The organism is Nocardiopsis mangrovi (assembly GCF_042653925.1).
Classification (GTDB): domain Bacteria; phylum Actinomycetota; class Actinomycetes; order Streptosporangiales; family Streptosporangiaceae; genus Nocardiopsis_B; species Nocardiopsis_B mangrovi.
Window position 1 is genome coordinate 287,523 of record NZ_JBHSFQ010000003.1, and the last position, 115,343, is coordinate 402,865.

Annotated in this window: 85 protein-coding genes, 3 tRNA genes, 1 pseudogene and 2 riboswitches (1 of these 91 only partly in view); of the genes and pseudogenes, 36 read left to right on the top strand and 53 right to left on the bottom strand. The window is 71.8% G+C overall.

Annotation, left to right across the window (positions count from 1 at the left end; genetic code table 11):
- Positions 1 to 86: 86 nt before the first annotated feature.
- From ACFO4E_RS05170 to ACFO4E_RS05180, 3 genes are all read right to left on the bottom strand, one after another.
- A complete protein-coding gene (locus ACFO4E_RS05170) occupies positions 87 to 1,502 on the bottom strand; it encodes an LVIVD repeat-containing protein (protein ID WP_378571852.1) in 1,416 nt (471 codons plus the stop codon).
- Positions 1,503 to 1,687: 185 nt separating this feature from the next.
- A complete protein-coding gene (locus ACFO4E_RS05175; RefSeq protein ID WP_378571853.1) occupies positions 1,688 to 3,100 on the bottom strand; it encodes an LVIVD repeat-containing protein in 1,413 nt (470 codons plus the stop codon).
- A gap of 140 nt (positions 3,101 to 3,240) precedes the next feature.
- Positions 3,241 to 4,653: an LVIVD repeat-containing protein gene (locus ACFO4E_RS05180; RefSeq protein WP_378571854.1), complete on the bottom strand. Its 1,413-nt coding sequence runs from the start codon at positions 4,651 to 4,653 to the stop codon at positions 3,241 to 3,243.
- A gap of 257 nt (positions 4,654 to 4,910) precedes the next feature.
- Between ACFO4E_RS05180 and ACFO4E_RS05185 the strand changes: the two genes are divergently transcribed.
- The gene (locus ACFO4E_RS05185) at positions 4,911 to 5,609 is read left to right on the top strand and encodes a DUF305 domain-containing protein (RefSeq protein ID WP_378571855.1); all 699 of its coding nucleotides are present in this window, start codon (positions 4,911 to 4,913) and stop codon (positions 5,607 to 5,609) included.
- 90 nt (positions 5,610 to 5,699) lie between these two features.
- Here the strand turns inward: ACFO4E_RS05185 and clpX are convergent, their stop codons facing one another.
- From clpX to ACFO4E_RS05210, 5 genes are all read right to left on the bottom strand, one after another.
- Positions 5,700 to 6,971, bottom strand: coding sequence for an ATP-dependent Clp protease ATP-binding subunit ClpX (clpX, locus tag ACFO4E_RS05190; RefSeq protein ID WP_378571856.1), 1,272 nt, complete (start codon positions 6,969 to 6,971; stop codon positions 5,700 to 5,702).
- A gap of 247 nt (positions 6,972 to 7,218) precedes the next feature.
- Positions 7,219 to 7,905 carry an ATP-dependent Clp protease proteolytic subunit gene (locus ACFO4E_RS05195; RefSeq protein WP_378571857.1) on the bottom strand — a complete coding sequence of 229 codons (687 nt, stop codon included), beginning with the start codon at positions 7,903 to 7,905 and terminating at the stop codon, positions 7,219 to 7,221.
- Between the two features lie 68 nt (positions 7,906 to 7,973).
- Positions 7,974 to 8,561 (bottom strand): ATP-dependent Clp protease proteolytic subunit, encoded by a 588-nt coding sequence (locus ACFO4E_RS05200; protein WP_378538213.1) that lies wholly within the window; start codon positions 8,559 to 8,561, stop codon positions 7,974 to 7,976.
- A 306-nt stretch (positions 8,562 to 8,867) separates the two neighbouring features.
- Complete coding sequence (gene tig / locus ACFO4E_RS05205; RefSeq protein ID WP_378571858.1) at positions 8,868 to 10,304, bottom strand: trigger factor; 1,437 nt, start codon at positions 10,302 to 10,304, stop codon at positions 8,868 to 8,870.
- A gap of 244 nt (positions 10,305 to 10,548) precedes the next feature.
- A tRNA-Pro gene (locus ACFO4E_RS05210) sits at positions 10,549 to 10,623 on the bottom strand.
- 110 nt (positions 10,624 to 10,733) lie between these two features.
- Here ACFO4E_RS05210 and ACFO4E_RS05215 point away from each other — a divergent pair.
- The 5 genes from ACFO4E_RS05215 to ACFO4E_RS05235 all read left to right on the top strand — a co-directional run bounded on the left by ACFO4E_RS05215 (position 10,734) and on the right by ACFO4E_RS05235 (position 15,971).
- Positions 10,734 to 10,807: transfer RNA gene (locus ACFO4E_RS05215), tRNA-Gly, on the top strand.
- Positions 10,808 to 10,988: 181 nt separating this feature from the next.
- Entirely contained in the window at positions 10,989 to 11,486 is a 498-nt protein-coding gene (locus tag ACFO4E_RS05220; protein ID WP_378571859.1) for an adenylyltransferase/cytidyltransferase family protein, read from the top strand.
- Positions 11,487 to 11,661: 175 nt separating this feature from the next.
- On the top strand, positions 11,662 to 13,533 hold the full coding sequence (locus ACFO4E_RS05225) for an ABC transporter ATP-binding protein (protein ID WP_378571969.1): 1,872 nt from the start codon (positions 11,662 to 11,664) through the stop codon (positions 13,531 to 13,533).
- A 130-nt stretch (positions 13,534 to 13,663) separates the two neighbouring features.
- The gene (locus ACFO4E_RS05230) at positions 13,664 to 14,293 is read left to right on the top strand and encodes a TetR/AcrR family transcriptional regulator (RefSeq protein WP_378571860.1); all 630 of its coding nucleotides are present in this window, start codon (positions 13,664 to 13,666) and stop codon (positions 14,291 to 14,293) included.
- 76 nt (positions 14,294 to 14,369) lie between these two features.
- Complete coding sequence (locus tag ACFO4E_RS05235; RefSeq protein ID WP_378571861.1) at positions 14,370 to 15,971, top strand: MDR family MFS transporter; 1,602 nt, start codon at positions 14,370 to 14,372, stop codon at positions 15,969 to 15,971.
- Between the two features lie 165 nt (positions 15,972 to 16,136).
- On the opposite strand, the gene ACFO4E_RS05240 is transcribed toward ACFO4E_RS05235, so the two are convergent.
- Positions 16,137 to 16,742 (bottom strand): (2Fe-2S) ferredoxin domain-containing protein, encoded by a 606-nt coding sequence (locus ACFO4E_RS05240; protein WP_378571862.1) that lies wholly within the window; start codon positions 16,740 to 16,742, stop codon positions 16,137 to 16,139.
- Between the two features lie 105 nt (positions 16,743 to 16,847).
- Between ACFO4E_RS05240 and ACFO4E_RS05245 the strand changes: the two genes are divergently transcribed.
- Positions 16,848 to 17,654: an ABC transporter ATP-binding protein gene (locus ACFO4E_RS05245; protein WP_378571863.1), complete on the top strand. Its 807-nt coding sequence runs from the start codon at positions 16,848 to 16,850 to the stop codon at positions 17,652 to 17,654.
- Here ACFO4E_RS05245 and ACFO4E_RS05250 read toward each other — a convergent pair.
- From ACFO4E_RS05250 to ACFO4E_RS05265, 4 genes are all read right to left on the bottom strand, one after another.
- Positions 17,644 to 18,441, bottom strand: coding sequence for a M23 family metallopeptidase (locus ACFO4E_RS05250; protein ID WP_378571864.1), 798 nt, complete (start codon positions 18,439 to 18,441; stop codon positions 17,644 to 17,646). The two genes, ACFO4E_RS05245 and ACFO4E_RS05250, sit on opposite strands and share 11 nt — an antisense overlap.
- A 65-nt stretch (positions 18,442 to 18,506) precedes the next feature.
- Positions 18,507 to 18,737, bottom strand: coding sequence for an antitoxin (locus tag ACFO4E_RS05255; RefSeq protein WP_378571865.1), 231 nt, complete (start codon positions 18,735 to 18,737; stop codon positions 18,507 to 18,509).
- Between the two features lie 88 nt (positions 18,738 to 18,825).
- A complete protein-coding gene (gene mgtE / locus ACFO4E_RS05260) occupies positions 18,826 to 20,169 on the bottom strand; it encodes a magnesium transporter (RefSeq protein ID WP_378571866.1) in 1,344 nt (447 codons plus the stop codon).
- A gap of 49 nt (positions 20,170 to 20,218) precedes the next feature.
- Complete coding sequence (locus tag ACFO4E_RS05265) at positions 20,219 to 21,322, bottom strand: PP2C family protein-serine/threonine phosphatase (protein WP_378571867.1); 1,104 nt, start codon at positions 21,320 to 21,322, stop codon at positions 20,219 to 20,221.
- A 253-nt stretch (positions 21,323 to 21,575) separates the two neighbouring features.
- Between ACFO4E_RS05265 and ACFO4E_RS05270 the strand changes: the two genes are divergently transcribed.
- On the top strand, positions 21,576 to 22,853 hold the full coding sequence (locus ACFO4E_RS05270; protein ID WP_378571868.1) for an RNA-guided endonuclease InsQ/TnpB family protein: 1,278 nt from the start codon (positions 21,576 to 21,578) through the stop codon (positions 22,851 to 22,853).
- Positions 22,854 to 23,026: 173 nt separating this feature from the next.
- Here ACFO4E_RS05270 and ACFO4E_RS05275 read toward each other — a convergent pair whose 3' ends face one another.
- The 4 genes from ACFO4E_RS05275 to ACFO4E_RS05290 form a co-directional block, all read right to left on the bottom strand.
- Positions 23,027 to 23,494, bottom strand: coding sequence for a ribose-5-phosphate isomerase (locus ACFO4E_RS05275; protein ID WP_378571869.1), 468 nt, complete (start codon positions 23,492 to 23,494; stop codon positions 23,027 to 23,029).
- Between the two features lie 72 nt (positions 23,495 to 23,566).
- Positions 23,567 to 23,713, bottom strand: a complete 147-nt coding sequence (locus ACFO4E_RS05280; protein ID WP_378571870.1) for a hypothetical protein — start codon at positions 23,711 to 23,713, stop codon at positions 23,567 to 23,569.
- A 152-nt stretch (positions 23,714 to 23,865) separates the two neighbouring features.
- On the bottom strand, positions 23,866 to 24,030 hold the full coding sequence (locus ACFO4E_RS05285) for a hypothetical protein (protein ID WP_378571871.1): 165 nt from the start codon (positions 24,028 to 24,030) through the stop codon (positions 23,866 to 23,868).
- Between the two features lie 52 nt (positions 24,031 to 24,082).
- Positions 24,083 to 24,706 carry a mycothiol-dependent nitroreductase Rv2466c family protein gene (locus tag ACFO4E_RS05290; RefSeq protein ID WP_378571872.1) on the bottom strand — a complete coding sequence of 208 codons (624 nt, stop codon included), beginning with the start codon at positions 24,704 to 24,706 and terminating at the stop codon, positions 24,083 to 24,085.
- Positions 24,707 to 24,872: 166 nt separating this feature from the next.
- Between ACFO4E_RS05290 and pepN the strand changes: the two genes are divergently transcribed.
- Positions 24,873 to 27,425, top strand: coding sequence for an aminopeptidase N (gene pepN, locus ACFO4E_RS05295; protein WP_378571873.1), 2,553 nt, complete (start codon positions 24,873 to 24,875; stop codon positions 27,423 to 27,425).
- An 82-nt stretch (positions 27,426 to 27,507) separates the two neighbouring features.
- Here pepN and malQ read toward each other — a convergent pair whose 3' ends face one another.
- Entirely contained in the window at positions 27,508 to 29,577 is a 2,070-nt protein-coding gene (gene malQ / locus ACFO4E_RS05300; RefSeq protein WP_378571874.1) for a 4-alpha-glucanotransferase, read from the bottom strand.
- A 93-nt stretch (positions 29,578 to 29,670) separates the two neighbouring features.
- On the opposite strand from malQ, the gene ACFO4E_RS05305 reads away from it, so the two are divergent.
- Positions 29,671 to 30,957 (top strand): MFS transporter, encoded by a 1,287-nt coding sequence (locus tag ACFO4E_RS05305; RefSeq protein ID WP_378571875.1) that lies wholly within the window; start codon positions 29,671 to 29,673, stop codon positions 30,955 to 30,957.
- Here the strand turns inward: ACFO4E_RS05305 and ACFO4E_RS05310 are convergent.
- Positions 30,860 to 32,278, bottom strand: a complete 1,419-nt coding sequence (locus tag ACFO4E_RS05310) for an amidase (RefSeq protein WP_378571876.1) — start codon at positions 32,276 to 32,278, stop codon at positions 30,860 to 30,862. The genes ACFO4E_RS05305 and ACFO4E_RS05310 overlap by 98 nt on opposite strands.
- A gap of 164 nt (positions 32,279 to 32,442) precedes the next feature.
- Here ACFO4E_RS05310 and ACFO4E_RS05315 point away from each other — a divergent pair, with 164 nt between their 5' ends.
- Positions 32,443 to 33,246 (top strand): nuclease-related domain-containing protein, encoded by an 804-nt coding sequence (locus tag ACFO4E_RS05315; RefSeq protein WP_378571877.1) that lies wholly within the window; start codon positions 32,443 to 32,445, stop codon positions 33,244 to 33,246.
- A gap of 146 nt (positions 33,247 to 33,392) precedes the next feature.
- Positions 33,393 to 35,264 (top strand): dihydroxy-acid dehydratase, encoded by a 1,872-nt coding sequence (gene ilvD / locus ACFO4E_RS05320; RefSeq protein ID WP_378571878.1) that lies wholly within the window; start codon positions 33,393 to 33,395, stop codon positions 35,262 to 35,264.
- Positions 35,265 to 35,447: 183 nt separating this feature from the next.
- Here ilvD and ACFO4E_RS05325 read toward each other — a convergent pair whose 3' ends face one another.
- Positions 35,448 to 35,579 carry an FmdB family zinc ribbon protein gene (locus ACFO4E_RS05325; RefSeq protein ID WP_378571879.1) on the bottom strand — a complete coding sequence of 44 codons (132 nt, stop codon included), beginning with the start codon at positions 35,577 to 35,579 and terminating at the stop codon, positions 35,448 to 35,450.
- A 64-nt stretch (positions 35,580 to 35,643) separates the two neighbouring features.
- Positions 35,644 to 36,144, bottom strand: a complete 501-nt coding sequence (locus tag ACFO4E_RS05330; RefSeq protein ID WP_378571880.1) for an HNH endonuclease — start codon at positions 36,142 to 36,144, stop codon at positions 35,644 to 35,646.
- A gap of 313 nt (positions 36,145 to 36,457) precedes the next feature.
- On the opposite strand from ACFO4E_RS05330, the gene ACFO4E_RS05335 reads away from it, so the two are divergent.
- From ACFO4E_RS05335 to ACFO4E_RS05345, 3 genes are all read left to right on the top strand, one after another.
- Entirely contained in the window at positions 36,458 to 38,569 is a 2,112-nt protein-coding gene (locus ACFO4E_RS05335) for a prolyl oligopeptidase family serine peptidase (RefSeq protein ID WP_378571881.1), read from the top strand.
- Between the two features lie 53 nt (positions 38,570 to 38,622).
- The gene (locus ACFO4E_RS05340) at positions 38,623 to 39,090 is read left to right on the top strand and encodes an acyl-CoA thioesterase (protein WP_378571882.1); all 468 of its coding nucleotides are present in this window, start codon (positions 38,623 to 38,625) and stop codon (positions 39,088 to 39,090) included.
- Positions 39,091 to 39,285: 195 nt separating this feature from the next.
- A complete protein-coding gene (locus tag ACFO4E_RS05345; RefSeq protein ID WP_378571883.1) occupies positions 39,286 to 40,335 on the top strand; it encodes an RDD family protein in 1,050 nt (349 codons plus the stop codon).
- 18 nt (positions 40,336 to 40,353) lie between these two features.
- Here ACFO4E_RS05345 and ACFO4E_RS05350 read toward each other — a convergent pair whose 3' ends face one another.
- The 10 genes from ACFO4E_RS05350 to ACFO4E_RS05400 all read right to left on the bottom strand — a co-directional run bounded on the left by ACFO4E_RS05350 (position 40,354) and on the right by ACFO4E_RS05400 (position 57,547).
- Positions 40,354 to 40,869 carry a globin gene (locus ACFO4E_RS05350; protein WP_378571884.1) on the bottom strand — a complete coding sequence of 172 codons (516 nt, stop codon included), beginning with the start codon at positions 40,867 to 40,869 and terminating at the stop codon, positions 40,354 to 40,356.
- 103 nt (positions 40,870 to 40,972) lie between these two features.
- On the bottom strand, positions 40,973 to 43,801 hold the full coding sequence (gene ettA / locus ACFO4E_RS30150; RefSeq protein ID WP_465263123.1) for an energy-dependent translational throttle protein EttA: 2,829 nt from the start codon (positions 43,799 to 43,801) through the stop codon (positions 40,973 to 40,975).
- A gap of 295 nt (positions 43,802 to 44,096) precedes the next feature.
- Complete coding sequence (locus ACFO4E_RS05365; RefSeq protein WP_378571885.1) at positions 44,097 to 45,434, bottom strand: sensor domain-containing diguanylate cyclase; 1,338 nt, start codon at positions 45,432 to 45,434, stop codon at positions 44,097 to 44,099.
- A gap of 478 nt (positions 45,435 to 45,912) precedes the next feature.
- Positions 45,913 to 48,828: a GTPase gene (locus tag ACFO4E_RS05370; protein ID WP_378571886.1), complete on the bottom strand. Its 2,916-nt coding sequence runs from the start codon at positions 48,826 to 48,828 to the stop codon at positions 45,913 to 45,915.
- Positions 48,825 to 50,603, bottom strand: a complete 1,779-nt coding sequence (locus tag ACFO4E_RS05375; RefSeq protein WP_378571887.1) for a dynamin family protein — start codon at positions 50,601 to 50,603, stop codon at positions 48,825 to 48,827. Before ACFO4E_RS05375 ends, ACFO4E_RS05370 begins: the two co-directional genes overlap by 4 nt.
- A gap of 32 nt (positions 50,604 to 50,635) precedes the next feature.
- A complete protein-coding gene (gene cobA / locus ACFO4E_RS05380; protein ID WP_378571888.1) occupies positions 50,636 to 51,943 on the bottom strand; it encodes a uroporphyrinogen-III C-methyltransferase in 1,308 nt (435 codons plus the stop codon).
- 140 nt (positions 51,944 to 52,083) lie between these two features.
- Positions 52,084 to 54,357 carry a nicotinate-nucleotide--dimethylbenzimidazole phosphoribosyltransferase gene (gene cobT, locus ACFO4E_RS05385; protein WP_378571889.1) on the bottom strand — a complete coding sequence of 758 codons (2,274 nt, stop codon included), beginning with the start codon at positions 54,355 to 54,357 and terminating at the stop codon, positions 52,084 to 52,086.
- Between the two features lie 126 nt (positions 54,358 to 54,483).
- Positions 54,484 to 55,575 carry an Rv2231c family pyridoxal phosphate-dependent protein CobC gene (gene cobC, locus ACFO4E_RS05390; RefSeq protein WP_378571890.1) on the bottom strand — a complete coding sequence of 364 codons (1,092 nt, stop codon included), beginning with the start codon at positions 55,573 to 55,575 and terminating at the stop codon, positions 54,484 to 54,486.
- 134 nt (positions 55,576 to 55,709) lie between these two features.
- A complete protein-coding gene (locus ACFO4E_RS05395) occupies positions 55,710 to 56,894 on the bottom strand; it encodes a GDSL-type esterase/lipase family protein (protein ID WP_378571891.1) in 1,185 nt (394 codons plus the stop codon).
- Between the two features lie 83 nt (positions 56,895 to 56,977).
- Positions 56,978 to 57,547, bottom strand: coding sequence for a TetR/AcrR family transcriptional regulator (locus ACFO4E_RS05400; protein WP_378571892.1), 570 nt, complete (start codon positions 57,545 to 57,547; stop codon positions 56,978 to 56,980).
- A gap of 70 nt (positions 57,548 to 57,617) precedes the next feature.
- Between ACFO4E_RS05400 and ACFO4E_RS05405 the strand changes: the two genes are divergently transcribed.
- The gene (locus ACFO4E_RS05405; RefSeq protein ID WP_378571893.1) at positions 57,618 to 58,109 is read left to right on the top strand and encodes an FBP domain-containing protein; all 492 of its coding nucleotides are present in this window, start codon (positions 57,618 to 57,620) and stop codon (positions 58,107 to 58,109) included.
- Positions 58,110 to 58,664: 555 nt separating this feature from the next.
- On the opposite strand, the gene ACFO4E_RS05410 is transcribed toward ACFO4E_RS05405, so the two are convergent.
- Positions 58,665 to 59,075, bottom strand: a complete 411-nt coding sequence (locus ACFO4E_RS05410) for a cobalamin biosynthesis protein (RefSeq protein WP_378571971.1) — start codon at positions 59,073 to 59,075, stop codon at positions 58,665 to 58,667.
- 408 nt (positions 59,076 to 59,483) lie between these two features.
- Here ACFO4E_RS05410 and ACFO4E_RS05415 point away from each other — a divergent pair, with 408 nt between their 5' ends.
- Positions 59,484 to 60,872 carry a cobyrinate a,c-diamide synthase gene (locus ACFO4E_RS05415; RefSeq protein WP_378571894.1) on the top strand — a complete coding sequence of 463 codons (1,389 nt, stop codon included), beginning with the start codon at positions 59,484 to 59,486 and terminating at the stop codon, positions 60,870 to 60,872.
- Positions 60,869 to 61,447, top strand: a complete 579-nt coding sequence (locus tag ACFO4E_RS05420) for a GNAT family N-acetyltransferase (protein ID WP_378571895.1) — start codon at positions 60,869 to 60,871, stop codon at positions 61,445 to 61,447. Before ACFO4E_RS05415 ends, ACFO4E_RS05420 begins: the two co-directional genes overlap by 4 nt.
- Before the next feature lie 57 nt (positions 61,448 to 61,504).
- On the opposite strand, the gene cobO is transcribed toward ACFO4E_RS05420, so the two are convergent.
- Together cobO and ACFO4E_RS05430 are read right to left on the bottom strand one after the other, a co-directional pair.
- Entirely contained in the window at positions 61,505 to 62,107 is a 603-nt protein-coding gene (cobO, locus tag ACFO4E_RS05425; protein WP_378571896.1) for a cob(I)yrinic acid a,c-diamide adenosyltransferase, read from the bottom strand.
- A 53-nt stretch (positions 62,108 to 62,160) separates the two neighbouring features.
- Entirely contained in the window at positions 62,161 to 64,275 is a 2,115-nt protein-coding gene (locus ACFO4E_RS05430) for a putative cobaltochelatase (RefSeq protein ID WP_378571897.1), read from the bottom strand.
- A gap of 56 nt (positions 64,276 to 64,331) precedes the next feature.
- Positions 64,332 to 64,460, bottom strand: a riboswitch (cobalamin riboswitch).
- 212 nt (positions 64,461 to 64,672) lie between these two features.
- Here ACFO4E_RS05430 and ACFO4E_RS05435 point away from each other — a divergent pair.
- From ACFO4E_RS05435 to ACFO4E_RS05455, 5 genes are all read left to right on the top strand, one after another.
- The gene (locus ACFO4E_RS05435) at positions 64,673 to 64,897 is read left to right on the top strand and encodes a hypothetical protein (RefSeq protein WP_378571898.1); all 225 of its coding nucleotides are present in this window, start codon (positions 64,673 to 64,675) and stop codon (positions 64,895 to 64,897) included.
- 198 nt (positions 64,898 to 65,095) lie between these two features.
- A complete protein-coding gene (locus ACFO4E_RS05440; protein ID WP_378571899.1) occupies positions 65,096 to 65,428 on the top strand; it encodes a hypothetical protein in 333 nt (110 codons plus the stop codon).
- 84 nt (positions 65,429 to 65,512) lie between these two features.
- Positions 65,513 to 65,773 carry a hypothetical protein gene (locus ACFO4E_RS05445; RefSeq protein ID WP_378571900.1) on the top strand — a complete coding sequence of 87 codons (261 nt, stop codon included), beginning with the start codon at positions 65,513 to 65,515 and terminating at the stop codon, positions 65,771 to 65,773.
- Positions 65,774 to 65,876: 103 nt separating this feature from the next.
- Positions 65,877 to 66,896 carry an LLM class F420-dependent oxidoreductase gene (locus ACFO4E_RS05450; RefSeq protein ID WP_378571901.1) on the top strand — a complete coding sequence of 340 codons (1,020 nt, stop codon included), beginning with the start codon at positions 65,877 to 65,879 and terminating at the stop codon, positions 66,894 to 66,896.
- A 68-nt stretch (positions 66,897 to 66,964) separates the two neighbouring features.
- On the top strand, positions 66,965 to 68,377 hold the full coding sequence (locus ACFO4E_RS05455; protein ID WP_378571902.1) for an amidase: 1,413 nt from the start codon (positions 66,965 to 66,967) through the stop codon (positions 68,375 to 68,377).
- On the opposite strand, the gene ACFO4E_RS05460 is transcribed toward ACFO4E_RS05455, so the two are convergent.
- Positions 68,374 to 69,405 (bottom strand): MsnO8 family LLM class oxidoreductase, encoded by a 1,032-nt coding sequence (locus ACFO4E_RS05460; RefSeq protein ID WP_378571903.1) that lies wholly within the window; start codon positions 69,403 to 69,405, stop codon positions 68,374 to 68,376. The two genes, ACFO4E_RS05455 and ACFO4E_RS05460, sit on opposite strands and share 4 nt — an antisense overlap.
- A 256-nt stretch (positions 69,406 to 69,661) precedes the next feature.
- Here ACFO4E_RS05460 and ACFO4E_RS05465 point away from each other — a divergent pair, with 256 nt between their 5' ends.
- Positions 69,662 to 71,092 (top strand): APC family permease, encoded by a 1,431-nt coding sequence (locus tag ACFO4E_RS05465; protein WP_378571904.1) that lies wholly within the window; start codon positions 69,662 to 69,664, stop codon positions 71,090 to 71,092.
- Between the two features lie 3 nt (positions 71,093 to 71,095).
- Here the strand turns inward: ACFO4E_RS05465 and ACFO4E_RS05470 are convergent, their stop codons facing one another.
- On the bottom strand, positions 71,096 to 71,368 hold the full coding sequence (locus ACFO4E_RS05470; RefSeq protein WP_378571905.1) for a DUF6504 family protein: 273 nt from the start codon (positions 71,366 to 71,368) through the stop codon (positions 71,096 to 71,098).
- Between the two features lie 266 nt (positions 71,369 to 71,634).
- Here ACFO4E_RS05470 and ACFO4E_RS05475 point away from each other — a divergent pair, with 266 nt between their 5' ends.
- Both ACFO4E_RS05475 and ACFO4E_RS05480 read left to right on the top strand, forming a co-directional pair.
- Entirely contained in the window at positions 71,635 to 73,824 is a 2,190-nt protein-coding gene (locus tag ACFO4E_RS05475) for a serine/threonine-protein kinase (protein ID WP_378571906.1), read from the top strand.
- Between the two features lie 61 nt (positions 73,825 to 73,885).
- Positions 73,886 to 74,872 carry a quinone oxidoreductase family protein gene (locus ACFO4E_RS05480; protein WP_378571907.1) on the top strand — a complete coding sequence of 329 codons (987 nt, stop codon included), beginning with the start codon at positions 73,886 to 73,888 and terminating at the stop codon, positions 74,870 to 74,872.
- Positions 74,873 to 74,918: 46 nt separating this feature from the next.
- On the opposite strand, the gene ACFO4E_RS05485 is transcribed toward ACFO4E_RS05480, so the two are convergent.
- From ACFO4E_RS05485 to cobN, 4 genes are all read right to left on the bottom strand, one after another.
- On the bottom strand, positions 74,919 to 76,013 hold the full coding sequence (locus ACFO4E_RS05485; RefSeq protein WP_378571908.1) for an SPFH domain-containing protein: 1,095 nt from the start codon (positions 76,011 to 76,013) through the stop codon (positions 74,919 to 74,921).
- A 57-nt stretch (positions 76,014 to 76,070) separates the two neighbouring features.
- The gene (locus ACFO4E_RS05490) at positions 76,071 to 76,511 is read right to left on the bottom strand and encodes an NfeD family protein (RefSeq protein WP_378571909.1); all 441 of its coding nucleotides are present in this window, start codon (positions 76,509 to 76,511) and stop codon (positions 76,071 to 76,073) included.
- Between the two features lie 169 nt (positions 76,512 to 76,680).
- Positions 76,681 to 79,608 carry a penicillin acylase family protein gene (locus ACFO4E_RS05495; protein ID WP_378571972.1) on the bottom strand — a complete coding sequence of 976 codons (2,928 nt, stop codon included), beginning with the start codon at positions 79,606 to 79,608 and terminating at the stop codon, positions 76,681 to 76,683.
- 244 nt (positions 79,609 to 79,852) lie between these two features.
- Positions 79,853 to 83,602, bottom strand: coding sequence for a cobaltochelatase subunit CobN (cobN, locus tag ACFO4E_RS05500; RefSeq protein ID WP_378571910.1), 3,750 nt, complete (start codon positions 83,600 to 83,602; stop codon positions 79,853 to 79,855).
- Between the two features lie 47 nt (positions 83,603 to 83,649).
- Positions 83,650 to 83,826, bottom strand: a riboswitch (cobalamin riboswitch).
- Positions 83,827 to 83,893: 67 nt separating this feature from the next.
- Here cobN and ACFO4E_RS05505 point away from each other — a divergent pair.
- A complete protein-coding gene (locus tag ACFO4E_RS05505) occupies positions 83,894 to 84,406 on the top strand; it encodes a hypothetical protein (protein ID WP_378571911.1) in 513 nt (170 codons plus the stop codon).
- A gap of 222 nt (positions 84,407 to 84,628) precedes the next feature.
- Here ACFO4E_RS05505 and ACFO4E_RS05510 read toward each other — a convergent pair whose 3' ends face one another.
- The 3 genes from ACFO4E_RS05510 to ACFO4E_RS05520 all read right to left on the bottom strand — a co-directional run bounded on the left by ACFO4E_RS05510 (position 84,629) and on the right by ACFO4E_RS05520 (position 88,828).
- Positions 84,629 to 84,997: a hypothetical protein gene (locus tag ACFO4E_RS05510; protein WP_378571912.1), complete on the bottom strand. Its 369-nt coding sequence runs from the start codon at positions 84,995 to 84,997 to the stop codon at positions 84,629 to 84,631.
- A gap of 799 nt (positions 84,998 to 85,796) precedes the next feature.
- Positions 85,797 to 87,353: a cobyric acid synthase gene (locus tag ACFO4E_RS05515; RefSeq protein ID WP_378571913.1), complete on the bottom strand. Its 1,557-nt coding sequence runs from the start codon at positions 87,351 to 87,353 to the stop codon at positions 85,797 to 85,799.
- Positions 87,354 to 87,832: 479 nt separating this feature from the next.
- Positions 87,833 to 88,828 carry a cobalamin biosynthesis protein gene (locus ACFO4E_RS05520; RefSeq protein ID WP_378571914.1) on the bottom strand — a complete coding sequence of 332 codons (996 nt, stop codon included), beginning with the start codon at positions 88,826 to 88,828 and terminating at the stop codon, positions 87,833 to 87,835.
- A gap of 610 nt (positions 88,829 to 89,438) precedes the next feature.
- On the opposite strand from ACFO4E_RS05520, the gene ACFO4E_RS05525 reads away from it, so the two are divergent.
- Positions 89,439 to 89,514, top strand: a tRNA-Arg gene (locus tag ACFO4E_RS05525).
- A gap of 358 nt (positions 89,515 to 89,872) precedes the next feature.
- Here ACFO4E_RS05525 and ACFO4E_RS05530 read toward each other — a convergent pair.
- Positions 89,873 to 90,165: pseudogene (locus ACFO4E_RS05530) on the bottom strand (tyrosine-type recombinase/integrase); the annotation flags it as partial.
- Between the two features lie 79 nt (positions 90,166 to 90,244).
- Positions 90,245 to 90,964 carry an NUDIX hydrolase gene (locus ACFO4E_RS05535; protein ID WP_378571915.1) on the bottom strand — a complete coding sequence of 240 codons (720 nt, stop codon included), beginning with the start codon at positions 90,962 to 90,964 and terminating at the stop codon, positions 90,245 to 90,247.
- An 85-nt stretch (positions 90,965 to 91,049) separates the two neighbouring features.
- On the opposite strand from ACFO4E_RS05535, the gene ACFO4E_RS05540 reads away from it, so the two are divergent.
- The 3 genes from ACFO4E_RS05540 (at position 91,050) to ACFO4E_RS05550 (ending at position 94,516) form a co-directional block, all read left to right on the top strand.
- Positions 91,050 to 92,795: a hypothetical protein gene (locus ACFO4E_RS05540; protein WP_378571916.1), complete on the top strand. Its 1,746-nt coding sequence runs from the start codon at positions 91,050 to 91,052 to the stop codon at positions 92,793 to 92,795.
- A gap of 54 nt (positions 92,796 to 92,849) precedes the next feature.
- Positions 92,850 to 93,788, top strand: a complete 939-nt coding sequence (locus ACFO4E_RS05545; RefSeq protein WP_378571917.1) for a 5'-methylthioadenosine/S-adenosylhomocysteine nucleosidase family protein — start codon at positions 92,850 to 92,852, stop codon at positions 93,786 to 93,788.
- A gap of 62 nt (positions 93,789 to 93,850) precedes the next feature.
- Complete coding sequence (locus ACFO4E_RS05550) at positions 93,851 to 94,516, top strand: hypothetical protein (RefSeq protein WP_378571918.1); 666 nt, start codon at positions 93,851 to 93,853, stop codon at positions 94,514 to 94,516.
- 1,586 nt (positions 94,517 to 96,102) lie between these two features.
- Here ACFO4E_RS05550 and ACFO4E_RS05555 read toward each other — a convergent pair.
- Entirely contained in the window at positions 96,103 to 96,294 is a 192-nt protein-coding gene (locus tag ACFO4E_RS05555; protein WP_378571919.1) for a DUF397 domain-containing protein, read from the bottom strand.
- Between the two features lie 32 nt (positions 96,295 to 96,326).
- Positions 96,327 to 97,118, bottom strand: coding sequence for a helix-turn-helix domain-containing protein (locus ACFO4E_RS05560; protein ID WP_378571920.1), 792 nt, complete (start codon positions 97,116 to 97,118; stop codon positions 96,327 to 96,329).
- Between the two features lie 303 nt (positions 97,119 to 97,421).
- On the opposite strand from ACFO4E_RS05560, the gene ACFO4E_RS05565 reads away from it, so the two are divergent.
- The 4 genes from ACFO4E_RS05565 to ACFO4E_RS05580 all read left to right on the top strand — a co-directional run bounded on the left by ACFO4E_RS05565 (position 97,422) and on the right by ACFO4E_RS05580 (position 102,016).
- Entirely contained in the window at positions 97,422 to 97,886 is a 465-nt protein-coding gene (locus ACFO4E_RS05565; RefSeq protein WP_378571921.1) for an ATP-binding protein, read from the top strand.
- 489 nt (positions 97,887 to 98,375) lie between these two features.
- The gene (locus tag ACFO4E_RS05570; protein ID WP_378571922.1) at positions 98,376 to 99,008 is read left to right on the top strand and encodes a TetR family transcriptional regulator; all 633 of its coding nucleotides are present in this window, start codon (positions 98,376 to 98,378) and stop codon (positions 99,006 to 99,008) included.
- A gap of 59 nt (positions 99,009 to 99,067) precedes the next feature.
- The gene (locus tag ACFO4E_RS05575; protein ID WP_378571973.1) at positions 99,068 to 100,663 is read left to right on the top strand and encodes an MDR family MFS transporter; all 1,596 of its coding nucleotides are present in this window, start codon (positions 99,068 to 99,070) and stop codon (positions 100,661 to 100,663) included.
- 141 nt (positions 100,664 to 100,804) lie between these two features.
- Positions 100,805 to 102,016 (top strand): macrolide family glycosyltransferase, encoded by a 1,212-nt coding sequence (locus tag ACFO4E_RS05580; RefSeq protein ID WP_378571923.1) that lies wholly within the window; start codon positions 100,805 to 100,807, stop codon positions 102,014 to 102,016.
- Positions 102,017 to 102,133: 117 nt separating this feature from the next.
- Here the strand turns inward: ACFO4E_RS05580 and ACFO4E_RS05585 are convergent, their stop codons facing one another.
- From ACFO4E_RS05585 to ACFO4E_RS05610, 6 genes are all read right to left on the bottom strand, one after another.
- A complete protein-coding gene (locus ACFO4E_RS05585) occupies positions 102,134 to 103,591 on the bottom strand; it encodes an NAD-dependent epimerase/dehydratase family protein (RefSeq protein WP_378571924.1) in 1,458 nt (485 codons plus the stop codon).
- Positions 103,588 to 104,487 (bottom strand): alpha/beta hydrolase, encoded by a 900-nt coding sequence (locus ACFO4E_RS05590; protein WP_378571925.1) that lies wholly within the window; start codon positions 104,485 to 104,487, stop codon positions 103,588 to 103,590. The genes ACFO4E_RS05585 and ACFO4E_RS05590 overlap by 4 nt, the downstream gene beginning before the upstream one ends.
- Positions 104,484 to 109,577: a family 78 glycoside hydrolase catalytic domain gene (locus ACFO4E_RS05595; protein WP_378571926.1), complete on the bottom strand. Its 5,094-nt coding sequence runs from the start codon at positions 109,575 to 109,577 to the stop codon at positions 104,484 to 104,486. Before ACFO4E_RS05595 ends, ACFO4E_RS05590 begins: the two co-directional genes overlap by 4 nt.
- Before the next feature lie 100 nt (positions 109,578 to 109,677).
- The gene (locus ACFO4E_RS05600; protein WP_378571927.1) at positions 109,678 to 111,009 is read right to left on the bottom strand and encodes an MFS transporter; all 1,332 of its coding nucleotides are present in this window, start codon (positions 111,007 to 111,009) and stop codon (positions 109,678 to 109,680) included.
- Between the two features lie 310 nt (positions 111,010 to 111,319).
- Positions 111,320 to 112,729, bottom strand: coding sequence for a LacI family DNA-binding transcriptional regulator (locus ACFO4E_RS05605; protein ID WP_378571928.1), 1,410 nt, complete (start codon positions 112,727 to 112,729; stop codon positions 111,320 to 111,322).
- A 284-nt stretch (positions 112,730 to 113,013) separates the two neighbouring features.
- On the bottom strand, positions 113,014 to 114,213 hold the full coding sequence (locus ACFO4E_RS05610; RefSeq protein WP_378571929.1) for a hypothetical protein: 1,200 nt from the start codon (positions 114,211 to 114,213) through the stop codon (positions 113,014 to 113,016).
- A 962-nt stretch (positions 114,214 to 115,175) separates the two neighbouring features.
- On the opposite strand from ACFO4E_RS05610, the gene ACFO4E_RS05615 reads away from it, so the two are divergent.
- On the top strand, positions 115,176 to 115,343 hold the 5' end (the start) of the coding sequence (locus tag ACFO4E_RS05615; RefSeq protein WP_378571930.1) for a substrate-binding domain-containing protein. Its footprint extends 831 nt past the window's final position; only the first 168 of its 999 coding nucleotides appear in the window; the start codon lies at positions 115,176 to 115,178; its stop codon lies beyond the right edge, outside the window.

A 115,343-nucleotide genomic window follows, 5' to 3' on the forward strand; every position in this document is an offset into this window, starting at 1 on the left:
GCGGCGTGCCGCCCCCGGCTCCGGACCCCGGCGGGCCGGACGGCCCGCGGAGGCGCTCCCCCGCGGGCCGTCCGGAAACGGGCCGGTCAGCCCCTGCCGGGGCTGTAGACGGGCTGGCTCTGCGGGTTGAACTCGTCGTAGGTGACGCGCTCGGCCCCCTTCAGCCGGTCGTCGTCGATCTTGAGCACGTCGAGGCCGCGGACGATGTCGGAGGAGTACACGTGGCCGTTGTAGTAGTACGTGGACCAGGTGTCGCCCCCGAACGCCTCCGGGTCGACCCGCGGGTCGGGGTCGAAGTAGCCGATCTCGACCGGGTTCGCGGGGTCGTTGAAGTCGATGACCGAGACCCCGCCCTCGTACCAGGACTGCACGAAGAAGTCCTTGCCCGGCACCGGGATCAGCGAGCCGTTGTGCGCCACGCAGGTCTGGTCGCCCTGGTGCCGGTCGATCTTGAAGTAGCTCTCGAACGACAGCTCGGGGCTGTTGCCGCCCTTGAGGCTGTAGACGGCGTTGGCGCCGCGCTCGGGGCCGATCTCCTCGGTGCAGGTCGGCGCGCCGCCGCCGCCGAGCTCGTCGGTGAACAGGACGCCCTTGGCGTCGTTGGTGAAGGTCGCCGAGTGCCAGAACGCGAAATTCTCATCGCGCACCTGGTCGATGATCGTGGGGTTCAGCGGATCGGCGATGTCCAGGATCAGGCCGTCGCCCATGCACGCGCCCGCCGCGATGTCCTTGCTCGGGAAGACCGTGATGTCGTGGCAGCCCTCGGTGGGACGCAGCAGGTTGTCCTGGTCGTGGTTGCCGCCGTCCGGGAACAGCACGGGCTCCGCGGCGATCGCGGCGGAGGCGGGGTCGTCCTTGGGGACCTCGATGATGGAGATCTTGTCGTGCGGCGGCCGGCAGTTCGGGTAGCGCTCGGAGGGCGCGTAGGAGGAGACGTAGATGTAGTCGGTCTCCCCGTCCTCACCCGGCAGGAGCGTGTTGGTGTGCGAGCCGCAGTCGGTGCGCACCGCGGCCACGTACTGGGGGTTGGCCTTGTCGGAGATGTCGAAGATCCGGATGCCCTCGAACGCGTCGGCGTCGGTCGGGCTGCTCTCGGGCGCCCCGCACTCGTCCGACTCCCGCGGGTAGTCCACCGAGAAGTAGAGCAGGTCGCCGCTCACCGACACGTCGCCCTGGCCGCCCTCGCACAGCACCGTGGCGGTGATCTCGGGCTCGGCGGGGGTGGAGATGTCGTAGATGACGAAGCCGTCGTAGTTGCCGCCGATGGCGTAGTCACCGGTGAACGCCAGGTCGGAGTTGGTGCCGTCGACCGGCGAGGGCTTGGGGATGTTCGCCAGGTGCGTGATGTTGTCGCTGCTGGTGCCCTCACCCGGCGGGTTGGCGTCGGCGAGCGCCGCCGGCGCCTGGACCAGGCTCAGCACGAGGCCGGCGATCGCGGCACCGGCGAGTCCGGCGCGGTGCGGGGTTCGCCGTCTCTGCGACGGCGCGGGGGATGTCGGCACTGGCACTCCTCATTCCGACGCGGACCAAAACACCCACAAACTACACATTTGCCAAGTCGGTTGTACAGAGCGACCTATCGCAATAACCCGGAATTTACAATTTCCCGCCCTTCTACCTGCACATATCACTCAGAGAAAGCGGAAACGGCCCCCCGCTGCGCGGGGGGCCGCCCTTCAGCCGCTGGTCAGCCGCCCCGCGAGTACCGGGGCTGGCTCTGCGGGTTGAACTCGTCGTAGGTGACGCGCTCGGCCGGGCGCAGCCTCCGGTCGTTCAGCTTCAGGACGTCGAAGCCCTGCTGGATGTCGGAGGAGTACACGTAGCCGTTGTAGTAGTACGCCGACCACGAGCCGCTGAGGACGTTCTCGGTCTCCGAGAACGGCGGACGGTCGAAGTAGCCGATCTCCCGCGGCCTCCTCGGGTTGTTGAAGTCGATGATCGACACGCCGCCCTGGTACCAGGACTGCACGAAGTAGTCCTGGCCCGGAACGGGGATCAGCGAGCCGTTGTGCGCCACGCAGTTCTCGGTGTCGCCCTGGTGCCGGTCGATCTTGAAGTAGCTCTGGAACCGGAGCTCCGGGTCCTTCTTGCCCTTGATCGTGAAGATCGCGTCGGCGCCCCTCTCGGGCCCGGTCTCCTCGTTGCAGACCGCGCCGGCGCCGCCACCCAGCTCGTCGGTGAAGATGACGCCCTTGGCGTCGTTGGTGAACGTCGCCGAGTGCCAGAACGCGAAATTGTCGTCGCGCGCGGTCTCGGTGACCACCGGGTCCAGCGGGTCGCTGATGTCCATCAGGATCCCGTCGCCCATGCACGCGCCCGCCGCGAGGTCCTTCTCGGGGAAGACGGTGATGTCGTGGCAGCCCGACGTCTCGCGCGACGGGGTGCCGGACGGGTTGCCGCCGTCGGGGAACAGCACCGGCTCGGCCGCGAGGGCCGCCGAGGCGGGGTCGTCCTTGGGGATCTCGACGATGGAGATCTTGTCGTGCGGCGGCTTGCAGTTGGGGAACAGGTCCGACGGGCTGTAGGACGACACGTAGACGTAGTCGCTGTCCTCGCCGGGGACCAGGGTGTTGGTGTGCGAGCCGCAGTCGGTGTCCACCGCGGCCACGTACTGCGGGTCGGACTTGTCGGAGATGTCGAAGACGCGGATGCCCTCGAAGGCGTCGGCGTTCTGCGGGGTGCTCGCGGGGGCCCCGCACTCGTCGGACTCCCGCGGGTAGTCCACCGAGAAGTACAGCAGGTCGCCGCTCACCGACACGTCGCCCTGGCCGCCCTCGCACAGCACCGTGGAGGCGACCTCGGGCTCCTCGGGCGAGGAGATGTCGTAGATGACGAAGCCGTTGTAGTTCCCGTCGATGGCGTAGTCGCCCGAGAACGCCAGGTCGGAGTTGTACGCGGCCTCGTTGTCGAAGGGCGCCGGCTTGGGCAGGTTGGCGACGAGTTCGACGTTGTCGCTGGTGATCACGTCGTCGGCCGCGGTCTGGGCACCGGCCGCCGGTGCCAGGGACGCGACCATGACGGCCGCGCCGGCCGCGGCCAGGCTCATGCGCCCGAACCGGCGGCGCCCGCGCCGCCGTTCCGGGCTAGGGGATGTCGGCATGTGGTCTCCTCTTTTCCGATACACACCGAAAACAGGTAAAAGCACCGGGGCGTCCGGCTGAGCGTAGCGCGGATGGCGCCCGGAAACCGCGGGTCACGGCGCCGTCGGCGGCACCGTGGCCCGCGGCCGCGCGGACGGGGTCAGCGGCCCCGGTACTGCGGCTGGTTCTGGGGGTTGAACTCGTCGAAGGTGACGCGCTCCGCACCGCGCAGGCGGCGGTCGTCCAGCCTCAGCACGTCGAACCCGCGGGTCCGCTCCGAGGAGTAGACGTAGCCGTTGTAGTAGTACGCCGACCAGGTGCCGCCGCGGACCAGTTCCGTCTCCGAGACGGGGCCCCGGTCGAAGTAGCCGATCTCGCGCGGTTCCCTCGGGTTGTTGAAGTCGATGATCGACACGCCGCCCTGGTACCAGGACTGCACGAAGTAGTCCTTCCCGGGCACCGGGATCAGCGAGCCGTTGTGGGCCACGCAGTTCTCAGTGTCGGACTGGTGCCGGTCGATCTTGAAGTAGCTGGCGAACGTCAGCTCGGGGTTCTTCCTGCCCTTGAGCGTGTAGATCGCGTCCGCGCCCAGCTCGGGGCCGGTCTCCTCGTTGCAGGTCGCCGCGCCGCCGCCGCCGAGCTCGTCGGTGAAGATGACGGCCTTGGCGTCGTTGGTGAAGGTCGCCGAGTGCCAGAACGCGAAATTGTCGTCGCGCACGGTCTCGGTGACCACCGGGTTCAGCGGGTCGCTGATGTCCATCAGCACGCCCTCGCCCATGCAGGCTCCGGCGGCGATGTCCTTGGCCGGGAAGACGGTGATGTCGTGGCAGCCCTCGGTGGGACGCAGCAGGTTGTCCTGGTCGTGGTTGCCGCCCTCCGGGAACAGGACCGGCTGGCTGACCACGGCGGCCGACGTCGGGTCGTCCTTGGGGACCTCGATGATGGAGATCTTGTCGTGCGGCGGCCGGCAGTTGGGGAACCGCTCGGAGGGGGCGTAGGAGGAGACGTAGATGTAGTCGCTGTCCTCGCCCTGGAGCAGGGTGTTGGTGTGCGAGCCGCAGTCGGTGGGCACGGCCGCGATGTACTCGGGGCTGGTCTTGTCGGAGATGTCGAAGATCCGGATGCCCTCGAAGGCATCGGGGTCCTCGGCGGTGCTCTCGCCCGAGCCGCACTCCTCGTTGACCTGCGGGTACTCCACGGAGTAGTAGAGCAGGTCGCCGCTGACCGACACGTCGCCCTGGCCGCCCTCGCACAGCACGGCGCTGCTGATCTCCGGGGCCTCGGGGTCGGAGACGTCGTGGATCACGAAGCCGTTGTAGTTGCCGACGATCACGTGATCGCCGGTGAAGGCCAGGTCGGAGTTGCTGACGTCGAAGCCCTCGGGCTTGGGCAGGTTCGCGACCAGGTCGATGTTGTCGCTCTTGTCGATCTCGTCGGGCGGCGTCTGCGCGTTCGCCGCGGCCGGCGACAGCAGGGACGCGCCCAGAGCGGCGGTCGACAGCAGGGCCACGGCCGCGTTCCGCAGTCGGCGCCTTGTCCGGCGTCTCGTGGACGCCGCGGGGGATGTCGGCATGTGGGGGTTCCTCCTCGGTACACACCGTCTGAACAGAAGGAACATACATTTCCCCACGAAGGGATGACCAGCCGCGAATAACACAAAACGCACAATAAGCGACATAAGGCCAGATCAACGGCCGAATCAAACAAGGGAAACACGCTGCGTGATGATCACAAGATCAGCGTCATACTGGACAAACCACCATCCGACTGAGTAGACAACGGAGAGCGGCTCACGAGGCCGCTTCGACGACCCTGCTGGAAGGAGCCCCTGTGCGGCGCTGGGTTCTGGCGGCGGGAGCCGCCGTCCTGTTCACCGGAGCAACGGCCTGCTCCTCGACGGAGTCCGCCGACGGCCCGCCCGTCCTGGCCCCCGGCGCCCCGGGCGAATCCGCCTCGCCGGCCTCCCAGGACCAGATCGACGCCGCGTCGGAGACCATCCAACACAACGAAGCCGACGTCGAGTACATGCTGATGATGATCGAGCACCACGGCCAGGCCGTCCGCATGACCGACCTCGCCGAGGACCGCATGGACAACGACGACCTCGGTCTCATCGCCGAGCGCATCGGCGCCGCCCAAGGCCCCGAGATCGAGGCCATGGAGGGCTGGCTCGACACCAACGTCTACGGCCCCGCTGAAGAGAACCCCAACCACCAGGGGTTCTGTGCCAACGGCCCGAGCGAGGAGGGCCACCACGGCGGCGACAGCGAGTGCCCGGTGAACCTCGACCACTCCGAGATGCCCGGCATGGCCACCGAGGACGAGCTCACCGACCTGGAGGACGCCGACGGCGCCGACTTCGACGAGCTGTTCGTCGAACTCATGACCGCCCACCACGAGGGCGCCATCAGCATGGCCGAGGACGAGGTCGCCTCGGGCAAGCACCCCGATGCGCTGAAGATGGCCGCGGACGTGATGGTCGAGCAGCAGGCCGACATCAACCGCATGGCCGAGGTCATGGGCGAGTAGACCGGACGGAACACGCCGGACACGCGAAAGGGCCCCCGCGCGCGGGGGCCCTTTCGCGTGTGGGCGGACGCGCCGCCCTGGGCGCACGCCCTAGGCGCTCTTCTCCTCGCGCTCGGGGCTCAGCTTGGCCCGCGGCACGATGGTGGGGTTGACGTGCTCCAGCACGGCCTCGCGGGTGATGATGACCTGGCCGACGTCCTCGCGGCTGGGCACCTCGTACATCACCGAGAGCAGGACCTCCTCGATGATGGCGCGCAGCCCGCGCGCGCCGGTCCCCCGGATGATGCCCTGCTCGGCGATGGCGTCGAGGGCGTCCTCGGTGAACTCCAGCTCGACGTTGTCGAGCTCGAAGAGGCGCTGGTACTGCTTGACCAGGGCGTTGCGCGGCTCGGTGAGGATCCGGATCAGCGCCGCGCGGTCGAGGTTGTGCACGCTGGTGATGACCGGGAGCCGGCCGACGAACTCCGGGATCATCCCGAACTTCAGCAGGTCCTCGGGCATGACCTCGGAGAAGCCGTCGGCGGAGTCCTCGTCGGCCGGCCGCAGCACGGCGTTGAAGCCCATGCCCTGCTTGCCCACCCGGGACTCGATGATCTTCTCCAGCCCGGCGAAGGCCCCACCGCAGATGAACAGCACGTTGGTGGTGTCGATCTGGATGAACTCCTGGTGGGGGTGCTTGCGCCCGCCCTGCGGGGGGACGCTGGCGGTGGTGCCCTCCAGGATCTTCAGCAGCGCCTGCTGGACGCCCTCGCCGGAGACGTCGCGGGTGATCGACGGGTTCTCGCTCTTGCGGGCGACCTTGTCGACCTCGTCGATGTAGATGATCCCGGTCTCGGCCTTCTTGACGTCGTAGTCGGCCGCCTGGATCAGCTTGAGCAGGATGTTCTCGACGTCCTCGCCCACGTAGCCCGCCTCGGTGAGCGCGGTGGCGTCGGCGATGGCGAACGGGACGTTGAGGATCTTGGCGAGCGTCTGCGCGAGGAGTGTCTTGCCCGAACCCGTGGGGCCCAAGAGGAGGATGTTGGACTTGGCGATCTCCACGTCCTCTTCGCGCGGCCGGTCCGTCTCGGACTGCACGCGCTTGTAGTGGTTGTAGACCGCCACCGACAGCGCCTTCTTGGCCTGCTCCTGCCCGATCACGTAGGAGTCCAGGAACTCGTAGATCTCGCGGGGCTTGGGCAGGCTGTCCCACTTCAGCTCAGTGGCGTCCGCCAGCTCCTCTTCGATGATCTCGTTGCACAGATCGATGCACTCGTCGCAGATGTAGACGCCGGGACCGGCAATGAGCTTTTTCACCTGCTTCTGGCTCTTGCCGCAGAACGAGCACTTCAGCAGGTCTCCACCGTCGCCGATGCGTGCCACCCAGCTACTCCTTAAAACGTAGGCCACCCCGTCATCGTCCACCCGGCGCGCCGTGCGACGGATGACGTGCCCTCTACCAGAGCAAGCTACCGCTTTTGCAGGATATGCGCTCCCGATGTGCCCGAGGGCGGGGCGATCTGTGCGTCCTTCATCCGAGCCTAAGCGAAGAACCGGACCGGCTTCACCACTCCGGGGCCCCCGGCGTGTGATCCCCCGGCCCGGCCCGAACGGCGGCGGACCCGCGCGCCTACTTCGTGGACGCGGGCTGGGAGGACTGGAGCGACGTCTTGCGGTACGGCAGGATGTCGTCGACCAGCCCATACTTCACGGCCTCCTCGGCGGTGAAGACCTTCTCGCGCTCGATGTCGCGGCTGATCGTGTCCTTGTCCTGGCCGGTGTGGCGGGCCAGGACGTTCTCCATCTGGTCACGGATCCGCATGATCTCGCGAGCCTGTAGCTCCAGGTCGGTGACCTGGCCGTAGGTGGCCTCGGTGGCCGGCTGCTGGACGATCAGGCGGGCGTTGGGGAGCATCAGCCGCTTGCCCTTGGTCCCGGCCGCGAGCAGCACCGCGGCGGCGGTCGCCGCCTGCCCGATGCAGGTCGTCTGGATGTCGGGGCGGACGAACTGCATGGTGTCGTAGATCGCCATCAGCGACGTGAACGAACCGCCGGGGGAATTGATGTACATCTGGATGTCGCGGTCGGCGTCGATCTGTTCCAGCGTGATCAACTGCGCCATGATGTCGTTCGCGGAGGTGTCGTCGATCTGCACCCCGACGAAGATGATGCGCTCTTCGAAAAGCTTGTTGTACGGATTCATCTCCTTGATGCCGTACTGGGTCCGCTCAACGAAGGAGGGCATCACGTACCGCGCCTGCGCCGGCTGCTGGGCCATTCCGTACGCGCTGGCGGGTGAATTGCCGATAATGCTCATGTCAGGAACTTTCGCCTTTCAAGCTGACTCGTCGGAGGTACAGGCCATGGAACGCGCCGGCGGGCGCCTCAGCCGGCGTTGATCTGCTGGAGGCTGCCGACGACCTCGTCGACGAAGCCGTACTCCTTGGCCTGCTCCGCGGCGAACCAGCGGTCGCGGTCGGCGTCCTTCTCGATCTGCTCGCGGGTCTGCCCGGTGTGGTGCGCGATGATGTCGAGGAGCGCGCCCTTGACGTAGACCAGGTCGTCGGCCCGGATGCGGATGTCGGTGGCGGTACCGCCGACACCGGCCGAGGGCTGGTGCATCATCACGCGGGCGTGCGGGAGCGCATAGCGCTTGCCGGGGGTGCCGGCGCAGAGCAGGACCTGTCCCATCGAGGCGGCGAGCCCCATGCCGACGGTCGCGATGTCGTTCGGGATGTACTGCATGATGTCGTAGATCGCCATTCCGGCGGTCACGGAGCCGCCGGGCGAGTTGACGTAGAGCGAGATGTCGCGCTTGCGGTCCTCGGCCGAGAGGAGCAGGAGGTCGCCCACCACCCGGGTGGCCATGGCGTCGTTGACCTCATCGGCGATGAAGATGATGCGCTGGCGCAGCAAGCGCTGCGCGGTCTGCTCGATGACGGTCGGCTGCGGGGTCTCCCCCGCCGCGCGGATCTCGTCGAGAACGCCTGTGAAAGGCTGTTCGGTCACCCTGGCACCTGCTTTCGCCTTGAGCGGTCACTCGGAGGTTCGTCCCGTCAAATCACACTAGCGCGGGGGAACGGCCGCTGGGGCGCGCTCACAGGGGTGTTCGCTGTTGGCGCAGGCTCCCGGCGGGGTGGCGCGCCCCCGGTGCGGCGGACCGCGCCGAGACCGCGAAAGGCGCCGGTGGGATGGTCCCCCACCGGCGCCTTATCACGTGGCGCGGCGTGCCGCCCGGACCGGCGCGGTGCGCGGCCCGGTCCGCTGTCGCCGGCCGGCCTACTTGTCCTTGTCCTCGGCGGCGGTCCCGCCGTCGGCCGCGGCCTCAGGCTCGGCCTCGGCGGGCGTGTCCTCGGCGTCGGCGGCCGGGGCCTCGTCGGCGACCTCGGCCTCGGCGGCCGCGGCCTCAGGGGCCTCCTGCTCGACGACGTTGCCGGACTCGTCGGTGATCCGCGCCTTCTGCAGCACGAGGTCCATGGCCTTGGCCCGCACGACCTCGGTGTAGGCCACCCGGATCTGGTTGGACTCCACCAGGTGCTGGGCGAGCTGGTCCGGGGAGACGCCCATGCGCTGGGCCTGCTCCACGACGTACTGGCTCAGCTCGCTGTTGTCGGCGGAGAGCTCCTCCTGCAGCGCGAGCTGGTCGAGGATGAACCCGGCCTTCACCGCCGAACGGGCGCTGGAGGACAGCTCCTCCTCGAACTCCTCCTCGGTCTGCTCCTGCGACTCCAGGTAGGACTCCTTGGTCAGCCCGCTCTGGGTGAGCTGCTGCTCCAGGCTCTCGCGGCGGCGGTTGACCTCTTCGTCGATGACGGAGTCGGGCAGCGGGATGTCGATGGAGTCGACCAGCTTCTCCAGCGCGCGGTCGCGGCCCTGGGAGAGCTGCTGGAGGCGGCGCACCTGCTCCAGGCGGGAGCGGACGTCGGCGCGCAGCTCCTCGATGGTGTCGAACTCGCTCGCCATCTGCGCGAACTCGTCGTCGAGCTCCGGAAGCTCCTTGACCTTGACGCTGTGGACGGCCACGGTCACGTCGGCCTCGCGGCCCTCGTACTCGCCGCCGACCAGCTTGGTGGCGAAGGTCGCGGACTCGCCCTCGGACATCCCCTCGAGGGTGTCGTCGAGCCCTTCGAGGACGGTGTTGGTGCCGACCTCGTAGGAGAGGCCGTTGGCCTGCACGTCGTCGAGCTTCTCGCCGTCGATGGCGGCGGAGAGGTCGATCGAGACGTGGTCGCCGCTCTGGACGGGGCGCTCAGCGCCGACGAGCGTGGAGAAGCGCTCGCGCAGGTTGCCGACCTGGTCCTCGATCTGCTCCTCGGTGGCCTCGGCGTCGTCGACCGTGACCTCGATGCCCTCGTACCCGGTGACCTCGAACTTCGGCCGGATGTCGACCTCGGCGGTGAACGCGAGCTGGTCGTTGTCCTCCAGCTTGGTCACCTCCACGTCGGGCTGGCCGAGCGCGAAGATGTCCTCCTTCTGGATGGCCTCGTTGTAGAGCTCCGGAACGGCGTGGTTCACCGCTTCGCTGATCACCGCTCCGCGGCCGACGTAACGGTCGATCAGCCGAGCCGGCGCCTTGCCCGGGCGGAAGCCCTTGATCCGGACCTGCTTGGCGAGCGACTTGTAAGTCACGTCGAAGGCGTGGTCGAGTTCCTCGAAAGGAACCTCGATGGTCAGCTTGACCCGGGTCGGGCTGAGCTCCTCGACATCGGTCTTCACGGGGCGGTACTCCTAGATTTCCGGCTGGTGTCCGGGACGGCCCGGCACGCACGGGACACTGCCCGGCCCGCGGTGCGCGTATCCACGCGTGAGCCCGCCGGCCGACACAGGTCACCGGGCCGTGGGGCCTGATGAAGGACTGACTGAATTCGCGATTTTCCTGCTGATCACGCCAAGTCTAGGGCAGATATGCGGGCCCTCAGGGCCCGCGCACGAGCCGCACCGGGCGCCACAAGCGATTTCGTCGGGGAGGCGGGATTCGAACCCGCGGCCTCATGCTCCCAAAGCATGCGCGCTAACCAAGCTGCGCTACTCCCCGTGGACCGTGCGCCGACGCCCGGAGAGTGGACGACCCGCGCTCCGGAGACGGTAGTCTTATCCCCGTCGGCCCCACGAGTCTAGAGGAAACTCCGGGGCCCTGACGCCATCGCGGGCGTAGTTCAATGGTAGAACTCCAGCCTTCCAAGCTGGTCGTGCGGGTTCGATTCCCGTCGCCCGCTCCACCTCTTTCGAAGGGCCAGGTCGGCCGGGTCTCCCCGCCCCTGGTCCTCTCCTCTGCCGCGCCCAGCGGGGCGCGGCGGGCGACGCGTGGCCGGTGCGGATATGTTGGCGATGAGGGCGCGGTCGCCGCGGGCGCGCCCGGGAGCGATACCGAGCCCTTGAGCCGTTCGTGAAGGTTGCGTGATGACGAATCCCGATCCGCTGCGCGTGCCCGCTCTGGTCTCCCAGTGGTTCTCCCGGCCCCACACGGCGAGCGCGCCCGTCGTCGTCACCGGGGCCTTCGACGTGCTGCACGTGGGCCACGCGCGTTTTCTGACCGCGATCCGCGACCGCGGCCTGCCGCTGCTCGTCGGGGTGGAGGACGACACCCGGGTGCGCTCCTGGAAGGGCCCGGAGCGGCCGGTCAACCCCGACATCGAGCGCGCCGAGATGCTGGCGTCGCTGCGCTGTGTCGACGGGGTCTTCATCATCTCCGGGCCGCCTGAGACGGCCGACTGGGAGCCCTACACCGAGCTGCTGCGCCCGATGGGCCCCGCCGCTCTGGCGTTCACCGCCGGTGACCCCTACACCGACGGCAAGCGGCGCGGCGCCGCCGCCCTCGGGGCCGAGGCGTGGGAGCTGCCGCTGACCGAGGGCCGGTCCACCAGCGCCGCGCTCGGCCGGCTCGCGCGCTCCCTCTGACCCGGGGCGCGCCCCGGGCCGCGGCGCCCGGACCCGCGGCCCCTGGTCCCGTATTCCCGCCCCGACCGCCTTTGCGCTCTCAGTGGACGGCCGGAAGGCGGAGGCGCCCGCCGGTGTTGACGCTTCCGACGCTGTGCAGCGATCCGCGCGATGAAGGAAACGGGGTTCGGCGATGATGATGGGTGGACCGCCCATATACCGGGCGCTCGTCAATGACGGAGCGACCAAGGGCACCCGCCTGCCGAAGGGGACGGTGCGCCGGATCGCCGGCTACGCCCGCCCGCACTGGCGGGCGATCGCGCTGTTCCTCCTGGCGACCTCGGTGAGTTCCTCGATCGTGGTGGCCAATCCCCTGCTGCTCAAGACGATCATCGACCACGGGGTGACACGCCAGGACGTCTCCCTGGTGACGTGGCTGGCGGTGGCCGTCGCGGCGCTGGCCGCGCTGGAGGCGGCGCTCGGGCTGACCTCGCGCTGGCTGTCGGCACGCATCGGCGAGGGCGTCATCTACCTGCTGCGCACCCAGGTGTTCGCGCACGTGCAGCGGATGCCGATCGCCTTCTTCACCCGCACCCAGACCGGATCGCTGATCAGCCGGCTCAACACCGATGTGGTGGGGGCCCAGCGGGCGATCACGTCGGTGCTGCAGTCCGTGGTGTCCAACCTGATCTCCGCCGTGGCCGTGGTGGCCACGATGGCCGTGCTCTCATGGCAGATCACCGCCATCGCCCTGCTGCTGGTGCCGCTGTTCCTGCTGCCCGCCAAGTTCATCGGCCGCCGGCTCGCCGACATCTCGCGCGCCGGCATGAACACCAACGCCGATATGAGCTCGCTCATGACCGAGCGGTTCAACGTGGGCGGCGCGATGCTGGTGAAGCTGTACGGCCGGCCCGCCGAGGAGTCCGGCGCGTTCGCCGAGCGCGCCGCCCGGGTGCGCGACATCGGGATCTCCCAATCGGTGTTCGGCGGCCTGCTGTTCACCATGATCGGGCTGATCACGTCGCTGGCCACCGCCGTGGTGTACGGGGTGGGCGGCCACCTGGTGATCGGGGGCGCCTTCGAGCTGGGCACGCTGGTCGCGCTGACCACCCTGCTCACCCGGCTGTACGCGCCGATCACGGCGCTGTCCAACGTCCACGTGGAGGTCATGACGGCGCTGGTCAGCTTCGACCGCGTCTTCGAGGTCCTCGACCTCAAGCCCATGATCGACGAGCGCCCCGGCGCCAGGGACCTGCCGGAGGGGCCGCTGTCGGTGCGCTTCGACGGGGTGTCGTTCCGCTACCCGTCCGCCGAGGAGGCGTCGCTGCCCTCGCTGGAGCTGACGCCGCAGGCCGAGAAGGCCGATGACGCGCAGGTGCTGAGCGGGGTCTCCTTCACCGCCGAGCCCGGGAGCATGGTCGCGCTCGTCGGCCCCTCGGGCGCGGGCAAGACGACCCTGACCCACCTGGTGTCGCGCCTCTACGACCCGGTCGAGGGGGTGGTGCGGATCGGCGGCGTCGACCTGCGCGACGCGACCGCGGCCTCGGTGCGCGACACCGTCGGCGTGGTGACCCAGGACACCCAGCTGTTCCACGACACCGTGGGCGCCAACCTGCGCTACGCGCGGCCGGACGCCACCGACGAGGAACTGGCCGAGGCCATGCGCGCCGCCCGGCTGGGCCCCCTGCTGGACGCGCTGCCGGACGGCCTGGACACCATGGTCGGCGACCGCGGCTACCGGCTCTCGGGCGGGGAGAAGCAGCGGCTGGCGATCGCCCGGCTGCTGCTGAAAGCGCCGTCGGTGGTCGTGCTGGACGAGGCGACCGCGCACCTGGACTCCGAGTCCGAGGCGGCGGTGCAGCAGGCGCTGGCCACCGCCCTGCGGGGACGGACGTCCCTGGTCATCGCGCACCGGCTCGCGACGGTGCGCGAGGCCGACCTGATCCTGGTGCTGGAGGACGGCCGCGTCCTGGAGCGCGGCACGCACGAGCAGCTGCTCGCGCACGGCGGCCTGTACACCGCCCTGCACCGCACCCAGTTCGCGCCGCAGGAGAAGGCCCGCGCGTGACGGAACGCGACGGAGAGCGACGGATACCGACGAACACCGCGATGGAGATGCAGATCACGCATTAATTCGTTTGACGCATTTTTTCATCATCTGCAATATTAGCGGGAGGGCGCGAAGGGAGGTGGGGTCGGTGGGGCTGCGCGAACGCAAGAAGCTCGCCACGCGGCAGGCGCTGCAGAGCGCGGCCGTGCACCTGGTGCTGGAGCGGGGGCTCGACAGCGTCACGGTCGACGACATCGCCGCCGCGGCCAACGTCTCCACCCGCACCTTCTTCAACTACTTCGCCTCCAAGGACGACGCGCTCATCGGCGACGGCCCGCTGCTCTACTCCGACGACGCCCGCCAAATGTTCGCGGACGGGGGCCCGACCGGCGACCTGCTGGAGGACCTGAAGGTCCTCCTCCTGTCGCCGGTCACCGACAACGACGACCCGGAGCCCTTGTTCGACCGGGTCCACATGCTCAAGCGGATCGTGCAGAAGGAGCCGCAGCTCGGGCCGCGCGTCATGGCGTCCTTCGCCGCCGCCGAGACCGCCCTGGCCGGCGCCGTCGCCGCCCGCCTAGGCGACGATCCCGAGAACGACATCCGGCCGCAGATCGTCGCGGCCATCGGCACAACGGCGATGCGGTACTCCATGCGCCGCGTCAAGTGCCGCGGCGGCGCGGACACCGCCGCCGACGCCGCCGACCTGCGCCACGAGTTCGACCAGGTCTTCGACGTCCTCAAAGCGACGTTCACCGCCACATCCCGCGAGCTGTGACGACCGGCCGCACGCGGCCGGTCCGCCGCCGGGATGTGGCATGCCACGAATTACCAGGGGAAGCGAGTACCACCCGATGAGTTCGACCAGCGCCCAGGCGCAATTACCCGGTTCGGCCCCACTGAGCAGGCGGCAGGTGGGCTGGGTCTTCCTCGGCGTCATGCTGACGATGCTGCTGGGCGCCCTCGACCAGACCATCGTGTCCACCGCCCTGCCCACCATCGTGGGCGAGCTGGAGGGCCTGGAGCACCTGTCGTGGGTGGTCACGGCCTACATGCTGGCGGCGACCGTGGGAATGCCGATCTACGGCAAGGCCGGGGACCTGTTCGGCCGCAAGGTCGTGTTCCAGTTCGCCATCGTCACCTTCCTGATCGGGTCGGTCCTGTGCGGCATCGCCCAGGACATGACCCAGCTGATCATCTTCCGCGCGATCCAGGGCATCGGCGGCGGCGGGCTGATGATCAGCGCCCAGGCGGTCATCGCCGATGTCGTGCCGGCACGGGAGCGCGGCAAGTACATGGGCCTGATCGGCGGCGTGTTCGGCGTCGCGTCGGTGGCCGGCCCGCTGCTCGGCGGCGTGTTCACCGACCAGCTCGACTGGCGCTGGATCTTCTACATCAACCTGCCGCTGGGCGCGGTCGCCCTGGCCGTCATCTCGGCGGTGCTGACCCTGCCCGAGCGCTCCGGCCCCAAGCCGCGGCTCGACTACCTCGGCACGCTGCTGCTGGCGGCGGCCAGCGTCTGCATCGTGCTGTTCACCAGCTGGGGGGGCACCCAGTACGACTGGGACAGCCCGGTCATCATCGGCCTGGGGGTCGGCGCGGTGGCGGCAGCGGCGCTGTTCGTGCCGGCGGAGCGGCGCGCGGCCGAGCCCATCATCCCGCTGCGGCTGTTCCGTGACCGGGAGTTCGTGCTCACCGCTCTGGTCGGGATCTCCGTGGGCATCGCGATGTTCTCGACCATCTCCTACCTGCCGACGTTCCTGCAGATGGTCAACGGCGCGACCGCGACCGAGTCCGGCCTGCTGATGCTGCCGATCGTGGCGGGCATGCTCACCGCCACCATCACCACCGGGCGGCTGATCACCGCGACCGGCCGCTACCGGATCTACCCGATCATCGGCACGGCCGTCATCATGGTGGGACTGGTGCTGCTGTCGCGGATCGACGCCGACACGCCCTACCTGTACAACGCGGCCGGGATGCTCGTCCTGGGGCTGGGCGTGGGCATGGTCATGCAGAACCTCGTGCTGATCGTGCAGAACAGCGCCGCGCCGCGCGACCTGGGCACGGCGACGTCGGCGAACAACTACTTCCGGCAGATCGGCGCCTCCTTCGGGATCGCGGTGTTCGGCTCGGTCTTCATCAGCCGGCTCAACGACCAGGTCGCCGACGCCCCCGCGCAGGCGGGCGGCGGGCTCGCGTTCGAGGGCGGCGAGGCGGGCATCAGCTCGCTCACGCCCGAGATGCTCCAGGCGCTGCCGGCGCCGGTGCGGGAGTTCATCGTGCACGCGTTCGCCGACGCGCTGCCGCCGATCTTCCTCTACGCCGTTCCCATCGTGGCCGTCGGCTTCGTGCTGACCTTCTTCATCCGGGAGAAGCCGCTGGCCACCGAGATCCGTTCCGCCGACGACCCCGGGGACGAGCGCGAGCCCGTCGCCGCGGGGGTCGCCGAGTAGAACGGGGACCTACCGGCCCCACGATCGGACGCGGGGCGAGCCGCCGGGCACGCGGCTCGCCCCGCGTCCTTGTCATGTGCCCGCTGCCGGGCCCGGGACGGGGCGGCCGAGCGGCGCATCGGGCCGCGCACCGACGGCCGGGACGGCCTTTCCGGCCGCCGGTGCCTAGCGTCCCTTGTCCTTCTTCTCTTTCTTCTCTTTCCGCTTCCTGCTTTTCTTGTCCTTCTTTTTCTTCTTGTCCTTCTTCTTGCGCCCGCCGCGCTCCTCGCCCGCGCGCTCCGCGGCGTCCGCGCCTGAGGGGGGCGGCCCGTCCTGCCCGCGCGCGGCGCGCTTCGCCTCCCCGTCCCGCTTCCTGTCCCGCTCGGCCTGCTTCTTCGCCTTCTTGCGGTCGCTCTTCTTCGGCTTCTTGGCGTCCTTGGACGTGACGTGCCCGGCCAGCTCCCCCGGCAGCGGGGCCACGCCGGGGCCGCCGTCGGCGATCCAGTCGTCGAGGCGGTCGATGAGCCGGTCCTCGGTGAAGTCGCCCAGCCAGACCGGGCGGCCGCCGGCCTCGCGCCCCGCCGACGAGGGCCGCACCACCACGACGTTGGCCTTGAAGCAGATCCCCAGACAGTCGCTCACGCGCACGGGGACGTCGCGCCCCTCGCCGTCGGTCAGGCCGCGGAGCCGTTCGAGCTGCCCTCGGTGGTCGACGCCGGGGCGCTTCTTCCTGGTCCCGCAGCAGCACCCGCGGCACACCACGAGGCCGCACGGCCGGTCGGTCGGGGTCACCTGCGCCGGCTCCTTCCCTGCGTCGCCCGGATGTCCGACTCCACCGTATCCGCGCAGTTCAGGACCCGGGTCACCGGACACCGACGCGAACTGTAGGGTGATCCGATGACCGAGGCAGCACAGACCCCCATCATCGCCGTCGACCGGGTGGACCTCGTCCGCTCCGGCAAGGTCCTCCTCGACCAGGTGAGCATGGCCGTACGCCCCGGGGAGCACTGGGCGCTGATCGGGCCCAACGGCGCGGGCAAGAGCACGCTGCTCAGCCTCATCGGCGCGGTCCAGCACCCCACCCGGGGCGACGTCAGCGTCCTCGGCGCCCGGCTCGGCCGCACCGACATCCGCGAGCTGCGCGCGCACATCGGCCACGTCAACCCCCGCCACGACATCCGCACGGCGCTCACCGGCCGCGATGCCGTGCTGACCGGCGCGACCGGAAGCATCGAGGTCCCGCCCCGGTGGTCGCCGACGCCCGAGCAGGAGCGGCGGGCCGACCGGCTGATCGCCACGCTCGGGGTCGACGGGCTGCGCGACGGCGTGTGGCCGACCCTCTCCCAGGGCGAGCGCGGCCGGTTCCTCATCGCCCGCGCGCTGATGCCGGTGCCCCGCCTGCTGCTGCTCGACGAGCCCGCCACGGGGCTCGACGTCGCGGCCCGCGAGCAGCTGCTGTCGAGCATCGACCGCCTCCGGTCCGAGCACCCCGGCCTGGCCACGGTTCTGGTGACCCACCACCTGGAGGAGCTGCCGGCCACGACCACGCACGCCATGCTGCTGCGCGGCGGGCAGGTGGTCGCGGCGGGCGAGGCCGACGACGTCCTCACCACCAAGCTCGTCACCGCCTGCTTCGGCCACCCCATCGCCATCGAGCGCCGCGACGGCCGGTGGAGCGCGCGGGCGGCGTCCGTCACGCCGTGAACGCCCGCCACGTCTCGGGCAGGCCGCCGGTCAGCCGGCCGGCGGCGGCGCCCTCCGCCCAGCGAAAGGGCAGCCCGGCGGCGACGAGGGGCCACGGGTGGTCCATGAGCTGGACGCGTACCTGCGGCTCGGTGCAGCTCCCGGACGCGCCGCACCGCGCGATGGGCCGGCCGGCCTCGACCCGCTGCCCCGCGGCCACCTCGACCGAGCCCCGCCGCAGGTGCCCCAGCAGGACGTAGGAGCCGTCCCCGGCGTCGATGACCACGTGGTTGCCGATCAGCCCGGCCGGGCCGCGCAGTTCGCGCAGCGCGGTCTCGGCCACCGTGCCCAGCACCCACGGCCAGGAGTTGCGGCTGCGGTGGTCGCGCCGGCGATCACAGGCACGCACGACCACCCCGCTCACCGGCGCGAGCACCGGCAGGCCGAACCCGGGGAAGTCGCCCGGCGGGCGGCTCAGCGGCCGCCACGCGATGTCGGGGCGGGAGCCGTCGGCGGGCTCGGCCACGAGCAGGAGCGCGTAGGTCTGTCCGTAGGCGTGCGCGCCCAGGCTGGGCACGTTGTCGACCGGGCTGGCCAGGGCCATCCACCGGCCCCGCACCGGGGGGCGGATGGTGCGGGGCTCGCAGCGCGGCCGGCCGATCCGCAGGTAGACGAGGAGGGCGGCGGCGAACACCGGGACGCTGACCCACCACGGGACGCCGGCGAATCCGCCGAAGGCGAGCAGGGCGGTCCCGGCCCACATGGCGGGCATGCGGATCCGGGCCAGGAGGACGGCGGAGGGCTGCATCGCATCATCATGGCGCAGCCGCGCGGCGGCCCCGGAATCCGCTCCGGGGCCGTCACGGTGAACGGTTATGGACGGTCGTCCTCGCCGGACCGGCGATTGCGCTCCCGGTCCTGCTTGGCCTGCTTGCGGAGGTAGTCGGTCGCGGCGCTGCCGGCCTTGTCGATCTTGTCGTCGTACTTTCCGCCGGTCTTCTCCTTTGCGACCTGCTTCGCCTTGTCGACGCCCTCCGCGACCTTCTCGCTGTTCTCGCTCGCCGCCTTCTTGAGCTTGTCGAAGGCGTCTCCGAGTCCGGACATCCGACCCCCCTGGTCCGCGGTCATCCGACGTATGTCGGCCGTCACCGACGGCGATACCCGATCAGAGGTCACTTAACCTGCGGGGATATCAGATGCCGAGCACCGTCCGGGCGATGGTGAAGTAGATGAGCAGGCCCGTGGCGTCGACCAGCGTGGACACCAGCGGGGCCGACACGACGGCCGGGTCGACCCCGGCACGGCGCGCGAGCAGCGGCATGGAACTGCCGATCACGGCGGCCCACGTGCAGATGGCGACCACCGACGCCGCGACCACGACCGCGATGTCGCGCCCCACCAGCGCCGTGCCGATGACCAGGGCGATGCAGGCGAGCATCAGCCCGAGCAGCAGCCCCACGCGCGCTTCCTTCCACGCCACCCGCGGCAGGTCGCGCACGCGGACCTCGCCCACGGCGAGCGCGCGCACGATCGCGGTCGCCGACTGCGAGCCCACATTGCCCCCGGTCCCGGTGAGCATGGGCACGAACAGCGCGAGCGCCGTGACCTGCTCCAGGGTGACCTCGAAGGCCTGCATCACGTTGACGGTCAGGGTCGCGGCGACGATCAGCAGGAGCAGCCAGACCGAGCGCGCGCGGGCCAGGCGCACCACCGTGGCCGCGACGTAGTGGCCGGCGACCGGGCTCGCGCCGGACTGGCGGGCGATGTCCTCGGAGTCGGCCGCCTCGATGAGCTCCAGGGCGTCGTCGAAGGTGAGCAGCCCGAGGAACCGCTCCTCGGAGTCGACCACCGGCAGCGCGACGAGATTGGCCTCCTGGATGAGCCGGGCGGCGTCCTCGGCGGGCTCCGTCGCCCGTACCCGGGGCACGAGGATGTCGACGATGTCCTTGATCTCCGTGGTGTCGTCGCTGACCACCAGGTCGCTGAGGCGCACCGTGCCGGCCAGGCGGCGGCCGTCGTCGACCACGGGCAGGGTGTAGACGGTCTCGGCGGCGGCCCCCTCGGCGCGCACGACCTCCAGGGCGCGGCCGACCGTGAGGTCGCGGTGGAGCACGACGGTCTCGGGTGTCATGACCCGGCCGACCGACCCCTCGGGGTAGCCGAGCAGCGCGGCGGTCATCCGGCGCTCGGCGGGGCTCAGGCCCGCCAGGGCCCGCGCGGCGATCTTCGCGGGCGCCTCTCCGATGAGCCGGGCCCGGTCATCGGGGTCCATCTCCTCCAGCAGCTCGGAGAACGCCGCGCCGCGCAGCCCCAGCAGGATCTCGTGCTGGTGGACGGGGTCGAGCTCCTCGAAGACCTCCAGCTCGCGGTCCTTGTCGAGGAGGCGGAACGGGATGATGGCCAGGGCGCTGTCCATCCGGGACAGTTCGTCGGCGATCTCATAGGGCGGATGCTCCGCGAGCCAGAGCCGGACCCCGGTCAGGTCGTTGCGCTCGACGAGCCGCGTCAGCTCGTCGCCGGGCTCGTCCTCCGACATGCGCCGCCACCCCCTGGCTCGCCTGGCACCCCCAGGACCCTACCGGGGGTCAGGAGCGCCAGATCACCACGAGTGCCGTGTCGTCGTTCTTGCCCTTGCTGAGGGTGTCGACCACTTCCTCGGCGCCGGCGCCGAACCCCTCGCCCACGAGCCGCCCGGCGACGTCCAGCAGCCGGTCGATCCCGGAGTCGAGGTCCTCCCCCGGGGTCTCGATGAGGCCGTCGGTGTAGAGCATGATGGCGTCGCCGGGGCGCAGCCGCCCCTTGACCGGGACATAGCTCATCTCGGGGATGACGCCGAGGACGACGCCCTTGGCGTCGGTGGTCGACCAGGAGCCGGCCGCCCGGTCGTACTGCACGGCGGGCGGATGCCCGGCGGAGGCGATGACGTAGTCGCCGCTCTCCAGGTCCAGGCTCAGGTGCACCGCGGTGACGAACCCCTCGCCGACCGAGGTGCGCACGAGGTAGTCGTTGCAGTGGGCCAGGAACTCGGCCCGCGGGACGGCGCCGATGAGCCCGCCGAAGGCGCCCGACAGCAGCAGGGCGCGGGTCCCGGCGTCGACCCCCTTGCCGGAGACGTCGACCACGGCGAGTTCCAGGCGGTCGCCGTGGCGGATGGACACCACGAAGTCGCCGCCGAAGGACGAGCCGCCGGCCTGCCTCAGGAAGGCGGTCGCGCCCCAGCCTTCGGGCAGGTCGGGCAGGCGGCCCTGGGAGCTCAGCCGGTCGCGCAGTTCGAGCAGCATCTTCTCGCCGCTCAGCCCCTGGACGCCCAGGCGCTCGCGCACGCCGGAGAGCAGGTAGGCCAGGACGGCGGTGACCCCGATGGTGACGAGCAGCCCCGGCCCGACGTGGCCGAAATCGAGCGCGAAGGCGCTGAACAGCAGCACCGCCGCCACCACGGCCAGCAGGAAGGCGAGGCTCTTACGTTTGAGCAGCAGCCCGCCGGCGAGCACGTTGAGGATGACCGCGCTCGGCGGGAACCACCCGGTCGGGCCCCAGACGGCGCCGACGCCGATACCCACCGCAAGGAGGACAAGGGTGATCAGAACAAGCCGGTAGCGGAAGAGGACCTTGCGCCGCAGCAGGGCGACCGCGCGCTGCCACAGCGAGCGGGCCTGGCGGGTGAGCTTTGCGGAGGGTGAGGCGTTCATCGTGCCCGCACTGTAGCCGCTGTGTGCGGGAGCACACTCGGCTCCGTGGATGAGGCCAACCGATTTTCCTCCAGTGTGCATGCCGAAAATTCCGCGGGGTTGCTCATTCGAGGTTCCCCGATTCCTCTTCACGCTTCATCAGGGGGAGGAATCGCACCCCTTCGAGGCGGGACGGGGAACGCCGAATCGCTGTCAGGGAAATTCTCCGACCGTTCCCCCTGATTTGTCTTTCGGGGACGCTAGATTGTGCTTTATGGCCCCCCACGTGAAGCGAGCCTTCAGGTACCGCTTCTACCCGACCCCGGAGCAGGCGGCTGAGCTTGCCCGGACCTTCGGGTGCGTGCGCAAGGTCTACAACTTGGCACTCGCCGCCCGTTCGGAAGCGTGGACGCAGCGGCGGGAGCGCGTGGGCTACAACGCGACCTCGGCGATGCTGACCGCGTGGAAGAGGACCGACGAACTCGCCTACCTCGGTGAGGTGTCCTCGGTGCCGCTCCAGCAGTGCCTGCGGCACCTGCAACGGGCATTCACCAACTTCTTCGCCAAACGCGCCCGATACCCGCGGTTCAAGTCCAAGAGGAACTCCCGGGCCGGTGCGGAGTACACTGCCTCGGCGTTCCGCTTCCGCGACGGGTCGCTGACACTGGCGAAGATGTCCGACCCCTTGGACATCGTGTGGTCCCGGCCGCTCCCCGAAGGGGCGAAGCCATCCACGGTCACCGTGAGCCGGGATGCGGCGGGGCGCTGGTTCGTGTCCCTTTTGTGCGAACACCCGCCTGTGGATCCGCTGCCCGCTACGGGCACGGCTGTGGGTGTGGACATGGGACTGGACCAGTTGCTCACCCTGTCGACTGGCGAGAAGATCGCCAACCCCCGCCACGAGCGCAGAGACCGAGCCCGGCTGGCCTGTGCGCAGCGCAAGCTGTCCCGCAAGCGCGAGGGGTCGGCGAACCGGATGAAGGCGCGGTTCAGGGTCGCCCGTATCCACGCGCGTATCGCCGACCGCAGGCGCGACCACTTGCACAAGATCACCACTCGACTCGTTCGTGACAACCAAACGATCGTGATCGAGGACCTGGCCGTCGGCAACATGCTGAAAAACGCTGGACTGGCCCGCGCCATCTCCGACGCGGCCTGGCGGGAGTTCCGCGATCTTCTGGATTACAAAGCGGGCTGGTACGGCCGCCGCCTGGTGGTGGCCGACCGGTGGTTCCCCTCCTCCAAGCTGTGCTCCGCCTGCGGATCCGTGCGAGAGAAGATGCCACTGTGCGTCCGAACCTGGGACTGCGACTGTGGTGCCACCCACGACCGCGATGTGAACGCGGCGAAGAACCTCCTGGCCGCCGGGCTGGCGGCCTCGGCCTGTGGAGCCGGTGTAAGACCTCAACGGAACACTCCGGGCGGGCTATCGGCGATGAAGCAGGAAACCCTGCGGCGCGAGCCGCAGGAATCCCGCTCGTTACGAGGGGGAAGAAGTCAAGATCCAGTATGGGCAATGAACGCGGCTTCCGTCAGGCTCGCGAAGCCCTAACCCTCGAAATGGCCAAAATTCCCCAACTCGGTCGGACCTAAATCCGCACTTCGGTCTGCTCATAACACGCCCGATGGAAAACCACCCGCCGTCCCGCCCCGGCGGGTGATCACGAATGCTAAGGCTATGAACCCCAGTCCTTCAGAGCGGGGCAAGCCGACATCGACACAGCGTCAGGGCAGCGGCGGGAGTTCGCGCGTGCGCTCGTAGTCGCCGAGCATGTCGATGCGGCGCGTGTGCCGCAACTCGCCGCTGTACGGCGTGGCCAGGAAGACCTCGACGAACCGCGTGGCCTCGTCGAGCGGGTGCATGCGCCCGCCGACGCTGATCACGTTGGCGTCGTTGTGCTCGCGGGCGAGCCGGGCGGTGTCCTCGCTCCACGCCAGCGCGGCGCGCACGCCCGCCACCTTGTTCGCGGCGATCTGCTCGCCGTTCCCGGAGCCGCCGATGACGACCCCCAGGGCACCGGGGTCGGCCGCGACGCCCTCGGCCGCGCGCAGCACGAACGGCGGGTAGTCGTCGGCGGCGTCGTAGACGGCCGGCCCGGAGTCGACGACCTCGTGGCCGTTCTCCTTGAGCCAGGAGACGAGGTGCTCCTTCAGCTCGAAGCCGGCGTGGTCGGATCCAATGTAAACGCGCACGTGGCAAGTCTTTCATGACGACGCCCGCCCCCGGTGCCGGGCACCGAGGGCGGGCGCAGTGGTCGGCTGGGGCTACAGGCTCCCGTTGGCGGCGATCACGATGCTCAGCCCCATCGCGGCGAACAGGACGATCGAGGCGACGGCGATGATGTTCGCCACCACGATCATCCCGATGTCCTTGCTCAGCGGGCCGGCCTTGGACTGCGTCGGCTTGCTCAACTTCCACCTCGACGTGGGTCTACGGATGTTCCACGGCCGATTCTAGGCTGCCCGCGCAACCGCCCGGCACCGGCCCCCGCTCCGAGCGTGGCCTCGCCGGACCCGCCTCGGCCGCGCCCCCGCGGTGCCCGGCACGGGGCGGGTGTCCGGGGTCACCCCCAGTGCGGGGGCCGGTCCTCCAGGAGCCGGGCGGTGTTGTCGTCGTCGGCCGGGGACTCGCCCCAGCCGGCGCCGTGTTCGTCCGCCGTGGTGTCGGGGAGGATGTCGGGTCCGTCGTCGAAGAACTCGACGCGCCGGTCGTCGTCGGGCGCGCTCATGGCCGCTCCCTCACTGCTCGGGTCGGGGACGGGATCGGGTCGTCCGGGGGGCTCAGTCGAAGATGGGGTCGCGAGTGCGGGTGCGCTTCAGCTCGAAGAAGCCGTCGGTGCCCGCGACGAGGAGCACACCGTCCCACAGGCGCCCGGCGGCCTCGCCCTTGGGGGCGGGGGTGACGACAGGGCCGAAGAAGGCGGTGCCGTCGACGGAGATGATCGGGGTGCCGACCTCCTCGCCGACCAGGTCCATGCCGGCGCGGTGCGACCGGTTCAGGGGCTCGTCGTACTCATCGCTCCCGGCGAACTCGATCAGCTCCTCGGGCAGCCCGACCTCGGCCAGCGCCGCTTTCACCGTGGCGAGCTCGCGCGGCTCGTCACGGACGTGGTAGCGCTCACCGATGGCGGTGTAGAGCGCGCCGAGCACCTCGTTGCCGAAGCGCTGCTCGGCGGCGGTCAGCACGCGCACCGGGCCCAGGGCCGACCGGAGCCTGTCGCGGTAGCTCTGCGGGATGTCCTCCTTGTCCCGGTTGAGGATCGACAGGCTCATCACGTTGAAGCGGGTCCGGATCGGGCGGACCTTCTCCACCTCAAGGAGCCACCGCGACGTCAGCCACGCCCACGGGCACAACGGGTCGAACCAGAGATCGGCGGTGTCCACCCGCCCCGTCTGCTCGCTCACCTGGTCATCTCCTCACGATCAGCGGGAGCCCCACTGCGATGGCCCCCTGGTCATACGGCAGGTTCAACCTTCGCGCCCGGTTCCGCATTCCGCGAGGATGCGTGGCAGGATCGGACGCGGCAAGCATTCGAGGCCGCCAACGGCGGCGGCCGTGAAGGGAGCGGACGTGGCGGGCAACCTGACACGTGACGAGGCACGCGAGCGCGCTCGCATACTCAGCGTCACCTCCTACGACGTGGAACTCGACCTCACGCACGGCGACGAGACCTTCGTGTCCCGCACGGTCGTCCGCTTCGACAGCGCCGAACCCGGCGCCGCCACCTTCATCGACCTGGCCGCCCCCCGTGTGCACGCGGTGCAGCTCAACGGGCGCGAACTCGACCCCGCCGAGGTGTTCGACGGCGGCCGGATCACGCTGCCCGGCCTGGAGGCCGCCAACGAGCTGCGGGTGCTGGCCGACGCCGCCTACATGCGCACCGGCGAGGGCCTGCACCGCTTCGTCGACCCCGTCGACGGCTCGACCTACCTCTACACGCAGTTCGAGACCTCCGACGCGCAGCGGATGTACGCCTGCTTCGACCAGCCCGACCTGAAGGCGCGCTTCGAGCTGACCGTGTTCGCGCCGGCCTCCTACCAGGTGGTCTCCAACAGCGCCCCCGATGTCGCGGGCGAGGCCGTGGAGGACCCCGCGGGCGCCAAGGCGCGCTGGCACTTCCCGGCGACCGAGCCGGTCTCGACCTACATCACCGCGCTCATCGCCGGCCCCTACCACGTGGTGCGCGACGAGCACGACGGCATCCCGCTGGGCGTGTACTGCCGCGCCTCGCTGGCCGAGCACCTCGACGCCGACGCCGTCATCGAGGTCACCAAGCAGGGCTTCGACTTCTACCACGACCTCTTCGGCCTGCGGTACCCGTTCACCAAGTACGACCAGCTCTTCGTGCCCGAGTTCAACGCCGGGGCGATGGAGAACGCCGGCGCCGTGACCTTCCTGGAGGACTACGTCTTCCGGTCGCGGGTCACCGACGCCCGTTACGAGCGGCGCGCCGAGACCATCCTGCACGAGATGGCCCACATGTGGTTCGGCGACCTCGTCACGATGCGCTGGTGGGACGACCTCTGGCTGAACGAGTCGTTCGCGACGTTCGCCAGCGTGTACTGCCAGGCCAACGCCACCAAGTGGACCGACGCCTGGACCACCTTCGCCAACGTCGAGAAGGCGTGGGCGCTGCGCCAGGACCAGCTGCCCTCCACCCACCCCATCGCCGCCGACATCCCCGACATGCAGGCGGTCGAGGTCAACTTCGACGGGATCACCTACGCCAAGGGCGCCTCGGTCCTCAAGCAGCTGGTCGCCTACGTGGGCACCGACGCGTTCTTCGCCGGCGTGCGCGCCTACTTCCAGCGCCACGCCTGGGGCAACACCGTGCTCGCCGACCTGCTCCGCGAGCTGGAGGCCGCCTCCGGGCGCGACCTGTCCGCCTGGTCGCGGGAATGGCTGGAGACCGCGGGCGTCAACACGATGCGCGCCGACTTCGAGGTCGGCCCCGACGGCCGCTTCACCTCCTTCGCGGTGCTCCAGGAGGCCGCGCCGGAGCACCCCACGCTGCGCTCCCACCGGCTGGCGATCGGGCTCTACGACCGCACCGGCGACGGCATCGTGCGCCGCGAGCGCATCGAGCTCGACGTCTCGGGGGCGCGCACGGAGGTGCCGGAGCTGGCCGGCCACGCGCGGCCCGACCTCGTGCTGATCAACGACGACGACCTCACCTTCACCAAGATCCGGCTGGACGAGCGGTCGCTGCGCACCGTCGTCGAGGGCGCCGGCGAGATCCGCGAGTCGCTGCCGCGGGCCCTGTGCTTCGCCGCGGCCTGGGACATGACCCGCGACGCCGAGATGGCCGCCCGCGACTACGTCCGGCTGGTCATCTCCGGCATCGGCGGGGTCAGCGACGTGTCGGTCGCGCAGATGCTGCTGCGCCAGGCCGTCGTCGCGCTGCACGCCTACACCGACCCCGACTGGCAGGAGACCGGGTTCGCGCTGCTGGCGGGCCGGCTGCGCGACCTGCTCGGGGCGGCCGAACCCGGCGGCGACCTCCAGCTGGCCTACGTGCACGCCTTCGCCGACTCCGCGGTGAGCGCCGAGCACCTGTCGCTGCTCCAGGGGCTGCTCGACGGCGCGATCACCGTCGAGGGCCTGGCCATCGACACCGACCTGCGCTGGACGCTGCTCCGGCGCCTGGTGGTGCACGGGCGGGCCGACGAGAAGGAGATCAACGCGGAGCTGGAGTCCGACCCCACCGCCACGGGCGAGCGCCAGGCCGCCGGCTGCCGGGCCGCGATACCCACCCCGCAGGCCAAGGCGCAGGCGTGGGACCGCATCCGCTCCAGCGGCGACATGGCCAACGCCGAGTTCCGCGCGACCCTCGGCGGCCTGGTCGAGCCCGCCCACGCCGAGCTGTACCGGCCCTACTCCCAGGCGTACTTCGACCTGCTGGGCGAGGCGTGGCGCGACTGGACCGGCGAGTTCGCCCAGACCTTCGCGCAGGCCGCCTACCCGGGCGTGCTGGTCGAGGACGCCACGCTGGAGCGCACCGACGCCTACCTCCGCGACGCGCGGCCCGCGCCGGCGCTGCACCGGCTGCTCATCGAGGGCCGTGCCGGGGTGGAGCGGGCGCTCGCCGCGCGCCGGACCGACGCCGCCTCCGGACAGGGCTGACACGACCACGGAAGCGGGCCGGGTCCGGGGGGCGCCCCCCGGGCCCGGCCCGTTGTGCCCGGTGTCCCCGGTGCGCTCTGGGTCAGCCGCCGGCGTGCTGGGCCGAGGGGCGATCGGGCGCCATGACCGGGCGCAGCACCCTCCGGGCGGCGTCGTTGAGCCGGGGATCGGCCATCAGCTCGTCGAGCAGGACGGGTTCGCCTTCGGCGCTGGTGAGCGGGATGCGCCAGTTGGGGTACTCGTCGGTGGTCCCCGGCTGGTTCTGCATGCGGCGGTCGCCCACCACGTCGGTCAGGGCGATGCCGATCAGCCGCGCGGGCGTGCGGGCGAGGTAGGCGTGCAGCGCCTCGACGACCCGGGCCGGGTCCGACACCGGGTCGGCGCCGGGGTCGAGCAGCCCGAGCTCGACCAGGACGGCGCACCACGCGGCCACCTGGACCTCGGCGGCGGCGCGCTCTTCGGCCACGGGGCGTCCCAGGAGCCCGAGCCGGTCGCGCAGCTCCACGTGCTCGGCCGACAGATAGGAGGCCACCGGCGGCAGGTCGTGGGTGGCCACGGTGGCCAGGCAGGCGCCGCGCCATACGTCGGGTCGGCGCGGCACGCCGCCCGGGTCGCGCTCGAACCACAGGGCCGAGGTGCCCAGGATGCCGCGCTCGGCGAGGTGGTCGCGCACCCAGGGCTCGACCTCGCCGAGGTCGTCGCCGATCACGAGGGATCCGAACTCGCGGGCGGCCAGCGCGAGGGCGCCCACCGTGCCCTCGTGGTCGTAGCGCACGTAGGTGCCCTGGTCGGGCGGGGCGCCCTCGGGCACCCACCACAGCCGGAACAGGCCGGCCACATGGTCGACCCGCACCCCGCCGGCGTGCCGCATCGCCTGGCGCAGGATCTGGCGCAGGGGGGCGTAGCCCTGTTCGGCCAGGCGGATCGGGTGCCATGGCGGCTGCCGCCAGTCGCGGCCCTGGGGGCGGGTCTCGTCGGGGGGCGCGCCGACACTGATCCCGGGAGCGAGGAAGTCGCGGTACATCCAGGCGTCGGCGCCGCCGGGCGCGACGCCCAGCGCGACGTCGTGGACGATACCGATGGGCATCCCGGCGGTGCGCGCGCCGGCCTGGGCGGCGGCGAGCTGGTCGTCGAGCACCCATTGCATCCAGCGGTGGAAGTCGACGCCGGGCCAGCGGCGCAGCGCCTCGGCGCCGACCGTGTGGGCGGCGACGTCGCGCAGTTCGGCGGGCCAGGTGCGGTAGTCGGGACCGTGGTCCTCGGCGAGGTGGCTCCAGGTGGCGAACTCCACCAGGGGGGCGCCTTCGCGCTCCAGGTAGGACTGGAAGGCGGCCTCGCGCGCGGGCGAGCGCGGTGCCTGGAAGAGCACGGCGAGCGCTTCGCGCTTGGCCTCCCATACGGCGTCGCGGTCGAGGAGGTCGGCTGTGCGGCCGCGCTCGCGCAAGGGGCGCGCCAGGCGCTGGATGCCCTCGCGCTGGACCGGCTCCAGCCGTGCGTATTCGGGGACGTCCTCGATGCGGATGTAGAGCGGGCTGGAGTAGCGGCGGCTGGCGGGCAGGTAGGGGGAGGGTTCCAGCGGCGGGAGGGGCCCGGTGGCGTGGATCGGGTTGACCGCGGTGAAGGCCGCCCCGAGGTCGCGGGCGCTCCAGTCGGCGAGTTCGGCGAGGTCGCGCAGGTCGCCCAGCCCCCACGACGCGCGTGAGCGAACGGAGTACAACTGGGTCACCAGGCCCCATTCGCGGTCCTCGATGAGCGCGGCCGGCTCCAGCCGGTCGGGGACCACGAGCAGGGGGGCGCGCTGGCGCACCGTGCCGTTCTCGACGTGCAGGACGTGCACGCCGATGGGGAGGTCGGCATTGGGCTCGGTCCACTGTGCTCCGGCCATCTCGACCCAGGCGCGGGTGTCATCGGGCAGCGGGAGCTTCGGCGGGCGGCCGGCGCGGGTGACGACGGCCGGGGGCAGCAGCCGGGTGGCCTGGCGTGCCCAGTGCTCCTCCAGAGCCGCCTTGGGGCTGGCGGGGTCGACGCCGAGTGCCGCCAGGACGTGGCGGAGTGTATCGACGGGCACGCGGACGCGGCGCCCGCGCCAGTCCTCATGCGTGGTCGCGACCCCGTACTCCTCGGCCAGCCGTGCAAGATGCGCATCGCTCACAGAATCCGATGATGCCCTACGCGCCCCCTGTGTCGGAGGATCGCCGTGCCAGCGGTGTCGGCGTACTTCCGGCATTCCGGCATAATCGAGCGGGTGCTCCAGTCCTACCGGCGGCTGTTCGCGGTCCCCCATCTGGGTTCCCTGCTCTTCTGGTCGCTCGTGGCGCGGCTGCACATCGGCGGGATGCCGATCGCCGTCACGTTCCTGGTGGCCGGGTGGACCGGGTCGTACGCGATCGCGGGGCTGGTCTCGGGTGCGCTGACCGTGGGCACGGCTCTGGGCGGGCCGATCCGCGGGCGCATGGCCGACCACCGGCCGGCCGATCGGCTGCTGGCGGTGTCGGCCGTGGTCTACGGCGCCGGGCTGGCCGTCCTGGCGCTGCTCCCCGCCTCGCTGTGGTGGGCGGCGGTGCCGCTGTCCCTGGTCACCGGGGTCTTCCTGCCGCCGGCCTCGCAGATCGCGCGGTCGCTGTGGCCGCGGGTGCTGACCGGGCGCCTGCGCCAGTCGATGTACGCCGCCGAGGCGACCCTCCAGGAGCTGCTGTTCATCATCGGGCCGCTGCTGGCGGCCGCCGTCGTCGGGGTCGCCGGGGGCCGGGCCGGGGTGGCCGTCCTCACCGCCGTGTCCTGCGCGGGCGCCCTGGGGTTCGCCTGGGCGCTGCGCGGGGCGGGGCACACCCTGCCGCCGTCCGCGGCCGCGGACGCGGCCCCGGTGCCGGGCGGGGCGCGCGGGTCGCTGCTCGCCGACCGCGGGATCCTGCTCGTGCTGGCCATGTGCACGCTGCTGGTGGCCGGGCTGGGCGGGGTGGACCTGGTGATGGTGGCGTGGTCGCGCGAGCTGGGCTCGCCCGGCTACGCCGGGGTGCTCATGGCGGTCTATGCGGCCGGGTCGCTGGTGGGCGGCCTGGTGGCGGGCGGGTTGAGCGGGCCGCCGCGGCTGCCGCGCCGCGCGTTCGCCGCGGCCGTGGGGGTGCTCCCGCTGATCGTGCTCCTGCCACCGATCGCCCACGTGCCCTCGCCGTGGCTGGTGGCCCCGGTGCTGTTCGTCGCGGGCCTGGCGATCGCGCCGACGCTCGCGGCGGTGACCGAGCGCCTGGGCGACCTCGCCCCGCCGCACCGACGCGGCGAGGCGTTCGGCTGGCTGACCACGGCCAACACCGCCGGAATCTCGGTGGCCGCGCCGGTGACGGGGTGGCTGATCGACGCCGGCGGCGCGGCCGCCGGAGTGGCGGGGGCGACGGCGTTCGCGCTGGCCGCCGCGTGCCTGAGCGTGGGGGTCGCGGCTACCAGGCCGGCGGGGTCCGGGCCCGCCACGGGCGGGCCGCCTCCAACTGGGCCGACAGGGCCAGCAGGGTCGGCTCTCCCCCCTGGCGCCCCGTGAGCATGACGCCGATGGGCAGCCCGTCGGCGCTCCAGTGCAGCGGCAGGCTCACCGACGGCTGTCCGGTCACGTTGAACATCGACGTGAACGGGGTGAACAGGACCATCCGGCGGAACTCCTCAGCGGGGTCGCGGTCGAAGTGGCCCACGGGCACCGGGGGCAGCGCGAGGGTCGGGGTGAGCACGGCGTCGTAGGGCAGCATCCCCCGCAGCGCGGCGCGCATGGCGGCCTGGAGGGCGGCCGTGGCCGCCATGTAGGCGGGGATGGAGGAGGCCCGGGCGCGCTCGCGCAGCCACCGGTTGATCGGGCGCAGGCGGTGCTCGTCCCCGGGGGGTACCGGGTTGGCCGCGGCCATGGCCGCCCACACCAGTTCGAAGTGCGGCATGAAGGACGGGTCGAAGGGCGGGGCGATCTCCTCGACGTCGTGGCCCAGGGCGGTCAGCAGGTCGGCCGTCGCGCGGTAGGCGGCCTCGGCGTCGGGGTGGACCGGGACGTCGGGCAGGGGCGGCGTGGAGAAGCGCGCGATGCGCAGCCGGCCGGGGTCGCGCCGGGCGTGGTCGAGGAACGTCTCCCCGGCGGGCAGCGGCGGCGCGGTGTAGTAGTCGCCGGGGCCGCTGACGGCGATCACGTCGAGCATGAGGGCGGCGTCGGCCACCGTGCGGGCGAGCGCGCCGGAGGTGGCCAGCCCGATGAAGTCGGGTTTGAACGGGCCGGAGGTGACCCTGCCCCGCGTGGGCTTGAGCCCGAACAGGCCGCAGGCCGAGGCGGGGATGCGGATCGACCCGCCGCCGTCGCTGCCGTGTGCCAGGGGGGCGAGCCCTGCGGCGACCGCCGCCGCGGCCCCGCCGCTGGAACCGCCGGCCGACAGGGAGGTGTCCCAGGGCGTGCGGGCAGGGGCGGCGATGTCGTTCTCGGTATAGCAGGGGGAGCCGAACTCGGGGGTGTTGGTCTTGCCGGGCATGACCGCCCCCGCGGCGCGCAGGGCGGCGACGACGTCGGAGTCGGCGTCGGCGACGCGCGCGGTGTGCAGGGCCGACCCCGAGGTGAAGCGGACGCCGGCGACGGGGTCGAGGTCCTTGATGGGAACGGGGAGTCCCAGCAGGGGCGGGAGGTCGTCCGGCGTGTCGGACAGGACCTGCTTTTCCGCCATTCGGGCCTGTTCTCGAGCCAATTCCGCAGTGACCGTAATAAAGGCGCCGAGCCGGTCCCCCAGCCGGCCGATGCGCTCGAGATAGTGGTCGGTGATCTCGACCGGCGAGAGTTCCCGGCTGCGCACCGCCCGGACCAGGCCGATCGCGGTCAGATCGTGGATCTGCGTCATGATCGCAGGCTAGCGCCCGCGTGGTTCTCTAGAGAAGGGTGCGGGAAAGGTTATCCTTCCCTGGTATCGGCTCCCGACACGCCACATTCGCCCCCCAGCGGGGAAGAAAAGTGTGAGATTCGATTGACTAGGACTCGCATATGGATGGCCCTACTCTGGCCAGCGTGGATTCGGCAACCAGAGTCAACGGCGGCGATGCCCCCAAGAACCAGGGCACCGTCTACCAGTCGCCCTTCGTGACCTCACGCAGCAAGGCCTCCGGCACGTCCAAGGGCGCCGCTCGGGCCACCTACGGCGCCCTGGTGTCCTCCGAGGCCGCCCGGCAATGGGCGATCCGCGGCCTGGCCGCCATCGTGGTCGGCGTCGCGGTCGGCTACCTCACGGCCGACTGGCGCATCGGCGCCACCTTCGGCATCGGCGTGCTCATCGCGTTCACCGTTCACCACTCGCGCCGCCAGTCCGAGGTCCCGCACTGGCGCAGGCCCTCGGCCGCCCAGCGCCGTACCGAGGCCCAGCTCAAGGTCATGAAGCGCCTGGGCTACAAGGTCCTGCACGCCCGCGGCATCGAGGGCGGCAACGGGCAGATCGACCACTTCATCGTCGGCCGGCGCGGCGCCTTCGCCATCGACTCCGAGGCGTGGGACAAGCGGCTCCCGCTGCGCAACAAGCTCGAAAAGCTCTACCACGGCCGGTTCTCCAAGAACGAGCGGATCGACGAAGCGCTCGAAGAGGCGCGCGCCGCCGAGAAGCTGATCAGCCAGCAGCTCGGCCGCGAGATCCACGTCCGCGCCTCACTGGCCATCTACGGCCCGGGGATGCCGTGGGACAGCCACAACCTGCGCGGCGTCGACATCATCACCGGGACCAAGGTCCGCAAGTGGCTGCGCACCGGAAAGTCGCGGCTGAGCGAGCAGGAGATCGAGGAGATCTACGAGGCGGCGCAGAAGGTCCTGCTGCCCCGATACTGAGGCCGCGGCGGGCCCCCTATCCGCCGCGTCTCACTATGCGGACATCCGGTCCCTGGGACCGAGACTGCATACGGTCGCCATCGCGACTACCATCGATGTCGAAGCACATATCGATCACGCCCTCGGCGTCGATGGGAGTACACCCCATGCCCGCGCTCCGATCTCGCACGGTCACCCATGGCAGGAACATGGCCGGCGCGCGCGCCCTCATGCGCGCGTCCGGCGTGGAACGCGAAGACTTCGGCAAGCCGATCGTCGCGGTGGCCAACAGCTTCACCCAGTTCGTCCCCGGCCACGTCCACCTCCGCGAGGTCGCCGACGTCGTCGCCGGGGCCGTCCGCGAGGCCGGCGGGGTACCCCGCGAGTTCAACACCATCGCGGTCGACGACGGCATCGCCATGGGCCACGGCGGGATGCTCTACTCCCTGCCCAGCCGCGAACTCATCGCCGACGCCGTGGAGTACATGGTCAACGCCCACTGCGCCGACGCGCTGGTGTGCGTCTCCAACTGCGACAAGATCACCCCGGGGATGCTGCTCGCCGCCATGCGGCTCAACATCCCCACGGTGTTCGTCTCGGGCGGCCCCATGGAGGCCGGCCGGGTGACCGTGGTCGAGGGGACGGCCACCAAGGTCCGCAAGCTCGACCTGATCAACCCCATGATCGCCGCCGCCGACGAAAGCGTCTCCCAGGAGGAGCTGGACCAGATGGAGGAGGCCGCCTGCCCCACCTGCGGCTCCTGCTCGGGCATGTTCACCGCCAACTCGATGAACTGCCTCACCGAGGCCCTCGGCCTGGCCCCTCCCGGCAACGGCACCGTGCTCGCCACCCACGTCGCCCGCAAGCGGCTCTACGAGGACGCCGGCCGGCTCGTCGTGGACGTCGCCCGGCGGTACTACGAGGAGGACGACGCCTCCGTCCTCCCGCTGTCCATCGCCACCCCGGCGGCCTTCGGCAACGCCATGGCGCTCGACGTCGCCATGGGCGGTTCGACCAACACGATCCTGCACCTGCTGGCCGCGGCCACCGAGGCCGGCGTCAAGTTCGGGCTGCCCGAGATCGACGAGCTGTCGCGGCGGGTGCCGTGCCTGTGCAAGGTCGCCCCCAACACCGACAAGTACCACGTCGAGGACGTCCACCGGGCCGGCGGCATCCCCGCCATCATGGGCGAGCTCGCGCGCGGCGGGCTGGTCGACACCTCGCTGCCCACCGTCCACGGCACCACGGTCGGCGAGTACCTCGCGGCCTGGGACATCGCTGCGCCCACCGTGTCGGCCGAAGCCGTCGACCTGTTCCACGCCGCCCCGGGCGGGCAGCGCACCACCCGCGCCTACTCCCAGGACGTGCGCTGGGAGAGCCTCGACACCGACCGCGAGTCCGGCTGCATCCGCGACATCGCCCACGCCTACACCGCCGACGGCGGGCTGGCGGTCCTGCACGGCAACCTCGCCCCCGACGGCGCCATCGTCAAGACGGCCGGGGTCGAAGAGGAGCTGTGGACCTTCACCGGCCCGGCCAAGGTGTTCGAGAGCCAGGAGGACGCGGTCGATGGCATCCTGAACAAGCGGGTGGTCCCGGGCGACGTCGTGGTCATCCGCTACGAGGGCCCCAAGGGCGGCCCCGGGATGCAGGAGATGCTCTACCCGACCAGCTTCCTCAAGGGCCGCGGCCTGGGCAAGGCGTGCGCGCTGATCACCGACGGCCGGTTCTCCGGGGGCACCTCGGGCCTGTCGATCGGCCACGCCTCACCCGAGGCCGCCGCCGGCGGCGACATCGCCCTGGTCGAGGACGGCGACACCATCGGCATCGACATCCCCGGGCGCTCCATCACCCTCCAGGTGCCGCGCGCGGAGCTCGACGCCCGGCGCGAACGCCTGCTCGCGGAGCTCGGCCGGTTCCGGCCCCGCGACCGCGACCGTCCGGTGACCGCGGCGCTGCGGGCGTACGCGGCCATGGCCACCTCGGCCTCGACCGGGGCCGCACGCGACGTGTCCCAGGTGGAGGAGCGGGGCCACTAGCCCGCGGTCCCGCTCAGCCGCAGCAGCCGCCGCCGCAGCACCGCCGCAGGGCGGCGGGTGCTGCGGCCCGGCCGCCAACGGCGACCGCCGACAACAGCTTGACGGTGTCGTCGTGGCCGGCAGGGCGCGGGCTCGGCCGACTCCGCCATGGGGCGCGACAGCACTCTGGTCACGCTCCCTTCCTCACTCCGCTCCACCGGCCCCGCACGTCGGGCCGTTGGCCAAGGGCAGCGCCGGCCCCACTCGTTCGTCGGCTCGCCGTTCCGAATCGAAGGTCTCGCCGCAGGCGCGGCAGCGGTAGTCGTAGCGAGGCATGGCGACAGCATAGACGCCCGGGAGCGGCTGGGACCGAACCGCTCCCGGACGCGGCGCACGCCGGCTAGGCGGCGGCTCTGGCCATGTACGGGGCCCACTGGGGGTCGCCGTGCTGCTCACCGTTGATCAGCCGCCAGTGCAGGCCCCGGGGTACCGTGGGGGTGACGTTCAGCTCCCATCCCAGTTCGTCGAGCAGGCGGTCGGCCTTGCGGTGGTTGCAGGTCTTGCAGGAGGCCACCACGTTCTCCCACACGTGCGGCCCGTTGCGGCTGCGCGGGATGACGTGGTCGATGGTCTCGGCCTTCTTCCCGCAATAGGCGCAACGATGGGAATCGCGGCGCATGAGCGCCACCCGCGTCAACGGGACCCGCCTGCGATACGGGACCCTGATGTAGCGCCGGAGCCGGATCACCGACGGCACCGACAGCGCCGCGGTGGCCGAATGCAGGACGGCGCCGGCGGCGTCGCCGTGCACGACCTCGGCCTTGTCCCGCAACACCAGCAGGATCGCGCGACGCAGCGGCAGCGTCGTCAGCGGTTCATAGCTGGCGTTGAGCAGCAGCACGTGACGGTGGATTGTACCGTCCTCCGTACTGTGCCCGGAGCTCATGGCGTCTCCGAGGTCGTCGTATCGACCGACCGTGTCTCATCCCCGGCCAGCCGGTCGGCCAGCCAGGAGACCTCCTTGTCGACCGGCCGGGTGACCGGTTCTGTTCGCATTGCCACACGGACCTCCCGTGGGTGGATTTCCCGCCGAGTAACGTCCCGCATTCAGTGTGCCGAGTGAAGCCGCTCCACCGCCACCCCAATTATCGGTGCTCGTCAACGGCATGGATTCCCTCCCGAGGCGTGTCGAACCGGACGGATAGAGTTCTTCCATGCCTGAACGCCGTTATCCCGCCGCAGAGCGTCTGGACCTCGTCGAAACCCTGCACGGCCACGACATCTCCGACCCCTACCGGTGGCTCGAGGACCCGGAGTCCGCCGCCACAAAGGAATGGGGCGCCGCGCAGGACACCCTGTTCGCCGACGCGGCCACCGGGCTCGCGGCCCGCGACTGGTTCGGCGGGCGCCTCACGGAGCTCATGGGCGCCGGGTTCGTCGGCACCCCGGTGTGGCGGGGAGTTCGCCATCTCTTCACCCGCCGGACCGCCGATCAGGAGCACGGCGTCCTCTATCTCAGCGAGCCGGACCGGCCCGAACGCGTCCTGATCGACCCCACGGCGGTCGACCCCACGGGCGCCACCACGCTCGACTCCTGGCGCCCCGACCGCGAAGGACGGCTGCTGGCCTATCAGCTCTCCGAAGGGGGCGATGAGGAGAGCCTCCTGCGCGTCATGGACATCGCCACCGGCGAGGAGGTCGACGGCCCCATCGACCGCTGCCGGTACTCCCCCATCGCCTGGCTCCCGGGCGGCGAGGCGTTCTACTACGTGCGCCGCCTCGCGCCCGGCCGGGTGCCCGCCGGCGAGGAGCAGTACCACCGCCGGGTCTACCTGCACCGGGTGGGCACCTCCACCGACGACGACGTGCTCATCTTCGGCGAGGGCCGCGACAAGACCGAGTACTACGGGGTGGCGGTCAGCCGCGACGGCCGCTGGCTGCTGCTCACCTGCGCCAAGGGCACCTCGTCCCGCAACGACGCCTGGATCGCCGACCTCTCGGCCGGGGACCTCGCCGCCCCGGACTTCCGCACCATCCAGGAGGGGGTCGACGCGGAGGTCTCCCCCTACGTCGGGCGCGACGGCCGCCTCTACCTGTTCACCGACCGCGACGCGCCCCGCGGCCGGCTGTGCGTTGCCGACCCCGCGACCCCCGGCGCCGAGCACTGGCGCACCCTCGTCCCCGCCGACCCCGATGCCGTCCTCAGCGACTTCGCGATCCTCGACGACGGCCTGGCCGAACCGCTGCTGCTCGCCTCCTGGCGGCGGCACGCCATCAGCGAGGTCTCCGTGCACGCCCTGGCCGGCGGCGAACGCCGCGGCCGGGTGGACCTGCCGGGTCTGGGCTCCATCAGCGGCCTCGTCGAACGGCCCGAGGGCGGCCACGAGGTGTGGTTCGGCTACACCGACAACACCTCGCCGACCACGGTCCACCGCTACGACGCCCGAACGGGCGAGCTGTCGGTATGGGCCTCGGCACCGGGGCGGCTGGACCTCCCCGAGGTCCGCACCGAGCAGGTCACCTACACCTCGCACGACGGCACCCCGGTGCGGATGCTGGTGATCTCCCCGCCCGACGCGGACGGCCCGCGCCCGGCCGTCCTGTACGGCTACGGCGGCTTCTCGATCTCGCTCACCCCGGGATACTCCGCCACCATCCTCGCCTGGGTGCGCGCGGGCGGCGTGTACGCCGTCGCCAACCTCCGGGGCGGCCTGGAGGAGGGCGAGGAATGGCACCGCGGCGGCGTGCTCGAGCACAAGCAGAACGTGTTCGACGACTGCGCCGCGGCGGCCGAGCACCTCATCGCCTCCGGGCGGACCACCGCCGACCGGCTGGCCGTCATGGGCGGCAGCAACGGCGGCCTGCTGGTGGGGGCGGCGATCACCCAGCGGCCCGATCTGTTCGCGGCCGCCGTGTGCTCGGCACCGCTGCTCGACATGGTCCGCTACGAGCGGTTCGGCCTGGGCCAGCTGTGGAACGTGGAGTACGGCAGCGCCGACGACCCCGAGGCGCTGGGCCGGCTGCACGGCTACTCCCCCTACCACAACGTCTCCGCCGGCGTGCGCTATCCGGCCACTCTGTTCACCGTCTTCGACAACGACACCCGGGTCGACCCGCTGCACGCCCGCAAGATGTGCGCGGCCCTCCAGCACGCGACCTCGGCGTCCCCGGCCGACCGGCCGATTCTGCTGCGGCGCGAGGCCGAAGTCGGGCACAGTTCAAGATCGGTGAGCCGTAGTGTGCGGTTGAACGCCGACCAGCTCGCCTTCCTGGCCCGGTACACCGGCCTGGCCGTCCCGGACGGCGCGGCGGGCGCGGCGACCTGAGCACGGGCCACCGGCGATCGTCCGGTCGGCGCAGAAGAGAGGATGGGCGAGCAGTGACAGAGGTCGCGACCGAGGCACGCACCGAGGAGGGCCTGGGCGGAGGGCGGCGGCGCCACGTGCATCTCGCACACGTCAGGTTCGCCGACCTCGACCCGCTGAACCACGTCAACAACGTGCGCATGCTCACCTACCTGGAGGACGCGCGCATCGCCTTCCTGAAATGGGACGCCCCCGAGGACGGCGGCCACAGCATCGGCGGCCTGGTGGTCGCCCGGCACGAGGTCGACTACCTCCAGCCGCTGGTGCTGCGCCGCGAACCGGTGCGGGTCGAGACGTGGGTGACCGAGGTCCGCAACGCCAGTTTCCGGCTCGCCTACGAGATCGCGGACGACTCCCGCGTCTATGTCCGGGCCTCGTCGGTGCTCGTCGGCTACGACCTCCCCACCCAGGGGGTCCGCCGGCTCGACGGCGCCGAGCGCGCCTACCTGCTCGGCTACCTGGACCCGGAGGCCGCCGGCTGAACCGGCCGCGCCCGGAGCGGGGGCGCCGCGCGGTGCGCGGCGCCCCCGCTCCTCGCGCACGGAAGGGGGCGGTATCGGTCCACCGCCCGCCCGGCCGTGCGCGATCGGTTCGTCACCGTGTGTCGCCGCGTGCCGCTGCCGCCCCGCGGCCATGATGGAGGCGAACCGCCACTCCATCTCTGAGGTGCACCGACGATGAACCACCCGCCTCCAGGAGAACCGGCCGGGGACCCCGGCCCGGCCGCGCCGCGCGAGCCGGACCCGGAGCCGCCGCACCACGGCCCCCAGGAGCCGCCCGGCCCGCACGCGCCGCCGGAGGAGGGCCCCTCCGGCCCGGAGGAACCGCCCGGCCCGCAGGAACCGCAGGCTCCCTCCGGCGACCCTTATGCGGCGCCGCAGGGGCCGCCCGGCGGCCCCCACCAGCCCGCCGCCCCCCATGGCGAACCGGCCGATCCCCGCGCTCCGGCCTACCGGCCGCGGCACGCACCGCCCCGGGAGGACGGGGAGGACGACCCGCCGGGCGCGGCGGGGCCGCCTCCCCCGGCGGGCGGGTCGGCGTCGCCCCTCGGGGCCCGGGCACCGGATGCCCCGGGAACCGGGTACCCGGCGCCCTACGGCGGGTCGGACCCGGGCGCCCAGGAGCCCTACCGGCCCTACCTGCCCTTCGCCCCGCCCGGATCGACCGCAGCCGAACTGGGGCTGCGCCCCGCCGAATGGGGGCGGCGCCTGGTCGCGCGCATCATCGACGGCCTGGTGGTGATCATCCCGAGCTTCATCGTGCTCTTCGCCGTGCTGATCGTCTGGGTGGTGGCCACCGGCCCCGGCCGGCCGCTGCCCGCGGGGCCGTTCTCCGCGGGCGCCGGCGAGAACCTGCTGCTCGACGCGGTCGGCGCACTCCTGGTCTGCGCCCTGCTCGTCGCCTACGAGACCTGGATGCTGGCCCGGTGGGGCGCCACCCTCGGCAAGATGGCCATGGGCCTGCGGATCGTCCCGCGGCACCACCCGAACGGATACGGCGCGCACGGCGCACCGGGCGGGCCTGCGGACACGGGCCTGGCGGGTTCGACCTCGCTGGTGCGGGCCCTCGTCTGGTGGGGGCCGGCCGGCCTGAACTGGCTGCCCGTCCTCGGCGCGCTGATCGCGCTGTTCCCACTGCTCAACGGACTGTGGCCGCTGTGGGACCGGCCGGACCAGCAGTCCCTCAACGACAAAGCGGCGCGCACCATCGTGATCCGCGAACGGTGAGCGCCGCCCCGGCCTCGTTCACTTCAGCGAGATCCGGATGGGGCCGCCGCCGTCGTCGTCGTCCGACGGTGTCTCGCCGGACTCCCGGCGCCGGGTGACCGTGATGGACGTGGGGTCGGCGACCGCGGTCGGCTCGGTGTCCTCGGCGACGTTGACCATGCTGTGGGCGGCGTAGACCATGTACTCCCACAACTGGCGGTCGAGCGCGGCCGGCAGGGCGAGGTCGTCGATCGCGGCGCGCATGTGGGCCAGCCAGTGGTCGCGCTCGCGGGCCCCCACCCGGAAGGGCATGTGGCGCATGCGCAGTCGCGGGTGGCCGCGGAGTTCGTTGTAGGTGCGCGGGCCGCCCCAGTACTGGATGAAGAAGAGCCGCAGCCTGTCCTCGGCTGGGCCGAGATCCTCCTCGGGGTAAAGGGGGCGCAGCACGGGGTCGGCCGCGACGCCCTCGTAGAAGCGGCGCACGAGACGGACGAACGTCTCTTCGCCGCCGACGGCGTCGTAGAAGGTCACGGAGTCTTCGCGCGGATCACTCATCGCCCGCCAGCTTACGCGGTGGGCGGCCACGGCCGGAAACGCCGGTTTCGGACCGGTCCGGTGCGCGCCGGCGCGCACCGGACCGGGATTCCGCGCCGGCTGATCAGTCGCGGGTGAGCTTGCGGTGGGTCACCGCGTGCGGGCGCGTGGCGTCGGCGCCCAGCCGCTCGATCTTGTTCTTCTCGTAGGACTCGAAGTTGCCCTCGAACCAGAACCAGTTGGCCCCGCCCTCCCACGCCAGGATGTGCGTGGCCACGCGGTCGAGGAACCAGCGGTCGTGGCTGGTGATCACGGCGCAGCCGGGGAAGTCCAGCAGCGCGTTCTCCAGGGAGCCCAGGGTGTCGACGTCGAGGTCGTTGGTGGGCTCGTCGAGCAGCAGCAGGTTGCCGCCCTGCTTGAGGGTGAGCGCGAGGTTGACCCGGTTGCGCTCGCCGCCGGAGAGGACACCGGCCGGCTTCTGCTGGTCGGAGCCCTTGAACCCGAAGGCGGCGACGTAGGCGCGGCTGGGGATCTCGACGTGGCCGACCTGGATGAAGGTCTCTCCGTCGGAGATGGCCTCCCAGACGTTCTTCTTGTCGTCGATGCGGCCCCGGTACTGGTCGACGTAGGAGATCTTGACGGTATCGCCGACGGTGATCGCGCCGGAGTCCGGCTGCTCCTCGCCGACGATCATCTTGAACAGGGTGGTCTTGCCGACGCCGTTGGGGCCGATCACGCCGACGATGCCGTTGGGCGGCAGCTGGAAGTTCAGGTCCTCGATCAGCAGGCGGTCGCCGAAGCCCTTGGTGAGGCCCTTGACGTTGACCACGGTGCTGCCCAGGCGCGGGCCCGGCGGGATCTGGATCTCTTCGAAGTCCAGCTTGCGCGTTTTATCGGCCTCGGCCGCCATCTCCTCGTAGCGCTGGAGACGCGCGCGGCTCTTGGTCTGGCGGGCCTTGGCGTTGGAGCGGACCCACTCCAGCTCCTCGGCGAGCCGCCGCTGGCGCTTGATGTCCTTCTGGCCTTCGACCTTCAGCCGCGAGGCCTTGGTGTCGAGGTAGGTGGTGTAGTTGCCCTCGTAGGGGTAGAGCTTGCCGCGGTCCAGTTCGAGGATCCAGGTGGCGACGTTGTCGAGGAAGTACCGGTCGTGCGTGATGGCGACGATGGTCCCGGGGTACTTCTCCAGGTGCTGCTCCAGCCACTGCACGCTCTCGGCGTCGAGGTGGTTGGTGGGCTCGTCGAGCAGGAGCAGGTCGGGCTGTTCCAAGAGGAGCTTGCACAGCGCCACGCGGCGCTTCTCACCGCCGGAGAGCACCGAGACGTCGGCCGACGGGTGCGGGCAGCGCAGGGCGTCCATGGCCTGCGCGAGCTGGCTGTCGAGGTCCCAGGCGTTGCGGTGGTCGAGCTGTTCCTGGAGCTTGCCCATCTCCTCCAACAGCTCGTCGGAGTAGTCGGTGGCCATCTTCTCGGCGATCTCGTTGAAGCGGTCGAGCATCGCCTTGGTCTCGGCCACGCCGTCCTCGACGTTCTGGAGGACGGTCTTGTCGGGGTCGAGCTGGGGCTCCTGGGAGAGCAGGCCGACGGTGAACTCCGGCATGAGCCGGGCCTCGCCGTTCGAGGGCTGCTCGATACCGGCCATGAGCTTCAGCAGCGTGGACTTCCCCGCGCCGTTCGGCCCCACGACACCGAGTTTGGCCCCGAACAGGAACTGGCCCGAGACGTCGTCGAGCACGACCTTGTCGCCGTGCGCCTTGCGCACGTTTCGCAGGCTGTAGATATAGTCCGGCATGCCTTCAAGCCTAGGGCTTCGGCATCGGTGCCCCGGCCACTCCGCGCCATCGGTTCCACCCGCCTCGGCCAGCGGAGATCGCTCTTCGAGCCATTCCGGGGTGAACCCCTCCCAGGCGACCCCGCCGCGCAGCGCCCGCCGGATCAGGCCGGCCATGGAGTAGCCCGGGGCGACCTCGCCCACACGGTCGAGCGCGACCTCGGCGAGGGCGGTGTCGCCGCCCATCCACGCGGCCGCCGCCAGCAGCGCGCCCGGCGCCGCGGCGTAGGAGGGGCCGACGTGCCGCAGCACCTGCCGCCACAGCGCCACGTGCTCGCGGGCGGTCGCGACCTCGATCCGCGCCCACGCTTCGTCGCGGACGCGGACGCATTCGAGCAGGACCCCGATCCACGCGATCCGGGCGGGGTCGCGGGGCGGGCACCCGCGGACGGCGTCGGCCGCCGCCGCGCGGATCACGCGGGCTCCTTCGGCGCGGAACTCCGGGCCGAAGGCGTCGCGGCCGTCGGGTGCGCGCAGCAGCCGGGCCCGCGCCTCCGCGGCGGGCGTGGCGCGCTCGACGGCGGCGCGCAGGGCGGGGTCGCCGTCGCCGAGGAAGGAGCGGATCCGGTCGCGGCCGGGCCAGGCGGTGAGGCCGTTGGCCACCGCGGCGGCCGAGACGGGCGACGACCCGGGGCGGTAGGCGACGCCCTCGGGCGGGCAGCAGCCCGGCGACCGGCACAGGTAGGACCAATAGCGCCCGCCGGTGACGCGCAGCGCCTCGCGCACGGGCACGCCGTGGTCCGCGCCGGCGGCCCCCAGCGCGTCGACGCAGGGGGTGACCGCGCGGGCCGGGCCGTATCCGGCCGCGAGCATGGCGGTGCAGCCGTCGCGGCGCAGTGTGGCCGCCACCTGGCGCGCGGTGGCCGCGATCCCGGCGGGCGGCCGGCCCCCGGCGAGGTCGCAGCGGAAGACGATGTGCACACGGCCTTCGGGACCGCGCAGGCCGAGGACGACCAGCAGGTCGGCGGGGTGGTAGCCGAGGAGGTAGGGGGTGGCGGCGATGATGTCGGCGGGCGCCGCGAGGGTCAGCCGGCCGGGGATCTCCGCGGGCGGGCCGGCGGGCAGCGGGGAGCCGAACGAGGGGCGGGGACCACTGGACGGGGAGGGGGAATCGTCGTTGGCCATGGACTCACAGTGCGTGACCGGACGAGTACGGCACAACACCGATCGGCCGCCTGTGGATGCGTCACGGCGAGCCGACGAGCGAGCGGAGACGACGCCGCCCCCGGCCGAAGACCCGACTCGCGGGGTCGTTGGAGCAGAGCGAGGAGGCGAGCGTGACCCGGGAATACATCACGGCGAGCCGACGAGCGAGCGGAGACGGCGCCGCCCCCGGCCGGAGGCACCCTCCGAACGCGGCGGGCGCGGCCGTGCGACCGGGCACCCGCCGGCGCGGCGGGGGCGGGCGCGGGCGCGGTGGCTACCCGCTCTCCTCGCACGCGGGTGTCCCCAGCCGCCGGATCTCGCCCGGCACCGCGCGCTTGGGCTCGGCCCGGACGGCACCGGTGCGGCCCCGCAGCGCGCGGCCGGTGATCGGCAGGCACACGCGGTTGCGGCCGGCGCCTTTGGCGCGGTAAAGGGCGAGATCGGCCGCCGCGAGGAGGCCCACGATGTCGTTGCCGTGCACACCCAGCACCGCCACCCCGATGGAGACGGTGATGGAGACGCCGGCGTCATCGGCCTTGAGCACCATGTGCCCCACGCGCACCCGCAGCCGCTCGGCGGCGCGGCACGCCTCGGCGGTGTCGGCGCCCGGCAGCAGCACGACGAACTCCTCACCGCCGAACCGCCCGACCGCATCGGTGGGGCGCAGCTGGTGGGTGAGGGTCGTGGCCACGCCGACCAGAACGTGGTCGCCGAAGAGGTGGCCATAGGTGTCGTTGACGCTCTTGAAGTGGTCGATGTCGATGATCAGCACCGCGACCGGGTCGCCCGACTGGTGCGCGCGCGCCACCTCGGCCGCCGCGTCGGCCTCCCACGCCGCCGCGTTGAGCAGGCCGGTCTTGGGATCGGTCCGCGCCGCGGCCTGTAACTGCTGGTAGAGGAGGCTGCGCTGGAGCAGCATCACGGGCGGGAGCGCGATGAGCAGCAGGACCATCGACAGGCCGGTCATGATGGCGACGGTCAGGCCCACGCAGACCTCCGCGCTGTCGATGGTGAACGCCTCGCGGTCCCAGAACGTGCGCTTCCAGGGGGTCTCGGGGGCGCTCAGGTGCACCGCGACGGCCACCACCGTCGTGTTGAGCACCGTGAACAGCGCGCAGCACAGGAGTGCCAGGATCGCCCCGGATCCGGTCACCAGGGTGCGTTCCGCCACCTCTATGGGCAGGGAGAGGGCCCGGTCCGGGTCCCCGGCCAGCACCCAGTGGAACACGAACGAGGAGACGAAGCCGCACAGAGCCGTCGAAACGGTGTTGAAGACCCGGCGGTGCACCACCGCGCGGAAGTACCGGTACTGGAGCAGCACGTAGACCGGGATCGGGATGAGCAGCGCGTAGACCGGGGGCAGTAGCAGCAGGGTGGGGAACCACCAGGCGCCGAGCAGGTCGCGCGTGATCACGCCCGGGGTGCCCAGCCGCCGCATGGCCTCGACCGAGCCCCCGGCGCACACCACCAGGGCGAAGAAGACGCCGGCCTCGCCGGGGCGGAGCGGGGTGAACGCACCGGCGGTCGCGAACAGCGCCACGGCGGTGGCGAACAGCGCGCCCATGAGCACGATGAGGGAGCGGGGGAGGGCGAAGACCGGCCAGGAGGACACTCGATGAACCCGGAGCCGCTCATGAACGGGAACGGTCCGATCTGCCACCGCCACGTGGATCTCCCTCGCTACCCGGGCATCGGGAGCCGATACCAGAGGTCCCACTTTGAACTACAGTCAGTGATACTTTAATCGCTCATTGTGCAACCTCGAGAGGGAACCGTTACATTGGGGAGCGCTGCGGCCGGTCCCGGCCAGCCGGTCGGCCACGGTCCGCGGGACACACGCCCGACACGGACGTCCCCGGCCGGGCCGCTCGGCCCAGTGCAGCGGCGATGGGCGGCCAGCACCGCCCACGGCTCGTTCACGGAGGGGGAGGGGTCATCGTGTCCGGCATCCACTGGAGCTAGTCCCCATCGCGGGGTCCGGGCGCCGATCGCCGTGTGCCGCCGGCGATCCGCATCGATGAACGGCAGTACGAACGAACGGCGGGCCGGGAACCGTTTCTCCCGACCCGCCGTTCGTCGTCGACCGCGGCTCAGCCCTTGGCCGACACCAGTGCCTCGCTGTACTCCTGGTAGCGCCGCAGCTCCTGCTCCACGGGGGCGAGGATCCGCTCCTCGGCGATGGCGCGGACCCGCTCGGCGCTGGTCAGCTCCACCCGCTCGCGCCGCTGCGCGGCGGCCACCGAGACCAGGTTGCGGCAGCCGACATCGGTCAGCCAGCCCACCAAGGGGGCCGCGACCACGACGGCCGCCGCGAACGCGATGAACCCGGGGTCGTCCAAGGCGACGATGCCCGTGAGCCCGCCGGCCCACCAGCTGGCCACCAGGGTCGCCAGCCACGCCAGGCCGACCGAGCCGAGCACCAAGAGCAGGTGCTGCACGAACTTGACCGTCCGCCACCACGACGGCGTGTCGTCGGGGTCGGGCACGGTCGAGGCGATCACCTCGCCCAGCTCCACCGGCAGTTCCGGGACCGCCGAGCGCGCCGCCGCGCGGATGCGCCGGGGCCAGGGCACGGGCAGCGTCCCCGACACCTGCTCGGCGATGTCCGCGGCGGCCTTCTCGATCTCCGACTTCTGGGCGTCGACGGGCACCGGCGCCCCGGTGCCGGCATCGTCGTGCAGGAAGTCCACACCGGCCACGCGCAGCGGGTCGCGGCGCAGTTTGCGCGCCCAGCGGGCGAGCGGCCAGCCGACGCTGCGGCTCCCCCGCTGTTCGTGCGCCGTCTCGGCGGTGTCGGCGATGGCGGACGCCCCGCCGGCCTCCAGCAGTTCGGCGACCAGGCGCTGGCGCGCGTCGGCGGGCACGGCGACCTCGGCGGCGCCGGTGCCGTGGTAGCCGTCGAACGCCCGGACCACCTGGTCCAGGTCGGCGACCAGCCGGTCGATCATCGCGCGGCGCTCGGTGACGGTCTCGACGAGCATCTCCCGCAGCGCGCGCACGCCCTCGCCGGTCAGGGTCGAGGTGGTCAGCACGCGCGGCTGCACGCCGGACTCGGTCTCCAGGAGCCGCCGCAGGTCGGTGAGCAGCTCCTCCAGCTCCGCCGGCTCGACCCGGTCGACCTGGTTGAGGACGGCGACCGTGACCGCGCCGTACCCGGACATCTCGGCCAGGTACCGGTGGTGGACGGCGGCGTCGGCGTACTTCTGCGGATCCAGCACCCAGACCAGGAGGTCGGCGGCCCCGATCATGCGGTCGGCCTCGGCGGTGTGCACCGCGCGGACGGAGTCGTGGTCGGGCAGGTCGAGCAGGATCAGGCCGGACAGGTCCGAGATGTCCTTGTCGAGCTCGCTCGTGCGCGAGTGGCGGTTGCGCTTGGGGACCCCGAGCCAGCCGAGCAGTCCTTCGGCGCCTTCGTTGCCCCACACGCACGCGTGCGCGGTCGATGTGGTGGGGCGGGTGATGCCGACCCGGGAGAACTCCAGTCCGCTCAGCGCGTTGAACAGCGAGGACTTGCCGCTTCCGGTGCCCCCGGCCAGGGCGACCACGGTGTGGTCGCCGGAGAGCCGCAGCCGCGCGCCCGCGTGGTCGAGCAGGTGGCGGGCGCGGCCGATGTCCTCGGGGTCGAAGTCGTCGCGGCCGATGCCCACGAGGGTGGCCAGGCCGTCGAGCCGGGCGATGAGCTGCTCGCGGGTGACCGCGGGCAGTGGTTGCCAGAACTCGCCGGTGGTCGGCTGGTACTCGTCGTCGTCATCGGCGTCGTCATCGTCATCGGCGTCGCGGGCGGCCGGCGCGATGTCGGCCCGGCCGTCGGAATCCCCCGGCGCGGGTGCGGCGGCCTCGGACACGGCGGCCTCGGACGCGGTGGTCTCGGACGCGGTGGTGGCGGCCGGGGTCGGCGGGCCGGGGTCGGCGGCCGGCGCGCCTTCGGCGCCCGTGGCACCGTCGGGCTCCGGATCGGCCGCGGGCTCCGCGGTGGGCTCGGCGCCGGCGGTGTCGCGTGTCGCCTGCTCCGAGGGCTCGGCCGGGGCGGGCTCCGGGACCTCGGGCGGCTCGGCGGCCGGCACCCGGGCTCGGGGGCGCTCCCCGGAGTCGGAGGAGGCGGGGTCGCCGGATCCGTCCGCGCGGTCCCGGGCGGACGGCGGGTCCTCGGGGGCCGCCGGTCGCTGCGGGCCCGTGGCGGCTTCCGCACCGCCGGGACGCTCAGCCGGGTCCGGCTCCGCCTCCGTGAAGGCGGCCGTGCCCGTGGGAGGGGTCGCGTCCTCAGGGCCGGCGGTGCCGGTGTCCGGCGCGGCCGGGTCCTGGGTCTCGGGCGGCGGCACCACCGGGAAGGACCCGGTGCGGCGGCCGGCGATCATGGCGGTGTCGTCGGCGTCGGCGAGGCTGCCCACCCAGGCGGCGAGGTCGTCGGGATCATCGGGGTCGTCGCGGCCGGTGTCGCCGGCGGCGGGCGGGGCCGGTCGCGTGGAACGGCGCGCGGCGGCGTGGCGGCCGTGTCCGGGCGCGGATCGGGCCGGCTCGGCGGGGACGCCGGGATCGGCGGCCTCCGCGGCGGGCTCCTCGGCGCCGCCGGCCGCGGAGCCGTCGCGGTCGGGTGCGTCGGCGGGCGCGCCGTCGGCGCCGGCCGCAACCGGGGCCTGCTGCGGACCGGTGTCGGCCGCGGCCGGCTCCCCGGGGTCGCCGTGGGCGGCACCCCGGTCGTCGGCGCCCTGGCCGGCGTCCCGCGGTTCGTCCTCGGAGCGCCCCGCGCTCGCGTCGACGGCCCGGCGCAGCGCCGGGTAGGAGTCGGCCGGCGGCCCCTTGGGCCGGCCGGACGGCCACGACGTGTCGGACGACGGCATCCACCCGGCCTCGATGCGGTCGCTGTCAGGTACCACGTACCCGCTCCAGTCCCCGTCCTCCTCCTGGGGTTCGGTGGCGGGCCGGCGTGCGGGCCCGGGATCCTGTCCCTGGGCCTGCTCCGCCTCCGCTTCCTCATCGGGGTGAGCGGGGTTCCGCTGAGTGGTCATCGCGCAATCTCAAGGTTGTACGTGGCTTGGTAGAGCTGGACGGCGGCGTCGTCATCGGGCAGTTCGACGGCCGCCAGCGTGTCGGTGAAGCGGGTGCGCTCGTGGAGCAGCAGCACACCGATGCGGCGCCGCAGGTCGTCGCGCGCCTTGGCCTCGATGTTACGCAGCGAGTCCGCTCCGAACACCCCTTTGAGCAGGCGTTGCGGCGATGGGCCCGCGGCCCGTCCGGCACCCGCCTCGACCGCGCCGTAGCCCAGCAGCTCGATGATCAGAACGAGCGCGAAGGCGTCCTTGTCGAAGGTGACGAATCGGGCCACCGACCGCTTGGTCGCGCCGTCGGCCGTCATCAGCCCGCCCACCGCCTGCTGCCACTCGGTGATGGCGTCGCGGGCGCGCCCCGCGAGGTCGGCGGGCGGCGTGCGGCCCCCGGCCCGCGTGACGAGGTCGGCGCCCCCGGGCACGGTCTCCCAGCTGTCGGCGATCTGGTCGACGGCGCGCTCGGCGTTGGCCAGGATGAGCGCTTCGAGGCTGTCGCGGACCGCCTGCCGCAGGGCGCGCACCCGGGTGGCCGCGGCCTCGGCCTCGCTGGTCTTGCGCTTGCCCCGCATCCGCATGGTGCGCACGAGGTCGCCGCTGGCGGCGATGTCCTGCCACCGGGCGCGCACGTTGCCGCGCAGCAGCGAGCCGTCCTGCAGCGCGGAGTCGATGTCGGCGACCGCGGAGTCGTAGCCGGACCGCACGGCGGATTCCAGCGTCCGCCCGACCTCCACCTGCACCTCGACCTGCTTGGCGAGTTCGGGGACGCGGGACCGGAAGCTGTCGATGACGCCGATGAACGTGCGCCGCGAGACCCGATCGCGCCGCGCGAGGTCGCCTGCGACGTCGGCGAGGTAGTGGCGGATGTGGTCGGCGGTCGTCGAGGTGAACCGCTCCCCCGCGACCTGGTCGGTCTCGGGGATGGTGAAGCGGGTGGCCCGCCCCAGCCCGTTGGCGTCGAGCATCGCGCCGAAGTGGTCGACCAGTTCGCGGCGGCCCCGCTGGGGCACCCGCGAGAGGACGACCGCGAGCGAGGTGTCGCGGTCGCGCGCCACCTGGAGGAACTCCCAGACCCGGGCGTCGGCGTAGCGGCGGCTGGTGGTCACGAACACCCACAGGTCGGCGGCGTCGAGGAACTTCGCGGCGAACTCGTGGTGGGCCGATACGGCGGAGTCGACGTCGGGCGTGTCGAGCAGCGCCACGCCTTCGGGCATGGCCTCGCTCGCGGCCAGCACCAGCATGCCGTCCTTGCCGGGCATGGCCAGCCCCTTCTGGCGCACGCGCGGCAGCGTGGGCAGGAAGTGGGCCTCGCTGAACCAGTCGACGTCGGCGGGGTTGCACGCCAGCACCGGGCTGTTCGTGGTGGGGCGGCGCACCCCTGTGGTGGTGACCTGCTCACCCACAAGGCTGTTGACCAGCGTGGACTTGCCCGCTCCGGTGGACCCCGCGACAGCGATCAGCAGGGGGGTATCGGGGCGGCGCACCCGCGGGAGCACGTAGTCCTCGAGCTGGTGCAGCACGTCGGTGCGCGCGGCGGCGCCCTCGGCGGCGCCGGGCAGGCCTTCGGCGAAATCAATGGCGCGGATGCGTGTCCGCAGCGTCTCCAGGACCTTCTCGAACCGGGTGTCGTCGGCGACGGCTCCGCGGTGCTTGGCCCGTCTGGTCCCCTGCGCGGGGGTCGTCCGCAGCGGAGCCCCGCTCGGCCCTGGCGCTTCCGGCTTCACAGGCGGCCGGGACATAGCGCTTCCGCCCTTCTCCTCGGTCTTCGCGGTCACAAAACCCGGTCCCCCTCGACGGGCTCATTGTCGGCGGCGTCCCCCGCCCCGGCCGCCGCCGGTGCTGCCGGATCGTCACGTCCCCCATGCAGTATGTCAAGTTCCCGGGCCTCATTGACCACTTCACCGATCACAATGACCGCCGGAGGGCGGATCCCGGCGTCCGCGGCGGTGCGCGCGGCGGTCCCCAGAGTGGCGGTCACGGCCCGCTGGGTGGGCAGTGTGGCGTCCTGGACGACGGCCATGGGCGTGTCGGGCGAACGGCCGTGGGACATCAGCGTGTCGGCGATCGCCGCGAGGCGTTCGACCCCCATGAGCGCGACGATCGTCCCCTCGGACGCGGCCAGAGCGGCCCAGTCGACGGTGGAGCGCTCACTGCTGGGCGCGACGTGCGCCGACACGATGTGGACGTCCTGGGAGACCCCCCGGTGGGTGACCGGGATGCCCGCAGCCGCCGGGGCGGCCAGGGCGCTGGTGACGCCCGGGACCGCGACGACCGGTATCCCCGCCGCGGCGCACGCGGCGGCCTCCTCGCCGCCTCTGCCGAATAAGAACGAGTCGCCGCCCTTGAGGCGGACCACGAACTTGCCCTCGCGGGCGCGGTCGACGAGGACGCGGTTGATGTCCTCCTGGGTCATCGAGCGGCCGTAGGGGATCTTGGCGGCGTCGACGATCTCGACGTCGGCGGGCAGCTGGTCGAGCAGCGATGTGGGGGCGAGCCGGTCGACAACGACGACGTCGGCCTGGGCCAGCAGCTGCCGCCCGCGCACGGTGATCAGCCCCGGGTCGCCGGGGCCGCCGCCGACCAGGGCTACGCCGCTCATCCGCTCGCGCCCGCGGCGGGCGTCGAGGCTGCCGTCGGCCAGGCCGTCGACGATGGCGTCGCGCAGGCCCGCCGCGCGGCGGGGGTCGCCGCCGGCCACCACGCCGATGGTGGCGCCGGCGGCGATGCCGCTCGCGGGGGTCCACGCACTCGACTCGTGCCGGTCGTCGGCGCGCACGCACCACAGCCGGGCGGCTTCGGCGTCGGCGGCCACGGCGGCGTTGACCGCGGGGTCGTCGGTGGCGACGTGGACGAGCCAGAAGCCGGCCAGGCCCAGGTCTCCCTCTGCGTAGCGGCGCCGGTGCCAGGCGAGCCGGCCGGAGTCGGCGAGGTCCTCCAGCGCCGCCGCGGCGTCGGGCGAGACCAGGGTGACACGCGCCCCGGCGTCGAGCAGGACGGGCACGCGGCGCTGGGCGACACGGCCCCCGCCGACGACCAGGACGTCCCGCCCGTCCATGCGCAATCCGAGCAGATAGGTCACGGGCCCCTCCAGATCTGCGACGCCCACCGGGGTGCGAGTTGCGTCAATCCCCAAAAAATACCGTGTCAAACAGGCGTTACGCCCGTCATTCGCGGTATGTCCGCGCGTCCCGCCCCTCCGTCCAGCCTATGGGCAAGGAATCAGTCACGCTCCGCCACCCCTGCCGCGTCGAACGTGGCGACCCCGCGCAGCGCGCGCACGGCCCCCTGGAGGAGGGGCAGCGCCAGCAGCGCGCCGGAGCCCTCGCCCAGGCGCATCTCCAGGTCGATCAGGGGGCGCAGGCCCAGGTGCTCCAGTGCGGCGGTGTGGCCGGGCTCGGCGGAGCGGTGGCCGGCGAAGCACGCGTGGAGGACATCGGGCGCGATCGCGGCGGCGGCCAGGCAGGACGCTCCCGCGATGACGCCGTCGAGCAGCACGGGGACGCGCATGGCCGCGGCACCGAGGATGAAGCCGCTGAGCGCGGCGTGCTCCAGCCCGCCGACGGCCGCGAGCACGCCGACGGGGTCCTCGATGTCGATGCGGTTGACGGCGAGGGCGCGGCGCACGACCTCGATCTTGCGCTCGTGCATGGCGTCGTCGGCCCCGGTTCCGCGCCCGGTGACCTCGGCCGGGTCGGCGCCGGTGAACGCCGCGACCAGCGCCGCCGACGGGGTGGTGTTGGCGATGCCCATGTCCCCGGTGATCAGGCAGCGGTTGCCGGCCGCCACGAGGTCGCGGGCGACCTCGATGCCGGCCTCGATCGCGTACTCGACCTGGGTGCGGGTCATCGCGGCCGACTGGGTGAAGTCGGCCGTCCCCCGCGCGATCTTGCGCGGCAGCAGGCCGGGTACGCCGGGGAGGTCGGCGGCGACGCCGACGTCGACGACGGTGACCTCGGCGCCCACCTGCTCGGCGAAGGCGTTGACCACCGCTCCGCCGTTGAGGAAGTTGCGCACCATCTGCGCGGTGACCTCTTGGGGCCAGGCGCTGACGCCCTGCGCGTGCACCCCGTGGTCGCCGGCGAAGATCGCGACGGCGGCGGGCTCGGGGACCGGCGGCGGGCACTCCCCCGCAAGGCCGGCCAGCCGGATCGAGACGTCCTCCAGGACGCCCAGCGACCCCGCGGGCTTGGTCATGCGTCCCTGGCGCTCGCGCGCGTCATTGACCGCTCTCTGGTTGAGCGGGCCGATGGCGGCGATGGTCTCCTCCAGCAGGCTCGTCGGGGCTTCTCCGGGCAGGCCGCGGCGGCCGTAGTGGTCGCGGTGCACGGCCCAGGCGAGCGGGCGTCCCTTGGCCCATCCGCCCATGGCCAGCTCGGGTTCGGGCGGGAAGTCGTCGACGTAGCCGACGCACAGGTAGGCCACGACCTCCAGGTGCGGGGGCAGGTCGAGGGCATCAGCGAGTTCGCGCTCGTGGAAGAAGCTCACCCAGCCCACGCCGAGCCCTTCGGCGCGGGCGGCCAGCCACAGGTTCTCGACCGCGAGCGCCGTCGAGTACGAGGCGGTCTGGGGCTGCGAGTGCCGGCCCAGGGTGTGGCGTCCGCCCCGGGTGGGGTCGACGGTGACGATGATGTTGACCGGGGTGTCGAGGATCGCTTCGACCTTGAGCCCGGTGAACGCGCGGGCGCGGGCTCCGGGCAGGGCGCCGGCGTACTCCTGGCGCTGCTCGTGGACGAGGTCCCGGACGCGGGCGCGCAGGTCCTCGTCGTGGACGACGATGAAGTCCCAGGGCTGCGAGTAGCCGACCGAGGGCGCCTGGTGGGCGGCCGCCAGGATCCGGGTGAGCACGTCGTCGGGGACGGGGGTGGTGCGGAAGCCCATGCGGACGTCGCGGCGCTCGCGGATGACGCGGTAGACGGCCTCGCGCTCGGCGTCGCCGTAGGCGTGCGGGTCGGCGGAGGCGGTCCCGGCGGCGGGGGGTCCGGGGATCGTCTCGGGGCCGGTGCCGGGGTCCTCGGCGGGCTCGGGGAGGGGTTCCGCGGTTTCCACGGGGGCGGCCACCGCCGCGGGGCCGGCTTCGGGCTCGGGGGCGGCCTCGGGCGCGGCTTCGGCGTCGGACACCGGCGCGGGCCCGGCTTCGGCCTCGGGAGCGGCCTCCGGCTCGGCGTCGGGTTCCGGCTCGGGGGCCGGCGCGGCGGACCGCGGTTCCGGAGCGGGCTCGTGCTCGGTCGCGGGCGCCGGGTCGGCGGCGGGCGCCGCCGCCGGAGCAGGGCGCTCCTGGGTGCCGGCCCGGAACGGGATCACATTGGGTTTTCTGGGGGTCGCCGGCTCGCGCGCGGGGGTGTGGAAGGGGTTGGCCCGCGGCGCGGCCTTGCCGGTGCCCCGCCCGGCCTCGGGCAGGTCGTCGAGAAGGCCGCCGAAGGCCGGGGCGGCGCGCCCGCGTTCGTCCGACGGCCCGCGGCGGCCGGCCGGCGGGCGGTGGTCGTCACCGGTCATGGTGTGTTCCTCCGACGCTTTCGAAGGCTGCTACCTGCATGTTCGTCCCCCCTCATCGCCGTTGCCGAAAGGATGCCGGACACGTCACCTTTCGGGCATACGGCGGGTCCCGTCCTCAACTCGGGCTCAGAGCAACTCTGCCAGAGTCCGCGCCATCCGGAGAGAGGTCCATCGGTCCCTCACCGCGATACGCAGCCAATCGGGCCCCAGCCCGGGGAAGGTGTCGCCGCGGCGCACGGCGATCCCCGCGGCGCGCAGCCGCACGCGCAGGCCCGCTCCGTCCACCGCCTTCACCAGCAGGAACGACGCCGCTGCGCCCGGCGTGACGTGCAGCCCGGCGGCGCCCAGGGCGCCCGCCAGGGCGGCGCGGTCGCCGGCCATTTCGCGCGCCCACGCGTCGGCCTCCGCGACGGCCTCGGGGGCGCAGCACGCCTCGGTGGCCGCGAGCGCGGGGGTCGACACCGACCACAGCGGTTGCGCCGCGGCCAGCCGAGCGACGAGCCCGGGTTCCGCCAGCAGGTACCCGGCGCGCAGGCCCGCCAGCCCCCACGTCTTGGTGAGGCTGCGCAGCACGACCAGGCCGGGGATGCCGGCGCGCCCGGCCAGCGATTCCGGCTCGCCGGGGACGCAGTCGGCGAACGCCTCGTCGACGACCAGGGTCCGCCCGGGGCGGGCCAGCCGGGCGAGCGCATCGGACGGGTGCAGCACGGAGGTCGGGTTGGTGGGGTTGCCCACCATGACGAGGTCCGCGTCATCGGGGATCCGCGCGGGGTCGAGCAGGAAACCGGGGGCGGTCAGCAGCACGCGGTCCACGGCGTGCCCGGCCGCGCGCAGGGCGGCCTCGGGCTCGGTGAACTGGGGGTGCACGACCACGGCGCGGCGCGGGGCGAGCACCCGCGCCAGCAGCACGAACGCCTCGGCCGCTCCGGCGGTGAGCAGTACCCCGGCGGGATCGCGGCCGTGCCGCGCGGCGACGGCGGCGCGGGCGGGGCGCGGATCGGGGTAGGCGGCGAGGCCCGACAGCGAGGCGGCGATGCGCTCGGCCAGCCACGCGGGCGGGGTGCCGGTGCGCACGTTCACCGCGAAGTCGAGCAGCCCCGGCCCGGTCTCGGCGTCGCCGTGGTGGTGGAGGTCCACCTCGTGCGCCTGCCCCGGGTCCGCGCCGCCCGCGTGGCCGATGCGCGGGGCGCCGGGCGCCGCCGCCTCACGGCGTGTCATCGGGCCTACCTCCTGGGTGCGTCGGGCGGCGCGCAGGTCAGCGCCCCGACAGCGTACACACGCCCGTGCACGGCTCCCGCGGCGCACCCCGAAACCCGCGGCGGCGCCACCCGCCCACCCGGCGGGTGGCGGCGTCAGGCCCCGGGGGCCGCGAAGGGGCCACCGGCGGTGAAGGCCGACGCGGCGAAGCGCTCGCCGATGCGGCGGTGGGTTGCGGCGTCGGGGTGGAGCCCGTCGGGCAGCGGCAGCTCGGCGAAGTCGGCCGCCCCGTAGAGGTCGAGGCCGTCGAGGTAGTACAGGTTCGGGTCGTCGGCGGCCCTCTGGCGCACGATGCGGGACAGCTCCGCGCGGATGACGGTGAGCGTGAGTTTCCCGGCGGCGGTCTCGCCGGGGTCGCCGGTGGCCCGGAACCGGAGCTCTCCGGCGCGGAGCGCGGCGGTGTCGAAGGCGCAGGGGCCGGGCGTGTCCTCGTGGATGGGGCAGAGGATCGGCGACACCACCAGGAGCGGTACCTCCGGGTGGCCGTCGCGGACGGTGTCGAGGAAGCCGTGGACGGCCGGGGTGAAGGCGCGCAGGCGCATCAGGTCGGCGTTGGCCAGGTTGATGCCGATCTTCACGCTGACCAGGTCGGCGGGGGTGTCGCGCATGACGCGGGCGGTGAAGGGGTCGAGCAGGGCCCCGCCGCCGAAGCCCAGGTTGACCAGGTCCACGCCGCCGAGGGAGGCGGCCAGAGCGGGCCAGGTGGCCGTGGGCCCGCCGGCGTCGGATCCGTGGCTGATCGAGCTGCCGTGGTGCAGCCACACCCTCCGGTCTCCGCCCGGCACCGCTTCGACGGGGGCGTCGGTGCGCAGGGCGATGAGTTCGGTGGTCTCGTTGTGCGGCAGCCAGATCTCGACGTCCTTGGCCTCGCCGGACAGGCCGGCGAAGCGGAGGGTGCCGGCGCTCCCGGGCCGGCTCTCGACGGTTCCGGTGGCGATGTCGACGGTCACGGTGGTGCCTCCCGGCACCCGCTCCCGGCCGGCCGGGCGGCCGTCGACGACCAGGTCGTACACGCCGTCGGGGCGGGGCGGGGCGCCCGCGTAGACCCGCTTGGTGGGCAGCGTGTCCAGCTCGACGGCCGTGGCGCGGGTGCGGAAGACGATCCGCACGCCCGACGGCTGGGACTCGGCCATGGCGAGTTGCGGATCCGGGCACTGGGCGCGCGCCCAGGCGGGCAGTCGGTGCGGCAGCACGCCGTTCCCGGTGCGCTCCACGTCGAGCGCGCCGCGCAGGAGGTCCGGGGTGACGGGTGTGCTGATCCAATCGCGCTCGGCGCGCATGTCCTCTCCTCGACTCGGTCGGGTGATCGGGGTACCGGGGCGTCCGGCCGCTCCGGCGGGCGGTCCGCCGGCCATCGGGGGCCTCATGCCTCGGGCCAGTTGCGCAGCAGGGCGTCGAGCGCGTCAATGATCCGCTCCCAGGTCTCCTCCGTGTCGGGAGCGCTGTGGCTGAAACCGCCCCCCATCTCCAGGCTGACGTAGCCGTGGAAGACGCTGCCCAGCAGCCGCACCGCGTGCGTCTGGTCGGGCTCGGCCAGGTCGTAGCCCCGCAGGATCGCGCGTGTCATCCGGGCGTGCCGGATGCCCGCGCTGCCGGCGGCCGCCGCCGGGTCCAGCCGCAGCTGCGCCGCCGCGTAGCGGCCGGGGTGCTCCCTGGCGTAATCGCGGTAGACGCCGGCGAGAGCGGCCAAGGCGTCCTTGCCGGCCCGCCCGGCCAGTGCCGCGTCTCCCCGGTCGGCGAGCTCCTCGAGAGCGAGCAGGGCGATGCGGGTCTTGAGGTCCTGGGAGTTGCGCACGTGCGAGTACAGGCTGGCGACCTTGACGTCGAACCGCCTGGCGAGCGCCGAGACGGTCACGTGCTCGAAGCCGGCCTCGTCGGCGAGCTCCGCGCCCGCCCGGGCCAGCCGCTCCGTGGTCAGCCCCGCACGCGCCATGGCCGTCCTCCCCGCTTTCACGAGTTTATGGCATTTGCCTAATACCCTTAGGCAAATTAGCATACGCCACGTGAACCCGATAACGGAGCGCGACATCCGCGCCGCGTTCGTGAACTGCACCAAGGGCGAGGCCCGGCGCCTGTACGTCCCGCGCGACCTGGCCGAACGACCGTGGGACGACCTCGACTACCTCGGCTGGCGGGACCCCCGGGCCCCTGACCGCGCCTACCTCGTGGCCGAGCTCGACGGCGGGCCGCGGGCCCTCGCGCTGCGCAGCCCCGCCCCCACCCCGGGCGAGACGCGGCGTGCCATGTGCTCGCTGTGCGTGACCACCCATACCGGGGGCGTGCGCCTGATGGTCGCGGCCAAAGCGGGCAAGGCCGGGAAGCAGGGCGACTCGGTGGGCATCCACGTCTGCGGCGACCTCGCCTGCTCGCTCTACGTCCGCGGCAAGAAGGACGCCGGCCCCGGCGCCCGGTCCTACGAGACGATCACCTTGGCGGAGAAGATCCAGCGGACCACGGCCAACCTCGCCGCGTTCTTCACCAAGGTGACCTCCTGACCCACCACCCGGCACCGCCGTCCCGTCCCCGTACGCCGCCTCCGTCCCCGCGGTGCGGCCCGCCGCCGAGGCATCCGGCGGAACGGAACCCCCGCCTGGCCACGGCCAGAACGGGGCACGACGGCGGCGGCCACGTCCCCGGACGCCGTCACCACGTTGGCGCACACGACGGCGACGGAGCGCCGCGGGCCACCGCCGCGCGGCCCCCGGCCGCCGCATCCGCCGGAACAGGGCCGCACAGGGCCACCGGGCGGCCGCGCAACGGTGGCGGCCACGTCCGCCGACGCCGCCTCCCGCGACGGTGCCGACACCGCCCCGAACCGCCACGACGACGAGCCGCCGCGCACCCCACGCCCACTGTCGCGGCACCCAGCGCAACAAGCCCACACAGGACCACCGGCGACCGCACAACGATGGCGGGCCGTCTGCCCGCGCCATTCACCCATCGCGTCGACGATGCCGGGGACGGCCGCTGCGGCGCCGTGCCGGGCCGTTGGCAGGCGGCGACCGGCTCGCATATCCATCGGGCCCGGCGGTGCCCGGTGGCCGCGGTCGTCAGCGGGTGGCCTGCGTCGCGCTCGGGGGCGTGTCGCCCCGTTCTCGCGCGACCGCGACGGTGGTGCGCGCCGCCGCGCGTTTGCCGACGACGAGGTCGGCGCCCCCGCCCGCCTCCGCCGCGCAGTGCAGTGCGGCCGCCTCGGCCACACTGGGCGTCCCCGCCGCGGCGCGGACGCGTTCGCTGGGGTGCGGCACGTCGACGGCGGCCAGGACCGCGGCCGGATAGGCGATGACCGCCCAGCCGCGTTCGCGCGCCGCCGCCAGGATCCCGGCCTCGCCCGACTTGGCGTCGGCCGTGGCCACCGCCCGCACCCGGGCCGGGGACAGGCCCGCGCCGGCCAGCACCGCGTCGATGAGCGCGCCGACCTCGGCGGCGGCCACCCCTCGCGCCGCCCCGACACCCACCACCAAGGCCGGCTCCTGCCATGGACCGGCGCCGTCCGGCGGACCGGTGTCCGCCGCACTCATCGCCCCTCCGGCACGGCGTGACCCGCTCTCAACGGCCCAATGGCGCGGCATCGTCCTCGCGGACGCGGCGGGCTCCCGGGCACGGGCCGGAGGCCACCGGCCGCCCGGCACCGCCGGCGGACACCGGCCGGGTCCGCGCACCTCATCGCCCGCCTCCCGCCTCCCGCCTCCGCCCTCGGTCGCCGGCGCAAGCCCGCGGCACCCGGCCCGCGGCGCCGCTGTCGCGTCCGCGGTCTCCGGCCGCATCCTCCCACCCCCGCCTCCTCCCGCCGTCGGCGGAGGGCGGGGGGCCGCGTAGCCTGGGCGGTCGTCGGATGACCGGAAGCCACGGGGGATCGGGGGCGCGGGATGGCGCAGGTGCCACGGGTGGTGATCGCCGCCCCGGCCTCGGGGAGCGGGAAGACCACCGTCGCAACGGGCCTCATGGCGGCGCTGGCCGCCCGCGGGGAGCGCGTATCGGGCCACAAGGTGGGGCCCGACTACATCGACCCCGGATACCACGCCCTGGCCACCGGGCGCCCGCCCCGCAACCTGGACCCGGTGCTGTGCGGTGCCGGCCGCGTCGCACCGCTGTTCCGGCACGGCGCGGCCGGCACCACGATCGCGGTCGTCGAAGGCGTCATGGGCCTGTTCGACGGCGCCGCCGAACCGCGCGGCTTCCACGGTCCGGGCGATGCCGGATCGACCGCGCACGTCGCGGCGCTGCTGGGTGCGCCGGTCGTCCTCGTGGTGGACGCCGCCCGGGCCGGCCGGTCCGTTGCCGCCGTGGTCCACGGCTTCTGCACCTACGAGACCGGCGTCCGCGTGGGCGGCGTGATCCTGAACCGGGTCGGCTCCGACCGGCACGAGGAGCTGGTGCGCGACGCGCTGGACGGCGTCGGCGTGCCGGTCCTGGGGGCCGTTCGCCGGCACGAGGCGGTCGCGACCCCGTCGCGCCACCTGGGGCTGATCCCGGCCGCCGAGCGCGCGGCGGCGGCGCGGTCGGCGGTCGACGCGCTCGGCGCGCTGGTCGCGGACTCCTGCGACCTGGACGCCATCGTGGCGCTGGCCCGCACCGCCGCCCCGTTGGCCGCCCCCGCGTGGAACGCCGCCGACGAGATCGGCGCGCCCTCCGGGGCGCGACCGCCCCGGGTCGCGGTGGCCGGCGGCGCCGCGTTCACCTTCGGCTACACCGAGCACGCCGAACTGCTGCGTGCCGGAGGCGCCGATGTGGTGACGGTGGACCCCCTGCGCGACGCGGCCCTGCCGGACGGCACGCACGGCCTCATCGTGGGGGGCGGCTTCCCGGAGGTGCACGCCGCCGAACTGTCCGCCAACGCGCCGCTGCGCGCGGCCGTCGCCGGCCTGGCCGGCCGCGGCGCCCCGATCGCCGCGGAGTGCGCCGGCCTGCTCTACCTCGCGCGCAGCCTGGACGGTGCGCCGATGTGCGGTGTGCTGCCCGCCGAGGCGCGCATGACCGGGCGGCTCACCCTGGGCTACCGGCACGCCGTCGCCGTCGCCGACTCGGTCCTGGCCACCGCGGGCACCCGGGTGCGCGGACACGAGTTCCACCGCACCGCCGTCACCCCCGAGCGCGGAGCGGCACCGGCCTGGCAGTGGAAAACCGATGGCGGCGAGGGCTTCTCCGGTGCCAGTCTGAACGCCTCCTACCTCCACCTGCACTGGGCGGGGTTCCCCGATGCCGCGGCCCGGTTCCTGGGCTCGGTGCGGGCCTTCGCCGACGGGAGCGCGCCATGACCGCGACGGAGCGGGCGTCGACGATGCCCGCCGTCATCCTGCGCACCGAGCGCCTGACCCTGCGCGCCTTCACGGAGGCCGAGATCGGGCCGGTCCACAATGCGGTCCGCGACCCGCTCACACAGCGGTGGCTCCCCCTGCCGGAACCCGGGCGGGACTTCACGCGCGCCGACGCCGAGCACTGGTGCCTGGTGGAGGCGCCCAGCGCGCGGGTGTCGGGTGACGGCCAGCAGTGGGCGGCGATCGAGACCGCCACGGGCGCCTTCGCCGGCTCGTTCGGGCTGGTCCGCACCGCGTGGAAGGCGCGGGTCACCGAGGTGGGGTACTGGCTGGCGCCGCAGGCGCGCGGCCGCGGGCTGGCCACGGAGGCGGTGATCGCCGTCTCCCGGTGGGCGGTGCTGGACCAGGGGTTCCAGCGGGTCGAGCTGAAGGCGGGCACGGCCAACACCGGGTCGCGCGGCGTGGCCGAACGCGCGGGGTTCACCTTCGAGGGCGTCGAGCGCAGCGCGATGCCGCTGCACACCGGGCGCACCGACCTCGCCGTCTACAGCCTCATCCGCACCGACCTGGCCTGACGTACGGAACGGAAGGGTGCGGCCGGCGCACCGGCCGGGCCGCACCCGCGCCGGCGGTCACCACTCGATGCCGCGCTGGCCCTTCTGCCCGGCGTCCATGGGGTGCTTGACCTTGGCCATCTCCGTGACGAGGTCGGCGGCGGCCAGGAGCCGCGGGTCGGCGTCGCGCCCGGTGATCACGACGTGCTGGGCGCCGGGGCGGTCGCGCAGTGTCGCGACGACGTCGTCGACGTCCACCCAGCCCCACTTCATGGGATAGGTGAACTCGTCGAGGACGTAGAGCCGATAAGTCTCGGCGGCCAGTTCCCGCTTGATCTGCTCCCACCCTTCGGCGGCGTCGGCGGCGTGGTCGGGCTCGGCTCCGGGCCGGCGGATCCACGACCACCCCTCGCCCATCTTGTTCCAGGTGACCCGGCCGCCCTCGCCCGAGTCGCCCAGGACGCGCAGCGCGCGCTCCTCGCCGATCCGCCACTTGGCGGACTTCACGAACTGGAACACCCCGATGTCCCAGCCCTGCGCCCAGCAGCGGGTGGCCAGCCCGAACGCCGCGGTGGACTTCCCCTTCCCGGGGCCGGTGTGCACCATCAGCAGCGGCCGGTTCCGGCGCTGGCGGGTGGTGAGCCCGTCATCGGGCACGTGGGCCGGTACGCCCTTCGGCATGTCTCTCCTCTCTCTCCTCGTCCTCCTCTTGCCCGCGTTGCCGCGGCGACGCGTCAGGCGGCGCCGCGCGCGTGCCGGACCAGGCCGCTCAGCGTGTCGGCGCGCAGCTCCTCCAGCAGGACGGGGGTGGCGTCCATCGCGGCGGCGAGCCGGTCGGCCAGGCCCAGGCGCACCGGCCCCGACTCGCAGTCGACGACGACGCTGCGGACCCCTCCGGCGCGGATCAGCGCGCCGGCCCGCTGGGCATCGCCGAAGCCCCCGTGGGTGGCGCGGCCGTCGGTGACGACCACGAGCAGCGGGCGCCGCTGCGGGTCGCGCAGGCGCTCGACGCGGAGCACGTCGGCGCACCGGAGCAGGCCGGCCGCCAGCGGGGTGCGCCCGCCCGTGCGCAGGTCGCGCAGGCGGCGTGCGCCGGCTTCGACCGAGGATGTGGGCGGCAGGTCGAGTTCGGCGCCGCGTCCGCGGAAGGTGACGAGGCCGACCTTGTCCCGGCGCTGGTAGGCGTCGAGCAGCAGGCTCAGGACCGCTCCTTTGACGGCGCGCATGCGCTGCCGTGCGGCCATGGAGCCGCTGGCGTCGACGCAGAACAGCACGAGGTTGCCCTCGCGGCCTTCGCGGACGGCCTCCCTCAGGTCGGCGGGGTGCAGGACGAGGCCGCGGCCGGCGCGGCCCCGCGCGCGCTGGTGCGGGGCCGCCGCGTTCACGGTGGCGGCCAGGTGCAGCGCGCCTACGCGCTCGGCGGGGACGCGGGCGCCGGTGGTGCGCCCCAGGGGCGTCTCGGCGCGCGAGCGGCGGCCGGGCGCGCCGGCGCCGGTACCGGGGACGCTGAAGAGCCGCGGCCGGTAGGCGGGCGCGGCGTCAGAGGGGGTGCCGTCGGCCTCCGAGGGGCGGCCGGGGGTGTCACCGGGCGGCGGCCCGCCGTCGCCGGGGGTCTGCGCGCCGTCGGCGTCGGGAGCCTGTGCCCCGGAGGCTCCGGACCCCGCGGGACCGTCCGCCCGCGCGTCCGGGCCGGGGCCGCCGGCGGGTTCCGCGCCGGACGGCTCCCCGGACCCGGGCCCGGAGTCCTCCGTTCCGGCGGGGCCGTCGGGGCCGCGGTCCGGCGCGCCGTCCGGCCCGCCGGAACCGCCGTCAGGGGGTTCGGGGTCGTCGTCGCGGGCCTGGTCGAGTGCTTGGCGGAGGCGGTCCTCGTCGAGCCCCGGGGCGTCGAAGGGGTCGCGCCGGCGGCGGTGGGGCAGGGCCAGGCGGGCGGCGTCGCGGACGTCGTCGGCGCTGACCTCGGCGCGGCCGTGCCACGCGGCCAGGGCCATGGCGGCGCGCGCGGTGACGATGTCGGCGCGCAGGCCGTCGACCTCGAAGGCCGCGCAGACCGCGGTGACCTGGCGCAGAGCGGCGTCGGAGAGGGCCACGCCGGGCAGCCGCGTGCGGGCTGCGCGGATGTGCGCGGCGAGCTCGGCCTCCTCGTCCGCGTGGCGGGCGGCGAAGGCGGCGGGGTCCGCCTCGTAGGCGAGCCTGCGCCGGACGACCTCGGCCCGCTGCGCGGGGTCGCGGGTCGCGGCGACCTCCACCGTCAGGCCGAACCGGTCGAGCAGCTGGGGGCGCAGCTCGCCCTCCTCGGGGTTCATCGTGCCCACGAGCAGGAACCGGGCGGCGTGGCGCACCGACACGCCCTCGCGCTCGACGTGCGACGTCCCCATCGCGGCGGCGTCGAGCAGCAGGTCGACGAGGTGGTCGTGGAGGAGGTTCACCTCGTCGACGTAGAGGACGCCGCGGTGGGCCGCCGCGAGCAGCCCCGGCTCGAACGCCTTGACCCCCTCGGTGAGCGCGCGTTCGAGGTCGAGGGAGCCGGCGAGGCGGTCCTCACTGGCGCCGACGGGCAGTTCGACCAGGCGCGCGGGGCGCTGATCGGCGGCGGCCCCGGGGTCGTGGGGCCCGTCGGGGCACCCGGGGTCGGGGGCGGCGGGGTCGCAGGCGAAGCGGCACCCGGGGACGACGCCGATGCCGGGCAGGAGCGCCGCCAGGGCGCGCACCGCCGTCGACTTGGCGGTCCCCTTCTCACCGCGGACCAGCACCCCGCCGACCGCCGGCGATACCGCGTTGATCAGAAGGGCGAGTTTCAGGTCGTCCATGCCGACGACGGCTGTGAAGGGGTAGCGAGCGGAAGCGCCCACGCTGTTCGGTCCTTCCTCGGGAGTCCACGCCCATAGGGGTCGGTCGTGGCGCCGCGCAGTCTCCTGACTCCCAGATCGCCGCTCCCCCGCCGCCTTCCCACCGGGACCTCCGGCAGTGGCGATGGTCGCGGGTTCGCTCCCTGGTCACAGTGGCGGGACCGCCCCGGATTCGCACCGGGTTCCTGCTGACGGCGGGGCATCACGGTCCCCGCCGGTCGGCGCCGCCCACCACGATCTCACACGCCTGCGCGGGTCCTCCGGCCGCCGGGTGCCTCCGACCGGGCGACGACCAGGCCAGATCCGGCCGAATCGCCCGGACCGGCATGGACGACCCCCAATGGGGTATCCCGCCGCCGCAGCCGCCCCCGGAAGGCGGGGCGGATAGGAAGGGGCGGATGTGGGCGTCGTCGAACTGGGTTTCACCGTCATGGGAGCCGCGGTCGTGGTGCTGCTGATCGTCAGGCTCGCCGGCCTGGCCCTCAACCGCTCGGGCGGGCGCACGCCGCCCCGGCGGCGGACACCCGGCGGCGGGGCCGGGTACTACGGCGGAGGCTGGTCGGACGGCGGCGGAGGCGGAGGAGGCGGCGACGGAGGCGGAGGGGGCGGTGGGGGTGGATGCTGATCCGGCCGCACGGAGCGGACGGGTGGGCAGAGGCGGGCGTGAGCGTCATCGAGACGGGCTCCCGCGGCCGGGACCACCCCTCCGGCGACGACGGGGTTCTCCGGCAGCGACCACTGGGACGGCGGGGAGGCGGCTGATCGTCTCCGGACAGAGCAGACGGCGCGATCGAAGGCGGGCAGTCGAGAAGGGAGGACGGGCATGGGTTTCATCGAGGCGCTGTTCCTGATCGCGATCGGGGGCATCGTCGTGGTGCTGGCGGTGGCGGCGTTGCGCGGCCGTCCCGCTTACAACACGAGCACGACCCGGCCGCGGAGGCGGCGGGGCGGCCGTGGAGGCGGCGGAGACGGAGGAGGGAGCGATTCCGGACCGCGCTCCTACGGTGACGGCTACCCGGGCGGGAGCGGCGGCCACGCGGCCGGGGGCGACAAGGCCGTGCACGACGGCGGATCGAGCGGGTGGGGCGGCTGGGGAGGAGACAGCGGCGGAGGTGGCGGCGACGGCGGTGGAGGTGGCGGCGGGGGCGGCGACTGATCCCGGCCGTTCCCGCCCGGCCGGAGCCGGCAGCGCGAACGGCCGGGGGTACGGGTGATCGCGGGCTTCCTCCTCGATGCGGCCATGGGCATCGCGACCGCGATGCCCATGGCCGCCGACCCGCTGATCGGCGGGCTTCTGGACTACCTGACGACCCCCCGCGAGGACAGGGAGCCGCCCGCCTGGGGGAAGTGGGTCGCCCTGGGCTTCGGCCTGCTGATCCTGATCGGCGTCCTCGCGGAGTTCGTGAGCCCCTCGGGCGGCGGTGGCCGCCATGGCCGCGGCGGCGGCGACGGCGGATCCTCCGGGGACGGCGGCGGTGGTGACGGCGGCGGAGGCTGCTGACCGCCCGCTCGGGGCACCGGATCGCCTGCGGCTCCCCTTCCCTCGAACTGGAACACGTTCTAGTATGCGCCGCAGGGACGCGACGACGACCGAGGGAGCGCAGGTGGCCGACGATCTGGAACTGGGTCTCGCCGTGGGCTACTGGGGGGCCGCCGCGGACGACGCCACGGAGTCGGTCCGCGCCGCCGAAGCGCTCGGCTACACGTCGGTGTGGACCGCCGAAGCCTACGGCTCCGACGCCTTCACCCCCCTGGCCTGGTACGGCGCGCGGACCCGGAACATCGGACTGGGCACCGCGATCGCCCAGATGTCGGCGCGCACCCCCGTGGCCACCGCCATGCACGCCCTCACCCTGGACCACCTCTCCGGCGGCCGGCTGCGGCTGGGGATCGGGGTGTCCGGGCCACAGGTGGTCGAGGGCTGGTACGGCCGGCCCTTCCCCCGCCCGTTGCAGCGGACCCGCGAGTACATCGACATCATGCGCCAGGTGTGGCGCCGCGAGGCACCGGTGACCGGCGGCGGACCGCACTACCCGCTGCCCTACCCCGGCGGCACCGGCCTGGGCAAGCCGCTCAGGTCCATCACCCATCCGCTGCGCCCGCGCATCCCCGTGTACCTGGGTGCGGAGGGCCCCAAGAACGTGGCGCTGGCGGCGGAGATCGCCGACGGCTGGGTCCCGATGTTCTACCACCCGCTACTCAGCCCGCCGCTGTACGCCGACGCGCTCGCCGGCGCCCCCGCCGGCTTCGACATCGCCTGCACGGTCACGGTCGTCGAGCACGACGACACCCGCGAGGCGCTGCGGCTGGCGAAGGCGCCCTACGCCTTCTACATCGGCGGCATGGGCGCCCGGGAGCGGAACTTCCACCTCGACGTGTTCGTCCGGCTGGGGTTCGCCGAGGCGGCGCACAAGGTGCAGGACCTGTTCCTGGCCGGCCGCCGAGCCGAGGCCGTCGACGCCGTGCCCGACGAACTCGCCGACGGGCTGGCCCTGGTGGGCCCGCTGCCCCGGATCGCCGAGCGCCTCCAGGCGTGGCGCGCGAGCCCCGTGACGACCCTGCTGCTGGCGGGCGTGCGCGACGAGCCGCGGCTGCGGGCGCTGCGGGACCTGGTGAAGGGCTGACGCGGGGGCCGCCCGGCGAGGATGCTCTAATTGGACGACGTTGCCCCGGTCCGGATTGTGAGACCCCCATGCACGAGGACATCGCCTACAGTCCCGCACGGGAGCTGGCTCGGCTGCTGCGCGCACGCGAGATCTCGGCGCGCGAGGTGGTGGAAGCCCATTTGGAGCGCATCGAGGACACCGGCCCCGCCGTCAACGCCATCGTGACCCTGTGCGGCGACCGCGCCATGGAGGAGGCCCGCGCCGCCGACGAGCGGCTGGCCTACGGTGCCGACGTCGGCCCCCTGCACGGCCTGCCCGTCGCCCACAAGGACATCCACGAGACCGCCGGGGTACGCACCACCTTCGGCTCCCCCATCTACGCCGACCACGTCCCCCAGCGCGACGAGCTGGTCGTCGAGCGGATCCGCGCCGCGGGCGCGATCACGATCGGCAAGACCAACACCCCCGAGTTCGCCGCCGGCTCGCACACCTTCAACCCGGTGTTCGGCACCACCCGCAACCCCTACGACACGTCGCGCTCGGCCGGGGGCAGCAGCGGGGGCGCGGCCGCGGCCCTGGCCGCCGGGCTGCACCCGCTCGCCGACGGGTCGGACATGGGCGGATCGCTGCGCAACCCCGCGTCGTTCAACAACGTGGTCGGGCTGCGGCCCTCCCCGGGCCGGGTGCCGCGGTTCCCGGAGGAGCTGGGCTGGTCGACGCTGTCGGTCCAGGGCCCAATGGCGCGCGACGTCGCCGACGCCGCGCTGCTGCTGTCGGTGCTGGCCGGGCCCGACCCCCGCTGCCCGATCGCCGTGCGCGAGCCGGGGTCGGTGTTCGCCGGGCCGCTCGACCGCGACCTGCGCGGCCTCCGGGTGGCCTGGACCCCCGACCTGGGCGGGGCGTTCACCTGCGAACGGGCCGTGCTCGACACCCTGGAGCCGCAGCTGTCGGTGTTCACGGGCCTGGGCTGCGAGGTCACCGAGGACTCCCCCGACCTCAGCGGCGCCGAGGAGGTGTTCCGCACCCTGCGCGCCTGGCAGTTCGCGAGCAAGATGGGGCCGCTGCTGGAGACCGACCGCGACCGCCTCAAGCCCAGCATCGTGTGGAACACCGAGGCGGGGCTCGCCCTCACCGGCGACGACCTCTCCCGCGCCGAGCGGCTGCACACCGCGATCTTCCACCGGACACGCGCGTTCTTCGAGCGCTACGACGTCCTGCTGCTGCCCGTCAGCCAGGTGGTCCCCTTCGACGCCGACCTGGAATACCCCGCCGACATCGACGGGGTACCCCAGGAGACCTACCTGGACTGGATGCGCTCGGCCTATCTGATCACCGTCACCGGGAGCCCCGCGCTGTCGGTGCCCGCGGGGTTCACCCCCGGCGGGCTCCCCGTGGGCCTGCAGATCGTGGGCCCGCACCTGGCCGAGCGCCGGGTGCTCGAAGTGGGGCACGCCTTCGAGCAGGCCACCGGCTTCGGGCTGCGGCGCCCCCCGCTCTAGTACCGGCTCGCGGGAGCCTCCCGGTGCGGGGTGAGCCCGAACTCCGCGGCGAGCAGCTCGAAGCTGCGGCGCCGTGCCGCGCCATCGGGCATCGGGGTGGCCACGAGCACCTCGTCGGCGTGCGCCTGCTCCGCCAGCGCGCGCAGGCGCCGGCCCACCTGCTCCGGGGTGCCGGCCACGATGCGGTCGGCCGCGGCGCGCGCGGTCGCGGCGTAGCCCGGCCCCGACCGGAATTCACGTGCCTGCCCGAGGGAGGTCGCGACGCGCTCGCCCGAACGCGCCCGCGCCGTGTGCAGCGACCAGAACGCGGTGAAGTCCTCGGCCGGCTCCGGGTCCTCGGCGGCGAAGGCGATGACGGAGACGCTGCTGTAGGGGGCGGCGGCGCGCGCCGAGGGGCGGAAGGCGTCGCGGTAGCGGCGCAACAGCGGCACGGCGTAGTCCGGGTCGATCTGGTGGGCGAAGCAGAACGGGAGCCCGTGCGCCGCGGCGTAGGCCGACCCGTGTTCGCTGGAGCCCAGCATCCACACCCGGGGCGGCGCCGGGACGGCAGGGTCGGCCCGGACCCGCGCGAAGGGGTGGTCGTCGGGCAGGTCGCCGTCGAGGAACCCGAAGAGGTCGGCGGCCATGGCGGCGAAGTCGACGTCCACGACGGCCTCGCGGGAGCCGCGCAGCGCCGTGGCGGTGCGCCCGTCGGTACCGGGAGCGCGGCCCAGCCCCAGGTCGATGCGGCCCGGGTACATCGCCTCCAGCGTGTTGAAGAGCTCGGCGACCTTCAGCGGGGCGTGGTTGGGCAGCATGATGCCGCCGGCCCCCACCCGGATGGCGCCGGTGGCCGCCGCCGCGCGGGCGATGATCAGCTCCGGCGCCGTGCAGGCGAGCCCGGCCGCGTTGTGGTGCTCGGAGAACCAGATCCGCTCGTAGCCCAGCGACTCGGCCAGCACCGCCGACTCCACGGCCTCGTTCAGCGCCTCGTGCGCGCCGACCCCCGGCGGCATCAGGACGTGGTCGAGCACCGAGAGCTGCACCATGCGGGACTCCTCATCCGGAGGACGGTCTCCGGGAACGGGAACGGGAACGGGGACGGGGCGCGGCGGCCGGGGCGGGCGGGCGCCGTGTCCGGAACCAACCTCCGCGCCGCCGCGATGATTCCGGGCCGTCCCCGTCGCCGGGTCGTAAATATTCGCGATCAACCGCGTTTCGGGATGAACGCGGGGATTCCCTTTCGGTGATCTTCACGGCACGCTGAAGCCCTGCACATCCGCACACCCCCATGTGGAGGCGCCGGTGAGTTCGAGTACGCAGGACCCGCAGCAGGACCAGGGGTTCATCCGGGTCCTCGGCCGGTGGGACATCCTCGCCCTGGCGTTCGGCGCCATGATCGGATTCGGCTGGGTCGTCCTCACCGGCGAGTTCATCAACGCCGCCGGCAGCCTGGGGTCGGCCCTGGCCTTCGTGATCGGCGGCGTGATCGTGGCGCTGGTCGGCCTCACCTACGCCGAACTGGTCGCCGCCATGCCCCACGCCGGCGGCGAGCACCACTACGCGCTGCGCGCCCTGGGGTCGCGCGGCGCCTTCGTGGCGTCCTGGGCGATGGTCCTCGGCTACATCTCCGTGGTGGCCTTCGAGGCCGTGGCCCTGCCGCAGACCGTGCTCTACCTGGCGCCCGATATGCAGGTCGGCCACCTGTGGACCGTGGCGGGCTACGAGGTCCACGCGAGCTGGGCCGCGGTGGGGATCGTCTCCGCGATCGCGATCACCGCGCTCAACTACATCGGGATCCGGCCCGCGAGCGTCTTCCAGACCGTCGCCGTGCTGTTCCTCCTGGCCTCGGGCGCGCTGCTGCTGCTCGGCTCGCTGACCGGCGGCTCCACGGAGGACATGCGCCCGCTGTTCACCGGCGGCATCCCGGGGATCGTGACGGTGCTGGTCGCGGTGCCGTTCCTGTTCGTCGGCTTCGACGTGATCCCGCAATCGGCGAGCGAGGTGAAGATCCCCTACCGGCAGGTGGGCCGGATCCTCGTGGTGTCGGTGGCCTGCGCCGCCGCCTGGTACATCCTCATCATGCTCACCGTGTCCTCGGGGCTGGCCCCCGGGGCACTCGCGGAGTCCGAGCTCGCCTCCGCCGACTCCATGACCGAGCTGTGGGGCAGCCGGGCCATGGGCCAGTTGCTCGTCCTCGGCGGCATCGCGGGGATCGTGACCAGCTGGAACGCGTTCCTCATCGGGGCCAGCCGGCTCCTGTACGCCATGGCCGTGTCGCGGATGATCCCGGCCTGGTTCGGCCGCCTGCACCCCCGGTTCCGCACGCCGGGCAACGCGCTGCTGTTCATCGGAGGGCTGTCGGTCCTCGCCCCGCTCTTCGGCCAGCCCATGCTCGTCTGGCTGGTCAACGCCGGGGGCATCAACATCGTGGTCGCCTACCTGATGGTCGCGCTGTCGTTCCTGGTGCTGCGCCGCCGCGAGCCCGGCATGGTGCGCCCGTTCCGCACCCCGGCCGGCGGCGTGATCGGGGCGCTCGCGGTGGTGGCGAGCATCGGCCTGGGCGTGCTGTACCTGCCGGGGATGCCGGCGGCGCTCGCGTGGCCCTACGAATGGGGGATCATCGGGCTGTGGTGGCTCCTGGGCGCCGCCTACCTGCTGCGCCTGCCCGGCGTGCGACCCGGCGCCGACGCCGAGGCCCGGCTGGTCGAGGCGGTGGAGCGGCGGCGCGCCTGAGGCTCAGTCCCAGACCCTCGCCAGGGTCCAGGAACCGGTGAGCGAATCGTGCCGGAGTTCGTAGACGCCCCGCGACACCTCCTGGGAGCCGGCCTCGACCCGCCAGTACGTGCGCTGGGGCAGGCGGTCCTCGGCGTGGGGCGCCCAGTCGGCGCGCAGCGTGACCCAGTGGTCGATGATCCGGCGGACCGCATAGATGCGCCCCTGCCAGGTGAAGCGCACGGGGCGGCCGTCCTGCTCGGCCACCGTGATCTGCACGCCGAAGATGCGCCCCACCTACGGGCCCCTCCCTCATCATCGCCGGTCGGCGCGCATGCGCCGACCGGGGACCCGCGGGGAAGGGCGGGCACCGGATTCGAACAAGCGTTCCCATCCTAGCCCAGTCCGCATCCGGCCGGAAGCGCGGCGTCAGCGCACCTGTCTAGAATCGTGGCGACCCTCCCTCACGTGGCGTCCCCCGGCGGCCCCGCACCACCCCGCGCCGCAGCCCCCCATACGCCATGAGGCGCGAATCACGCGACCCCGCAAAGGAAGCCAGCACTGTGACGCCAAACGGGCACGAGCGCGCCAAGCCCCTCCGGACCGGCGACCCCCGCGAGCTCGGCGACTACCGGATCGAGGGACGCCTGGGCCGCGGTGGAATGGGCACCGTGTACCTGGCCCGCGACCCCTCGGACCGCCACGTCGCCGTCAAGCTGATCCACCCCGATCTGAGCGACGACGACGACTTCCGCCGCCGGTTCGCCCGCGAGGTCGCCTCGGCGCGCAGGGTCGCGCGCTTCTCCACGGCGGGGGTCCTCGACGCGCGGCTCGACGGCGATCCGCTGTTCATCGTGTCGGAGTACGTGCCGGGGCCCAACCTCTCCGAGGCCATCGCCACCGACGGCCCGATGTTCGGCGGCACGCTCGACAGCCTCGCCATGGGCGTGGCCGCCGCCCTGGTCGCGATCCACCGGGTGGGCGTCGTCCACCGCGACCTCAAGCCCGCGAACGTCCTGCTGTCGGCCGTGGGTCCCAAGGTGATCGACTTCGGGATCGCCCGAGCGCTGGACGACGACACCGCCGTCACCCGATCCAGCCAGCTCATGGGGACCCCCGCCTACCTCGCCCCCGAGCTCGTCCTCGGCAACGACGTCACCCCCGCGTCCGACGTCTTCTCCTGGGGCTGCCTGGTCGCCTACGCCGGCACCGGCAAGGCCCCCTTCGACGCCCCTTCGGTGCCCGCCGTCCTGCACCGCATCAGCGCGGCACCGCCCGACCTCGACGGCCTCGACCCCGGCCTGGAGCCGCTCGTCCGCCGGGCGCTGGACAAGGACCCCGCCGGACGCCCCACCGCCCAGCAGCTGCTGAACCGGCTCGTGGGCCAGGACGACCCCGCCGACTCCGCCGTCGACCAGTCCGTCGTGCGGTCGTGGACCCCGCCGTCCACCGCCCGCCCCTCCGATGCCGCGGGGGCCGCCGCCCTCGCCGCAGGGGCGGCGGGCGCGGGCGCCGCCGACCCCGACGCCACCCCGGTCATCCCCTCCGCCGACTCCGACTCCGCCGTGCCCGCCGCCCCGCCTCCGCCACCGACCGGCGGGCAGGTGCCGCCCACACGGCCCATGGCGGGGCAGGCCCCGATGCCGCCGTCGGGCGGCTACCCGTCGGCGGCGGGCCAGGTGCCCTCGGGACCGCAGACCGCGTACGCGGGCCCGGTCCCCTCCGGACCGCAGACCGCGTACGGCCCGCCGCAGCCCGGCCCCTACGGACCGCCCGGGCCGCTGCCCCCCTACCCGCCCACCGCCGGACAGGTGCCCTTCCACGGCGGACCGCCCCACGGCCCGGCGCACGCGGGCCCGGGGGCGCCGTCCGGCCCGCACGGCCCCGGCGGACCGGGCGGTCCGAGCGCGCCCGGGAACGGCTCCCCGCCGTCCCCGCGGCGCCGCACCACCGCGATCGGGGCCGGCGCGGGCGCGGTCGTGCTGATCGTCGTCGCGGCGATCGGCGCGGTGCGGCTCTTCGGCGGCGGGCCGCCCGAGGGCACCACCGTCTTCCAGGACGACTTCGCCGACGCCGGGGAGTGGGGCAACCGGAGCGAATACGACCCCAGCGACACCACCTCGGGCGGCGGCTACGACGACCAGCAGCTCCTCCTCATCGTGCAGAGCGACTCCAGTCAGCCCAGCCGCGGCGAATGGGCCCCGTTGGAAGACGAAGGCCGGATCCCGGAGAACGTCCTGGTGAGTGCCGACGCCCGGGTGCGCTCCGGACAGCCCTACGGGGAGTTCGGCGTCCGCTGCTTCCGGCAGGAGGACGACGACGAGGGCGAGGCGACCATGTACGAAGGGCTCGTCCGCATCGACGGCGAGGGCGCCCAGATCAGGCGGGTCGGAGGCGAGGGCGGCGGGTCCGAGGTGGCCCGTGCCGACTCCGTCCCCGGGTTCGCCGCGACCGGCGATGGGGATGAGGACCCCGCGGTCAACACCGTCACCATGACCTGCGAGGTCGACCGCCCCGCCAACACCATGACCATCAACATGTGGGTCAACGGCCGCCACGTCCTCGAGGGCGTCGACGACCGGTTGCTGCCCGACGACGCCGAGGACTCCCAGCCGCGCATGGTCGGCGTCGTGGCCAAGCGGGGGGCCGGAGGCGGCGACAACACCGAGGTCGCCTTCGACAACTTCCGGCTCGCCGAACTCCCCTCCCCCGACGGCGAGCCCCCGGCATCGGGGCGATCCGACGACTCCTAGGCTGGTCGGCGGCGGGTCCCCGGGCCGCGCCGATCACCAGTTGCCGACGGAGAGGTTCCACATGCGCGCCATCGTCATCGAGGAGCAGGGCGGCCCCGAGGTCATGCGGGAGGCCGAGGCCGACGCCCCCAGACCCGGCCCCGGCGAGGTGGCCGTCGCCGTCGAAGCGGCCGGCGTCAACTTCATCGACGTCTACCAGCGCAGCGGCGCCTATCCGGTGCCCACGCCGTTCACCCCCGGTGTGGAGGCCGCCGGCACCGTGGCCGCGGTGGGCGAGGGCGTGACCGGCGTCGCCATCGGCGACCGCGTCGCCTGGGTCATGGTCCCCGGCGCCTACGCCGAGCGCGCGGTGGTGCCCGCCGACAGGACCGTCCCGGTGCCCGACGGCGTGACCACCGAGCAGGCGGCGGCCGTGCTGCTCCAGGGCCTCACCGCGCATTACCTGACGCACTCCACCTACCCGGTGCAGTCGGGCGACACGGTCGTGGTGCACGCGGCGGCCGGCGGAACGGGCCTGCTACTGGTGCAGCTCGCCAAGGCGCGCGGGGCGCACGTCATCGGCACGGTCTCGACCGCGGCCAAGGAGGAGCTGGCGCGCGAGGCGGGCGCCGACGAGGTCATCCGCTACGGATCCGGGAACGACCCCGAGGGCCCCGACATCGCCGCGGCCGTGCGCGCGCTGACCGGCGGCACCGGCGCCGCCGCGGTCTACGACGGCGTGGGCGCCGCGACGTTCGACGCCAGCCTGGACAGCCTGCGCCTCCGCGGCACCCTCGCCCTGTTCGGCCAGTCCAGCGGCAAGGTCGCGCCGGTGGACCCGCAGCGGCTGAACAGCGCGGGATCGGTGTACCTGACCCGCCCGATGCTGACCCACTACATCGCCGACCGCGCGGAGCTGCTGGAGCGCGCCTCCGACGTCCTCGGGCTCGTGGCCTCGGGCGGGCTGGACGTGCGGATCGGCGGCCGCTACCCGCTGGCCGACGCGGCGCGCGCCCACGAGGACCTGGCGTCGCGCCGCACCACCGGGAAGCTGCTGCTGCTCGTCTGAGCGGGGCGGCCCCCGCGACGGCCGGAGCGGCGGGGAGCCGGCGCGGCTACGCGTCCTCCCCGCTCTGGCCGTTGTTCCGGGTCGGGGCGGCGGCAGCGGCGTCGGCCTCCTTGCGGGCGTCGGCCACCGCCTCGGCGGCGAGTTCGGCCGCTTCGTCGGCGGCGCGGGCCGCGCTGTGCCCCGCCAGCGGGTCGCCGGGGGTGAGCTCCCGGGGCCCCTCTTCATCGGCGCCCTCCGCCGGTGCCCCCTGCTGCCCGCCTTCTCCCGTGCCGCCCTTGTCCTCGGCGAACGCCTTGCTGATGTTCTGCACCGCCTGGGTGAGCTCGCCGGGGATCACCCAGAACGTGTTGCCCTCCCCGCCGGCCAGCTCGGGCAGGGTCTCCAGGTACTTGTAGGCGAGCACCTTGGGGTCGGCGTTGTTGGCGTGCACCGCCTGGAAGACCCGCTCGATCGCCTTGGCCTCGCCGTCGGCGCGCAGGATGCGCGCCTGCTGGTCGCCCTGGGCCTCCAGGATCGCCTGCTGGCGAGCCCCCTCGGCCGTGAGGATCCGGGACTGCCGCTCGCCCTCGGCGTGCAGGATGACGGCGCGCTTGTCGCGCTCGGCGCGCATCTGCTTCTCCATCGCCTCCTTGATGGTGGGCGGCGGGTCGATGGCCTTGATCTCCACGCGGTTGACCCGGATGCCCCACTTGCCGGTGGCGTCGTCGAGGACGCCCCGCAGCCGCGTGTTGATCTCCTCGCGCGAGGTCAGCGTCCGCTCCAGGTCCATGCCGCCGATGACGTTGCGCAGCGTCGTCACGGTGAGCTGGTCGATGGCCTGGAGGTAGTTGGCGACCTCGTAGGCGGCGGCCCGCGGATCGGTGACCTGGTAGTAGAGAACGGTGTCGATGTTGACGACGAGGTTGTCCTCGGTGATCACCGGCTGCGGACGCGAGGTGAACACCTGTTCGCGCATGTCGAACTTGGTGTTGACCCGGTCGACCCCCGGGATGATGAAGTTCAGCCCGGGCTGGAGCGTCCGCATGTAGCGGCCGAACCGCTCGATGTTGTAGGCGCGGGCCTGCGGCACGATGCGCACCGTGGTCAGGACCACGAGGACGACGAGGACCGCGAGTACGAGGAACAGGATGTTGATGCCCATGGTCGGCTGCCTGCCAAGTCGGTCGGGTGTGTTGGGACGGGGTCGGGCGCACGGCCCTTACGGAAGGGCCTCCCTCGGGTAGACGACGGCCGTGGCGCCGTCGATCTCCAGGACGTCCACGCGGATGCCCGCCGGGATCACCTGGTCCTCGTCGAGTGAGCGGGCCGACCACTCCTCGCCCACGAGCCTGATCCGGCCGTGCTCGGCCGTCACCTCCTCCAGGACCACCGCGGACCGGCCCACGAGCGCTTCGGTGCCCGAGCGCAGCCGCGGCGGCTGCCGCAGGTGGCGGCGGGCGATCGGCCGCACGACCGCGAGGCCGGCGACCGCGGTGACCGCGAACGCGGCCACCTGCACGGCGACCCCCAAGCCCAGCGCGCCGGTGATGCCCGCGACGAGCGCGGCGACGGCGAGCAGGCCGAGGGCGAGCGTCAGGGTGAACACCTCGGCCGCGCCCAAGGCGACGGCGGCGATCAGCCAGAGGACCCAGATCGGCATGTGGTACCGGCCTCCCCTCAGGTGGCGGCTATGTCCAACCTACCCAGCAGACGGTGAGAAAGCACACAATTCGCCCCCAAGGATGCGGGGGTGATACACGGCACCGCAGGGCGGGGCCGGCCCGTGCGGGCCGGCGCCGCCGCGGGCGGAACCCCGGGGTGCGGCTTGGTCAGCCGCGGCCCTCGGTGAACTGCACGGCCACCTGGAAGGTCGGCCGGTTCTGCCAGGCCACGCGCTGGAGGTTGATGCCGCCCAGCGGGGAGTGGACGATGGAGTCGGCGCAGACCTGGTCGCCGGCGTCGCACTCGTCGTCGCCGGGGTAGACCTCGTCGGCCGGAACGGCCGCCGCCTCGCCCAGGGAGTCCGCCAGCACCGTGCGGCAGGCGTCGAGATCGCCCCCGCCGCAGTAGGCGGCGCCCAGCGGGCCGTCGACCTCCTCGCCGAGCACGGCCCTCAGGTCCTTGTCCACATAGGACCACCACCCGTACTGGAACGCCGATCCGCGGTGCGGCTGGCCCTGGTTGATGCTGCCGGGGTCGCCGCCCCCGATGCCGCCCGAGGGCGACTCGTCGACCTGCACGGCGGTGCTCAGCTCGGTGTAGAGGTCGCCGCCGAGCCCGGGTTCGAACTGGGCGCGGACCAGCAGCGGCCACCAGGCGTCCATGATGCGGACGGCGTCGGCGTGCGCGTACTCGCCGGCGCCCTTCTCGGGCTCGCGGCGCGGGGCGCCGTCCGCCAGCCAGTCGCGCAGCGCGTCGGCCGCCGCTGCGGTCTCGGGGTCGTCGACCGGGCCGCTGTCGAGCACCCGCAGGAGCCGGGGCAGGACCTGTTCGCCGCGCAGGTCGGTGCTGCCCGCTTCGGCCATGACCTGGGCGAGTGAGGCGGTGGTGAACGCGTGGCCCTCGTCGATGAGCGCCGAGACGCGGCCGTCCAGCAGGTCGCCGCGGTGCACCGACCCGGTCGCGTAGCCGGAGGTGTACCCGGCGGCGGGCTTGTTGTTCCAGTTGACGTAGTAGTCGTCGTTGACCGAGTTCGGGTGGTCCTCCAGGGGGGTGTAGTCGGCTCCGTTGGTGGCGGGGTCCCAGCCCGACCACCCCGCGGCCGAGGCGGCGTCGATGGGCATGTTGGGGTTGGTGCCCTCCGTGCGCACGGGGTTGGCGCCGGAGTTGATGAACGCGATGTCCTCGTCGTCGGCGTAGTGCCAGTTGAAGGCGTAGCCGATGTCCATGGCGGCCTGCTGGAAGGCGGCGGCCGAGGTGATCGCGCCGGGGTCGTTGAACTTCTGGAAGCCGATGATCGAGTCGACCTCGCGCATGTAGGTGGAGCGGCGGGTGGCGAAGGCGACGGGGGTGCCGTCGACCGTGCCGAAGGAGTCGATCAGGCCATAGGGCGAGCGCAGCGACGTCAGGGTGTAGGAGCCGGCGGGCGTCTGGTCGGCGACCGTCGGGGACCACTCGTTGTGCACGCTGAGCTCCTCGAAGGCGACGCACTCGCCGTCGTCGAGGTAGCCGCGCGAGCCGGTGTCGGGCGCGGAGCCGTCGGGCTCGCAGAGCTCAAGGGCGAAGGTGTCGGTGATGTCCTGGTTGGCCGATGTGGCGCTCCAGGCGTAGTCGGCGCCGCGGCCCATCTGCACGTAGAAGCTCACGCCGGGGAACGAGGCGCCCCGCGCGCTGATCCCGGGGCCCTGGAGCTCCTGGACCATGAGCAGCTGCGGGGAGAAGTAGCCCGTCTGCGGGCCCATGACGGCCACCGGATTGCCGCTCTCGGTGTGCTCGCCCGCCACCAGGAGGGCGTTGGACATGCCGGTCTCGCCGTCGAGGAAGTCGGCGGGCAGCACGCCGTCGTTGAAGACGCCCTCGGCGGCCGAGGTGTCGCCGAGGGCGGCCAGTCGCTCCAGCTCCGCGCGGTCGGCGTCGGGCAGGTCGTCGATCGTGCCGGGGGTCGCGCCGGGCTCGTCGCGGGCGTCCGCCGGGGCCGCCGCGGGGTCGCCGCCGCGCGCCGACCCCGTCTCGTCGTGGACGATGTCGTAGGGGACGACCGATCCGGGGTCGGGCCGCGCCTCGCCGACCGGGTCCTCCGGGGTCGCGGTGTAGGGGAATTCGCCGGGAACCGTGGTGACGGCCTCGGGGTCGTTCTCCATACGCCAGGACCGCCATAGCGCGTCGCCCTCCTCCTCGCCGTACTCGGCGACGAAGGACGCGCGCAGCAGGGCGGACTGGACCTCTCCCCCGCCGCCACCGCCGAACAGCAGGCCCACCATCGACGCGATGCCCACGACGTCGGTGCGGCCGAACTCCTCGATCTCCCCTGCCTGGGTCAGGGCGTCCTTGTGCCCGGCCAGGACGTATTCACCGGGGTAGTCGCGGCGCTCCTGGGAGACCTCGATGTAGGCGTTGATCCCCTCCAGGTAGGCGTCGACGTCGGCGAGCGCCTGGGCGCCCCGCTCGCCGCCGGAGGCGACCCGGTCGATCTGGGCCTGCTTGTCCTCCTCGGTGTAGGGGGCGCCGCGCCAGAGGCTCTGTTCGAGGACGCGGTTGCTCTCGGCTCCCCCGGCGAACGGGGTGACCTGGCCGCGGCCCAGGTTGCGCAGGACGTCCATGAGGAAGAGGCGGTCCTCGGCGGCGGCGTAGCCGGCGCCGAACATGGTGCCCTCGCGGGTGCTGCCGTAGATGTGGGGGATGCCGTGCTCGTCGTCGCGGACGATGGTGACGTCGTCGCGCGGCCGGTACTCCTCGCCGATGTCCTCGGGGGCCACCCCGAAGGCGGAGTCGAGGTAGTAGTCGCCGAGGTTCTGGGGGGTCAGGCCCTCGTAGTCGTGGAGCAGGTCGTCGTAGGCCTCGATCTGGGTGTCGGAGTGCTCGGGGCGTGTTCCGAAGAGCTGGTTGCCGAGGATCTCGATGAGGGTGGCGTTGCCGTTCTGGCCGGGGGTGAGGATGTCGCGGCAGGTTCCGCCGGCGCAGTAGTCCTCGACGGCGGCCATCAGCTCGGCGGTTGCGGGGTGGTCGCCGGCCGCCGCGGGGCCGGCCGCGGCCACGGTCAGCAGGGTCGTGAAGGCCGTCGCCGCTGCGGCGGCGCGGTATCGGGCACGGGGGAGCATCATGGCGTACCTCGTTCGCGCGGGGTCGGCGGCAGGTTACGCATGCGCGCGCCGTTCGCGAAAGAGATTCACATTCACCGCCGCACGGCGGGCCCGGTGCGCCGCGCCCCCCGTGCGGCAGCAGCACAGCGCACTACCAGCGGTAACACCGAGCGCACGCTCGGCGACACCGGCGGCGGGCGGCGGCACAAGCGGAAGGCGTGGCCGGATCCGGCCAGGCGTCCCGGGCCGCCGCCCCCATGGGTCAGCCCTCGTCCTCCAGTTCGCCTTCGAGCTCCAGGTAGGTGGCCCGCAACCGCTCGAGGACCTCCGGGTCGGGGCGCTCCCACAGCTTGCGGTCGGCGGCCTCCAAGAGGCGCTCGGCCATGCCCCGCAGCGCCCACGGGTTGGATTCGCGCAGGAACGCCCGGTTCTCGGGGTCGAAGACATAGCTCTCGGCGAGCTTCTGGTACATCCAGTCATCGACCACGCCGGCCGTGGCGTCGTAGCCGAACAGGTAGTCGACCGTCGCGGCCAACTCGAAGGCGCCCTTGTAGCCGTGCCGGCGCATGGCGGCGATCCAGCGGGGGTTGACCACCCGCGCGCGGAACACCCGCCGCGTCTCCTCGCCCAAGGTGCGGGTGCGCACCTGGTCGGGCACCGCGGAATCGCCGACGTAGGCGGCGGGGTCGCTGCCCGTGAGGCGGCGGACCATCGCGACCATGCCGCCGTGGTACTGGAAGTAGTCGTCGGAGTCGACGATGTCGTGCTCGCGGGTGTCCTGGTTCTTCGCCGCGACCGAGATCCGCCGGAACGACGCCTCCATGTCGGGGCGGGCGTCGCGGCCGTCGAGGCCCCGGCCGTAGGCGTAGCCGCCCCACACCGCGTACACCTCGGCGAGGTCGGCGTCGTCGCGCCAGTTGCGGGAGTCGATCAGCGGCAGCAGGCCGGCGCCGTAGGCGCCCGGCTTGGACCCGAAGATCCGGGTGGTGGCGCGCCGCCAGTCGCCATGGCCGGCGTGGTCGGCCAGGGCGTGCGCGCGCGGGTAGTTCAGCTCCGGCGGCTCCTCCAGCCCGGCCACCGCCCGCACCGCGTCGTCGAGCAACCCGATGACGTGCGGGAACGCGTCGCGGAAGAAGCCGGAGATCCGCAGGGTGACGTCGATACGCGGCCGGCCCAGCTCCTCCGCGGGCACGATCTCGAACCCGGTGACCCGGCGCGACGCGTCGTCCCAGGTGGGGCGGGTTCCCAGGAGGGCGAGCACCTCGGCGACGTCGTCGCCCTGGGTGCGCATGGCCGCGGTGCCCCACACCGTGAGGCCCACCGACCGGGGGTAGTCGCCGGTGTCGTCGAGGTGCCGGCGGATCAGCGAATCCGCGAGGGCCTGGCCGACCTCCCAGGAGTTGCGGGACGGGACGGCCTTGGGGTCGACGGAGTAGAAGTTGCGGCCGGTGGGCAGCACGTTGACCAGGCCGCGCGTCGGCGAGCCCGAGGGCCCGGCGGGGACGTGGCCACCGTCGAGCGCGTGCAGCACGGCATCGAGTTCACCGCCCGTGGCGGCCAGCCGCGGCACCACCTCGCGGGCGGCGAAGTCCAGCACCGCGCACGCATCGGGCAGGTCGGAGCCCACCACCTCGGCGACCACCGCGCCGGCCCCGCCCACAGGCCAGCCCCGGGCGTCCATGGCCTCGACCAGGCGCCGCGCCAGCCCTTCGATGAGGTCGACGGCGTCGGACGCACTTCGCGCCGGGCCGTCGACCAGGGCCGTCAGCTCCCCCGGGACCTCGATGCGCGCGCCCGGGTCGGCGAGCAGGTCGCTCTCCCGCAGGCCGAACGCCTCGGCCAGCGCCGCGCGCAGCCCGGGCAGCGCCCCGGCGCGCCCGGCCCACACCTGAGCGGCGCGCACCACAGCGAGCACCAGGTTCACCCGCGCCTCGCCCTCGGGGGCGACGCCCAGGGTGTGCAGGCCGTCGCGGATCTGCACGTCCTTGATCTCGCACAGGTAGCCGTCGACGTGCATGACGAAGTCGTCGAACTCCTCGTCGCCCGGCATCTCCTCCCGGTGCAGGTCGTGGTGGAGCTCGGCGGCCTTGATGAGGGTCCAGATCTGCGCGCGCAGCGTGGGCGCCTTATCCGGGTCGAGGTCGCTGACCAGGGCGTATTCGTCGAGGAGCTGTTCGAGCCGCGCGATGTCGCCGTAGGTGTCGGCGCGCGCCATGGGCGGCACCAGGTGGTCGACGATCGTGGCGTGCGCGCGGCGCTTGGCCTGGGTGCCCTCGCCGGGGTCGTTGACGATGAAGGGGTAGACCAGCGGCAGGTCGCCGAGCACCGCATCGGGGGCGTCGTCGGCGGCCAGGCCCAGGCCCTTGCCGGGGAGCCACTCCAGCGTGCCGTGCTTGCCGAGGTGCACCACGGCGTCGGCGCCGAACCCGCCGGCGTCGCGCGGCGCCTCCAGCCACCGGTAGGCCGCGAGGTAGTGGTGGGAGGGCGGCAGGTCGGGGTCGTGGTAGATCGCGATCGGGTTCTCGCCGAAGCCGCGCGGCGGCTGGATCATCAGGACGACGTTGCCGAAGCGCAGCGACGCGAGCACGATCTCGGGGCGGTCGCCGGAGTCGTCGACGTAGAGTTCGCCGGGCGGCTCGCCCCAGTGGGCGGTGATGGAGTCGCGGAGCCGTGCCGGCAGGGCGTCGAACCAGAGGCGGTAGTCGTCGAGCGGCACCCGGGCGGTGGCGGCGGCGAGCTGGTCCTCGCTGAGCCATTCGGTGTCGTGTCCGCCGGCGGCGATGAGCGCGTGGATGAGCGGGTCGCCGTCGTCCTCGCGCCGGTCCTCGCCGGGGCCGGGCACCCGCCATAGGGTGTCGTCGGCGCCGAGGTCGTAGCCGCGGGCGACGAGGTCGCGGAACAGCCGGACGGCCGAGGCGGGGGTGTCGAGGCCGACCGCGTTGCCCACCCGGGAGTGCTTGGTGGGGTAGGACGACAGCACCACGGCCAGGCGGCGCTCGCCCGCGGGCAGGGCGCGCAGGCGCGCGTGGCGCACCGCGATGCCCGCGACGCGCGCGGCACGCTCGGGATCGGCCGCGTACAGCGGCAGGCCGGAGTCGGTGTCGCCGCCGATCTCCTTGAAGGAGAACGGCACGGTGATCAGCCGGCCGTCGAACTCGGGGATGGCGACCTGCATGCCGGCGTCCATGGGGGTGAGCGCCGCACCGGAGGAGCGCCATTGTTCGCGTCCCGAGGTGAGCACGAGCCCCTGGATGATCGGGACGTCGAGCCGGGCGAGCGCCCCGGCGTCCCACGCGTCCTCGTCGCCGCCCCCGCTGGCGTCGGCCGCCACCGAGCCGCCGGCGGCGAGCACGGTCGTGACGATGGCGTCGGCCCGGCCGAGCAGCGCGAACAGCTCCGGCGCGGTCTCGGGCGACAGGCCCCGCAGCGAGCCGGAGAACACGGGCAGGGGCAGGCCCCCGGCGGCCTCGATCGCGTCGCACAGCACGTCGATGAAGGCGGTGTTGCCCGAGAGCTCGTGGGCGCGGTAGAACACCACGGCCACGGTCGGACGGCCGCCGGGACCGGGGACGGACGCGGGGCGCTCGTGCACCCCGAACTCGGGCATGGTCGCGGGCGGCTCGAAGCCCTCGCCGGTGAGCAGGACGGTGTCGGAGAGGAACCGGCTCAGCTGGCGGAGGTTGGCGACACCGCCTTCGCGCAGGTAGGCGTGGGCGTCGGTGGCCACGCCCGGGGGGACCGTGGACAGCGCCATCAGCCCGGGGTCGGCGGTGGCCTCGCCGCCGAGCGCCACCAGCGGGATCCCGCCGGCCCGCAGGGCCTCGATCCCGTCGGGCCAGGCGTCGGAGCCGCCCAGCAGCCGGACCACGACGATGTCGGCACCGTCGAGCAGCGCGGGAAGGTCGTCGGGGGTGGTGCGGGCGGGGTTGGCGGTACGGAAGCCGGCTCGGGCGGCACCGGCCGCGAGCAGATCGGTATCGGCCGTTGACAGCAGCAGAATGGTGGCGGCCACGCGAGTCCCTCTTCACAGAGTGCGGGGTCCTCGCCCCGCGACCGGACAGGTATCACGACGGCGCGGCGTCTCCTGGCTCGGGGATCGCCACCCGCCTCGGCCTTCCCACCGGACCCTCCGGCAGTGGCGTCGTTCGAGGCGGGCTCCCCCCTTACAGTTGCGGGACAGCCGCGGATTCGCACCGCGTTCCGTCACGCCGTCGGCGACCATCCTCGCAGAAGGTGCCGAACCGCCTCCCCGCTGGTTCCCCGTCCGGTGCGATCACCTCCCGGGGTTTGACACAATCCCAGCATGACCCACTACCCCCAACAGCCCGGCCCGGGCGAGGAACACCCTTATGGGCCCGGCGCCGACCCTTACGCGCAGCCGGGCACGCCCGGCTACGGGGAGTTGGCCCCCTACGGGCAGACACCGCAGACCGGCGGCTGGCAGGCGATGCCGGCACCGGCCGGTGGCCAGCCGCCCCTGGCCACCATCGGCGACATCACCATCACCCAGACCGAGGTCATCACCCCCGCGGGCAGATTCCCGATCAGGGGGAGCACGTGGACGGTCACCGACATGACGACCGTTTCCGAGGGGATCCCCGCCTACGCCGTGGTGATCGCCATCCTCTTCTTCTGGTTCTGCCTGCTGGGCCTGCTGTTCCTGCTGATCAAGGAGCGCCGGGTGTCGGGCCACGTCCAGGTGACCGTGCAGGGCAACGGCGTGTTCCACTCCACGATGATCCCGGCCCACGGCCCCGCCACCGCCCACCAGGTGATGCAGCAGGTCAACTACGCCCGCAGCCTCGCCGCGATGTAGCGCTGCCCGGACACACGGGCCGCATCGCAACCCGCTGACGACACGGGGGACCGCATCGGAGCCCGCTCCCGACACGGGGGTCCGTATCGCAACCCGCTCCCGACATGGGGGCCGTAACGCTCCCCGTTCCAGACACGCGGGCCCTACCCACCCCCGGACACCGACCACGGACCCGGACGCCTTGGGCCGGGCGGCCGTGGCGCGCACGACCGCCCGGACCGCTCAGCAGCCCGGCCCCGCGCCCCCGCGACCGGAATCGGCGGCACCCGAGGTGGTCAGATGATCGATCACCAGATCGCGGACGAACGGCGCCAGCGGCCGGTCGCCCGCGGCGGCGGTCAGAGCGGCGAACTCCTCCGCGCTGAAGACCACCGACAACGACGGGGAGTCGGCCCTGCCGTACCGCGGCAGCCCCAGCATCTGCCGGTGGACGCGCTCCAGCGCCTCGGGCGGCAACGGCCCGTAGGCCGCCTCCAACTGCGACAGCCACCCGCGCAGCTCACTCCACCGGGCATGGCGACCGGCGAGGACACACAGGTAGGACGCGAGATCCTGCCGCCCAGCGGCACGCCGGAGCTCTCCCAGCGTCACGGGATCGAGCGTGAGGACGACGCGGTCGCCCTGACCGCCGGAACCGACCGGCTCGGACGCGTCCGGGCACCCGCGAGGTCCGGCGGAGGCGGTCGAATCAGTCGATGCGGACACAGCGGAATCGGTGATGGTCACCGGAACCTCCACAGAGGTAAGGGAATCACCCGCCGGGACAGCCCGACGGGCACGGACTCGCGGCCCCCACCTCGTCGCCGGAACCCCTGATCACACACCCCACAGGGTGGAAACACAGGGTCCGCGCATCCTCTGACCGCTGCTCTCCCCCAACCGTATCCGGCCGGCGACACCCCCGCCCCCGTCGTCCACAGCCCCACCGCACCACACGACCACTCGGGGAACCACCCCCGCGCGGCAACGACAGCACCATCCCGGACAACACCACGCGAACCCCCGGGGAACCTACGCGGCCCGGACCACCACACCGCGGTCCCTCACCCGCGCCCACCCCTGCGGAAAGAAGCCGGGGATCGACGGCTCCACCACCCCACCCGGCAGGCGAACACGCACATAGCCACTCCGCCCAGCCGAGCCACACGGCGCCGCGATCACGCCTCCACCACCCCACCGGGCACCCGAACACACGGATGAACCACTCCACCCGAACACGCCCCACCGCGATCACTCAGGCCATACGCCCCACAAAAAGAAACCCGGCACACCAGGCCCCCGCCCCAGCCACCCCGCGGGAAAAAGCCAGCGAACGACGGCTCCACCACCCCACCCGGCAGGCGAACACGCAGATAGCCACTCCGCCCAGCCGAGCCACACGGCGCCGCGATCACCCAGCCCCGGACACCCCTGCGGGAAGGAGCCCGGCCACGCCCGCGGGCGGAACGACCGGAAGGCCCTCCGGTGCCCCACCCTCCAGCAGGCGGATCAGTGCCCCGGTGTCCATATGGTCTTCGACGAGATCGCCGAGGGCGTCCAGCCGGGCCGCGCGCTCCGCCGCGAAGTCGGTAGCGGGTGCGGGGACGAAATCCCGGCCCGCCCGCCGGGCCACATCGGCCAGGAACGCGCGCCGGAACTCGTTGTTCTCCAAGGCCCCGTGCCAGGTCGTCCCCCATACCGAGCCGCGGCGGCAGCCGTCCAGGAACGGCACCGTCGCGGGGGCGCCCGGATCCACCTCGATGACCCCGTGGTGGATCTCGTAGGCGACGACCGGGTGGCCGTACTCCACGGCCTCGGGCCGACCCAGGGTCTTCTCCGCCGCGAACCGCACCTCGGCCGGAAGCAGGCCCAGGCCGGGCACCCGGCCGGCGCCCGACTCCACGTCGTCCTGGATGTCGCGGGCCAGCATCTGGTATCCGCCGCAGATCCCGAGGACGGGGCGGCCCTCTCGGGCTCGGCGGGCAACGGCGTCGGCCAGGCCCCGTTCGCGCAGCCAGGTCAGGTCGGCCACTGTCGCCCGGCTGCCGGGGAGGATGACCAGGTCGGCGTCGTCCATCTCGTGCGGGGCGGTCACGAAGCGGACGTCGACACCGGGCTCCACAGTGAGCGCGTCGATGTCGGTGAAGTTGCTGATGCGCGGCGTGCGCACCACCGCCACGCGCAAGGTATCCGGCCCCTTGGGCGCGCGCATCGGGCCGCGGTCCACGCTGAGGGCGAGCGAGTCCTCGACATCCAGCCACAGGCCGTCGAGCCATGGCAGCACTCCGTAGACGGGCCGCCCGGTGAGCCCGCGGAGCATGTCCAAGCCGGGCTCGAGCAGTTCGGGGGCGCCGCGGAACTTGTTGACGACGAAGCCCGCGACGAGCGCCTGATCGGCGGGCTCCAACAAGGCCAGCGTCCCGTGCATGGCGGCGAACACCCCGCCGCGGTCGATATCGCCGACGACCAGCACCGGCAGGTCCGCTGCGCGGGCGAGCCCCATGTTCGCGATGTCGCCGGCACGCAGGTTGATCTCCGCGGGGCTACCCGCACCCTCGCAGATCACCACGTCGTATTCGGCGCGCAGCTCCGCCAGGCTCTCCGCCGCCACCCCGCGCAGCCGCTCCTTGTAGTCGCGGTAGGTCAGTGCGTCGGCCTCCCCGATCGCGCGGCCCCGCACCACGACCTGGCTGCGCCGGTCGCCGCCGGGCTTGAGGAGGACGGGGTTCATGGCCGCGCTGGGCTCGATCCCGCAGGCGGCGGCCTGCATCGCCTGCGCCCGGCCGATCTCCGCGCCGTCAGGGGTGACGACGGAGTTGAGCGACATGTTCTGCGCCTTGAACGGCGCCACCTTGAGCCCTTGCCTGGCGAGCCACCGGCACAGGCCGGCGGTGATGACGCTCTTACCCGCATCCGACGTCGTCCCGGCGACCAACAACGCCGGCGCCCCACGCACCGTCCGCCGCATCACACTCCCTCTCCCCCACCATCACACCCGGCCATTCTCACGCCCGATCGCCGCCCGGAACACCCGGACCGTCCGGCCATCGCGACCGCCTCACCCCGGCCCCTCATCTTCCTCGACCCTCGCTCCCCATCCCCCACCTGCCGAGGCGAGGCCGACCCACCCACCGCCGCGCCCGGCCACAACACCGCAATAACGACCGCCGTCACACCACAAAGACCACAGGACCTTCACCGGCGCCCCCTGCACACGAGGTCGGGCCCTCGGTCACCCGAACGGCACGCTGGAACGCTCCGAAAGGGGGACCAGCAACGCCGCCACACGGCACACGCCCTCGGCTCTCACAGCCGTCCCAGCTTCAAACTCACCCCGCTCGCCCTCAAGCCCACCCTCAGACCAACCCTCGTCGGATCGGACAGGTCGCCCGCTCGCCCTCAAGCCCACCTCACGCTCTTCCACACCACCCTCAGACCCACCCACCCTCACCGGCGCCGGACCGGCCGCCCGCGCCCTGCGACGGTGTCGACGACAGCGGGCACCGCGGCCGCGGTGGCGGCCAGCACGGCGGCTGCGGCCGTGACCGCGCGGGCCAGCCGCACGGCCCGGCGGATGTCGTGCACCTCCGGAAGAGGACCTTCACCCAGTTCAGGGCGGTGCTCGACCCTCTTCCCGTAGACGTTCACGCCGCCCAAGCGCAGCCCGAGTGCCCCGGCGAAAGCCGCCTCGCAGTGGCCGGCGTTCGGGCTGGGGTGGCGGGCGCCGTCGCGCGCGAGGATCCGGCGGGCCTGCGCCGGATCTCCCGCGACCGCCGGGGCGAGAGCGCACGCCAACACGGCGGTGGTCCGCGCCGGCGCCCAGTTGGCGACGTCGTCGATCCGCGCCGCCGCCCATCCGAAGTCCTCATATCGCGCTGAACGATGGCCGACCATCGCGTCGAGCGTGTTGACGGCCCGATAGCCCAGCAGACCGGGTGTCCCCAGCAACGCGCCCCAGACGAGCGGGCCGACCGCCGCGTCCGAGGTGTTCTCCGCAACGGACTCGACCACGGCGCGGGCGATGCCCTTCTCGTCCAACCCCCGTGGATCCCGCCCGCACAGGTGCGGGAGGCGGCGCCGCGCCTCCTCGATGTCGCCCTCTTCCAAAGCGTCGGCGATCAGCCCGGCCTCACGGCCGAGCATGGCCCCGCCGACGACCGACCAGGTGGCGGCGGCGGTGACAACGGCGCGCCGTCCCGGGGAGGCCCGGTGCTCGGCGAGCGCCCCGAGCGCGACGGCGGGGACAACGGCCAGGAACGCGAACGCCGCCCCTCTCGCCCGGGACGGGCCGTACACCCGCCGCTCGAGACGGCCGGCGGCGGCGCCGAAGACCGCGACCGGGTGCCCGCGGCGCGGGTCGGGAACCACGCGGTCCAGGACGGCCCCGGCAAGGAGCCCGATAGCGGTGGCGGCTGCGGAGCGGCGTCGGTGCGGCGGTGTCACGCCGTCCAAGGTAACGCCCCCGTACAGGGCTCCCCACGATTGCACCATGTCGCCGCCGTCGGCATGCGCTGCGCGGGACCACGGCCTAGATTCCCTTAGCGAACCAGCACCCACACGGCCCTGAGCAGGGCGAAGGACGAGACACGGAAAGGCGGTGGTCCACCAGGACGACCCGGGAAAACGCGGAGGACCCCTTGGGCACTATGATCATGGCGCTCGCAACCTCGGTCGGTGCATGGTGGGTCTTCTGACCGGCCCGCTACCCTGCCACAGGCGGCCCGCTCCGCCCCCCGAGATCCGACGTCCCGTAACGAACTTCACGAAACGCCAGGACCGCACGCCACACAGGCGGTTCATCACGGGTAACGTGTCCTCGGAGCCCAATAGCAGCCGATTTGGTGGAGCCCGCGTGCTAACGAGACGCAACTACGAATGTCCGTAGTTGTTATTATTTTGCCCGACGATGGGTGACATCTGCCGAATACCCTAGAGTGTCACCCCACCCCACAACCCCCCGACAGCCCCCACCCCCCGGGCCCGACCACCCCAGCAGACCCCCACAACCCACAACGTCACCTCCACCCGCCCCAACAGGACACAATTGAATCGAGCACCTGTAGCTCAGTGGATAGAGCATCGGACTTCTAATCCGACGGTCGCAGGTTCGAATCCTGCCAGGTGCGCCAGGTCAGACGGGGTCCGAGGAACAAACCGGACCCTTAAAAGGGCCGATGTGTGCTCCATGTGTGCTCCGCAGTCGGGGTTCAGTCGCTTCCGCAGGGGAAGGCTCCTCGGGGTCGACCTCGTCGCCGCCACCAGCCGCCCCACACGGGCCCGACGCACACCGGAGCCCAACCGCGCCCCGCTACGGCCCCATGCGTCCCCCACGGGCCGGTAAAACGCCCGGCGGGGCGGACCGCCCGTGGTGACCCGCCCCCACCCAAACCATTCCGATGCCCCTTTCACCCGATCCGCGCCGACCACCCCGGATGCCCATTTCGCGTCCGAGGATCAGCACCCGGCGGGCTCATTACTCGCTGGACCTCACCCCCGCAACGGCACCAGCGCCGCGGTCGCCTCGGCCGCCGCGCGGGCGACCTCCGGGTAGACGGTCTGGTAGGTGTCCTGGGTGAAGTGAGTGGTGGAATGGCCGAACTCGGCCGAGACCACCTTCACATCCACCCCCGCCGCCAGACTCAGCGAGGCGGCGCCGTGGCGGAGTCCGTGCAGCCCGATCGGCGGCAGCCCCGCCTCGGTGGCGATGCGCTGGAACAGGTCACTCACCCAGCTCGGCCGCAGCCCAGTCCGTCCGCGTGGATGAACACCAGCTCCGAGTGCACCCACGACTCCCCCCTGCCAACTTCTCCTTGCTCTGCTTCGCTGCTGTGCCCGCCGCCCAGTCCTGGAGTCGCAGGCTCATTCCTCCCCCGCCCGCAGCAGGGCCGGCACAAGCAGCTTCTTCTCGCCTCGCCGGTATAGGGCCGCAGGCCTACCCGCCACAGACGCCGTCCGCTGTCCCGTGGCCACCACGAATCTCTCGGCCTTGAGTACCTTGCGCCGGAAGTTGCTGGGGTCGAGTGGCTGGCCCCACACCACCTCGTATACGTGCCGCAGCTCGCTGATGGTGAATGGCTCGGTGCAGAATGCGGATGCGATCGTCGTGTACTCCAGCTGCTTCCGGGCGCGTTCAAGCGCGTCCCGCAGGATTACCGCGTGGTCGAACGCCAGGTGGCGTCCTTCGTCATCAAGCGCCTTCTCCACGGGGGTCCAGTGCGCTCGGCGAGCATCAGTACCGGCGACCGGCTCCGGCATCTCCGGCCCGAGGGCCAGGTAGGCGACGGTGACGACGCGGCCACGTGGATCGCGGCCGGGGGTGCCGTAGCCGCCTAGCTGCTCCAAGTGGAGGTCGTGAGAGTCGACGCCCGTCTCCTCCCACAGCTCCCTCCGAGCGGCCTGCTCCAACCCTTCATCGGTTCCGACGTATCCCCCGGGAAGCGCGGTCCGTCCTTGGAACGGCTCCTTACCGCGCTCCACGAGCAACACCTGCAGGGCATCGTCGCGAACCGTGAAGATCACGAGATCGACGGTCACCCAGGCCGAGGTGACGGGACGGTCGGGCCGGTCTGCATGATCCATCGTAACCCCTAAAGGTCAACTTGACTTAAATACTTCGAGGAAATTAAGGTCACTTTGACTCTAACGGAAGAACTGACGGGAAAGCATGAGTACGACCGACGTCCTCCCAGACCAGAGCCACTACTCCGCTCCCATCCCCCCGGCGGCCGTTCACGGGGCGGCCACCCGACATCTGTGCGCCGGTGTGTACTCCGACCGGCCCATCCGCGATCTCGTCATCCGGGTCCACAACGCCTCCCACCGGCGGATCGCCCCCTCCTACGACTTCGACCTGGTACCGGTAATGCGCCATGCGTGGACTGCGCGGCTCCTGGAATCGGGCGGACACGCCGCCATAGTGGCGGCCGTGGTCCTGCCCTGTTTCCTTGGACGCACGTGGAGCGCCGTGTTGGTCGGTCTGGCGCTGCTCGCCTGCGTGACCGTGCACCTCGAGGTCCGCCGCGCAAAGAAGGCCCTGCGCAAAGCGGCCGACGACTCTTCACCCTTGAAGCGGAAGCGATGGCTGCGCCCCCGCGCACACCGGAAGCCGTTCCTCGATCATTCGGTGACAGGACTCTGGAGCCGCACCCCCTTGCGATTCCGGCGTTACGTCAAGGCCGGAACCGCGATGGCGGTTGTCCTCATTGGCAGCTTGACCCTTCGTCCGAGCGAGACGGCGTTCGCGGCCTATCTCCTCCTCGCGCTCCTCACGGCGACTGCGGCCATCGGCGCACTCCGCCAGTTCAGGATCAGCCGACTGCACAGCGATGGCGATCTCCGCCCCTCCCGCATGACCCCACGCGAGGAGGCGGTATCCGAGCAGCAGGACCACGCGTGCGTCGTCTACTGCCGGGGCGATGGGACCCGCAGAGACGAGGACGAGATCCGCCCGTTCAACCCCTTCGGTCAAGTCTCACCCTTCATCGGCGCCGGCGAGATCATCCATCACTGGAACCCGCCGATGACCGTGCAGATGCTGCGGCCCGCCGAAGGCGATGAGAGCAGGCAGGAACGCGAGTACGAGGTCCCGCCGTTCAAAGCGCACGAGTTGATCGACCACCTGCGCCACACCATGACCAAGTTGAAGCGCGATGCCGATGACGTGCGGCTGCGCGGCGAGGTCCGCGACCGCATCTTTATCTCCGAGTCAGACGTGTCCGCCGACCGCGGTCTCCTCGACCGCAGCGAAGCCGAGGCGGAGATCAATCGCATCATCGACACCCCCGACCACACGGCACACCACTTCTTGGAGGTGAGCGTCCCGGCCGTCGGCGGGGAACTGGTGACCACCGTGCTCCTGCGGGTGAGCCTCAAAGGGCGCACACTCAGTCTCGATTTCGCGGCCTGCGCGCTGACCCGTACACCGGCCGAGTATCACCGCATCGACCGCTACGCCGAGCACAGCACCACCGCGATGATCCTGTCAGCCCTGCGCGCCGTACGGGCGTTACCGGAAGAGTGCATCCGGATCCACCGATTGGCGGCGCTGCCGATCCTGGCTGTCAGGGCGCTATGGGCGCAGCGCGATCGGACCCTGATTCCCAGGCTCGGCATCCTCATCGGATCCAAGACCGCCGTCCGCGAGGAGTGCGCCGAGGAGTGGGGAGACGTCCAGCTCGACAAGACCATGATCTTGGACCACATGAAGATCATCGAGGAGCACCTCCTCAACTCCACCCGCGACTTCCTCGAATCCAAGAACGTTGACACGGACGACTACCAGCAGCGCGCCACCCAGATCATCAGCGCCAGCGTCGTCAACATCGGCGGGATCAACGAGTTCACCAATTCCGCTATCGGCCTCGGGGCCCAGGCCAACAACGTGCAGCCGCAGCAGGCGGCTCCACAGTGACGGCTTCTCGACCAACGTATTCAACGAATCACAAGCGATGAACGGACACCGACAATGAAGAATGACGGAACGTACAACATAGGCGGGGTCGCCAACTTCGGCGGCACCAACACCTTCTCGAACAACGCCATCGGCTTCGGGGCAATCAACAACAGCCCGGCGCCCACTGCGTCGACTCCCGAGGACCAAGCCGCCGCGACCGGTACCGCTTCCGGTTCCCGATGGGACATTGGGATCATCACCATCCTTTCGGAGGAGGCGCGCGCCGTGCACGACGTCTTCGACCTGGAGTGGGTGCCCGGCAAAGTCGGCGGCTTGTTCTTCGCCACCGGCAAGATCGAGGCCGGGAACCGCCCGCTGTCCGTGGTCGCCACGCGCACCAGTGCCCAGGGACAGCGGTCCGCCATGGCCGCATGCGAGAACCTGCGCCGCCACTTCGACCCGGCGGTGCTGATGATGGTCGGTGTCGGCGGCGGCATCGGCCGCGGCGAGGAAGCACCCGGCATCGGAGATGTCGTGGTCGGTACCCGGGTGGTCTTCTACGACCTGCGCAAGGAGACCGCTGCCGGCACGATCCATCGAGGCGAGGAGCGCGAATCCCCTGCCGAAATGGTGCATTCGGTCAACGCCTACTTCACGGTGAACGGCGAACCGGCGCCCTTCCAAGGCCAAGCGGACGACTTCCGCGAGCGCGCGTTTCACGCATTCCCGTCACCAATCGGCTCTGGATACGCGGTGGTCGCCGATGAGGAGAGCGAGATCCGGGAGTATCTGACCGGTTTTAACGACAAAATCCTCGCGGTTGACATGGAGGCCGGAGGACTGAGCCAGTTCTGGCAGGAGAATTCGGTCGACCCGGCGCGCAATCCCGGATGGGTGGTGGTGCGCGGCATCTCTGACCGTGCTGATCGGCACAAGGGGCACACACATCACGACTTGGCGGCGCGCAACGCCGCCTACGTCGCACGCGAACTCCTTCCGTACCTGCGCTGAGAACCCGGGCTTTGTGAGGGCCGCTGGCAATCGCCGCCCTCACCAGTGAAAGGAGGGTGACCATGGAGCCGTTCGTCTCGGGTGTGGCCAGCTCGCTTGCCGCGAGTGCCCTTGCGTTCATCGTCGCGCGGCTGGTGTCGGGGCGCGCTCGGGGATGGTTGACAGTCCTCGTGTCGCGGTGGACAGGGCTCGGGGTTCGCCGGGTCTACCTGCGGCAGCAGGACGCCGAATCCGACCTCGCCCGCGACCTGCGCCGGGCCCGTTGGCTCCGCGTACTCGCGGGGCGAGGCAACGCGTTGACCCGGGAAGCGTTCGCGCCGCTTCGGTCTGTTGCAGGGGAAGGACTGGAGTCAGCACGCATACTGCTGCCGACGGCGGACCCGAGCCCGGACTCCTGGCTGGGGCGCCGAGAAAAGGAGCTACAGGACGGCGACCTTGGTATGGATACAGGGCTCCTCGCTGAACAAGTACGCACCAATGCGGCATACGTGGACGCGATCGCCCGTGAGCGCAGCAGCGTGGAGCTGCGTCGGTATGAGCTACCGCACCTGTTCCGCGTAGTGGCCACCGACGAGGGCGCATACCTGACCTTCTACGGGCGCGGTCGCCACGGCCGAGTCTCCCCCTGTATCTATGCCGCACGCCCTGGAATGCTCTACGATGCCGCACTCGCCCTTTTCAGCGCGGTGTGGCAGGGAAGCACACCAACGGCAGAGAGCACTCGGTGAACTCGACCCACTCTCATCCGGCAACAGCACCGAGCGTCTCAGAGAAGCAAGCGTGCGACTCGCCGCAATCCTTCGACCCATTCGCCACCCCCAGGGCGGCCCCATGCATGCCCCACACACCGGTGAAACGCGCGGTGGGGCGGCCCCCATGGTGACTCGCCCACGAGTTGTGGGGCCGACGACATCCATGCTCGACTCCACCCGAGTCCACAAACGGATTCACCAAGGAATCCATCGTATCCACGAAGATCCTCCACAGACCGGCCCTGGGCCAACCAAGATCCTCGGACAAAACGGGCATCTCCTCCCCCCTTGTGAGTGTTCGCCTCCGGTGATGACACGGTTGAGATGCGCTGGCCACTGCGCGGCTGCACGCCAAGGGGGCGCGAGCTCGGCCCCACTGTTGTGCGGGCGGCGGCGCAGGACGTGCCCGCCGCTGCTTGCGCGAGCCCCGCTTCGCCTGCGGATCTCGGTCCCCCTCGTGGATCCGTGTCGAGTCCGGCGCACGTCCGGATGTAGCCGCTCTTGCTTCCGGACTTTCCGCCCCCAAGCCCGCGCACGTGAGTAATACCGACACCCATCCCACCGCCTCGCCCGCCAACTCCGCCGGCACACCGCCTTCCCACCCCCGACCCCCTGATGAAGCTCTCACCTCCCCCCGAATACGACACCCGACACAAAGAAGTCCGACACACAACTGCTGGGCCGCACACAACCAAGGGAAGGGGCGAGCTCGGAGAATCGAGCACGACACCCCGATGCCCACACCTCAACCAACACCTACAGAACGCGGATGGCAATCTTCCACCAACACAGGACTCGCAAAATGAATGACAGCCCCAATTTTGAACATACACGGGATTCTGAAAAATCAGAAATCAGCGAGGACGAAAGAGAAAGAGAAGACAGGATAAAGGGAGCGAGGTGGACCACGACCAGATGCGACGGGAGAGGGACACCCGCCCTCGCATACGGGAGAGCAGGACACTCAACGTGTCTAGTCGGGGTTTGCGAATGGAGCATCCTGTACACCCGCCACCTGGTCTGACAGCCCCTGCGGAGCAGCTCCAGTAGGTAGGTCCACGGTGGATCGCCACCGGAGCGGCTACCGGCGCAGCAGGTGAGCGGGCTGTCACAGCCCAACCGCCATTTCCTCCGCCTGAAGGGATAGAATGCCAGCCGCGCACTCATTTCCGAGACATCGGAGAATTGACTCAAGGCCCTACAGAGATGTCGTAGGTTGCGCGCAACATCGCCAGCATGAACCTACGTTTCAACCACGGGACAACTATATCGCAATCGCTGTTCCCTAGCCGAGACACGCTGCATATTGAATGAATTACCTTATTCATTCAGGAAAGCATGCACGGAGCATTGTGCTTCTTCGTCGGCACGCGAGCTGTATGGGTGAGGGTCGCCACGTGTCGGCTTGCCCCTTCCCCGACATCGGACCAGCGCCAAGCCGAGATCTCCAGAGGCGGCTGGGATATGGTCGTCTGTCGCGCCCCCGGGAGGGCGATTCCCAGAGCGACGACGTCCCGGAGGCCCCGCTCTGCGCAGAGCGGGGCTTCACACGTTGTGGGGGTTTAGACGGTACCGGCGCGGACGGCGTCGAGGAACGCCGCCCACTCGGCGACGCCGAACTCCAGGTGCCGCAGATGCGGGTTCTGCGAGTCACGGACACCGGCCATGCCGACGAGGTCGGCGACTTCGACGCAGTTGTTGGAGTTCGGTGCGCTGTGGCTGGACTTACGCCAGGCGGCATCGTGTAGGTCCATCGGGGGCCTCTTCGGTACTCAGGAGCGGCGGTTCAGGCTCCGGACACCAGGGTCTCGAGGAACTCCACGGACTTCTCAATGGACGCGGCCGTGGCCAGAACCTTTTCGAACACCAGCGTATAGCGCTCGACCTGGTCGGGACTTTCCAGGTAGAAGCCGTCTCTTTCGGTCTCGATGTAGACCACCTGGTCAAGGCCGGAGAAGTCCAAGGCGACGAACTGCCCGGCGACACCTGCGTGTGCCCCGTCCTCGAACCTCAGAACCTGGATGTCGATGTTGGGGCGGCGTGACACGTCGATGAGGTGCTGCCACTGCTCGCGCATCACCTCGGGCCCGCCCACCATGCGCCGGATCGCTCCCTCGTCGATGATGGCCCAGAGCCGCGGAGGGTGCTCTTTGCGGTCCAGGATGCGCTGCCGCTCGAGGCGGACGTCGAGGCGCCGCTGCACCTCCTCGTCCGTCGCGCCAGCAGCGCGGCCAAAGAGCGCCTTCATGTAGCCGGGGGTCTGGAGGAGGCCGGGGATGAGCGCGATCTCGAAGTCGCGGATGACGGTGGCTTCTGCTTCGAGTTCGATGTAGGGGCCCGGCAGGATGTCGCTGTACTTGTGCCACCAGCCGCGTTTACCCGACTCGCGGGCTTGGGCGGCAAGGGCGTCGGTCTCGGCGGCCGGGACCTGGTAGATGTGGCAGAGAGCCAGTACGTCGGCGGCCTTGATCTTCTGGTTGCGGCCGAACTCCAGCCGGTGGATTTTCGACCGGTTCCATCCCATCACCGCCGCAGCCTCTTCCTGCGACAGCCCGGCGGCTTGGCGGAGCTTTCTCATGCGGAGCATGAGATGCCGCCTGCGGACCGGGGGACCATCGCTTCCCACAGTCATGTCGCTGCTCCTCACCGTCGGTATCGATGCCGCGATCATAGCGACCCTCCTCCATGACGACTCCGCATATGCGGACAATCGCACCGTTGTAAAATCGCCCCGTTGCATTTTCTACCTGGGTCAGTGAAGATGAGGGGACCTGAGTACCGTGCCGAACCTCCGGCCGGCTGGAAGGCGATGCCGCATGCGCACGAGAAGGAGCCGCCCCCGCCGCCCGGACCACCCGCGACACGAAACAGGAGACAGGAGATGACGACCCGCATGAACCGGCCAGCCGACACCGGCCGACCGCCACTCCCCCGCCGCAGCAGCGGCCCGGGCGACTCGGCACGGGCATGCTCGTTCATCGCGGCCTTCTCCAGCGTCGGGCCGGCCCGCCGGTTCGCCCGCGCGAACTGCGGATTCGCCTCCGGCTCCCAACCTTGCGACGTCGAAGTCTGCGTGAGCGAGCTGGCGACGAACTCCGTCCGCCACAGCCGCTCCAGCCGTCCCGGCGGACGATTCACGGTGGCCGTCGCCACCGCCCCCGGATGGTGCCGGGTCCAGGTCGCAGACGACGGACCACTCCACCCCCGGCACGGCCCCCGACTGCACCCGCCCGACGCTTTCACCGAGAGCGGTCGGGGCCTCCATCTGCTCGACGCCCTCTCCTCCTGGTGGGGCGTGGACCGAGATCTTGCCTCGACCACGGTGTGGTTCGAGATCACCCGCTGAGACCAGCCGCCCGGCCCTCTCCTCTCCTCGGGCCGGGTGGCCTCGACTCTGGCGCCCCTCCCGTACAGCGCCCCCGCGCATCCACCTGCCGCGGGTACGCCACCCCCCGCCACGACCGACGCCCACAACCCTCGTGGTGCCACTGAAGAACCGTTCACACGGGAAGAGCCACTCGCCGATCTCGCTTCAGTCGGCAGACGGCGGCTTGACCGAGTGAACGCCCCGCAGGGTCTGATCATCAGAGAGGCGGCGACCTGCGGGTAGACGGTCTGGTAGGTGTCGCCGAGGTTCTTCACCCCGACTCCCTCGGCTACCAGCCGGAATCGAGCGACGCTGCACACATGGCAACCATCGAAGGCGGTGTGGTGCGAGACGCGACAAGGCCGCACCAGTTCATGAACGGGGCCGTCACGCTGCGGTAGAGAAACATGCGCATACTGCAATTAGTGCCGTTTGCGCAAATCTTGCACGTTGTGCAATCATGTTGGCATGGGATCACTTGGTGAAGGTCTGCGCGACCGTCGGCGGCGTGAAACGCGGCGTGAGATTCATGTGGTGGCGCTCCGATTGGCTCGAGAACACGGCTTCCACAAGGTCACCGTCGAGATGATCAGCGCCGGGGTCGGCATCTCGCCGCGAACGTTCTTCAACTACTTCCCAAGCAAGGAGTCTGCCGTGGTCGAGCAGCCTCCCGCGGAGCTGTCGCCCGATCTGGTCGCTCGCTTCGTCGAAGGCGGCCCCGGCCGCCCTCGCGACGTCCTCACGGATTTGACCCGTCTGCTCATCGAGCAGCTCGCTCAGGATCCGCCAGAACGCAGTGAGGTCCACGACGTCTTCGAGCTCGCGCACAGTGCGCCGACCGTCTTCGCCGCTCTCATGGCGCGATTCGACGCCTCCCGGCTGACTCTCGCCGCCACTGTCGCGCAGCGCATGGACCCGGATACGGACGAGCAGGTCCCGGACTTGATCGCCTCTGTTGCGATGACCGCCGTCCGCAGCGGTATGGAGCGCTGGTCACAGGACACCGCCGACGACCGCTCCGACTCTCCGGTCCTCTACGTGCAGCGCGCTGTGACGGTACTTGAGGATTTGCTGGCGCCCGGCACCCACGACTTCACCTGATGTCGACCGACCACGATGAAGTTCGGAGCCCCATGATGGCCAGAGCCACGCCTTCCGGGATGGAAGAAGAATCCGGCGCGACCGGGAGACCCGTCCCGACGGATGCGGCCGCACTCCCGCGCCATTTCGGCCTCATATTCGCGTCTCTGATGACCGCGATGCTGCTGGCCGCTCTCGACCAGACGATCGTGAGCACCGCGCTGCCCACCATCGTCGGCGAGTTGCACGGCGTGAAGCACATGGCCTGGGTGACCACTGCCTACATTCTGGCCGCCACGATCAGCATGCCGGTGTATGGCCGCCTCGGTGACCTCCTCGGCCGGAAGAGCCTCTTCCTCGGTGCCATCGTGGTCTTCATCGCCGGATCCGTCCTGGCCGGGGCCGCCCAGAACATGACGGTACTCATCATCGGTCGCGCCGTCCAAGGTTTGGGCGGGGGCGGGCTCATGATCACCTCGCAGGCGATCATCGCCGACCTCGTTCCGCCCCGCCAACGTGCCAAGTACATGGCCCCCATCGGCGCCGTCTTCGGCCTCGCCTCCGTGATCGGCCCGCTGCTCGGCGGTTGGCTCACCGATCTCGCTGCGTGGCGCTGGGCCTTCTGGATCAACCTTTCGCTCGGTATCGTCGCCTTGGCCGTCTCCGCCTTCGCCTTGCGGCTGCCCTCGAAGGCCGCCAAGGCCACCATCGACTACATGGGCATCACGCTCATGGCCGTCGCAGTCTCCTGCACCGTGCTTGTCACCATGTGGGGCGGCACGGAGTACGACTGGTCGGACCCGATCATCCTTGGCCTCGTCGCGGGCGCCATATCGGCCTGGGCGGCGTTCTTCATCGTGGAGACCCGCGCCGCGGAGCCGGTGATCCCGCCTCGGCTCTTCGCCAGCCGCATCTTCAATATCTCCACGTTGATCGGCATGGTCGTCATCGGCGTCGGGATGTTCGCCGTCATCGGCTATATGCCCACGTATCTGCAAATGGTCTACGGAGTCAGCGCCACCGAGTCGGGACTGCTCCTGATCCCCATGGTCGTCGGCATCATCGTCACCGCCATCCCCTCCGGTCAGTTCATCAGCAAGACCGGCCGCTACAAGATGTGGCCCGTCCTCGGCTCGTCCGTCGTCACCGTCACCGCGCTGCTGATGTCCACCTTGGGCACAGACACGCCGCTGGTCGTGGTCGGAGCCTACTTTTTCCTGATGGGTGCGGGGGTCGGGATGATGCAGCAGACCCTCGTCCTGGCCGTGCAGAATGACGCCCCCGGCAGGGACGTCGGCACCGCCACCTCGTCCAACAACTTCTTCCGCGAGATCGGTGCCACCCTGGGAACCGCCGCCATCGGCGCCGTGTTCACCCACCGCCTCACCGAGCAACTCGCCGACCGCATACCGGTCGCGGCGACCGAGGCTGTCGGACGTACAGAGTCCCTGACCCCCGCTGCGGTCCACGCCCTCCCCGCCGAGATCCAGGACGCCGTCATCCTCTCCTACCAGCAGGCCCTCACCCCGGTCTTCGGCTACCTGGTCCCAGTCTTCGCAGCAGGCCTGGTACTGGCGTTCTTTCTGCCGGAAAAGAAGTTGGCCGACAGTTTTGCCGAACCTGAAAAGGGCGGCCTTGAGACAGAGATTCCTGCCGGAGGGCCGACACGGGCCTGAGGACGGCCCGTGGGCCATGCCTGGGGATGGTGGATTATCTCGGGATCAGCCGAGAATCAGTCCGGGCTCGGCTTCGGCTCAACGCGATCCCCATGAACCAATTTCGACCCGTGCGCATCCAACGTAAGGAAATCGTATCAAATGCATGTCTTTTTTACCAGCATTGGTGCTGCTGGTCACATTAATCCGACACTGCCGTTGGTGAGAGAACTCGTCGGGCGCGGCCATCGTGTTTCCTACGCGACCGACGAACGCCTTCGTTTCGCAATCGAATCCGTTGGAGCCGCGCTCGTCCCCCTGCCCGAACTGGCCCTTCCGGTGGTCAATTCGGCTTCCCATCCTGGCGACTGGGGCACCGTGATGCGCCACATGATGGAGACGTTGATCCGCTACCAGTCACAGATCATCGGCGACGGAATCATCGACGATTATGTGGAACTGCAACGGCCCGACGCGGTGTGCTACGACAACACGCTCACGATCCCGGGACGACGTGCGGCCGACCGCGTCGGGGTCCCGGCGATCGCTCTTCACCCCACCTATGCTGCCAACGAGAACTTCTCTTTCCAGTCCATGGCCGAATCGGGTGCAGGAAATGCGCCTGGGGAGACGGGGAATTTGTTCCAGCAAATGCGGGAGGTCGGCTTGGAACTCGCCGATGAGATGGGCGGGCAGGCGATCAACCTGTTCGAAGGCCCACCCGCACCGCTGAACATCGTCTTCATCCCTCGTGAGTTCCAGCCAGCAGCCGACACATTCGACGAAAGATTCCACTTCGTTGGACCGAGCCTAGGGGCTCGCAACGATGACGGAACCTGGACGCCACCGGGCGGCGGCCCACTGCTGTTCATTTCTCTGGGAACATCGCCCTTCAACCGCAACACCGAGTTCTACCAGATGTGCATTGACGCCTTCGGGGATGGAAAGTGGCGCGTCGCTTTGGCGATTGGAACCCAGGTCGATCCAGCGGAGCTCGGAAGCGCCCCGCCCAACGTCGAGATTCGACCGCATTTTCCCCAGCTGGATGTGCTGCGGAACGCCGATATTTTTCTTTCGCATACGGGAATGAACTCCACGATGGAATCCCTGTATCACGGCGTCCCTATTGTGGCTGTGCCGCAGCAGCCCGAGCAGGTCGCGAACGCCCGCCAGATCGAGCAGCTCGGTCTGGGCCGCCATCTCACCGGCCGTCTGTCGCCGGACCTGATCCGACAGGCAGTCGAAGATGTCCACGCGGATCCCGCCGTGGCCGGCAACGTCACGGACATGAGCAGGGTGCTGCAGAAGTCGGGTGGCGCCAGAGCTGCCGCGGACGCGATCGAATCCCATCTCGGTGCCCGGTTGAACCCCTGAACACCGTGGTCGGTGGCCGCTCGGGGCCGGGGACTCGCCTGATGGGCGGCTGCCCGGCCCTCGGCCGGATCGACGAATGCCGTGCGGGTTCGTGTGATCTCACTTCGGGGGCTGCGCTCAAACCGCCTCCGGTGTGCCGGGCTGATAATCGTTCTCGATCTGGGCGAGGAATGGGTTGCGTTCGGCCTGGCGGGCGTATCCCGCGGGGTCGCGGACGCAGTCGGCGCACCAGTGTCCGGCGGTGAGGACCAGGCGCGGGCTCGCGGCGAAGACGTGGTCGAAGGCGCAACGCCACACGAGCGGGGTCGCGATGTCGCCGGTCGTCACATCAGTCGTCAGGAGCCGACCACCGCGGAAGGCCGCCGCCTCGGAGTAGTCCAGAGATGTCCAGGTTGAAGGAATCTTGCCCTCGTCGTATCCGTGGTCGAGGTGGCTCGGTGTGCGCGTGGGGGCGGGTTCGCGGAACGTCGACCAGTCGCCGATCTGACGCCACTGCTCGTAGGAGCCGAAGTGCGCCGCGATCTCTTGGCGGTCACCGGCCCGCACGGCCGCCATCGTGCCCCGCGGTCTGCGGGTGAGCGGCTTCATGACGAGGTTCTTCACGATCCAGCCGGGCACCCTTCCCGCGGACCGGACCGACTTCGGGGCGGCCGCGATCGCCCGGCCCATGGCCTCCGCGAAGGTGTCCTTGCGGAAGGGCACGAGCGCGTGGAGGCGATCGCTGTCGGTGTACCACTGGCCGTGGAAGTTGCGGGTCGCGAACCAGTTGCGGTCGTACCACGTGCGGATGTCCTGCACGCCCATGGCGGCACCGATCGCCACCTGGAGCTGCCAGTTCGTCAGACGCCATCCCTCGCCGCCGCCGACGTTGTAGATGCCGCCCCAGAACTCGTCGGGGGCGCCGGCCGCGATTCCGGCGAGCAGCCGTGCCGAATCCTCCGCGGTCGCCCACTCCATGACGCCGCCGAACGGCGAGTGCGTCATGATCGGATCGCGGATCTCGAGCATCGCCGGGTGGAAGATGCCCGTCTGGCGCAGCCACGCCCATTTCGGTATCCCCGACTCGACGAGCAGGCGCTCGGCGGCGACCTTCGTCTGCCCGTACTCGTCGAACTGCGACACCCGGACGGGGTCGCCGACACGCCCCCAGTGGTGGGGATCCTGCCGGTCGCCGGTCTCGGCGACCGAACCCACGCCGACGACCGCGACCGATGCGGGATCCGGCCGTTCACGCACCGCCCTGATGATGTTCTGGATGCTGCCGATGTTCACGCGGCGGGCAAGGGCAGGGCTGCTGTCGGCGAGCGGCGGCACGACCGCTCCGACGTGGAGGACCACGTCGGCGCCGGCGATGGCCGACCGCACATCCGCGTAGCGTGTGAGATCGCCCCAGCACACGGAAAGATTCTCCATCCCGGAGAACTCCTCGAGGATCCTGCGGTCGGCCGCACCCGGCAGCGCGAAGGCGACGACCTCCAGCTCCGGGTGTGAGCGAAGCTCGCGGAGGGCGGCGCGGCCCCAATTGCCGGTGGCACCGGTGAGCAGCACCCGGCGTCGCGCGGTCGTCCCCGTCATCGTGGTGTGGTCCTTCCTTCGGTTCCGTCGGTTCGACGTTCTGCACTCAGCCAGGTCGCAATGGCGTCGATCCCGCGCCGGAATGGCGTTGTCGACGGCCTGTCGAGGAACCCGTGCGCCGCTTCTGCGATGACGTGGTAATCGAGCCTCGTGCCCGCGGAGTGGAGTTCGCGGCGGAACGCTGCCCCTGACGCCCGCAGCGTGTCCCTGTCGGCGTCGATCATGAGCACATCGGTGATGGCGCGCAGATCGTGTCCGCCGGGGAATGCCGTGGCCTCGCGCATCGCCTGCTCCGAGCCGGCGTAATTGCGATTCATGCGGTGGACCGTCTGCGGTCGGAACTGCGTGAGCCCACGCAGGCCCCGAACCCGCGCACGCATCTCGGGCGCGATCTCGGGAAGGGCCGCGTGGAACGTGCCGTAGGCGAGGACGAGAGGCGGGGCGGCTGTGCCCTGTTGGGCGAGTGCCAGTGCCGCTGCGGCGCTCAGGCACGCGCCCGCGCTGGCCCCGCCGAGCACGGCGTGAGCCTGCTCGTGACGTATTACCTCGAAGACGTCGAGCACATCGTGCAGGGGAACCGGATAGCGGGTCCCCGCCAGGCGTCCGGCAGGAGGGTCGCGGAACCAGTTCCACGGTGGCACGCGGCGATGGTCGACGGCCACGACCTCAATGCCCCGCTGGCCTAGGGCGGCGCCGACCGCGTGGGACTCGAGCTGGTCGAGTCCACCGAAAGCGAAGGCGCCGCCGTGTACCCAGACGAGCGTGGCGACGGGTTCGGCGCTCGCGCGGCGGTAGCGCCGCACGGGGATCGTGCCGTTGCGGCCAGCGATCAGGTGGTCGCCGATGTCCAGGCCGGCCGTGAGCCGAGTGACCGATCGGCGGTCGGATCGCTTCATCGGGTGGTTCCGGCGTCCTCACCGGCGGCGGCTTTCCGGCTCAAGCCGATGAGGTGCTCCAGTGCCGCATCGGTGATCTCGACGCCCGGGAAGCGTACGAACTGGGCCATCGGCATCGACTCGACCATCTTGAGCATGTTGGTGTTGTCGCCCGCCGCCGCGAGCCGCTCCTCGCCGGCAGTGGCCGTCAGCGCCTGCATCAGCGCCGGCCCGACGACGGGATGGCCGAACCATTCGCCGACGGTGGACTCCAGGCCGAGCGGGCCGGGAAGGTCCGTGTCCCCCTGGAGAGTGAGTGTCCGCGTTTCGGCGATGTCGGCCGCGGACCGTCCCAGGTGCACGCCGTAGGTGCCCGGCTGTACCCACCACCGCTTCCCGGAGACGTCCCAGAACGCGAACGCGCGGCGTTCCAGCTCGAACGACACCGTTGCGGACTGTCCCGGCTCCAACCGCACCTTCTCGAATGCGGCGAGCTCGCGAACCGGACGGCGCACACGCGAGGCGGCGGGGCTGACGTACAGCTGCACGATGTCGGCCCCTGGAGACTCACCGGTGTTCGTCACCGTCACGCGCGCGAGCGCGGTGCCGGGGCCCGTGTTCTCCACATCGAACGTGTCGTAGGCGAACGTGGTGTAGCTCAGACCATGTCCGAAGGGGTAGCGCACGGGGCGGTCGGTGCTCGTGTAGTACCGGTAGCCGACGAAGACGCCCTCGCCGTGGCGGACGACGTCGCTCTCACCGGGGAACGAGAGGTAGGACGGCGTGTCCGACAGGGCGAAGGGGATGGTCTCGGCAAGGCGGCCGGAGGGGTTGGCGGCGCCCGTGAGCACGTCGGCGAGCGCACCGCCGGCCGCCTGGCCGAGAGCCCAGCCCTCGACGATCGCATCCACCGAGTCGTGCCACGGTTCCAGGGAGACGACGCCGCCGTTCATGAGGACCACGACCGTTCGCTCGGCCGCGGCGGCCACCGCCTCGATCACGGCGACATGGCTCGCGGGCAGGTCGATGTGCTCACGGTCGAACCCCTCCGACTGGTCGCTCTCGTAGAGGCCGGCGAAGACCACCGCGACATCGGAGGCGGCCGCCGCTGCCGAGGCCTCGGCGATGAGCCCTTCGGTATCGGCGCCCGCGTCCGTGCCATACCCGTGGGCGAAGGTGACGTGGTCGTGTCCCAGTGCCGCTCGCAGTTCGTGCAGCGGGATGTCGACCCGCGTCGGGTTGACATGTGAGCTGCCTCCGCCCTGGAACTGCGGGTCGATCGCGAACCCGCCGATCACGGCGACGTTGCGACCGGGGACCAGCGGCAGCGTCTGGGCCCGGTTGCGCAGCAGGACGACCGATGCCGCACCCGCACGCCGCGCGAGCGCGTGGTGTGCGTCGTGGTCCAGCTCGGTGCCCCCGTCTGGAGCGGTCCTCTCCGCGAGACGGGCGAGGCGTTCGTGGGCGCGTTCGACGGCGTCGCGGTCGAGGCGCCCTTCGCGCACCGCGCCTATGATCGCCGTGGTTCCCTCGTCGTTGGAGGACGGCATTTCGAGGTCGAGGCCCGCGCGCAGTGCCTCGACGCGATCCTTGACGGCGCCCCAGTCGGAGACGATGAGCCCGTCGAAGCCCCATTCGTCGCGCAGGAGCTCTGTCAGCAGCCACGCGTTCTCCGAGGCGAAGACGCCGTTGATCGCGTTGTAGGCGCTCATCACGGTGGCGGGTCGCGCCGTTGTGACGATGCGTTCGAATGCGGGCAGGTAGATCTCGCGCAGAGCGCGCTCGTCGACGTCCGCGCTGACCTGCATCCGATCGGTTTCCTGGCTGTTGACGGCGAAGTGCTTGACCGAGGCGCCGACCCCACTGCTTTGCAGACCCTGCACCCATGCGGCTCCGAGCTCGCCGGCGAGGCGGGGGTCCTCGGAGAGGTACTCGAAGGTGCGGCCGCCCAGCGGCGAGCGCTTGATGTTGATCGCGGGGCCCAGGACGACGTCGACTCCCAGGAAGCGGGCCTCTCGCCCGATCGCCTCGCCGATTTCGCGCATCAGCGCCCGGTCCCAGCTGGATCCGGTCGCCGCCCCGGGCGGAAAGCACGTCGCCGGCCGTGAGGAGTGGACCCCCAGATGGTCGGATTCGCCGTCCTGGCGGCGTACCCCGTGGGGCCCGTCGGCGAGGACGAGTGACCGGATGCCCTCGGCCGCCCGCGTGGACGCGAAGTCGCGGCCGGTCAGCAGCGCGGCCTTGGCCTGGAGACCGGCGTCCTCCTCTGCCGTCGGCTCGGGCGCGCTGAGGACGTCGAGGGGGATCTCCTCTCCCGCTGACACCGCGGCGAGGCCGCGTTCCAGGTCCGCCAGCACACCGTCGGGGCGCGGCAGCATCGCCGCGATCTGGCGCGGCGTGACGTGGTCCTGTCCGCGCAGGCCCGCCGACATGTGCTCCGCCGCCTCGGGGATGTACTTCGTGACCACGCCCTTGAGCACGGCCACGGCCTCGGCGTCGTCCATCATCTCGCCGAGCGGTGTGTCGACGGTGACGGCACGGCGTGTGGACGGCTCGACCTCGAAGGGCTCGGTGTACACGTGCGTGCCGTGCCCGGCCTCGTGCACAGCGCCGGAAGGCAGGACGACCTCCGCGGTGGCGCCCACCGGCACGACGACGGTGAGCTCGACCGCGCCGTCGGTGAGCGTCCATGCGCTCGACGCCGTGCCATAGGGCGTGTGCAGGAGTGCCGAGGCCGCGGTCAATCCGCGCCGCGGCGGCCGAGGCGCCACGCGGAGGCGGCGGTAGCCGGGGGCGGCAGGGGCAAGGCCCGCGACCACGCGGTGCATCCAGTCGCCGACCGACCCGAAGGCGTAGTGGTTGAACGAGGTCATCCCGCTGGGGTTGACGGTGCCGTCGGGCAGGAGCGAGTCCCACCTCTCCCAGATCGTGGTGGCGCCGAGCTCGACCGTGTTGAGCCACGACGGGCTCTCGGTCTGCAAAAGCAGACGGTAGGCGGCTTCAGCGTGGCCGTTCGCGCTCAGCGCGTCGCAGATCAACGGCGTGCCGATGAATCCGGTGGAGATCTTGTACCCGTTGCCGCGCACGATCTCGGCGAGCCGGTCGGCGGCCCGCCGCCGCTCGTCGCCATCGTCGATGAGGCCGAAGACGAGCGCGAGGGAGTAGGCGGTCGCGCTGTCGGAGAGCAGGCGACCGGAGCGCGCGACATATTCGCGGTGGAAGGCGGTGCGCACCTCGTCGGCGAGCGCGCCGTAGCGGGCCGCGTCGTCGTCACTGCCGAGGAGCGCGGCGGCGTCGGCGACGATCCGTGCCGAGCGGGCGAAATAGGCGGTCGCCACGATCTCCGGGTAGGTCTGCGCCGCCTCGGGGCGACCGGCGGGGGCGGTGGGGTCAAGCCAGTCGCCGTACTGGAACCCGGCGCCCCAGATGCTGTCGGCGCCCGCTGCCGCCTCGACCTCGTCGACCCAGGACGCCATGCTGTCGAACTGCCGGCGCAGCACATCAAGGTCGCCGTAGGACTGGTAGAGCGTCCAGGGGACGACGGTGGCGGCATCCGCCCAACCGGCCATCGGGCCGTTGTACCCGACCGTCACCGCGGGCACGATCATGGGGGTTCCGCCGTAGCGCTGCTGCTCGGCGGCGAGGTCGCGCAGCCACGACGACAGCATTCCGGCCGAGTCGTAGAGGTAGGCGGCGGTGGGAGCGAACACCTGGAGGTCGCCGGTCCAGCCGAGCCGCTCGTCGCGCTGGGGGCAGTCGGTGGGCACATCGACGAAGTTGCCCTTCATGCCCCAGACGATGTTCTCGTGGAGCCGGCCGACGAGGGGGTCGGAGGCCGAGAACCATCCGGTGCGCTCCATGTCGGTGTGCAGCACCTCGGCGATGACGTCGTCGGCGCCGACTTCTCCGGGCCAGCCCGTGATCTCCGCGTAGCGGAAGCCGTGGAAGGTGAAACGGGGTGCCCACTCCTCGGCCCCCGCGCCGCCGAGCGTGTAGGTGTCGGTGGCCTTGGCGGCGCGCAGGGGGCCGGTCGCGAGCTCGCCGTTCTCAAGCACCTCGGCGTGGCGGAGGGTGATCGTGTCGCCCTTGTTGCCCCTGACGCGGATCCGCAGGCGCCCGACGAGGTTCTGGCCGAAGTCGACGATGGTCGCCCCCGAAGGGCTCCTCGTGATGTTCTGCGCGGTGAGCGTCTCGACTCGGCGGACGGGTGGGCCGTCGGGGGCGGTCAGCACGCCCGCATCGAAGGTGCGGACGGTCACGCTCTCCCACGCGGAATCGTCGAACGCGGCGGTCGACCACGCCGTGTCGAAGAGCCGCGCGTCGAAGTGTTCGCCGTTGTAGAGGTCGGCGGAGCGGATGGGGCCCGCGCCCGCCTTCCACTCGGGGCCGGATGCCACGGTCTGGCACTCCCCGTCCTCGTACTCGATCTCGATTTGGACGATGACGCCGAGTTCGGAGCCGTAGAGCGCCTTGCGTCCGTCCCATCCGAGGAACCCGCGCCACCAGCCGTCACCGAGCCATGCGCCCACCGCGTTCTGTCCGCTGGCGAGGTGGCCGGTCACGTCGTAGGTCGCATAGCGCACGCGCGACTCGTAGGCGCTCCAGCCCGGAGCCAGCTCGTCGTGTCCGACGCGATGGCCGTTGACCTCCAGCTCGAACACGCCGTGCGCGCTCGCGTGGACACGAGCGCGAGACACCGGCACATCCCGCACCGGGAAAGTGCCCCGCACGAGCGGTGCGGACTCGGAGGCGAGCGCACCAGCCGCATTTGGTCCCACCATCTGCGCGAGCCACTCCGAAGAGCTCAGCAGGCCCGCCTCAACGGTGGTCCACTCGCTCCACGCCGATGGGGAACCGTCTTCTCCGGCGACACGCACGCGCACGGCCCGCCGCTCCCGGGAGGAGAGCGGCGCGAAGGGCCATGCGACCAGTACCGACTCGTCGCCCTCGACCGGCACCGTCGTGCCGTCGTCGCGTTGGAGCTCGTAGCCGGACTGGCGCCACCCGGCCGGCGCCTCCGGAACGATCCAGCTCATGCGCGGTCGGGTCTCGGCGATGCCGATCGGATCGCGGTGGTGCTCGAAGCGCAGGCGTGTGGGGGTGATGGTCACGGAGACGGCCTCCTCGGGCTCGGTGCCGGACGGGTCGAGAGTGGGCGTGTCGGCGGCGGTTGCATGGAGGGCGGTGGGGTCGCGATCGTTTCCGGCGCGCTCACCGGACCGACCGAATCCGGGTGGTGGCGAGCCCTCCGGCCAATGTGCACACGGCCGCGACGGTGTAGAGCAGGGCGTAGTTCTTCTCCCCTGTGGCGCCCGCGCCGACGGCCAGGAACGCCGGCGCGATAAGCGGTGCGACCGCCTGCGGGATCGAGGTCGCGAACCCGGTGATGCTCATGAAGCGGCCGGCGTCGGTCTCGCGCTCGGGCAGCACGTCGAGCAGGAGCGCCTGGTCGACCGCTGCGAACGCGCCGATGCCGACGGAGGTGAGCGCGGCTCCGACGATGAGCAGGGGAAGATCCGCGGAGACGGCCATGACGATCGCGCCGGCCGCGAACAGAGCCCCTGCGCCGAACACGAAGACGCGGCGGCGGCGCAGCCGATCGGAGAGGAAGCCGCCGCCGATGGCTCCGACCGTGGTGGCCACAACACCGAACAGTGAGATTCCGGCGATCACCCCGGCGGCTTCATCGACGCTCACCCCCATGCGGGAGGCGAAGAAGAACGCCGTGAACGTCGTGTTGAGGGTGAGCCCGAAGTAGAAGAGGAAGCGGCCGAGCCAGTTCCACGAGTAGTCGGGGTAGGTGCGCGGGTCGTACAGGTACTTGCGCAGCAGCGACCCGGGTGTCAGCGCCTCGGGGAAGGTCGCGCCGCGGGTGTCGTCCTCGTGGACGAACACGACGAACAGCGTGACGAGCACGATGCCGATGGCGCCCGGCACGAGGAAGAGGAGGAGGTTGTCCCGCGTCAGCTGTCCCGCAAGCGCGACCCCGAGAACAGGGGCGACCTGGGTGGCGAATCCGGTCAGCCCGGAGACCTTGCCGCGCTGGGATTCCGGGAGCCGGTCGGCCGTGGAGAATTGCAGGTTTCCGAGCACCTGTCCCCAGCCGAGCTGCGCGAGGATCCAGCCCGCTCCCAACAGGACGATGTCGGGGGCCAGGGCCATCACGCACAGGGACGCGGTACCGAGCACCATTCCGGCGATCATGAACGGGCGCCGGCGCCCCAGGCGCGTGCGAGCACGGTCGCTGAGCACGCCGAGGACGGGACCGGCGACCATCACCGCCAGCGCCCCTGAACCGGTGATGTAGCCGAGGTACTCCTCGTGCCCGGGTGCGAGCTGATCGACGCGGATCGACAAGGAGATCGCCAGCGGCGTGATGAAAGCGACGAACACCCCGAACTGGGCGAAGACCATCAGCCAGATGTAGACCGCCCCGACCTCGGGCAGGGTGTCGCCCGTGAGCGCCTCGTTCGGCGGGGACGCCGGCTGCGCACCCGCGGAGGACGGTTCCTGGGCTGGCGCGCCGCTGGGGTTCATGGTCATGGCGATGGCTCCAGGGGGTGCGTGAACGCGCGACCAGCAACTATTGCGCGCTAGTTGTGCAATGACGTGATCGTAGACACATTCACTAGCGCGCGCAAGTAGGGGCAATTGGGCGGGCCCAGAGGCGTCCACCGCGCGAGTACCACTGGTCGGCGGCCAGGAGCCGCGGTCGCGGGGCGAGATCGGGGCCGATGTCGTGCACGCGGACCCACGGAGCCGCCGGCGGGCCCGATCGATCAGCGAGAGCAGATGTGGGGAAGCGATGCCGCCGGGGCCCGCCGCGCCCGAGTTCAGGCCGAAAGGCGGATGCTCACGTGGATTCGCGCCGCACGATGGTCGCGTCGACGTCGACGTGCCCGTGGGGCCGTGAGCGGCCGCCCACCTCGTCGAGGACCCACTGCGCGAGATGCCGGCCGAGCCCGGCGGTGTCGAGCCGCACGCTGGAGATGGAGGGGAGGAACACCGCTGCCAGCGGGCTGTCGTCGTGGCCGACCACGGCGAGGTCCGCGGGCACGGACACACCCGCGCGGATCGCGGCGCTCACGGTGGCGGCGGCGGTGTCATCGTTGTAGGCCACGACCCCGGTCACCCCGGCCGCACGCCATTGCGCGATCACGGAGCCGGCGCGCTCGTCGTCATGGGCCACCGGCCGCACGTCCAGGGTCTCCAGACCGAGCCGCCGGGCGGTCTCCTGAGCCGCGCGCGCACGTTCGGCGACGATTGCGGCGATGCGCGGATCCGGTGCCGCGGCGAAGGCCAGGCTCCGGTGGCCCAGTCCGTGCAAGTGCTCGACCTGGAGCCGCGGCCCGGTGGTGAGCGCCGGCGATCCGCGGAAAGACGCCGGCACCTCCTCCGGGGAGGGAATAATCCTGCCAACCCCGTTGGCGCGCATGGAGGCCACGTCCTCAGGGCCGAACGAGCTGAAGCCGACGACCACATCGGGGTTCAGCGACTCCCACAGGGGATGCGCCTGCCCGCTGGGGTGCGGGGTTGAGGTGACCAGGCTGTAGCCGGCCTCGTCGAGGAGTAGGGACGCCTCCTCCAGGTAGCGCCGCATGCTGTAGTCCACCGGCCAGTCGGGCAGAACGAACAGGATGATCCTGCTCTGACCGCTTGCGAGTGCCTGAGCGGCCCGGTGCGGCCGGTAGCCGAGGCGGACCGCCGCGTCCAGGACGCGGCTGCGGGTAGCCTCGGAGATCTTCTGTCCGGGGGTCTCGTTGAGGACGAAACCGACAGTCGCGCGTGACACGCCGACTTCATTGGCGATATCCGCGGCCGTGGTCCGTCGTTGCGAAGCCCGCCGTGCCATCGTGTTCTGTCTCCCGACCGTGCATATGCTTGCGCGCGCTAGCAATGTGACAATACCAAAGCGCCCAGTGTGTCGGTCGGCAACGGACGGGTCAGCGGTATGCCCGACGGGCCGCGCAGGGACCATCTCCGTGTGCGCGGGAGGCAGGTGACCTCCAGCCACTCCGCTTCGGACCGTGTGGTGCCGGATATGCGCAGAACGGATTCCTTGGGGCGCGCGTGGCTCTCTCCATAACGTCGTCGTCGCTCGAGGGCTGGTCACGCGTGCATGCCGAGGATGAAGAGTGACGCGCCGCCTTGGGATCGGTCGCGATGGCGGCCGCGGTTTCGCGGGCCCCGACGGTGTAAGCGGATACGTCGCGCGAGCCGGGGCAGCACGGTGACTGTCCGCGTTGACGGGCGACGAGATCATCCCCGCGCGGCCCGGGGCCGCGGTGAGCCACTGCCGACGGCTGGGAGCCCGAGTTCGATTCCCATCATCTCCCCCACTCTCGCACGAGCCCTGAGCCGCGGAAACGCGCCCCAGCGCAGGGGTATCTTTGCGCGCGAAGTGCACCGGAAGGTCACGGCTCCTACCCTCGGGCCCATCACCCTGATCCACGTTCCCACCCGCCGGTGAAGAATCTCCACCGGTCCTCCCGCCGACGCCCGTAAGCCGCGACGTCAGACAGCGACCTCCATACACCTTTGGGGCCGTCACAGGAGCCGGTGGCGGTTTTCTTCGGCTTCCGCGCGGACCAGTTCGATGAACCGATCCGTCACCGCCGCCTCGATCTCGTCGCCATCTCCTTCGGCTTCCGCGGAATCGTCATCAGTGTCGTCGCAATCCAACTCGTCGTAGGCGTACTCACCGAAGAGCGCCCGGCACCCGCCGATGCCGGCGACGAGGTCCTCCAACAGATCGCGCGAGGGCCGAAGCGGGTCCAGCGGAGTGGCGCGGATGGACGCGAGAAGCTCCTCGCCCACCTCCGGATGGTGGCCGTAGCGCTGGGCGGTCTTCTGGACCTCCTCGATGGTCAAGACCAGCCCCTCCGGGTCGGGGATTCGGCCTTCGGCGACGGCCATCGCCTGCCGGACCAAGCCCGTCACGACGTCGTAGGGGGACTCGTCGGCGTCCAGCAGTTCCAGGACAAGGGTCGGGGTCTCGTGCGGCAACGCAGAGATGTTGTCCGACTCCTGCACGACCAGCGTCGGCGTGATCCCCGACGCCTCCGACACCACGTCGGCCGCCGCCTGAAGCCAATGAGCTGCGGCAACCGCGGCCGCGGTGGGGTCGACCTCGGTGAACAGCTCTTCGGATCCGAATGGGTCGGCGTTGAGCATGCGGTCGGCGGCTTCCACCTGCGCGGGAGAAGCGCCCGCCCGGTCCAGCATCACCGCCTGGCGGGCGCGTCCGGTCAGGTCGCCCAGCTCGGCCTGTTCGATCGCGGCCGTTTCCGCCTTCGCCTCGGCGACGACCGCCGCCGTCAGTTCCGGATTGCCGATGGTGTGGAGTACGCGGCCGACGCGGTGCGCGCACTCCTCGACCGGGCTGTAGGACTGGGTGAGGAACCCTCCGGACGGAAGGTTCGGATCGGCGATCGCCTGGGGGACCTCGGCGAAGGCGTCGCGCTCCCCCTGCCGGCGCCACCCCTCGCTGTTGGTCTCCAGGCTCTCCGCGGCGGTGGCGGGGTAGGTGTAGGTACGCCATAGGGCCTCGGAGAGCTCGGTGAGCTTCCCCGCGAGCTCCTGAGCATGAAGGTGGTCATCGTGTGCACCACCCAGCTCCGCAACCATGGCCGCCGCGTCCCCGCGCCCCGTCCCCCAGCACACGATCAGCGCATTGCGTTCTTGATCAAAAGCGTACCTACTCACGAAACAACCCTCCCAGCTACAAGTTGGGCTCCACCATCCCATCGCGCAACGACATACCCATGCGGATTCGCAGAGAGCGAAATGCCGGGTCAAGATCAAAATGGCCGACCTCCACAACAACGACCCAGCGGAACGTGTGCTCCGTATGTGCTCGGTGGTCATGGACCGGGCCGGATGCAAACGGCACCGATCGGCACCGGCTGAATTCGCATCGGGGATCAGCCGACACAAAACGGCATTCCCGGCGACTGTCCGGCAGCTGCCTGGGCAACTTCTAATCCGACGGTCGCAGGTTCGAATCCTGCCAGGTGCGCCACCCATGACCTGGTGTTTCTGCGTCCGCATCGGCGGACAGGGACACCTGCCGGGTTCCTGATGTGTCCAGACCACCCCCCCAGCCCCAACCACCGCCAGCGTCGTCGTCCCGCGACGCCGGACGATGGCGCGCGTGTCACGCAGCATCAGGGCGGCGGTCTTCTCAGCAGCGCGTTGGCGGCCTCGGGAAGGGCACTGGTATTCCCCCATCACCCCCATCAGACGCTCCCTCACTCGGTTGCGCCAACGGACGCCAACGGACACTGTCGGCACCCGCCACGTGTGAAGGCGCTGTCACCAGACGGGCTGGGGACCGCCACGGGGGTGCAGGAGGCGAGCAGAGGGCTGTCACTGGGCTGTCAACCGCGGCCGATTCGAGCGTGTGCACGTCGACCGTCTCGCCGCTCCCGATTCCGGGCGGCTCTTGGCGTGCGTCCCTCGATCCTCGTCCGGTGGCTTACCCCGGTGGCGCTTCGCCCGGGGGATGCACCCGGGCGCCGGGAGCGGGACCGGAGCCCTCCGCTTCAGCGTGGCCGGCCGGGCTGATGCATGTGACCCCCAGCACTCGAAAAATATTTAATTACTATTTATTCTTGACGTTACCTAGGTCACTCTGACAAGCTCTCCCGCAGTTCGAGGGAGGCGTCCGCGCTGGTGAGCGTGTTCGCCCTAGGCCAAGGAGGACCCCCATGGGCAGACGACCGCCGCGCCCGCTCGGCCGCGCGCTCGCCGCTCTCACCGCCGTCCTGTGCACGCTGGCACTCGCCGGATGCGGGGCGAGGCTCGGAGAGGACGGCCGTATCGGCGTCGTCTACATGGACGCGCAGGGCTTCTACGCGGGAGTCCGCCAGGGCATG

What these genes read in the sequence shown, in the direction of transcription:
- ACFO4E_RS05175 (WP_378571853.1), bottom strand. Translation starts at nt 3,100, where the DNA reads ATGCCGACATCCCCTAGCCCGGAACGGCGGCGCGGGCGCCGCCGGTTC.
- ACFO4E_RS05180 (WP_378571854.1), bottom strand. Translation starts at nt 4,653, where the DNA reads ATGCCGACATCCCCCGCGGCGTCCACGAGACGCCGGACAAGGCGCCGA.
- ACFO4E_RS05195 (WP_378571857.1), bottom strand. Translation starts at nt 7,905, where the DNA reads ATGAGCATTATCGGCAATTCACCCGCCAGCGCGTACGGAATGGCCCAG.
- ACFO4E_RS05220 (WP_378571859.1), top strand. Translation starts at nt 10,989, where the DNA reads ATGACGAATCCCGATCCGCTGCGCGTGCCCGCTCTGGTCTCCCAGTGG.
- ACFO4E_RS05225 (WP_378571969.1), top strand. Translation starts at nt 11,662, where the DNA reads ATGATGGGTGGACCGCCCATATACCGGGCGCTCGTCAATGACGGAGCG.
- ACFO4E_RS05235 (WP_378571861.1), top strand. Translation starts at nt 14,370, where the DNA reads ATGAGTTCGACCAGCGCCCAGGCGCAATTACCCGGTTCGGCCCCACTG.
- ACFO4E_RS05245 (WP_378571863.1), top strand. Translation starts at nt 16,848, where the DNA reads ATGACCGAGGCAGCACAGACCCCCATCATCGCCGTCGACCGGGTGGAC.
- ACFO4E_RS05250 (WP_378571864.1), bottom strand. Translation starts at nt 18,441, where the DNA reads ATGCAGCCCTCCGCCGTCCTCCTGGCCCGGATCCGCATGCCCGCCATG.
- ACFO4E_RS05255 (WP_378571865.1), bottom strand. Translation starts at nt 18,737, where the DNA reads ATGTCCGGACTCGGAGACGCCTTCGACAAGCTCAAGAAGGCGGCGAGC.
- mgtE (WP_378571866.1), bottom strand. Translation starts at nt 20,169, where the DNA reads ATGTCGGAGGACGAGCCCGGCGACGAGCTGACGCGGCTCGTCGAGCGC.
- ACFO4E_RS05265 (WP_378571867.1), bottom strand. Translation starts at nt 21,322, where the DNA reads ATGAACGCCTCACCCTCCGCAAAGCTCACCCGCCAGGCCCGCTCGCTG.
- ACFO4E_RS05270 (WP_378571868.1), top strand. Translation starts at nt 21,576, where the DNA reads ATGGCCCCCCACGTGAAGCGAGCCTTCAGGTACCGCTTCTACCCGACC.
- ACFO4E_RS05285 (WP_378571871.1), bottom strand. Translation starts at nt 24,030, where the DNA reads ATGAGCGCGCCCGACGACGACCGGCGCGTCGAGTTCTTCGACGACGGA.
- ACFO4E_RS05310 (WP_378571876.1), bottom strand. Translation starts at nt 32,278, where the DNA reads ATGACGCAGATCCACGATCTGACCGCGATCGGCCTGGTCCGGGCGGTG.
- ilvD (WP_378571878.1), top strand. Translation starts at nt 33,393, where the DNA reads ATGCCCGCGCTCCGATCTCGCACGGTCACCCATGGCAGGAACATGGCC.
- ACFO4E_RS05325 (WP_378571879.1), bottom strand. Translation starts at nt 35,579, where the DNA reads ATGCCTCGCTACGACTACCGCTGCCGCGCCTGCGGCGAGACCTTCGAT.
- ACFO4E_RS05335 (WP_378571881.1), top strand. Translation starts at nt 36,458, where the DNA reads ATGCCTGAACGCCGTTATCCCGCCGCAGAGCGTCTGGACCTCGTCGAA.
- ACFO4E_RS05345 (WP_378571883.1), top strand. Translation starts at nt 39,286, where the DNA reads ATGAACCACCCGCCTCCAGGAGAACCGGCCGGGGACCCCGGCCCGGCC.
- ACFO4E_RS05350 (WP_378571884.1), bottom strand. Translation starts at nt 40,869, where the DNA reads ATGAGTGATCCGCGCGAAGACTCCGTGACCTTCTACGACGCCGTCGGC.
- ettA (WP_465263123.1), bottom strand. Translation starts at nt 43,801, where the DNA reads ATGGCCAACGACGATTCCCCCTCCCCGTCCAGTGGTCCCCGCCCCTCG.
- ACFO4E_RS05370 (WP_378571886.1), bottom strand. Translation starts at nt 48,828, where the DNA reads ATGACCACTCAGCGGAACCCCGCTCACCCCGATGAGGAAGCGGAGGCG.
- ACFO4E_RS05375 (WP_378571887.1), bottom strand. Translation starts at nt 50,603, where the DNA reads ATGTCCCGGCCGCCTGTGAAGCCGGAAGCGCCAGGGCCGAGCGGGGCT.
- cobT (WP_378571889.1), bottom strand. Translation starts at nt 54,357, where the DNA reads ATGACCGGTGACGACCACCGCCCGCCGGCCGGCCGCCGCGGGCCGTCG.
- cobC (WP_378571890.1), bottom strand. Translation starts at nt 55,575, where the DNA reads ATGACACGCCGTGAGGCGGCGGCGCCCGGCGCCCCGCGCATCGGCCAC.
- ACFO4E_RS05395 (WP_378571891.1), bottom strand. Translation starts at nt 56,894, where the DNA reads ATGCGCGCCGAGCGCGATTGGATCAGCACACCCGTCACCCCGGACCTC.
- ACFO4E_RS05400 (WP_378571892.1), bottom strand. Translation starts at nt 57,547, where the DNA reads ATGGCGCGTGCGGGGCTGACCACGGAGCGGCTGGCCCGGGCGGGCGCG.
- ACFO4E_RS05415 (WP_378571894.1), top strand. Translation starts at nt 59,484, where the DNA reads ATGGCGCAGGTGCCACGGGTGGTGATCGCCGCCCCGGCCTCGGGGAGC.
- ACFO4E_RS05420 (WP_378571895.1), top strand. Translation starts at nt 60,869, where the DNA reads ATGACCGCGACGGAGCGGGCGTCGACGATGCCCGCCGTCATCCTGCGC.
- cobO (WP_378571896.1), bottom strand. Translation starts at nt 62,107, where the DNA reads ATGCCGAAGGGCGTACCGGCCCACGTGCCCGATGACGGGCTCACCACC.
- ACFO4E_RS05440 (WP_378571899.1), top strand. Translation starts at nt 65,096, where the DNA reads ATGGGTTTCATCGAGGCGCTGTTCCTGATCGCGATCGGGGGCATCGTC.
- ACFO4E_RS05445 (WP_378571900.1), top strand. Translation starts at nt 65,513, where the DNA reads ATGGGCATCGCGACCGCGATGCCCATGGCCGCCGACCCGCTGATCGGC.
- ACFO4E_RS05455 (WP_378571902.1), top strand. Translation starts at nt 66,965, where the DNA reads ATGCACGAGGACATCGCCTACAGTCCCGCACGGGAGCTGGCTCGGCTG.
- ACFO4E_RS05460 (WP_378571903.1), bottom strand. Translation starts at nt 69,405, where the DNA reads ATGGTGCAGCTCTCGGTGCTCGACCACGTCCTGATGCCGCCGGGGGTC.
- ACFO4E_RS05480 (WP_378571907.1), top strand. Translation starts at nt 73,886, where the DNA reads ATGCGCGCCATCGTCATCGAGGAGCAGGGCGGCCCCGAGGTCATGCGG.
- ACFO4E_RS05485 (WP_378571908.1), bottom strand. Translation starts at nt 76,013, where the DNA reads ATGGGCATCAACATCCTGTTCCTCGTACTCGCGGTCCTCGTCGTCCTC.
- ACFO4E_RS05490 (WP_378571909.1), bottom strand. Translation starts at nt 76,511, where the DNA reads ATGCCGATCTGGGTCCTCTGGCTGATCGCCGCCGTCGCCTTGGGCGCG.
- ACFO4E_RS05495 (WP_378571972.1), bottom strand. Translation starts at nt 79,608, where the DNA reads ATGCTCCCCCGTGCCCGATACCGCGCCGCCGCAGCGGCGACGGCCTTC.
- ACFO4E_RS05505 (WP_378571911.1), top strand. Translation starts at nt 83,894, where the DNA reads ATGACCCACTACCCCCAACAGCCCGGCCCGGGCGAGGAACACCCTTAT.
- ACFO4E_RS05515 (WP_378571913.1), bottom strand. Translation starts at nt 87,353, where the DNA reads ATGCGGCGGACGGTGCGTGGGGCGCCGGCGTTGTTGGTCGCCGGGACG.
- ACFO4E_RS05535 (WP_378571915.1), bottom strand. Translation starts at nt 90,964, where the DNA reads ATGGATCATGCAGACCGGCCCGACCGTCCCGTCACCTCGGCCTGGGTG.
- ACFO4E_RS05540 (WP_378571916.1), top strand. Translation starts at nt 91,050, where the DNA reads ATGAGTACGACCGACGTCCTCCCAGACCAGAGCCACTACTCCGCTCCC.
- ACFO4E_RS05545 (WP_378571917.1), top strand. Translation starts at nt 92,850, where the DNA reads ATGAAGAATGACGGAACGTACAACATAGGCGGGGTCGCCAACTTCGGC.
- ACFO4E_RS05550 (WP_378571918.1), top strand. Translation starts at nt 93,851, where the DNA reads ATGGAGCCGTTCGTCTCGGGTGTGGCCAGCTCGCTTGCCGCGAGTGCC.
- ACFO4E_RS05555 (WP_378571919.1), bottom strand. Translation starts at nt 96,294, where the DNA reads ATGGACCTACACGATGCCGCCTGGCGTAAGTCCAGCCACAGCGCACCG.
- ACFO4E_RS05560 (WP_378571920.1), bottom strand. Translation starts at nt 97,118, where the DNA reads ATGAGAAAGCTCCGCCAAGCCGCCGGGCTGTCGCAGGAAGAGGCTGCG.
- ACFO4E_RS05565 (WP_378571921.1), top strand. Translation starts at nt 97,422, where the DNA reads ATGACGACCCGCATGAACCGGCCAGCCGACACCGGCCGACCGCCACTC.
- ACFO4E_RS05570 (WP_378571922.1), top strand. Translation starts at nt 98,376, where the DNA reads ATGGGATCACTTGGTGAAGGTCTGCGCGACCGTCGGCGGCGTGAAACG.
- ACFO4E_RS05575 (WP_378571973.1), top strand. Translation starts at nt 99,068, where the DNA reads ATGGAAGAAGAATCCGGCGCGACCGGGAGACCCGTCCCGACGGATGCG.
- ACFO4E_RS05580 (WP_378571923.1), top strand. Translation starts at nt 100,805, where the DNA reads ATGCATGTCTTTTTTACCAGCATTGGTGCTGCTGGTCACATTAATCCG.
- ACFO4E_RS05585 (WP_378571924.1), bottom strand. Translation starts at nt 103,591, where the DNA reads ATGACGGGGACGACCGCGCGACGCCGGGTGCTGCTCACCGGTGCCACC.
- ACFO4E_RS05590 (WP_378571925.1), bottom strand. Translation starts at nt 104,487, where the DNA reads ATGAAGCGATCCGACCGCCGATCGGTCACTCGGCTCACGGCCGGCCTG.
- ACFO4E_RS05600 (WP_378571927.1), bottom strand. Translation starts at nt 111,009, where the DNA reads ATGACCATGAACCCCAGCGGCGCGCCAGCCCAGGAACCGTCCTCCGCG.
- ACFO4E_RS05605 (WP_378571928.1), bottom strand. Translation starts at nt 112,729, where the DNA reads ATGATCTCGTCGCCCGTCAACGCGGACAGTCACCGTGCTGCCCCGGCT.
- ACFO4E_RS05610 (WP_378571929.1), bottom strand. Translation starts at nt 114,213, where the DNA reads ATGGGATGGTGGAGCCCAACTTGTAGCTGGGAGGGTTGTTTCGTGAGT.